The 103913-nt window shown below is 46.9% G+C and carries 98 protein-coding genes and 1 pseudogene; 52 read left to right on the forward strand and 47 right to left on the reverse strand.

What is annotated here, in order from left to right:
• The 8 genes and pseudogenes from QUA02_RS09215 to folP all read left to right on the forward strand — a co-directional run.
• Positions 1-132, forward strand: a pseudogene (locus tag QUA02_RS09215) (photosystem II D2 protein (photosystem q(a) protein)); the annotation flags it as partial.
• A 152-nt stretch (positions 133-284) separates the two neighbouring features.
• Positions 285-1664 (forward strand): photosystem II reaction center protein CP43, encoded by a 1380-nt coding sequence (psbC, locus tag QUA02_RS09220; protein WP_333026857.1) that lies wholly within the window; start codon positions 285-287, stop codon positions 1662-1664.
• A gap of 218 nt (positions 1665-1882) precedes the next feature.
• Positions 1883-2212, forward strand: coding sequence for a hypothetical protein (locus tag QUA02_RS09225; RefSeq protein WP_333026858.1), 330 nt, complete (start codon positions 1883-1885; stop codon positions 2210-2212).
• A 191-nt stretch (positions 2213-2403) separates the two neighbouring features.
• A complete protein-coding gene (locus QUA02_RS09230) occupies positions 2404-2892 on the forward strand; it encodes a hypothetical protein (RefSeq protein WP_333026859.1) in 489 nt (162 codons plus the stop codon).
• A gap of 114 nt (positions 2893-3006) precedes the next feature.
• On the forward strand, positions 3007-3192 hold the full coding sequence (locus tag QUA02_RS09235; RefSeq protein WP_006633749.1) for a PCP reductase family protein: 186 nt from the start codon (positions 3007-3009) through the stop codon (positions 3190-3192).
• Positions 3193-3260: 68 nt separating this feature from the next.
• Positions 3261-3986, forward strand: a complete 726-nt coding sequence (gene tpiA, locus QUA02_RS09240) for a triose-phosphate isomerase (protein ID WP_333026860.1) — start codon at positions 3261-3263, stop codon at positions 3984-3986.
• A 119-nt stretch (positions 3987-4105) separates the two neighbouring features.
• Positions 4106-4666 (forward strand): Uma2 family endonuclease, encoded by a 561-nt coding sequence (locus QUA02_RS09245; protein WP_333026861.1) that lies wholly within the window; start codon positions 4106-4108, stop codon positions 4664-4666.
• Positions 4667-4759: 93 nt separating this feature from the next.
• Positions 4760-5626 (forward strand): dihydropteroate synthase, encoded by an 867-nt coding sequence (gene folP, locus QUA02_RS09250; RefSeq protein ID WP_333026863.1) that lies wholly within the window; start codon positions 4760-4762, stop codon positions 5624-5626.
• Here folP and QUA02_RS09255 read toward each other — a convergent pair.
• Positions 5617-6456 carry an SPFH domain-containing protein gene (locus tag QUA02_RS09255; RefSeq protein ID WP_333026864.1) on the reverse strand — a complete coding sequence of 280 codons (840 nt, stop codon included), beginning with the start codon at positions 6454-6456 and terminating at the stop codon, positions 5617-5619. The two genes, folP and QUA02_RS09255, sit on opposite strands and share 10 nt — an antisense overlap.
• A 187-nt stretch (positions 6457-6643) precedes the next feature.
• Between QUA02_RS09255 and QUA02_RS09260 the strand changes: the two genes are divergently transcribed.
• Positions 6644-7414 (forward strand): tetratricopeptide repeat protein, encoded by a 771-nt coding sequence (locus QUA02_RS09260; RefSeq protein WP_333026866.1) that lies wholly within the window; start codon positions 6644-6646, stop codon positions 7412-7414.
• Between the two features lie 96 nt (positions 7415-7510).
• Here QUA02_RS09260 and aroB read toward each other — a convergent pair whose 3' ends face one another.
• Positions 7511-8605, reverse strand: coding sequence for a 3-dehydroquinate synthase (gene aroB / locus QUA02_RS09265; RefSeq protein WP_333026868.1), 1095 nt, complete (start codon positions 8603-8605; stop codon positions 7511-7513).
• Between the two features lie 77 nt (positions 8606-8682).
• Between aroB and petL the strand changes: the two genes are divergently transcribed.
• The 9 genes from petL (at position 8683) to QUA02_RS09310 (ending at position 17973) form a co-directional block, all read left to right on the forward strand.
• Positions 8683-8784, forward strand: coding sequence for a cytochrome b6-f complex subunit PetL (gene petL / locus QUA02_RS09270; protein ID WP_333026869.1), 102 nt, complete (start codon positions 8683-8685; stop codon positions 8782-8784).
• Positions 8785-9068: 284 nt separating this feature from the next.
• Positions 9069-9449 (forward strand): hypothetical protein, encoded by a 381-nt coding sequence (locus tag QUA02_RS09275; RefSeq protein WP_333026870.1) that lies wholly within the window; start codon positions 9069-9071, stop codon positions 9447-9449.
• A 686-nt stretch (positions 9450-10135) separates the two neighbouring features.
• The gene (locus tag QUA02_RS09280) at positions 10136-11335 is read left to right on the forward strand and encodes an ABC transporter ATP-binding protein (RefSeq protein ID WP_333026871.1); all 1200 of its coding nucleotides are present in this window, start codon (positions 10136-10138) and stop codon (positions 11333-11335) included.
• 228 nt (positions 11336-11563) lie between these two features.
• Complete coding sequence (locus QUA02_RS09285) at positions 11564-12865, forward strand: ABC transporter substrate-binding protein (RefSeq protein ID WP_333026872.1); 1302 nt, start codon at positions 11564-11566, stop codon at positions 12863-12865.
• Positions 12866-13045: 180 nt separating this feature from the next.
• Positions 13046-15214, forward strand: coding sequence for an iron uptake porin (locus QUA02_RS09290; protein ID WP_333026873.1), 2169 nt, complete (start codon positions 13046-13048; stop codon positions 15212-15214).
• A gap of 82 nt (positions 15215-15296) precedes the next feature.
• Positions 15297-16211: an ABC transporter permease gene (locus QUA02_RS09295; protein WP_333026875.1), complete on the forward strand. Its 915-nt coding sequence runs from the start codon at positions 15297-15299 to the stop codon at positions 16209-16211.
• 7 nt (positions 16212-16218) lie between these two features.
• Entirely contained in the window at positions 16219-17046 is an 828-nt protein-coding gene (locus QUA02_RS09300) for an ABC transporter permease (protein WP_333026876.1), read from the forward strand.
• Positions 17047-17190: 144 nt separating this feature from the next.
• Positions 17191-17391 (forward strand): hypothetical protein, encoded by a 201-nt coding sequence (locus QUA02_RS09305; RefSeq protein WP_333026877.1) that lies wholly within the window; start codon positions 17191-17193, stop codon positions 17389-17391.
• Positions 17392-17973: a hypothetical protein gene (locus tag QUA02_RS09310; RefSeq protein ID WP_333026878.1), complete on the forward strand. Its 582-nt coding sequence runs from the start codon at positions 17392-17394 to the stop codon at positions 17971-17973.
• 275 nt (positions 17974-18248) lie between these two features.
• Here the strand turns inward: QUA02_RS09310 and QUA02_RS09315 are convergent, their stop codons facing one another.
• Positions 18249-18353, reverse strand: a complete 105-nt coding sequence (locus QUA02_RS09315; RefSeq protein WP_333027014.1) for a KTSC domain-containing protein — start codon at positions 18351-18353, stop codon at positions 18249-18251.
• A gap of 158 nt (positions 18354-18511) precedes the next feature.
• On the opposite strand from QUA02_RS09315, the gene QUA02_RS09320 reads away from it, so the two are divergent.
• The 10 genes from QUA02_RS09320 (at position 18512) to QUA02_RS09365 (ending at position 30559) form a co-directional block, all read left to right on the forward strand.
• Positions 18512-19102: a chromophore lyase CpcT/CpeT gene (locus QUA02_RS09320; RefSeq protein ID WP_333026880.1), complete on the forward strand. Its 591-nt coding sequence runs from the start codon at positions 18512-18514 to the stop codon at positions 19100-19102.
• Between the two features lie 113 nt (positions 19103-19215).
• A complete protein-coding gene (locus tag QUA02_RS09325; RefSeq protein WP_333026881.1) occupies positions 19216-20364 on the forward strand; it encodes an NAD-dependent epimerase/dehydratase family protein in 1149 nt (382 codons plus the stop codon).
• A 242-nt stretch (positions 20365-20606) separates the two neighbouring features.
• Positions 20607-20741: a hypothetical protein gene (locus tag QUA02_RS09330; RefSeq protein ID WP_333026882.1), complete on the forward strand. Its 135-nt coding sequence runs from the start codon at positions 20607-20609 to the stop codon at positions 20739-20741.
• 178 nt (positions 20742-20919) lie between these two features.
• A complete protein-coding gene (locus QUA02_RS09335) occupies positions 20920-21558 on the forward strand; it encodes a DUF4291 domain-containing protein (protein WP_333026884.1) in 639 nt (212 codons plus the stop codon).
• A gap of 10 nt (positions 21559-21568) precedes the next feature.
• The gene (locus QUA02_RS09340; RefSeq protein WP_333026885.1) at positions 21569-22702 is read left to right on the forward strand and encodes a glycosyltransferase; all 1134 of its coding nucleotides are present in this window, start codon (positions 21569-21571) and stop codon (positions 22700-22702) included.
• Between the two features lie 707 nt (positions 22703-23409).
• Positions 23410-26076, forward strand: coding sequence for a GAF domain-containing protein (locus tag QUA02_RS09345; protein WP_333026886.1), 2667 nt, complete (start codon positions 23410-23412; stop codon positions 26074-26076).
• A gap of 146 nt (positions 26077-26222) precedes the next feature.
• Entirely contained in the window at positions 26223-27365 is a 1143-nt protein-coding gene (locus QUA02_RS09350) for a sensor histidine kinase (protein ID WP_333026887.1), read from the forward strand.
• Between the two features lie 288 nt (positions 27366-27653).
• On the forward strand, positions 27654-28484 hold the full coding sequence (locus QUA02_RS09355) for a GUN4 domain-containing protein (RefSeq protein ID WP_333026888.1): 831 nt from the start codon (positions 27654-27656) through the stop codon (positions 28482-28484).
• Between the two features lie 756 nt (positions 28485-29240).
• Positions 29241-29831, forward strand: a complete 591-nt coding sequence (locus tag QUA02_RS09360) for a YdcF family protein (protein ID WP_333026890.1) — start codon at positions 29241-29243, stop codon at positions 29829-29831.
• Positions 29832-30001: 170 nt separating this feature from the next.
• A complete protein-coding gene (locus QUA02_RS09365) occupies positions 30002-30559 on the forward strand; it encodes a GAF domain-containing protein (RefSeq protein WP_333026892.1) in 558 nt (185 codons plus the stop codon).
• A gap of 138 nt (positions 30560-30697) precedes the next feature.
• Here QUA02_RS09365 and QUA02_RS09370 read toward each other — a convergent pair whose 3' ends face one another.
• The 6 genes from QUA02_RS09370 to plsX all read right to left on the reverse strand — a co-directional run bounded on the left by QUA02_RS09370 (position 30698) and on the right by plsX (position 37081).
• Positions 30698-31336 (reverse strand): lysophospholipid acyltransferase family protein, encoded by a 639-nt coding sequence (locus QUA02_RS09370; RefSeq protein ID WP_333026894.1) that lies wholly within the window; start codon positions 31334-31336, stop codon positions 30698-30700.
• A 326-nt stretch (positions 31337-31662) separates the two neighbouring features.
• Positions 31663-32613, reverse strand: a complete 951-nt coding sequence (locus QUA02_RS09375) for a phosphate ABC transporter substrate-binding protein (RefSeq protein WP_333026896.1) — start codon at positions 32611-32613, stop codon at positions 31663-31665.
• Positions 32614-32622: 9 nt separating this feature from the next.
• Positions 32623-33336, reverse strand: a complete 714-nt coding sequence (locus tag QUA02_RS09380; RefSeq protein ID WP_333026897.1) for a PspA/IM30 family protein — start codon at positions 33334-33336, stop codon at positions 32623-32625.
• A 243-nt stretch (positions 33337-33579) separates the two neighbouring features.
• Complete coding sequence (gene fabD / locus QUA02_RS09385) at positions 33580-34461, reverse strand: ACP S-malonyltransferase (RefSeq protein WP_333026899.1); 882 nt, start codon at positions 34459-34461, stop codon at positions 33580-33582.
• A 404-nt stretch (positions 34462-34865) separates the two neighbouring features.
• The gene (locus QUA02_RS09390; RefSeq protein ID WP_333026900.1) at positions 34866-35867 is read right to left on the reverse strand and encodes a beta-ketoacyl-ACP synthase 3; all 1002 of its coding nucleotides are present in this window, start codon (positions 35865-35867) and stop codon (positions 34866-34868) included.
• 164 nt (positions 35868-36031) lie between these two features.
• Positions 36032-37081, reverse strand: coding sequence for a phosphate acyltransferase PlsX (plsX, locus tag QUA02_RS09395; RefSeq protein WP_333026901.1), 1050 nt, complete (start codon positions 37079-37081; stop codon positions 36032-36034).
• Positions 37082-37437: 356 nt separating this feature from the next.
• Between plsX and QUA02_RS09400 the strand changes: the two genes are divergently transcribed.
• The 8 genes from QUA02_RS09400 (at position 37438) to QUA02_RS09435 (ending at position 43593) form a co-directional block, all read left to right on the forward strand.
• The gene (locus QUA02_RS09400) at positions 37438-38772 is read left to right on the forward strand and encodes a D-alanyl-D-alanine carboxypeptidase (protein WP_333026903.1); all 1335 of its coding nucleotides are present in this window, start codon (positions 37438-37440) and stop codon (positions 38770-38772) included.
• An 81-nt stretch (positions 38773-38853) separates the two neighbouring features.
• Positions 38854-39138 (forward strand): 30S ribosomal protein S16, encoded by a 285-nt coding sequence (gene rpsP / locus QUA02_RS09405; RefSeq protein ID WP_333026905.1) that lies wholly within the window; start codon positions 38854-38856, stop codon positions 39136-39138.
• Positions 39110-39607: a KH domain-containing protein gene (locus tag QUA02_RS09410; protein WP_333026907.1), complete on the forward strand. Its 498-nt coding sequence runs from the start codon at positions 39110-39112 to the stop codon at positions 39605-39607. Before rpsP ends, QUA02_RS09410 begins: the two co-directional genes overlap by 29 nt.
• A gap of 372 nt (positions 39608-39979) precedes the next feature.
• On the forward strand, positions 39980-40933 hold the full coding sequence (locus QUA02_RS09415) for a PhoH family protein (protein WP_333026909.1): 954 nt from the start codon (positions 39980-39982) through the stop codon (positions 40931-40933).
• Positions 40934-41071: 138 nt separating this feature from the next.
• Positions 41072-41476 (forward strand): ChuX/HutX family heme-like substrate-binding protein, encoded by a 405-nt coding sequence (locus QUA02_RS09420; protein WP_333026911.1) that lies wholly within the window; start codon positions 41072-41074, stop codon positions 41474-41476.
• A 255-nt stretch (positions 41477-41731) separates the two neighbouring features.
• Positions 41732-42511, forward strand: coding sequence for a DUF6816 family protein (locus QUA02_RS09425; protein ID WP_333026913.1), 780 nt, complete (start codon positions 41732-41734; stop codon positions 42509-42511).
• 18 nt (positions 42512-42529) lie between these two features.
• A complete protein-coding gene (locus tag QUA02_RS09430; protein WP_333026915.1) occupies positions 42530-42856 on the forward strand; it encodes a hypothetical protein in 327 nt (108 codons plus the stop codon).
• 2 nt (positions 42857-42858) lie between these two features.
• Positions 42859-43593 (forward strand): hypothetical protein, encoded by a 735-nt coding sequence (locus QUA02_RS09435; RefSeq protein WP_333026917.1) that lies wholly within the window; start codon positions 42859-42861, stop codon positions 43591-43593.
• 50 nt (positions 43594-43643) lie between these two features.
• On the opposite strand, the gene QUA02_RS09440 is transcribed toward QUA02_RS09435, so the two are convergent.
• The 7 genes from QUA02_RS09440 to QUA02_RS09470 all read right to left on the reverse strand — a co-directional run bounded on the left by QUA02_RS09440 (position 43644) and on the right by QUA02_RS09470 (position 48121).
• Positions 43644-44009 (reverse strand): hypothetical protein, encoded by a 366-nt coding sequence (locus QUA02_RS09440; protein ID WP_333026918.1) that lies wholly within the window; start codon positions 44007-44009, stop codon positions 43644-43646.
• Positions 44010-44023: 14 nt separating this feature from the next.
• Positions 44024-44401: a papain fold toxin domain-containing protein gene (locus QUA02_RS09445; protein WP_333026920.1), complete on the reverse strand. Its 378-nt coding sequence runs from the start codon at positions 44399-44401 to the stop codon at positions 44024-44026.
• A 106-nt stretch (positions 44402-44507) separates the two neighbouring features.
• On the reverse strand, positions 44508-45761 hold the full coding sequence (fabF, locus tag QUA02_RS09450) for a beta-ketoacyl-ACP synthase II (RefSeq protein WP_333026922.1): 1254 nt from the start codon (positions 45759-45761) through the stop codon (positions 44508-44510).
• A gap of 97 nt (positions 45762-45858) precedes the next feature.
• Positions 45859-46113, reverse strand: coding sequence for an acyl carrier protein (gene acpP / locus QUA02_RS09455; protein ID WP_190741621.1), 255 nt, complete (start codon positions 46111-46113; stop codon positions 45859-45861).
• Positions 46114-46459: 346 nt separating this feature from the next.
• Positions 46460-46867, reverse strand: a complete 408-nt coding sequence (locus QUA02_RS09460) for a GFA family protein (protein WP_333026923.1) — start codon at positions 46865-46867, stop codon at positions 46460-46462.
• 277 nt (positions 46868-47144) lie between these two features.
• A complete protein-coding gene (locus QUA02_RS09465) occupies positions 47145-47699 on the reverse strand; it encodes a hypothetical protein (RefSeq protein ID WP_333026925.1) in 555 nt (184 codons plus the stop codon).
• 212 nt (positions 47700-47911) lie between these two features.
• The gene (locus tag QUA02_RS09470; RefSeq protein WP_333026928.1) at positions 47912-48121 is read right to left on the reverse strand and encodes a hypothetical protein; all 210 of its coding nucleotides are present in this window, start codon (positions 48119-48121) and stop codon (positions 47912-47914) included.
• Positions 48122-48346: 225 nt separating this feature from the next.
• Between QUA02_RS09470 and QUA02_RS09475 the strand changes: the two genes are divergently transcribed.
• The 3 genes from QUA02_RS09475 to glmS all read left to right on the forward strand — a co-directional run bounded on the left by QUA02_RS09475 (position 48347) and on the right by glmS (position 51803).
• Positions 48347-49252: a CoB--CoM heterodisulfide reductase iron-sulfur subunit B family protein gene (locus QUA02_RS09475; RefSeq protein WP_333026930.1), complete on the forward strand. Its 906-nt coding sequence runs from the start codon at positions 48347-48349 to the stop codon at positions 49250-49252.
• 222 nt (positions 49253-49474) lie between these two features.
• Positions 49475-49720 carry a photosystem I iron-sulfur center protein PsaC gene (gene psaC, locus QUA02_RS09480; protein ID WP_015175986.1) on the forward strand — a complete coding sequence of 82 codons (246 nt, stop codon included), beginning with the start codon at positions 49475-49477 and terminating at the stop codon, positions 49718-49720.
• A gap of 160 nt (positions 49721-49880) precedes the next feature.
• Complete coding sequence (glmS, locus tag QUA02_RS09485; RefSeq protein WP_333026932.1) at positions 49881-51803, forward strand: glutamine--fructose-6-phosphate transaminase (isomerizing); 1923 nt, start codon at positions 49881-49883, stop codon at positions 51801-51803.
• A 69-nt stretch (positions 51804-51872) separates the two neighbouring features.
• Here the strand turns inward: glmS and QUA02_RS09490 are convergent, their stop codons facing one another.
• A complete protein-coding gene (locus tag QUA02_RS09490) occupies positions 51873-53405 on the reverse strand; it encodes an O-antigen ligase family protein (protein ID WP_333026934.1) in 1533 nt (510 codons plus the stop codon).
• A gap of 43 nt (positions 53406-53448) precedes the next feature.
• Positions 53449-54294, reverse strand: a complete 846-nt coding sequence (locus tag QUA02_RS09495; protein WP_333026935.1) for a YaaW family protein — start codon at positions 54292-54294, stop codon at positions 53449-53451.
• 276 nt (positions 54295-54570) lie between these two features.
• Between QUA02_RS09495 and QUA02_RS09500 the strand changes: the two genes are divergently transcribed.
• The gene (locus QUA02_RS09500) at positions 54571-55638 is read left to right on the forward strand and encodes an NAD(P)/FAD-dependent oxidoreductase (RefSeq protein WP_333026936.1); all 1068 of its coding nucleotides are present in this window, start codon (positions 54571-54573) and stop codon (positions 55636-55638) included.
• Between the two features lies 1 nt (position 55639).
• A complete protein-coding gene (locus QUA02_RS09505) occupies positions 55640-55825 on the forward strand; it encodes a hypothetical protein (protein WP_333026937.1) in 186 nt (61 codons plus the stop codon).
• A 100-nt stretch (positions 55826-55925) separates the two neighbouring features.
• On the opposite strand, the gene QUA02_RS09510 is transcribed toward QUA02_RS09505, so the two are convergent.
• The 3 genes from QUA02_RS09510 to QUA02_RS09520 form a co-directional block, all read right to left on the reverse strand.
• A complete protein-coding gene (locus QUA02_RS09510; protein WP_333026939.1) occupies positions 55926-56861 on the reverse strand; it encodes a polysaccharide deacetylase family protein in 936 nt (311 codons plus the stop codon).
• A 307-nt stretch (positions 56862-57168) separates the two neighbouring features.
• Positions 57169-58779: a bifunctional pantoate--beta-alanine ligase/(d)CMP kinase gene (locus QUA02_RS09515; protein ID WP_333027016.1), complete on the reverse strand. Its 1611-nt coding sequence runs from the start codon at positions 58777-58779 to the stop codon at positions 57169-57171.
• A 334-nt stretch (positions 58780-59113) separates the two neighbouring features.
• Positions 59114-60214, reverse strand: a complete 1101-nt coding sequence (locus tag QUA02_RS09520) for a septal ring lytic transglycosylase RlpA family protein (protein WP_333026940.1) — start codon at positions 60212-60214, stop codon at positions 59114-59116.
• A 468-nt stretch (positions 60215-60682) separates the two neighbouring features.
• On the opposite strand from QUA02_RS09520, the gene purM reads away from it, so the two are divergent.
• The 4 genes from purM to QUA02_RS09540 all read left to right on the forward strand — a co-directional run bounded on the left by purM (position 60683) and on the right by QUA02_RS09540 (position 66633).
• Positions 60683-61705, forward strand: a complete 1023-nt coding sequence (gene purM, locus QUA02_RS09525; protein ID WP_333026943.1) for a phosphoribosylformylglycinamidine cyclo-ligase — start codon at positions 60683-60685, stop codon at positions 61703-61705.
• Positions 61706-62324: 619 nt separating this feature from the next.
• Positions 62325-64157 carry an iron uptake porin gene (locus tag QUA02_RS09530; RefSeq protein ID WP_333026944.1) on the forward strand — a complete coding sequence of 611 codons (1833 nt, stop codon included), beginning with the start codon at positions 62325-62327 and terminating at the stop codon, positions 64155-64157.
• A gap of 297 nt (positions 64158-64454) precedes the next feature.
• Positions 64455-65918 (forward strand): ABC transporter substrate-binding protein/permease, encoded by a 1464-nt coding sequence (locus tag QUA02_RS09535; protein ID WP_333026946.1) that lies wholly within the window; start codon positions 64455-64457, stop codon positions 65916-65918.
• Positions 65884-66633 (forward strand): amino acid ABC transporter ATP-binding protein, encoded by a 750-nt coding sequence (locus QUA02_RS09540; protein WP_333026948.1) that lies wholly within the window; start codon positions 65884-65886, stop codon positions 66631-66633. The genes QUA02_RS09535 and QUA02_RS09540 overlap by 35 nt, the downstream gene beginning before the upstream one ends.
• 491 nt (positions 66634-67124) lie before the next feature.
• Here QUA02_RS09540 and QUA02_RS09545 read toward each other — a convergent pair whose 3' ends face one another.
• Both QUA02_RS09545 and QUA02_RS09550 read right to left on the reverse strand, forming a co-directional pair.
• On the reverse strand, positions 67125-73073 hold the full coding sequence (locus tag QUA02_RS09545; RefSeq protein WP_333026950.1) for a DUF4347 domain-containing protein: 5949 nt from the start codon (positions 73071-73073) through the stop codon (positions 67125-67127).
• 362 nt (positions 73074-73435) lie between these two features.
• Positions 73436-74491, reverse strand: coding sequence for a lysylphosphatidylglycerol synthase domain-containing protein (locus QUA02_RS09550; RefSeq protein ID WP_333026953.1), 1056 nt, complete (start codon positions 74489-74491; stop codon positions 73436-73438).
• Between the two features lie 103 nt (positions 74492-74594).
• Here QUA02_RS09550 and QUA02_RS09555 point away from each other — a divergent pair, with 103 nt between their 5' ends.
• On the forward strand, positions 74595-76640 hold the full coding sequence (locus QUA02_RS09555) for a S8 family serine peptidase (protein WP_333026955.1): 2046 nt from the start codon (positions 74595-74597) through the stop codon (positions 76638-76640).
• 269 nt (positions 76641-76909) lie between these two features.
• Here the strand turns inward: QUA02_RS09555 and QUA02_RS09560 are convergent, their stop codons facing one another.
• The 13 genes from QUA02_RS09560 to QUA02_RS09620 form a co-directional block, all read right to left on the reverse strand.
• Positions 76910-77389 (reverse strand): hypothetical protein, encoded by a 480-nt coding sequence (locus QUA02_RS09560; RefSeq protein ID WP_333026957.1) that lies wholly within the window; start codon positions 77387-77389, stop codon positions 76910-76912.
• A 181-nt stretch (positions 77390-77570) separates the two neighbouring features.
• Positions 77571-78257, reverse strand: coding sequence for a glycosyltransferase family protein (locus tag QUA02_RS09565; RefSeq protein WP_333026958.1), 687 nt, complete (start codon positions 78255-78257; stop codon positions 77571-77573).
• 92 nt (positions 78258-78349) lie between these two features.
• Positions 78350-78529, reverse strand: coding sequence for a hypothetical protein (locus QUA02_RS09570; RefSeq protein WP_333026961.1), 180 nt, complete (start codon positions 78527-78529; stop codon positions 78350-78352).
• Positions 78530-78532: 3 nt separating this feature from the next.
• A complete protein-coding gene (locus QUA02_RS09575; RefSeq protein ID WP_333026962.1) occupies positions 78533-80161 on the reverse strand; it encodes a glycosyltransferase family 39 protein in 1629 nt (542 codons plus the stop codon).
• A gap of 73 nt (positions 80162-80234) precedes the next feature.
• Complete coding sequence (gene pruA, locus QUA02_RS09580) at positions 80235-83207, reverse strand: L-glutamate gamma-semialdehyde dehydrogenase (RefSeq protein ID WP_333026964.1); 2973 nt, start codon at positions 83205-83207, stop codon at positions 80235-80237.
• A gap of 85 nt (positions 83208-83292) precedes the next feature.
• Positions 83293-84198 carry a hypothetical protein gene (locus tag QUA02_RS09585; protein WP_333026966.1) on the reverse strand — a complete coding sequence of 302 codons (906 nt, stop codon included), beginning with the start codon at positions 84196-84198 and terminating at the stop codon, positions 83293-83295.
• Between the two features lie 192 nt (positions 84199-84390).
• A complete protein-coding gene (locus QUA02_RS09590; protein WP_333026968.1) occupies positions 84391-84717 on the reverse strand; it encodes a DUF433 domain-containing protein in 327 nt (108 codons plus the stop codon).
• A gap of 106 nt (positions 84718-84823) precedes the next feature.
• A complete protein-coding gene (locus QUA02_RS09595) occupies positions 84824-85276 on the reverse strand; it encodes a type II toxin-antitoxin system VapC family toxin (RefSeq protein WP_333026972.1) in 453 nt (150 codons plus the stop codon).
• The gene (locus QUA02_RS09600; RefSeq protein WP_332979110.1) at positions 85273-85542 is read right to left on the reverse strand and encodes a FitA-like ribbon-helix-helix domain-containing protein; all 270 of its coding nucleotides are present in this window, start codon (positions 85540-85542) and stop codon (positions 85273-85275) included. The genes QUA02_RS09595 and QUA02_RS09600 overlap by 4 nt, the downstream gene beginning before the upstream one ends.
• Positions 85543-85791: 249 nt before the next feature.
• Positions 85792-88422: a protein-arginine deiminase family protein gene (locus tag QUA02_RS09605; protein WP_333026974.1), complete on the reverse strand. Its 2631-nt coding sequence runs from the start codon at positions 88420-88422 to the stop codon at positions 85792-85794.
• Between the two features lie 101 nt (positions 88423-88523).
• Complete coding sequence (locus tag QUA02_RS09610; protein WP_333026975.1) at positions 88524-88865, reverse strand: DUF5615 family PIN-like protein; 342 nt, start codon at positions 88863-88865, stop codon at positions 88524-88526.
• Positions 88866-88868: 3 nt separating this feature from the next.
• Complete coding sequence (locus tag QUA02_RS09615) at positions 88869-89195, reverse strand: DUF433 domain-containing protein (protein ID WP_333026976.1); 327 nt, start codon at positions 89193-89195, stop codon at positions 88869-88871.
• A gap of 53 nt (positions 89196-89248) precedes the next feature.
• Entirely contained in the window at positions 89249-89575 is a 327-nt protein-coding gene (locus tag QUA02_RS09620) for a DUF433 domain-containing protein (RefSeq protein WP_333026977.1), read from the reverse strand.
• Positions 89576-90115: 540 nt separating this feature from the next.
• Here QUA02_RS09620 and QUA02_RS09625 point away from each other — a divergent pair.
• Positions 90116-90466: a hypothetical protein gene (locus QUA02_RS09625; protein ID WP_333026979.1), complete on the forward strand. Its 351-nt coding sequence runs from the start codon at positions 90116-90118 to the stop codon at positions 90464-90466.
• Positions 90467-90486: 20 nt separating this feature from the next.
• Here QUA02_RS09625 and QUA02_RS09630 read toward each other — a convergent pair whose 3' ends face one another.
• On the reverse strand, positions 90487-91182 hold the full coding sequence (locus QUA02_RS09630) for a hypothetical protein (RefSeq protein WP_333026981.1): 696 nt from the start codon (positions 91180-91182) through the stop codon (positions 90487-90489).
• A 261-nt stretch (positions 91183-91443) separates the two neighbouring features.
• Here QUA02_RS09630 and QUA02_RS09635 point away from each other — a divergent pair, with 261 nt between their 5' ends.
• The gene (locus tag QUA02_RS09635) at positions 91444-91644 is read left to right on the forward strand and encodes a type II toxin-antitoxin system HicB family antitoxin (RefSeq protein ID WP_333026983.1); all 201 of its coding nucleotides are present in this window, start codon (positions 91444-91446) and stop codon (positions 91642-91644) included.
• A gap of 7 nt (positions 91645-91651) precedes the next feature.
• On the opposite strand, the gene QUA02_RS09640 is transcribed toward QUA02_RS09635, so the two are convergent.
• The 3 genes from QUA02_RS09640 to QUA02_RS09650 all read right to left on the reverse strand — a co-directional run bounded on the left by QUA02_RS09640 (position 91652) and on the right by QUA02_RS09650 (position 92862).
• Positions 91652-91960 carry a VapC50 family PIN domain-containing toxin gene (locus QUA02_RS09640; protein WP_333026985.1) on the reverse strand — a complete coding sequence of 103 codons (309 nt, stop codon included), beginning with the start codon at positions 91958-91960 and terminating at the stop codon, positions 91652-91654.
• A 91-nt stretch (positions 91961-92051) separates the two neighbouring features.
• Positions 92052-92405 carry a hypothetical protein gene (locus QUA02_RS09645; protein WP_333026988.1) on the reverse strand — a complete coding sequence of 118 codons (354 nt, stop codon included), beginning with the start codon at positions 92403-92405 and terminating at the stop codon, positions 92052-92054.
• Positions 92383-92862 carry a helix-turn-helix domain-containing protein gene (locus tag QUA02_RS09650; protein WP_333026990.1) on the reverse strand — a complete coding sequence of 160 codons (480 nt, stop codon included), beginning with the start codon at positions 92860-92862 and terminating at the stop codon, positions 92383-92385. The genes QUA02_RS09645 and QUA02_RS09650 overlap by 23 nt, the downstream gene beginning before the upstream one ends.
• Before the next feature lie 62 nt (positions 92863-92924).
• Here QUA02_RS09650 and QUA02_RS09655 point away from each other — a divergent pair, with 62 nt between their 5' ends.
• Positions 92925-93287 (forward strand): tetratricopeptide repeat protein, encoded by a 363-nt coding sequence (locus QUA02_RS09655; protein ID WP_333026992.1) that lies wholly within the window; start codon positions 92925-92927, stop codon positions 93285-93287.
• A gap of 98 nt (positions 93288-93385) precedes the next feature.
• Here the strand turns inward: QUA02_RS09655 and QUA02_RS09660 are convergent, their stop codons facing one another.
• The 3 genes from QUA02_RS09660 to QUA02_RS09670 form a co-directional block, all read right to left on the reverse strand.
• Positions 93386-94795 (reverse strand): NAD(P)(+) transhydrogenase (Re/Si-specific) subunit beta, encoded by a 1410-nt coding sequence (locus QUA02_RS09660; RefSeq protein ID WP_333026995.1) that lies wholly within the window; start codon positions 94793-94795, stop codon positions 93386-93388.
• On the reverse strand, positions 94792-95085 hold the full coding sequence (locus tag QUA02_RS09665) for an NAD(P) transhydrogenase subunit alpha part 2 (RefSeq protein WP_106150865.1): 294 nt from the start codon (positions 95083-95085) through the stop codon (positions 94792-94794). The genes QUA02_RS09660 and QUA02_RS09665 overlap by 4 nt, the downstream gene beginning before the upstream one ends.
• 266 nt (positions 95086-95351) lie before the next feature.
• The gene (locus QUA02_RS09670; protein ID WP_333026997.1) at positions 95352-96500 is read right to left on the reverse strand and encodes a Re/Si-specific NAD(P)(+) transhydrogenase subunit alpha; all 1149 of its coding nucleotides are present in this window, start codon (positions 96498-96500) and stop codon (positions 95352-95354) included.
• A 433-nt stretch (positions 96501-96933) separates the two neighbouring features.
• On the opposite strand from QUA02_RS09670, the gene QUA02_RS09675 reads away from it, so the two are divergent.
• From QUA02_RS09675 to QUA02_RS09685, 3 genes are all read left to right on the forward strand, one after another.
• Positions 96934-97446, forward strand: a complete 513-nt coding sequence (locus QUA02_RS09675; RefSeq protein ID WP_333026999.1) for a DUF2808 domain-containing protein — start codon at positions 96934-96936, stop codon at positions 97444-97446.
• 395 nt (positions 97447-97841) lie between these two features.
• Positions 97842-99113, forward strand: coding sequence for an MFS transporter (locus QUA02_RS09680; protein ID WP_333027002.1), 1272 nt, complete (start codon positions 97842-97844; stop codon positions 99111-99113).
• A gap of 179 nt (positions 99114-99292) precedes the next feature.
• A complete protein-coding gene (locus tag QUA02_RS09685; protein ID WP_333027005.1) occupies positions 99293-100876 on the forward strand; it encodes a DHA2 family efflux MFS transporter permease subunit in 1584 nt (527 codons plus the stop codon).
• A 102-nt stretch (positions 100877-100978) separates the two neighbouring features.
• Here the strand turns inward: QUA02_RS09685 and QUA02_RS09690 are convergent, their stop codons facing one another.
• The 4 genes from QUA02_RS09690 to QUA02_RS09705 all read right to left on the reverse strand — a co-directional run bounded on the left by QUA02_RS09690 (position 100979) and on the right by QUA02_RS09705 (position 103693).
• On the reverse strand, positions 100979-101746 hold the full coding sequence (locus QUA02_RS09690; RefSeq protein ID WP_333027007.1) for an ABC transporter ATP-binding protein: 768 nt from the start codon (positions 101744-101746) through the stop codon (positions 100979-100981).
• Between the two features lie 158 nt (positions 101747-101904).
• Positions 101905-102783 carry a glycine--tRNA ligase subunit alpha gene (gene glyQ / locus QUA02_RS09695; RefSeq protein WP_333027008.1) on the reverse strand — a complete coding sequence of 293 codons (879 nt, stop codon included), beginning with the start codon at positions 102781-102783 and terminating at the stop codon, positions 101905-101907.
• Between the two features lie 152 nt (positions 102784-102935).
• Complete coding sequence (locus QUA02_RS09700) at positions 102936-103286, reverse strand: hypothetical protein (RefSeq protein ID WP_333027009.1); 351 nt, start codon at positions 103284-103286, stop codon at positions 102936-102938.
• A 77-nt stretch (positions 103287-103363) separates the two neighbouring features.
• A complete protein-coding gene (locus tag QUA02_RS09705) occupies positions 103364-103693 on the reverse strand; it encodes an NACHT C-terminal helical domain 2-containing protein (RefSeq protein ID WP_445305157.1) in 330 nt (109 codons plus the stop codon).
• Positions 103694-103913: the final 220 nt, after the last annotated feature.

Below are 103913 nucleotides of genomic sequence, written 5' to 3' on the forward strand. Positions count from 1 at the left end.
GAGTTTGAAACGTTCTACACTAAGAACATTCTGCTTAACGAAGGCATTCGTGCTTGGATGGCTCCTACCGACCAACCTCACGAAAACTTCATCTTCCCTGAAGAAGTTCTGCCTCGCGGTAACGCACTTTAAAAAAATCAGGATTTGGATTTCAGATGAATTTTTTTAAATTGAAATTGAAATCCAAATCCCTATTCCCCGGGGCAGGCGCGGTGATACCGTGCCCTACTAGGGAACAAAAAAACCCAAAATCCAAAATCTAAAATCGTTGGAGGTTCTACCGGGTGGTAACGCTCTCTAATTCCTACGCAAGCGGTCGCGACCAAGAATCCTCCGGGTTCGCTTGGTGGTCTGGCAACGCTCGTTTAATCAATCTCTCTGGCAAACTGCTGGGCGCACACGTCGCTCACGCTGGCTTGATCGTGTTCTGGGCCGGTGCAATGACTTTGTTTGAAGTCGCTCACTTTATCCCAGAAAAGCCCATGTACGAACAGGGCTTAATTTTGATGCCCCACGTCGCTACTTTGGGTTGGGGCGTCGGCCCCGGCGGTGAAGTTACGGATATCTTCCCGTTCTTCGTAGTCGGCGTTCTTCACCTGATTTCATCTGCTGTTCTCGGTTTGGGCGGCATTTATCACGCCGTTCGCGGCCCAGAAGTTCTCGAAGAATACTCTTCTTTCTTCGGCTACGACTGGAAAGACAAGAACCAGATGACCAACATCATCGGCTATCACCTAATTTTGTTGGGTGGCGGTTGCTTGCTGCTGGTGGCTAAGGCCATGTTCTTCGGCGGTGTCTACGACACTTGGGCTCCCGGCGGCGGCGACGTGCGTATTATCACGAACCCCACTCTCAACCCGGCTGTGATTTTTGGCTACTTGGTTCGCTCTCCTTTTGGTGGCGAAGGCTGGATTGTCAGCGTCAACAACATGGAAGATATCATCGGCGGTCACATCTGGCTTGGCCTGATTTGTATCGCTGGCGGTGTTTGGCACATTTTGACCAAGCCTTTCGGCTGGGCTCGCCGCGCCTTAATCTGGTCTGGCGAAGCTTACCTGTCTTACAGCTTGGGCGCTTTGTCCCTGATGGGATTCATCGCTTGCTGCTTTGTCTGGTTCAACAACACTGCTTACCCCAGCGAATTCTACGGCCCGACGGGCCCGGAAGCTTCTCAAGCGCAAGCTTTGACCTTCCTGATCCGCGACCAACGCTTGGGTGCTAACGTCGGTTCTGCACAAGGCCCCACCGGTCTGGGTAAGTACCTGATGCGCTCTCCTACTGGCGAAATCATTTTCGGCGGTGAAACGATGCGTTTCTGGGATTTCCAAGGCCCTTGGTTGGAACCCTTGCGCGGTACTAACGGTTTGGACTTGAACAAAATCAAGAACGACATTCAGCCTTGGCAAGCTCGCCGCGCTGCTGAGTACATGACTCACGCTCCTTTGGGTTCTCTGAACTCTGTGGGCGGCTTGGCAACTGAAGTTAACGCGTTTAACTTTACGTCACCTCGTTCTTGGCTGGCCTGTTTCCACTTTGTGATGGGTTTCTTCTTCTTGGTCGGCCACTTGTGGCACGCGGGTCGCGCTCGCGCGGCTGTCGCTGGCTTTGAGAAGGGTATCGATCGCGAAAATGAACCGGTACTTTCTATGCCAAACTTAGACTAATCGATCGAATTTATTTCTGATTTGATTGTCTAATCGAAAAAGGCTCCTGCTTAACGGCGGGAGCTTTTTTTACTGCTGATTAACTCAGATTATGACTATTAAAAATAGCAGCTATACTATAATCACTTGGAAACAGTAAATTAAGTTGAGAGAGGTCACTTACTATGGAAGTAGCAATGCCTGATGTTTTTCAAAGCTTTCAAAAAACAAAATGATTTTTGACGGAACAAGTCGGAAAAGCAGTTAATTCTGCTTCAGACGCAACAGCCCAAGCTAAATCTTCTCTTTCTGAAACTGCTGACAAGGCAAAAGAAGCTCTCACTCAAACTACTAATTCTGCCCTCAATGCTGTTAATCAAGCTACGAACAATGCTTTAGGTACTGTAGCCGAGAAAACAGAAAAAGCGAGGATTTCTGTATCTGAACTCGCCAATCAAGCAGTTAGTCGCGTTAGTGAAACTACCAACAAAGCTGTTGATGCTGTTTCTCACTCGGCGGCAACTGCTAAAGAAACTATTAATCAAACTACTAAGCTGTTACGCATTTAAACCATTAACGATCCAGGTAAGGTGCGTCAGCTAGAACGCTTACTATACATGGGAAACGCTTCTTTACTGACGCACCCTACTATCCTCCTTTAAATGCCGAACAGCTTAACTCTGCTGTCAATACTCTGAATCAAACAACTAGCCAAGCTGTAGAGAGTGTAAATCAAGCTACAGAAAAGGCTAAGATATCATTGGAAGATAGCATTCACAAGGCGGGAAATATGAGCGATGTCGCTTCAAATGCCATTCAAAGTGCTATCAATGGTACTGTTAAAGATTGGATTGATTCTCACCCGGTAGTCTTCTGGTTGGTGAGTAACCCGCTGATATCTTTAGCAATGTTGCTGATATTTATATTGAGTATCTTAGGTTTATTACAGACTTTAGGTAGCTTGTTTGCACAAGGATGGTTATTTATTCTGCCAAGCCCTGTAAAATTTATGCAAGGGGTTTTGAGTGTCGGCTCTAAATCTGTAAGTAATGCCGGCGGAGTGGCTGTAAACTCATTGGTTTCAAAGAATCCCGAAGACAAAAATAATTCAGCTTTACAATTGAGGGGAGTTGAATCAAACAGTTGGGAGTCTCAGGAACGAATTGCTAATATTTTGACAAGGTTGGAGGCAATTCGACAAGAGCAGAATCAGCTTTTACAAGAAGCGTCCGCTATTTTAGGCAAGTAATTTAATGGAGAGTGAGAACGTGTGGCCCGATCGCACTTATGGTAAATTTAATACATCCAAGCTTTCCATCAAAGCCAGATCAATAAAGGATTTTAGTCGATCGCTCAATACGCCATGCCCGATTCCGAATTTTCCGACGATCTAAAATGGACGCCAGAAGCCAAAGCGAAGCTGAAAAATATTCCCTATTTTGTCCGGGGACAAGCTCGCGTCCGCATCGAGCAGTTGGCCCGCGAAGCCGAAACCGAAGTCGTCACAGTTGACTTAGTTGAGCAAGCTCGCATCGAGTTTGGGCAATAAGGGATCGAAATGTACCCTAAAGCTTTAGACTATTAATTGCGTTGTAAGGACAAGGACTTAAAGAAATAGTGCGCAAAATAGTTATAGCTGGCAACTGGAAAATGTACAAAACTAGGGCAGAATCCCTAGAGTTTCTTCAAGGATTCATGTCCTGCCTGACGGAAACCCCAGAGGAACGGGAAGTCGTGCTTTGCGTTCCCTTCACTTCCTTGGCTGTCCTCTCGAAAAATTTGCACGGCAGCCGGATCAGACTCGGTGCTCAGAACGTTCACTGGCAAGAGTCTGGAGCTTTTACTGGGGAAATTTCCGGGCCAATGCTCAGTGAACTTGGTGTCCGCTATGTCATCGTAGGGCACAGCGAACGGCGCCAATATTTTGGGGAAACTGACGAAACGGTGAATTTGCGGCTGAAAGCTGCTCAGAAATACGATTTAATTCCGATTCTGTGCGTTGGGGAAACCAAGCAGCAGCGAGATGCAGGGGAAACTGAATCTCACATTTTTTCTCAGTTGGAAAAAGATTTGGTTGGGGTTGACCAGCAGAAATTGGTAATTGCTTACGAGCCTATTTGGGCGATCGGCACTGGCGATACTTGCGAAACGAAGGAAGCTAACCGAGTGATTGGTTTGATTCGCAGTAAATTGACTAATCCTGACGTGCCAATTCAGTACGGCGGCTCTGTTAAACCGGAGAATATTGATGAAGTCATGGCTCAGCCGGAGATTGACGGGGTTTTGGTTGGTGGTGCGAGTTTGGAAGCTGCGAGTTTCGATCGCATTGTCAATTATCAGTAATAGGGAATTGCTAATAGGTAATTGCTAATTGGTAAGTGGAACAAGGGCAGCGGGAATTAAACACCTCTCGCGTACAATTGTGATGTGTTCAGTGTTTCTCCGATCTGGAGAATTAACCTATGACTGCGATCGTTAAACCCAAACCCGCCTTAGACGAGTTTCTCAAACTTCCTGAAACTGAACCTGCCTCAGAATTTCTTGACGGAGAAATCATTCAGAAGCCGATGCCTCAAGGTGAACACAGCGTACTTCAAGGTGAACTCTGCAAAACTATCAATCAAGTAGCGAAAACTCGGAAAATTGCCAATGCTTTTCCCGAGTTGCGCTGCACTTTTGGCGGGGCATCAATCGTGCCAGATGTAGCAGTATTCCGATGGGAAAGAATTCCTTTTTTGCCGTCTGGTAGAATTGCTAACCGCTTTGACATTAATCCCGACTGGTCGATAGAAATTCTCTCTCCAAACCAAAGCCAAACAAAAGTGCTGAGTAACTTACTCCACTGTTCGCGAAACGGCACTGAGTTGGGGTGGTTACTAGATCCAGAAGAAGAGAGTATTTTGGCGGTATTTCCAGGACAAAAAGTAGAACTGTACAAAGGTGCAGCTCGGTTGCCAATAATTGATAAAATTGAATTAGAATTGACAGTGGACACTGTTTTTAGCTGGTTAAGTTTTGGTTGAATTAAGAATGGCGCTTCTGCTTTATTCTTGCGTCTTTTAGAGAGGGATTTCGTTTGACAAGAAGCGATTTCAATCGCCGAGTGATGAGGTGATATGATAAATAACCAAAAAATTACACTTAGAAATAAAGCTTTCGAGTGGGGAAAACGCACTTATTTAATGGGCGTTTTGAATGTTACCCCTGACAGTTTTAGCGACGGCGGAGATTTCAATACTATAGAATCTGCTTTATTGCAAGCGGAAAATATGGTAAAATCGGGGGTAGATATTATTGATATTGGCGGTCAATCTACTCGGCCCGGTGCAGCGGAAATCTCCTTTGAAGAGGAGATAGATCGCGTTATACCTCTCGTACAGATACTGCGGCAAAAAGCCGAGATTTTTGGCTCAGTTCCTATTTCGGTCGATACTACCAGAGCGCAGGTTGCGAAAGCTGCGGTTGAGGCGGGAGCTGATATAATTAACGATATTTCGGGAGCAACTTTTGACTCTAAAATGCTGTCAACGGTTGCTGAGTTAAAAGTGCCAATAATTTTGATGCACATTCGGGGAACTCCCCAGACGATGCAAAAACTCACAGATTATCGCGATTTAATTGGGGAAATTAGGGAATTTTTAGAGAGTCGAATTGCGGCGGCAGTTGCTGCGGGAATTGACAAATCTCAAATTATTCTCGACCCCGGTATTGGCTTTGCTAAGAATTACACCCAAAACTTGGCAATTCTGCGCGAGTTACCAAAGTTTCGTGTTTTAAACTGTCCGATTTTAGTCGGAGTATCGCGCAAAAGCTTCATCGGTCACATTTTGAATCAGCCAGAAGCCAAACAAAGAATTTGGGGGACAGCGGCGGCTTGTACAAGTGCGATCGCAAATTCAGCAGATATATTGCGCGTTCACGATGTCAGAGAAATGCGCGATGTCTCTCAGGTAGCCGACGCCATCTTCCGATATCAGTCTTGAGAAGTTTGAGTCTCGATAACTTTCATTTCCCCGCCGCCATCTCCCGGAGAGATATCAGGGATAGACTCCATCAAATTGTTGAGGGCCTCTGACATATTTCTCGGGTCCATAAACAGAATTTTGGCATTGTCGCTTTCACCCAATTTTTGTTGAGCGTCTAAGTATTTTTCGGTTACTAAGTAATTCAAAACTTGCTTGCTATTCGGATGGGAGTCTAAAGCTTCAACTAACAGCCTCATGTACTCCTTAGTGCCGATCGCCTTATTGACCATTGCTTGCCACTCGCTCTTAGTGGCGCGCTCCAATTCCATAGCTTCTTGCACCCTTTTCGGAGGTGTAATGCTTTGAATTTCAACGCGAATTACTTTCACACCCCAAGTTTCGGTAGCTTCGTCCAATTTCTTGAGTAACTTCTTATTCATGTCATCTCGGGAACCCAAGATGTCTTGCATTGGCAATCGACCAATTTCAGCGCGAAACGTTGTTAAAACTAAGTTGGCGATCGCATTTTCAATTTGATCGATTCCATAATAAGCTTTCTGTAAATTCACAACCCGCCAATACACCACGGCATCGACTTCTAGAGCCACATTATCTCCCGTGATTGCTGACTGAGGTTTAATATCTAAAACTCTTTCACGGCTTGTGTCCACGCAGACGACTTTTTCGACCAGGGGACTGATAAAGTGAAATCCGGGCTTGAGGGTGCGCTTGTATTGACCCAAACGTTCCACTAAAGCTTCGTCGCCGCCGCTGACTATTTTGACGCTGGAGTTAACAGCGTAGCCGAGGATGAGCGCAAAGAGCATGGTAAGAATAGACTGCCCCATTTCTATTTTCCTGCTAAGGTTGACTGAGAATCGATCGCGAATCTACTCTAATTTAACTCAAACTCGGCCCCACAGTGCTAAAATATCTCGACTGTCAATAACTATCTCATCGGGTAGTCCCTATCTGCTCGGACTCTCACGGCGCTAGTGAAACCCAGGATATCAACAACACGTTTCCACAAAAGACATGAAAAACGATCGAGAGTTTCGCTTGTTCAAACCTTTGAAGTGGATCGCCCCAAGCATTTTGGTGGGTGCAGGAATCTGCAATGCCGCAGCGGCCCAACCGGCCGGGGCTGAGACAATCGCCCTGCAACTCTCGCAAAACTTGCAGTCGCAGAACTTGCAGCCACCGCGCCGAGGGCCGGCAGTTCGGGAAGTTATGTCCTACGAAATGAAGGGAGACGAACTCAGGATTTGCAAGCAGCAAGGCAACTCCGAGAAAAAATGCGAAGTTGTAGGTAAAGGCTACACGCTGGGTTTGAGAACTGCCAACGACCTTTACGGTCAAGGAAATGCTGTCAATGCCGAAGCTTTGTACCGGCAACTAATTGCTCGCTATCCCAAACAAGCAGATGCTTATTACAAGTTGGGAACTATGCTGTCGGGGCAAGGTAAAATGAGCGATGCGATCGTTCTATTCCAAAAAGCAATTGAAGTCAACCCTCAGCACGCCAAAGCTCACAACGATTTAGGCGTGGCGATGGCAAGTCAGGGGCAGTTGCCCGAGGCAATTGTTCAGTGGAGACAAGCAGTTAAAATTAACAGCCAATATCCCGATGCTTTAAACAATTTAGGAGTCGGTTTGTACCAGCAAGGAGACAAGGAAAACCAAGCGGAGGCAGTAGCCAGCCTCACAAAAGCTAAGGAGTTATTTATCAAGCAAGGCAGAACTCAATCGGCTAACAGAGTCGATAAAATTTTGGAGGAAATTAATTCGCAGTCGAGCGGCTCCTAAACTCAACCGCCGATCGGACATTGAAACAAAAAACACCTTGAGCGATCGGCGTTAATGGGCGTTCACCGGCGGTTAAAAACCCCCAAAAACGAGAATTTAAAGCATTTCCTTCAAAACTTGTAAAATCAAATCTCCATCCACCCGATCGCTCACAGCAGCCTCACCCAAGCGCACCGGCAGCACAAACCGCACCTTGCCATCCTGCACCTTCTTATCGAGTTGCAAAGTATGCAAAATCTCCTCAACATCTACACCTGCGGGCAATTTGGCAGGTAAACCCGCTTTTTCAATCAAAGCAGACTGGCGGCGATCGCACTCAGCATCCCACATTCCCAACTCCACAGCCAATCGGCTTGAGGCAGCCATGCCGATTGCGACTCCTTCCCCGTGATTGATCACCTTGTAATTGGTCAAACTTTCCACAGCATGACCGATGGTGTGCCCGTAATTCAAAATCGCCCGCAAACCCGATTCCTTCTCGTCTTTGCTTACCACCTCAGCCTTAGCTTGGCAAGACCTACTCAAAATTTCAGCCAGCAAATCCGCCTTCACATAGCGCATTTGATCCAAACGCTTGCAATTCTCCAACTTCCCAAAAAGTTCAGCATCCCAAATCACCCCGTACTTAATCACTTCCGCCATCGCCGAACGAAACTCCCTCGCCGGCAGAGTTTTGAGTACATCCGGGTCAATCAACACCAAGCGCGGCTGGTGAAAAGCCCCGATTAAATTCTTCCCTAAAGGATGGTTCACCCCCGTTTTGCCGCCAATAGCAGCATCAACCATCGCCAGCAGCGAAGTCGGAACCTGCACGACATTAATTCCCCGCAGCCAAGTCGCCGCAGCAAAACCCGTCATATCCCCAACCACCCCGCCGCCCAAAGCCACCATTGTCGAGGAACGTTCTAAACGGTTTGCCAAAGCCGCACCGTAAATTTTCTGCACCGAATTTAAAGTTTTGTACTGTTCTCCCGGTGGTAAAATGCAGCTACTGACTTCCAGACCGGCCGATTCGAGGGCTGCTGTTGCTCTTTCGCCGTAGTGCCGAAAAATCGACTGATTCGACACCAGCAGCACTTTTTTGCCCAAACTCAGATCGCCCATCAGACTGCCGAGTGCGTCTAAACCGCCCGATCGCACGCAAACATTGTAAGATTGTGGCCCCAAGTCAACTTTAATTATGGATTGCATATTTATCTACTTTAGATATTAGATTTTCGATTATAGTTCTTATAGGTCTTTTTATTAGTTGTTTTGGAGAAATTGCAATGACTCTTAGCGGAGCAATAACTTATTTTGGGATTTTCGGCGGCATGGTCGGCTTGGCGACAGTGCTGATGTTTGGTCTGCGGGCTGTCAAACTCATCTAATTTGCTAATTTAGATGTCATAACCAGAGTATTTAATCTCTGGCAAAAGTAACATTTGGGCGAAGTATTTGCGCGAAAAATCTCTGATTAAACCTGTGGATTTACCGCGCAAGTGCTTTGTTTCATAAAACTTGATGCTACAATTGGCTAATTTAATATTTGATCCAAAATAATTTGGTTAATGCTTCAATCTAAAATCTAAAATCTAAAATCTAAAATCTAAAATCTAAAATTTAAAATCGCTCGATTCCCCAATTATCTAGAAGATGAGGAGGAAAATTAATTATGCGGAAATATATCATTTTTAAGGCTCAATCTATGTCAGCAGAAGGCTGGGAAAATAGAATGTTGGCTCACACTGGGGCAACGACTGATATTCTCTGCGAGTATTGCGATTCCTCTGAGGAACCTCTACCTCAACCCGGAAATCGTCCCTACGAGTTTTACCGGATTGAAAAGTTCGACGATCCGCAATTCCCCGACAGCGATACTCACTACCGAGTCGGAGATTGGCAAGTTGTAAGGGTTGAACAATACCCAACTGCGGAACCAGGAAGCAACTACGATCTGATTGCTGTCTGTTATTGTCAGTACGCACCTAAACCCAGTCCTAGAAATGCCCGTTCCGAGTGCTCGCATTTCTATCGACTCGTTTGGAGGAGATGAGGCAGCTTATCAGCAATATGTTGAGAGTAACGCTAAATCTGAGGTTTATTCGCCTTGACGATGAGAAGTTGCGATCGCTGATTATTCTTTACTAAAATTCATAACTCTCTGAAGTCATATCATTTCAGGTTGTATCGGAATAATATATTTAGACGATATAGCGTGCGAGCGTCCACAGCGAACTAACCAAATCGCTCTTGGGGACGCTCCCACTATATAATTCCAAGGCCACCGGATTTGATATCAGTTATACAAATCCATTGAGCCTGATGCGATCGCCCTCATTGTCCCCACGCTCTCGATCGAAATCGCCCAATAGTATCTATAAACACTTTTTTGATATCTCAAGTCGTGTACTGTATACAACCATCGTCCGCAATCTAGCATTTCACCAAACCAAATCTCACGGGTCAGAGTTATTTCAGACTACTTGGTCAAGCTCCCTTGGCAAAGCAGTAATTTACAGATTGTATCTTTCATGCCCGTTTTTGAAACTTCTTTGGGTCTATATAGTTTACTATTCAGCTTAACGAGAAATCACCCAAGATCGTATTGACAAACCCGCAGAGGTTCTTTAGTAAACCTTCGTGAGGCACTGTTCCAACTAGCTTAAAGCATTCAGATATCTTCTTCACTCTCATTCATCAAGTTCCATAACACTCATTTCTGTTCATGCAGGAGCAACCATGCAAATTGACACTGGAAGAAAAACCGTTGGAGCAAACAGAACTACCCCATCTTCTGCCACCAATATCCAACAAGCTTTGGCGCAAGCCGCCGCAGGGGTATCTCTACGATCCGTCACCAAAAAGTACGGTTCCGTGACAGCAGTTGAAAACATCACGCTCGATATTCCTGCAGGCAAATACTGCTGTCTTCTGGGCCCCAGCGGTTGCGGTAAAACTACAGTTCTGAGAATGATTGCCGGACACGAAGACATCAGCAGCGGAGATGTTCTGATCGGCGACAAGCGCGTCAACGATTTGCCAGCAGCCAAACGCAACACCTCCATGATGTTCCAAAGCTACGCCCTGTTTCCTCACAAAACCATTTGGGAAAACATTGAATTTGGTCTGAAAATGCAGAACGTGCCGGATGCAGAACGTCGTGTCCGGGTAGGAGAGATGCTGGAAACGATCGGGCTGAGCCACACGAGCGATCGCAAACCGACCCAACTCAGCGGCGGACAGCAACAGCGGATTGCTCTAGCACGAGCGCTCGTCACCCGCCCCCAAGTGCTAATGCTGGATGAACCCCTCAGCGCATTAGATGAAAACCTGCGGGTGCGAATGCGAACCGAACTCCGCAAAATTCAAAAGCAATTCGGCTTGACCTTCATTCAGGTGACACACCACGTTGAAGAAGCCTTTTCCCTGTCTGACATCGTGGTCGTGATGACCCACGGACGGCTGGATCAAGTTGCCACTCCAGATCAATTGTACGATCGTCCCGGCTCTCAGTTTGTGGCCAAATTCATGGGCGACAACAATATATTCAGCGGCAAAGTCAAAAATGCGGTCAGTGACGGTGAGTTGGATGTGGTGCAGTTAGAAGTAGAGGGTTTCGGCGTCCTTTACTGCCGAGGCTACTCCAGCCCTGTCGGTACAGAAGCTGCTTGTTCGGTTCGTCCTGACTTGCTCCTTGTGGAGGCTTACAACCCCGATGTTCCAGTCACATCAACCCTGGCAGGAAACCAAGTAGTCGCCCGCATCACCGCCGTAGAAATGACCGGATACGTGACGCGAGTTTCGTTAATGGCGGAAGCAACCGGACAAGAACTGCTCTATAAAGCTCGCACGAATGACTGGAACCGTAATTCCCTGAGCGAAGGGCAGTTAGTTGTCCTCAGTTGGTCAAAAGATGATTGCGTTTTTCTGCCCTATTAGAACCGCATTCAATAGATGTCTTCTCACACCCGATGATTAATCCTGTAGTCCTGGACGCACGAGTGTTTAGAAACCGGGTTAGATGGACGAAAAGACGCATTGCAGACCGCAGATTCGGTTAAAAACCCGGTTTCTTGGCCCCCATGCGTCCAGGACTTTCCTGTTTGCTGCTTCGTTTCGCAGACTTTTTTTAGTTAGATTTATCGTGTTTTGTGAGGATCAATAGCCATGTCAAAGATCGGTCGCCGTCAAGTAATCAGAACCGGACTAGCTGCTGGAGCAATGGTTGCCGCCGCAAGTTGCAGTCCCAAGAAAGAAGCCACGACCGGGACTGCACCGGGGGTGATTACCAATTCACTTAAAGATGTCACCCTGCGGTTTATTGGCACTGGAGCAGCTCAAAGTAAAGAAATTAAAGCTCAAGCCGAAAAGGATTTGGGATTTAAGATTCAATTGCGGGCGCTGGGCACAGAAGAAAATAGTCAAATCGCCATTACTCAGCCCAAGCAATACGACATTTTTGATGGTGAATATTTCAGTTTACCATTGGTCTTTCCCTCCGGGAATCTGCAACCACTTGAGGTGAAGAAAATCAAAAACTGGGACAAAATTGTTTCCTATTTCACAACAGGTAAGTTTGCCGAAGGTGCGAAGGTGAACAATTCCCAGGGAACAGCTCCCTTCAAAGTAATGTATGTCAAAGGTAAAGACTCGAAAGAGTTTTCACCCACGCCTACGGATTGGGCAACGTTGATTCCGTTTCAATACAATGCTGATAGTTTGGGCTACCGACCTGACCTGACTGGCAAGAAAATTGAATCCTGGGCAGAACTGCTCGATCCGAAATACAAAGGCAAAACTGCACTGCTGGATATTCCGTCGATCGGGATTATGGATGCGGCAATGGTATTAGAAGCAGCAGGAATCATGAAGTTCGGCGACAAGGGCAACATGACCAAAGAAGAACTCGATAAAGTCACAGCCAAGCTGATCGAACTCAAGAAGGATGGGCAGTTCCGGGCTTTTTGGAAAAATTTTGATGAGTCCGTCAACCTGATGTCATCTGGGGAAGTGGCGCTGCAATCGATGTGGTCGCCTGCGGTGACTGCTGTGAAAGCACGGGGAATTAACTGTGTCTATGCCCCACTCAAGGAAGGGTATCGCGGCTGGGGCGGTGGCATTGGACTCTCTAAAAACCTACAGGGTATTGCTCTGGATGCCGCATACGAGTATCTCAACTGGATGTTGGATGGTTGGCTGGGAGCCTTTTTAGCTCGCCAGGGGTATTACAGTGCCGCACCAGAAACCGCCCGCAAGTTTATGAAGCCGGAGGAGTGGGATTTCTGGTACGAAGGCAAGCCCGCGACAGCAGACATCATCGATCCCTTTGGTAAAAAGATTGAATCGAAGGGCGCAGTGCGAGATGGTGGTTCCTTTCAGGAACGCTTTGCCAATATTGTTTGCTGGAACTCAGTGATGCAAGAGCAAACCTACTTGGTTCAGAAGTGGAACGAGTTTGTCGCATCTTAAACCGCTCGATCGGGATTGGGTGTCAGGTTTCGGGTGCTGGGCAAGGGCGCGATCGCACGGCCGATGATCGGTGGCAGAGTCTTTCACACCGCTCACCTAGAACCTAAAACCCGAGCCTTCGCAGTTAGCTTTGCGCGACTATTCCGTTGAAATGTGTTTCATAGTGGTGAGGAGTTGAAGATGTTGGTGTTATTCAAAAGCGTCCTGGGACGCGGTTCGATTGTCTTTGGATTGCTGCTGCTGTTTGCTCAAGCGGCAAGGGCGACTGAATCGCTGCCAGAATCGCGATCGCCCGATAACGTTGAGTCGATCGCCCCCGACCACCTCCCCCAGTCTGCCGAGTCGCCGATCGTCCCCGAACAAGGCGTGCTGCCTCAAAACAGCGAAGCCCAAACCGCTGAGGTTTCTGCACCCGCCTCTTCAGCGGATAACGATACGGCTGCTTCCCCAAAGGTGGCGAGGGCGACTGAATCGTTGCCTGAAGCGTCATTATTGGGCGATCGCCCCCTTTCGGTAGCAGACAACAACCCCCTGTCTGCCGAGTCGCCGATCGTCCCCCAACCAGGGCTGCTGCCTCCAAACAGCGAGGCCGAGACTGCTGAGGTTTCTGCACCCGCGCCATCAGCGGATAACGATACGGCTGATTCCCCAAAGGTGGCGAGGGCGACTGAATCGTTGCCTGAAGCGTCATTATTGCGCGATCGCCCCCTTTCGGTAGCAGACAACAACCCCCTGTCTGCCGAGTCGCCGATCGTCCCCCAACCAGGGCTGCTGCCTCAAAAAAGCGATGTCCAAACCGCTGAGGTTACTGCACCCGCGCCATCAACAACGGGTAACAATACGGTTGATTCCCTGCCACAGATTCAAGACTATGCGCTGGAAAACAGCCTTCAAGGTCAGGTAACATCGGTTTCCCAGCTTTCAGATGTCAAGCCGACAGATTGGGCCTTTCAGGCATTGCAATCCCTGGTCGAGCGCTACGGTTGCATCGCTGGTTATCCCGATGGAACCTATCGAGGCAACCGCGCCCTGACGCGCTTCGAGTTCGCCGCTGGCTTAAACGCCTGTCTCGACCGGGTGACTGAACTCATTACTACTGGCACCGCCAACTTGGCGAACAAAGAAGACCTAGTAATTCTGCAAAAACTGCAAGAAGAATTTGCCGCTGAACTAGCAACCCTGCGGGGGCGAGTCGATGCGTTGGAAGCCCGCACTGCAAATCTAGAAAGCAATCAGTTCTCGACTACAACCAAACTGAATGGGTATGTTTTGTTCAACTTGGTAAATGCCTTTGGCGCGGACAAAAAGGCGGATGGTTCGGGGCGAGATGTGGACGATGGCACTATTTTCTCCGATCGGGTGCGTCTGATTCTGACCAGCAGTTTCACCGGCAAAGATAAGCTGATTATCCGACTGCAAGCCGGCAATACGCCGAGTTTTGCCGATGCGACTGGCACAAGAATGGCGAATCTGGCGTTTCAGGATGGCGGCGGTAATTCGCTGAAAGTTAACCAGCTTGAGTATCGCTTTCCGTTGGGCGATCGGGGCACCTTTTTCTTAGAAGCCATAGGCTTCCTGGATTTATTCGTCCCGACATTGCACCCGCTAGACGGCGATTACGATACGGTGCTGACTGGATTTGCCCTCCGCAGTCCCATTTACTTTCCCAGCGGGCTTTCTGGGGCGGGCTTTAACTACAACCTCACCGACAAAATCAACATTGGCGGCGGTTATTTGGCAGGAACCCCCACAGCCAACAATCCCAGTCAGGGACAAGGATTGTTCAACGGCCCCTACGGTGCGTTGGCTCAGGTCACATTTCGACCTACGTCTCAGGCAGCCATTGCCTTCACTTACCTGAACGCCTACGACGATGGCAACATCAATGCACCTGCAGGGGGGTACTTTGGCAGCAAAAATGCCACTCAACCCTTTGGAACAGATAACGCCCTGACGCATGGCTACGGAGTAGAAGCACAGTATGCCTTCAGTCCTAAATTTATCCTGAGTGGCTGGTACTATCTGGCCAACACGACTTCTAAGTCGGGGGTGACGAAAGGTGCCGATGCCACCGTTCAATCCTGGGCGGTCGCGCTGGCTTTTCCCGATTTATTGAAAGAAGGCAACTTAGGCGGCATTACGTTGGGTATGCCTTCTAAAGTCACCAGCAACGATGTTAGTTTGTTTGAGGATAGAAGCACCTCCTTCATGGTGGATGCGTTCTATAGGTATCAAATCAATGACTTTATTGCGGTTACACCCGGTCTGGTAATGATTACAAATCCCGACCACAATAGTGGAAACGATACGGTGTTTATCGGTGTAATTAGAACCAGCTTCAGTTTCTAGCACTTTCAATTTCTAACGATCGCCTGCGGGTAAACGCGCACTCTTTGTGTTTACCCCCCTTTACCTAACCTGGAGAAAGCTTATGACAGCAACTCAAAATCTCCCAACATCTTCACCGCCAGTCCGTCCCAGTCGAGCTAAGCCGTTCAACTGGAAAGCAGTTCAACCCTACTTGCTGGTATCACCGCAAACGCTGGTGCTGCTGCTATTTTTGGTATTGCCGATCGCTGCAATTATTACCGTCAGCTTCTGGAACTTCAACGGATATTCGATGGTGCCCGGCTTTACGCTGGCAAATTACATCACGGTTTTTACCTCCAAAGTCACAGTCGCAACTTATCTCAATACCTTTAAGTTTGCGGCAATTGTTTGGTTGATTTGTTTGCTGATTAGTTATCCCGTTGCCTACTTTCTATCGTTTCACGTTCAGAACTCAAAATGGCAAACGATTCTGTTTTTGATTTGCACTGTGCCATTTCTGACATCGAATATTATTCGGATGATTTCCTGGATTCCATTTTTAGGACGGGAAGGGCTGCTCAACCAGGCATTGATGGGATTGCACCTCACCGATAAGCCGATTGAAATGTTTCTGTTCTCCGACTTTTCGGTGATTTTAGCGATGGTGCATCTCTATGCCCTGTTTATGGTGGCACCGATTTTCAACAGCATGATGCGAATCGATCGAGCGCTGGTTTCTGCGGCTGAAGATGCAGGCGCTTCGCCCTTTCAAGTTCAGAAAGAAATCATTTTGCCGCTGTCGGCGTCGGGAATTGCGATCGGCACTATTTTTATCATCACGTTGGTGATGGGAGAATTCGCCACGGTGCGGCTGATGGGCGGCGGACAGGTTGCCTCGGTAGGAAACTTGATTAAAAACCAGATCGGTAGTTTGCAATATCCCCTCGCGGCCGCGAATGCAGTGATTCTGCTGATTGTTACCCTAATTATGGTGTCTGCTATTTTGCGCGTTGTCGATATTCGTAAAGAACTGTAGAGGAATTATGGAAGGGAAAAAACGCCCGCTATCCTATTACTTTCTGGCTGCTTTCTTTGGACTGTTTGTTTTGTTTCTGTACGGCCCGATGTCCGCCGTTTTTATCCTGTCATTGCAAGGCCCTGAAGGCAATTTAACCTTTCCCATGAAAGGGTTTAGCTTGATGTGGATGCAATCGGTATTTGAAGAACAGCGGGTAGGAAACTTTACCGATGCCTTCTGGCGATCGCTGTGGTTGGGATTGATTGTTATGGTGTTGACCGTCATCACCAGCGTCATGTCAGGGATGGCATTTCGCAGCCGATTCAAAGGAGCGAATTTGATTTTTTACCTCACCATTTCTAGCCTGATTGTTCCCAGTATTTTGATTTCGTTAGGGATTGCGGTTGTATTCAACTTAGCGGGTTTAGAAAACGCCTGGTATACCTCAGCGTTAGGAGCTCATCTCACCTGGACTATACCGTTTGCGTTCTTAATTATGCTGGGGATTTTCGGGCGGTTTAATCCAGCTTATGAAGAAGCTTCCCGCGACTTGGGTGCAAACGATGTCACCACATTTTGGCAAATTGTTTTTCCTCTGATTGCCTCTAGTGTAATTGGGGTGGCGTTCCTGAGTTTTACGTTGTCCTACGATGAATTCACGCGCACTTCTCTGGCATCGGGAGACACTAATACTCTGCCCCTAGAAATCTTTGGAATGACTACCAACGTCACGTCTCCTGCCCTATACGCTTTGGGTACTCTGACAACTATTTTCTCCTTTGCATTGATTGGATTTGCTTTATTTGCGATCGCTTATCTGTCAAATCATCAGAGCAAGCCCAAGCGCGAGTAGACACCAAATCGTAGTGACGCACCCCCTTGATGATGCCGCAAAAGTGCGTCGCTACCGATTTTTTGTATCAGGATCAGAATTGTCGATGGCGACGCACCCTACTTTTGCGCTTGGCATCGGGGCTAGGGTGAGGAAATTCTGGGGATGTTTGGAGAGTGGGGTGCGGGTTTTGCTAGCGGTGTATCGAATGGTTTTTTAGCGGAACGATTGTATTATTCAGATTTTGGTAATAGAATCAAACAATCCCAGTCAAATATTCAAAAAATCTCAGGTGCTGAAATTTTAGATAACGTTCAGAAATTATTTAATGATGCAGGCCTTAACGTAGGAGTAAAACATATTTAAATGGTAACTTCCGATCGAGAAATAAAAGCCTTTTTTGAAGATACAATATTTGACATAGATGACGACGATGAAATCGATACTTTCTTTAATAATTATTCGGATCGTAAAGTAATTCAATGCTTATTTGATAAGTTAAAGTCTTTATCTACTGAAAGATATAGCGATGAACCTTCATGGCTATTAGGAGGAATTTTTGGGCGTATTTCAAATAAATACTCTGTTGACACACAATTATTTCCCTTGTTATATACTGGTACCCTTGTTGAAAAACAAGTATTCTTGAATTTTTTATCAGGGTATGTTGGTAGTGCAGAACCTGATGTTGAGATCGTAGTGAAAATCGCAGAAGACATTGCATATATAATTGCTAATCCTGATGATTTAAAATGGGATATAGAGACAATAGATTTAGGAATTGAAGCAGTTTCTCTTGCTTATTTAGATAATAAACAGTTATTTCATGTGGATAAAATAATCGGAAATAAACTCATACAAATGTTAAAAGTTTTTAAGGCATATCTATCGAATTTTCTTCCTAAATCTCAAGCTTACCAGTTACTTTTAAGACATTTTCCTGAGTAGCCCTCTTCTACAGAAAGGAAGATTAAGTATAAATCAATATGGTTTACATAAGAACAATTTAACTTCCTTTTATAGGTCTGTATCTTCCATAGAGCAGTTGTTATTCGTATAAAAGCTCGCATCCATATATTGTTAATCGTGAGACATTAGCTGAGTGCGTAGGTTGGGCACGAGTCAACGAACCCTCCGTTTCACTCCGCCCAACATTTTCGCTACAATTTTCCTTAACTGAACCGTATTGGCATATAACTACCTTTTGAGTCAGATGCCATCAATTATAAGTATACCGTTTTTGGAACTTCCAAGTATCGATATATCTTGCCGCTATTCAAAAGAACTTCCAAAGTGGAAGTTCTTTCGTCATAAGCCACAGCTTGGATAGTGCTAAATTAAACTAATTCTAGTTTCATGGTAATTCTGCAATCCATTTCTCTAAATATTTATAGCCGATCGCCCGCAAAGAGGCCACCCTTTCCCCTAAAATAAATTTTACTCGCCTCCCCAATCTAAAATCTAAAATCCAAAATCGAAAATCGAAATGACTCATTCCACCGATATCGTCACCCTCGCCCGCTGGATGGCCGCCGACTTCAGCAACCAAGCCCAAGCATTTGAAAACCCGCCCTTCTTCGCCCATATTCGCGTCTGCATGAGACCTTTGCCAGTCGAAGTTCTCGACGGGATCAGCTTGTACCTAGAACAAGCCTACGATATCGAACTGCACGTACCGTACCGAGTCCGAGTGCTAAAATTAGTGCCGGTGGGCGATCGAATCGACATCGAAAATTATGCCATAGAAAACGAAGAACAATTCTACGGCGCTGCCCGCGACCCGCAACGGCTGCAAGAAATCAAAAAAGCACAACTGACACTGCTTCCCGGCTGCACCTTTATTACGCAGTGGACGGGCAACAGCTTCAAAGGGTCTGTCGAACCCGGAAAAGGCTGCATGGTGGTCAGAAAGGGCAAAAAAACTTATCTAGACAGCGAATTCGAGATTGACCAAGACAAATTTATTAGCCACGATCGCGGGCGCGACCCAGAAACCGACGCCCACGTCTGGGGAGCCCAGGCCGGCCCCTTTGAATTCACCCGCCGCGCCAGTTTCGCCGACGAAATTCAGGTTTAATACAAAAAAACTGATTCCCTCTTGGGCGAACACGCTTGATTAAAGGTTCAGAATGCACCATTACCTGGTACATTAACCCAGTATTGGCAAGCAAGATTCACCGTTGTTGTTTTATGAAAGTCCTGGTTATTGGTGGCGATGGCTATTGCGGTTGGGCAACCGCACTCTACCTTTCAAACAAAGGTTACGAAGTTGGCATCCTCGACAGTTTCGTCCGGCGGCACTGGGATCTGGAACTGTGCAGCGACACCCTCACTCCCATTGCACCGATTCAGCAACGACTCCAGCGATGGCAAGATTTAACGGGCAAGTCGATCGAGTTGTTCGTCGGTGACATCACCAACTACGATTTTCTCAGCAAAAGCATGAGAAAATTTGCACCAGAGGCTGTAGTCCATTTCGGCGAACAGCGTTCGGCACCTTTCTCGATGATCGATCGCGAACACGCAGTGCTCACCCAAGTTAATAACGTAGTTGGGACACTGAATCTGCTGTACGCCATCCGCGAAGATTTCCCCGACTGTCACTTGGTGAAATTGGGGACAATGGGCGAATACGGCACGCCGAATATTGACATCGAAGAAGGCTACATTACGATCGAACACAACGGCCGCAAGGATACACTACCCTATCCCAAACAGCCTGGAAGTTTTTATCACCTTTCCAAAGTCCACGATTCCCACAATATCCATTTTGCCTGCAAAATCTGGGGTCTAAGAGCCACCGACTTAAATCAGGGCGTCGTCTACGGCGTACTCACAGATGAAACCGGCATGGACGAACTGCTAATCAACCGTTTGGACTACGACGGAGTATTCGGGACAGCATTGAACCGATTTTGCATTCAAGCTGCGATCGGTCATCCTCTGACAGTTTACGGAACTGGCGGACAAACCCGCAGTTTCTTAGACATTCGGGATACCGTGCGGTGCGTGGAATTGGCGATCGCCAACCCCGCCGAAGCCGGACAATTCCGAGTCTTCAACCAATTCACCGAACTATTCAGCGTCGGCGACTTAGCCTCATTGGTGCAAAAAGCAGGCACGGCAATGGGATTAAAAGTAGAAATCAACAACATCGAAAATCCCAGAGTCGAGAAAGAAGAACATTATTTCAATGCCAAAAACACCAACTTGCTAGACCTCGGCTTGCAACCGCACTACCTCTCAGATTCCCTGCTCGATTCTCTGCTGAATTTTGCCACAAAATATCAGCACCGCGTCGATAAAAATCAGATTTTGCCGAAGGTTTCTTGGAAGTAAGTTCTGGTATCTACCTGCGGGGTAAGAGATTTTTTAACGAACCGCGAAGGCGCGAAGGGCGCGAAGTAAGATAAAAATAGGGAAGAGAGGAGAAATGTTTGCAAGTTCTGAATCAATTTCGGTGTAGATTACTTTTTTCATATCTATCTTTTTTTATCTTTTGCTCTGTGTTCTCTGCGTCCTCTGCGCTTAATTGAAAAATGGCATAAGGTTTTTACTGCTGGCTGTTTGGGAATAAAGCCGTGAAAAGTCGAATTCTCATTCTGTTGTTTTTGGTGGTTCTGCCTGGATTTTTAGCTAGTGCAGTTTGTGCTTATTATTTAATACCGGAATGGGCTGCACTAACGGCGAGCAATCAAAATTACCGCGCTCGTTAGCCAAGAGTCTTCTGTTGCGGAAAAAGAAATCTTAATTGCCAAAACAGCACAGGAAATTCACCGAATTAATTGCTTTGCTGAAGGTGTGGGGTTACTTTTAGGTGGGATAATTGTATTTATCGGAATTTACGGAGTTTGTACCTTACCGTTAGAAAAAAATCGCTCGTAATTAGTGGCAATGAATCTGCGAACCGAACCATACTTAAACCAGGCAAGTAAATGGCCGAAAACAGGTCGTCACATTCTGGCACAATTTGACGAAAATACCGTTGTAGTGTACCAAGCTTACCGTCCGGCGATCGGTCTTTTTGCAGCGGAACAAGGTTATTTCGGTGGGGAATTCAGTCTGAATCGTATGAGTTGGATTAAGCCAAACTTCCTATGGATGATGTATCGATCGGAATGGGGAACAAAACCCGGACAAGAAGTAATTCTGGCTATTTGGTTGAAGCGATCGGCTTTTAACGAAATTTTAGCATCTGCTGTCCATTCCAATTTCGTTCCAGCAGTGTATGGCAGCGAAAAAGAATGGCAACAAGCTGTTAAAAATTCGGCTGTACGGCTGCAATGGGATCCGGACCATCACCCAAATGGATCGAAAATGGATCGGCGCGCAATTCAACTCGGTTTGCGCGGCAGTGTTTTAGCCAGTTACGCGCGAGAATGGATTGTTAATATCGAGGATATTTCCCAATTCGTACAGCAACAGCGTCAATATAACGGAGGCGATAGCACGCAATTACTGACTCCTTGTGAGACAGTGTATCCTGTCATCGACCCCGACATCTCCCAGAGGCTAGGATTATCGGCTCTCTAAGTAACTTACTATGAAAATTGCTCTTTTCACTGAAACATTTCTGCCGAAAATAGATGGCATTGTGACGCGCCTGATTCACACTGTAGATCACTTGCAGCGATCGGGCGAACAAGTTCTGATATTTTCTCCAGATTACGGGATTAAAGAATACAAAGGCGCCCGAGTTTACGGTGTGGAGGGTTTGCCTTTGCCGATGTACCCGGAACTGAAAATGGCACTTCCTTCTCCGGCTGTCGGTCGCCAATTACAGCAGTTTAAACCGGATATTATTCACGTTGTCAATCCCGCTATTTTGGGATTGGGCGGTATATATTACGGCAAAAAGTTGAACATTCCGATTTTGGCTTCTTACCACACGCATTTGCCGAAATATTTGCACCATTACGGTTTTGGAGTGCTCGAACCTTTATTGTGGGAATTGCTCAAAGGTGCCCACAACCAAGCAGAATTAAATCTGTGTACTTCTACAGCAATGGTGGAGGAATTGAGAACCCACGGCATTGAGCGAGTAGATTTGTGGCAGCGGGGCGTAGATACTGAAATGTTTGTCCCCGAATTAGCAAGTCGAGAAATGCGATCGCGCCTTTCGGAAAATAACCCAGACAGTCCCCTGCTGCTGTACGTCGGCCGCCTCGGTGCAGAAAAAGAAATCGAACGCATCAAACCAGTCCTCGCAGCCATTCCCGACGCCCGCCTCGCCCTAGTGGGAGACGGCCCGCACCGCCAAACCCTCGAACAATATTTTGCCGGCACCCCTACCAATTTTGTCGGCTACCTCAAGGGGCAAGAATTGGCTTCTGCTTACGCATCTGCCGATGCCTTCATTTTTCCGTCGAGCACCGAAACCCTGGGCTTGGTGCTCCTAGAAGCAATGGCTGCGGGGACTCCCGTAGTGGCGGCGCGCAGTGGTGGAATTCCCGATATTGTCACTGACGGCGTTAACGGATATTTATTTGACCCCGCCGACGAAGCAGGAGCCCTAGCTGCCACAAAGCGTCTGTTTGCGAATCCCGAAGAACGGGAAACCCTGCGCCAAAACGCTCGCCGAGAAGCTGAACGCTGGGGTTGGGCCGCCGCCGCCGCACAACTGCGGCGCTACTATCAATCGGTGGTATTTGCCCAGTCCATGCCCTCGGCTGCCTAAATGGCATAAGCTGTCGCGCCTTTAAACAGATATTGTGTGGTTTCTGTTTTGTAGGGTGCGTCGCTGTTCCATGTGAGCGTGGAACTTGCAGATCGCCCGTGGGCGACGCACCTTACTTACTACACAGATTGTCTGTACCACATAATACATGGAATACGCTGTAGCTTTGCTCGCCCAACCGTCAGTTTCTAGCAAAAACGCGCTTCCTCAAAAACCGATCGAACTTTTTGCTACTTAGATAACCGTAGCTATCCTGCTGTTGCATTTACCATTAGACTATGAGTAGCTTTGTAAATGCCTCGCACACGCGACATAATAGCGCCCTTCACCAGACCGGATACGGTCGCCGAGTGCGCTAAAACAGTCACACCGCGCAGCAGCCGAGCACATAGCGTCAAATCTACATGGCCGGCGCTCGATCGAACGAAAGCCTGCGAGCTAATTTTCAGGCTGGCAGTGTTCCGAACTCAAGTTAAGGTTTAATTGACGAACCCTCATCAGTATCGAGGTTGTAAACAAAACAATCGATCGAGCATACATAACAAGCAAACTCAAGTTGCGTCCGCCAGTTTTGAACTCACGATTCATCAAAGCGACAACCGAGTGGCGGCTTGAAAAGCAAACAACTTAAATAGTTTGCACCGCCGCAGAATCTCTTCCCCGATCGACCTGCGGGTCAGCCTACCCCTCTGAGCAAGCAGTTAATCATGACATTCTCCAATGCTGGTAGCGTTCTGGCTACACTGAGTCAAGTCAATTTTATGGGGGCATTGACCTCGCGTGTTAAGAGCCTGCCAGTTCCTGAATTAGTTTGCCTGCTGGACTTTATCACGGCTGAATTTCAGCAATTTATCCGGGCGATGGACCTGATTAACAATGAAGCACTCGAATCTCTCTTAGAGCAACTGTTAGATGCCTTCACTGTCAAAATTGGTCAAATTCTGCAAGCAGACCGGACAACAATTTTTTTGGTTGACCCCAGCAAAAATCAACTGTGGCACAAAACGGTCGATGTTAGCACAGGCATAGATGTAGAAATTCGCTTGCCGATGGATGCAGGCATTTTAGGCCACGTCGCAACTACCGGAGAATTAGTCAATGTTGCTTCAGCTCGCGATCACGAGCATTTTAGTTCCGAAGTTGATGAACCTGCGGGCTACCACATCAACACCATTCTCTGTATGCCGATTTTTAGCAGCAAGAGCCAACACGAACCAGTAGCAGTGGTCAGACTGTTAAATAAAGCTGGTAATGTGCCCTTTACCGAGGAAGACGAACAGCAGTTTCAGGCTTTTGCTGATTCGATCGGGATTATTCTCGAAAGCTGTCAGTCTTTCTACGTCGTAGCCCGCAACCAGCGAGGGCTTGCCGCCCTCCTGAAAGCCACCACTACTTTGGGGCAAAGTCTTGACTTGGAAACAACTTTGCGCGCTGTCATGGATCAAGCACGGGACTTGATGCAGGCCGATCGCAGCACGCTATTTTTGTTGAATCGGGAAACCAACGAATTGTGGACAAAAGTCGCAAAGGCCGACGGCAAAACGATGATGGAAATCCGCATTCCTGCTAATAAGGGAATTGCTGGCTACGTCGCTTCGACCGGTCAACGTCTAAATATTACAGATGCTTACGACGATCCCCGCTTTGATCCCTCTACAGACAAGCAAACGGGATACCGCACTCGGACTGTCTTGTGTATGCCGGTGCATAACGCTAAAGGTGAGCTGATCGGGGTGACTCAGCTAATTAATAAGAACCAAGGCACTTTTACTACTTCCGATGAAGAGTTTTTGCGAGCGTTTAATTCTCAAGCGGGAATGGCGCTGCAAAATTCTCAACTGTTTCAGAACGTGATGGTGGAAAAGCAGTATCAGAAAGATATGCTGCAAAGTCTTTCTGATGCAGTAATTTCCACGGATTTGAAGGGGCGAGTTGTGACAATCAACGAAGCAGCGCTAGAATTGTTGGGCTGTCCGGTAAATCAAGCTAAAAGCAAACAAAATCCCCAGATTTGGGAAGATAAACTTGTGAATCGCTATGTTTGGGAAGTAGTGCCGATCGACAATTTGCAATTTCGACTGGAAGACAGTCTCAAGAATGCTGCCAGACATTACGTTCCCGAACAAAGTTTAACTTTGGGACTGTTGGTGGAAAAAACCCTAAATCCCCAACAAAAAGAAGCAGAAGAAGCAGAAGAAGCAGAAAGTTATATTTTGGCAGTGCCAGATCCTGAAAACCCTGGTTTATATTATGCTTGGGGCGAAAACAGTGCGTGGACTGAAGAAGTAGCGCTAACAGAATTAGCTAATTCTCAATCTCTATTTTCGCTGCCCAATTCTGCGCTATATCACCCTTATTGTCCGCTTCCCATCTCGGCCTCTCAAATTAAAGTAATTGAACGCAGTTTGAATTTGACTGTCAACCCGCTGCTCAATCCAGAAGGCGGCGTGCGCGGCGGTTTAGTGGTGCTCGAAGACATCAGCCGCGAAAAGCGGATGAAAAATACCATGTACCGCTACTTGACTCCCGGAGTCGTAGATAAAGTGATGGCCTTGGGCGAAGGCTCCCTGATGGTGGGCGAACGCAAAGAAGTTACTATTTTATTTTCTGACATTCGCGGCTATACCACCCTGACCGAAAATCTGGGAGCGTCGGAGGTGGTATCCCTGCTGAACGAGTATTTTGAGACGATGGTGGAGGCCGTTTTCCACTACGAAGGTACTTTAGACAAGTTTATCGGCGATGCTTTAATGGCGGTGTTCGGCGCGCCCCTGCCGCTGAATCCTCCCGAAAGTCACGGTTGGATGGCGGTTCAGTCGGCTTTAGATATGCGCCGGCGTTTGAAAGAGTTTAATGATTCTCGCCCCGGCAAAGATCCGTTTTGCTTCGGAATAGGAATTAGTTCGGGAGAAGTGGTTTCGGGAAATATTGGTTCCGAAAAGCGGATGGATTACACGGTCATCGGCGATGCTGTGAATGTGAGTTCGCGCTTGGAACAGCTTACAAAGGAGTACCGCTGCGATATCATTTTGAGCGAATTTACTTACAGTTTGTGCAGCGATCGCATTTGGGTGCGAGAGTTGGACAAGGTGCGGGTTAAAGGCCAAAATCAGCCGATCGGCATTTACGAGTTGGTCCAAAATAGTGCTGAGCCTCTGGACGGGGAAACCCAAAAGTTTTTGGAACTTTACAGCAACGGTCGGGATACTTATATTGCTAGAAATTTTCAGAAAGCTATTAGTTTTTTTGAGGCGGCTTTAGCGATGCGACCGAGCGATCGACCTGTGGAAGTTCACATTGAGCGAGCCCTGAGCTATTTGCAAGTGCCCCCGCCCGACGATTGGGACGGCGTGCATACTATGACAACAAAGTAGTAGATTATATCACATCCGAGTGTTCAAAAGTAAAAAGATTGGGTAAAGTTTTGATATCTTCCTTATGACAGAGTTAACAAGTGGAAAAATGTGAAAACATAAATCGGATGCAAGATTAAAGTTAGTATTTATTTCCAGCGACTTAAATGAATTATTTATCTGTTCCGAATGCCACAAAAGCCGATCGCATTCTGGTGGTAGACGACGCACCAGATAATGTTTTGTTGGTACAGACAATTCTGGAAGAAGAAGGTTACGACATTAGCACGGCCGACAACGGCTTTTCGGCCTTGAGCCAAATTGACAAGTCAGCCCCGGATTTGTTACTGCTAGACGTAATGATGCCGGGAATGGACGGTTACGAAGTCACGCAGCGAATGCGACAAAATAAGGAATTGCCCTTTATCCCGATTTTGCTGATCACAGCTCACGACAGTGCGAGCGTAGTCCAGGGACTGGATATGGGAGCAGACGATTTCATCCGCAAACCCGTGGAAATGGACGAACTGCTGGCTAGGGTGCGATCGCTCCTGCGGCTCAAACACAGCGTAGACGAGCGCAATTCGATCGCCCTCCAGCGCGAAGATTTTGTCTCCCGACTCGCTCACGACTTGCGGACGCCCCTGGTAGCCGCCGATCGAATGCTAACCTTAATGCAGCAGGGAGCTTTGGGAGAAATTTCCCTTCCCATGCGCGACGCTTTCGGGACGATGGTTCGCAGCAACAAAAACCTGATCGCGATGGTAAATATGTTGCTGGAAGTCTACCGCTACGAAGCAGGCCGCAAATCCCTAAGTTTCGCTGCCGTGGACTTGCGCCAGCTTATTACTGAGGTAGCTGAAGAACTCGCTCCCCTAGCCGATGCTAAAAGTTTGTCGCTGAATTTAGACTTGACAGAAAGTGCAGAAAGTGCACCGATTGCGAAGTATCCGGGCGATCGTCTCGAACTGCACCGCTTGCTGACAAATTTAATCGGAAATGCGATTAAATTCACCGACAGCGGCTCAATAGATGTCAGCTTAAAAGCTGCCAATTCACCTGCTTATACCAGCTTCAAAAACCAACCCCTGGCATGGGTAATCATAGAAATCAAAGACACAGGCGCGGGCATTTCTCCCGCAGAACAAGCAAAGTTATTTGAAAGGTTTGGTTCGGGAACTCACAAGAAATCTGGCACAGGTTTGGGACTGCACCTCTGCCGCCAAATAGTCGAAGCTCACCGCGGCACGATCGAGGTAAAATCTGAGTTGGGCAAAGGCAGTTTGTTTACTATTCGCTTGCCTTGTTAGAGCTATTTAATTAACTCTAACTTTAGGCTGCGCCGAGGCGCACCTTACACTTATAATTAACTGAAATTGTAGGGTGCGCACGGCGCACCTACTTGAATTATGGTTAATTTATCAAACATCATATCAATTCCGGCTGCACCGGAATGATAAGCGAGGACACGGCACTGCCGTGTCCCTACAATCGATCGTGGTAGGGACTTAGGCCAAGCCGTGTCCTCCGTTTATATCATTCCGATGAAGAGCGGAATTGATATCATATAATTACTTGGCAACCGAATTTACTGCAATATGTCTAACTGTCCAGTGTGCGGTGCTGAATACATAGAAGAAAAAGCAGAGTTTTGCTCAATTTGCGGCTGGGATTTGACTCCCTACCCGCAGCGTGGTAAGCCTTCCAAAACTTATTTAAAAAAAGAACAAGTTAGATTGCAGTGGGCAAAAAAAATGTGGGAATTGGCCCGCAATCAACAAAATTGGTCAGCGCGATTTGACGAGTTGCAACAGGAATTGCAGCAAGGTGCGATCGCCCGCACGTACCTTCAATCTCAGTTAGAATGGGTTTTGTACCGCCTCGAACAACTAAACCCCGAATTGATTGTCAGCACTCTACGAAGGCTGGAAGAGAAAATCGGCGCCATACCCGACAAAACTCCGGCACTTTCCGAAGTGGGGATGGATTACCGGCAACTGACAAAGCTGTTAGAAACCGGAAAATGGCGCAAAGCTGACGAACATACTTGGGAAATCTTGCTGCAAATTACTCTCAGGGAAGATGAAGGCTGGCTGAGTGCAGCCGATATTGACAGTTGTCCTCCTACAGACCTTCGCACGATCGACCAACTTTGGCAACAATACAGCAGCGGGCGGTTCGGGTTGAGCGTACAGCAGCAGATTTGGGAAAGTACCGGGGCAAATTATACTGAATTTTGCGATCGAGTCGGCTGGCGAGTCAAGGAAAATTGGAAATATTACAGCGAGCTCTCCTTCAACGAAAATGCTCCCCCCGGACACCTCCCCGTCACCGCATGGAGACAGCGCGCCTGTTACGGTGCCGGTAAACTCACCGCAGCAGAAAACTTTGCCCGCATCGCTGCGAAACTTGCAGCTTGCGCTCCCTAATCATCCAAAATAAAAAATTCAAAATCGACATTAGCTGCTATAATCAAAACGGTTCAGCAACTGGGGCTGTGGCTCAGATGGATAGAGCAAGCGCCTCCTGAAGAATCGGGCACCCTGCGAGGAAACTCTGGGAGTGAATGTGGTCAAACTCGGTGAAACCTAAAGAGTTCGTGGGTTCCTATGACTCTAAGGCAATACCAAGCCAAGCCTGAGTTCGTGGCGATTGTGCGATCGCTATTATTGAAATCAGGAAGGTCTAGAGACTAGACGGCCACCGCCTAAAGGCTGCAAGCCTATGGTGAAGGTATAGTCCAGAGAGTGGGGAAACTCACACAAATCTGAAGCGCTAGGTCGCCGGTTCGACTCCGGCCAGTCCCGTTAAAAATTAAGAAAAATTAAAAGCAGAAGGGTGAAGCTTAAGTTTTTCCCTTCTGTTTTGCATATCCGCTAAGGAATTGGCTCACAGACGAATATTTGCTTGAAGACGAGGACTTACGCAGAACCTCTATAGAGTCCCATCTGAAATCTCAAATCAGAAATCTCAAATCTGAAATCGCCTGTTTAAGCCCCAGCACAAGCGTAGAGTCAATCTAAAATCTCAAATCTCAAATCTCAAATCTCAAATCTCAAATCTCAAATCTCAAATCCCCTGACCCTTTTTTAATTTTTAATTTTTAATTCCTGTTAGTGGGCTGTACGTGCGGTATTTTTTGTTATGGTTCCTTTGTCAGCTACATAAAGTTTTTATAGGTTTAGATGTGGTTAAGAGTCAATTTAAACAAGCGGCGTTACCAGCGTTTGAACACTTCACGCAGTTTTTGGTTCCTAGTAGGGCTTTTGATGGCGTGTTGGTTTGGCTATCAGCAGCTTAAGAGCGAATTTCAGAGACCCCAAGCTGTGTTAGTTCTAGGTGGGGCTACGGAGCGAGAGGTGTTTGCCGCCACATTTGCTCGCAACCATCCTCAGTTGCCGATTTGGGTGTCTTCTGGGAGCAATCCAGAGTTCGCAGAATGGGTCTTTTCAGAAGCGGGAATTAAGTCCGATCGCCTGCACTTAGACTATAGAGCGGTGGATACGGTAACAAATTTTACCACCCTGGTAGATGAATTGAAAGCTAGAGGGATTGAGAGCGTGTATCTGATCACTTCTGACGATCATATGCGGCGAGCTCAGATTATCGGCGAAATCGTGCTCGGCAGTCGAGGCATTAGTTTCAAGCCTGTGGCAGTTCCGTCTGGGCGAACCCCCGAACCGGTGGAAAAAGCTGTTCGCGACGGTGCTAGAGCTATTCTTTGGCTGACAACCGGTTATACGGGTGCTAACTTAAGCCAAGCCAGAATTGAATAAACAAAGGAAGCATTGAGCAAGTTTTAAATTTTTCCCCATTCCCTCTGGTTTTAAAACTTATCTTCTATAGCGATTTAAGACACCGGGAAGACGCTGATCACCAATGCTTAACAGAAGAGAATAGAACCAGTAGTTTAAAATCAGTAGATGAACTTCAATAGCTAAAGTTAATGACCGACCAAATTCTGCCACAAGTTCTGGAGCAAATTTTGAGTGACAGCAAGAGTGCGGATGCTGTTTTTTCGGCTTTGGTGCCGGCTTTAGGCGAGGTGTTAAATTGCGATCGCGTTTTTCTCTACCTCCGCAATCCTGAAACCCAAACTGGCCGAGTACCTTACTGCTGGCGTCGCAACTCGAACTATCCAGATATTAGGGACGCGGAATGGAAAAAAGAACCGGAATCTTTAGGGGAAGAAGACCCTTTGTTTGCAGCAGCTTTGCGAACTGAACCTTCGATTTTTGTTGAGGATGTTGAAACAGCAAATCCTGAAATTGTCAACAAAGATTTTGAGGCGAAAGATTTCGGACATCGAGCTTTGATTCACGCTCACCTTTGTGCTGACGGCTTGTTGTGGGGGGTTTTGCAGCCTTGTATTTTCGATTGCCCCAGAGTTTGGACTGACTTTGACCGCGAACTTATCGCAGCAGTTACAGAAAAAGTTGCCCCTTTGGCTGTTGCCTATGTAACCGCAGAAATCGCAGCAAAAGATGAATCACAAGTAGGATGATAAGCTCCCCGTAGGGACACGGCATTGCCGTGTCCCTACAATTAATCGATCGATGATTAGATGATTCAATGGGGCGATGGATAATTTCGGTGTAGGGAAACGGCATTGCCGTGTCCTGATTTGCCATGTTATCGATGCTTATCGCCCCAAATCGTGCATCGCATTAATCTCGATCGCACATCTTTGAGTCAGCGCTTCCAACTCGGCCCGATCCGAGGAACCGGGCGCTTCAATTACTTTACCAATTCGTATAGTTAACGGCACCGGTTGCGGCACTAGCAAACCTTTGATAGAAATCGCATGAGTTCCCCACAAACTAACAGGTAACAGCGGTGCTTTAGCCTTAGCAGCGATCAGTGCAGCACCTAATTTCGGTTCAGTAATTCTGCCGTCAGGGGTGCGAGTTCCTTGCAAAAATACACCCGTCGCCCAGCCATTTTCCAAAGAGTTGATAGCCGATCGAATTGCACTGCGATCGGCACTTTCCCGCTTCACTGGATAAGCACCGTAAAGCGTAATTGCCTGCTTCAAAATAGGAACTTTAAATAACTCTTCCTTCGCCATAAATGCGACCGGCCTCCTCATGCAATTAGACAAAATCGGCGGGTCAAAATCGCTGGCGTGATTGCTGACTACCACCAGCGGCCCTTCTGCCGGAACATTTTCAGCACCGTAGATGCGGCCGCGAAAGTAAAGGTGCAGCATCGGGCTGACAATCGACCACTTGAATAAATAGTAGAGAAGTAAACTTTCGACTGGTTCGCGACTTTTACTCACAGAAAAACCTGAAATTTTAAATTACATCGAATATTAGCCTATCAGATGATATCAATTCCGGTTGCATCGGAATTAATATCACCCGAAATCAGGACACGGCAGTGCCGTTTCCCTACAATCGATCGCGGTAGGGAAACGGCACTGCCGTGTCCTCTATATCATTCCGGCGCAGCCGGAATTGATATGATTCGGCGGTTGAAACCGCTTCTTGTCAAACGAAGTCCGCCTGCGCGGACTGAAGAATATAGTCCGCGCAGGCGGACTTTGCTTGTGTAGCGCCAGAATTTATTCTGGCGAATTTTTGAATGTCGAAACTTTGCCAAGGCTCAATTTCCAGCTAGCATGGCTTTTTGTCCATCAGGCGAAGTCGCGTAACCCAAGAAATCCTTAACCGCTTGACTCGGAGGATTTTTGTAAGCGTAGTACAACTGCCGCTTGTAAGGATAGTTAGCAGCATCCGGCGTCGCACCGTTGACGGGAACAACGCGCACCGTTTTCTGATTCACCACTTGAGCGAAAGTCGCATAGCTGATGCCGTTATTGCCTAAAGCTTGCAGCAGGGGAGTTGTCGCATCTCGATCGAGCGTAGTGATATTTTGCCCAATGCCAAAATTAGCGCCTCCTAGCACTTGTTCTTTAAACGTTTGGTGAGTGCCACTAACTTCGGGTCGATTTATCACTTTAATCGGGCCCGCCGCGCCGCCTACTTTTGACCAATCTTGAACATTTCCCTTGAAGATATCTTGAACTTGAGCGGAGGTTAAACCTCCTGTAAACGGGTTGTTCGCGCCGACTACAAGGGCGATCGCATCTAGGGCAACAGGCACCGCTGCCAAACCCTGACCTTGTTCTCGAGCAGTCAAAGGTTGCGATATCGCTGCAATATCGGCTGTTCCCGCCACCAAATCCTTAATTCCGTTTGCAGAACCATTTGCTTTGGTATCGACTGTAGTGCCAGGAAACTTGGCTTGAAAGCCATTCTTAAGGTTGAGATTGATTGTCACCATGCTCGTAGAACCGTCAATTCTCACCGCCGTACCCGCAGGTACGGAAGCTGGAAGCGCAAAGGAACTAGCTGCAACAGGCGCAGCACCGCCGGTTGCGGGCGCACTCGGAAGGGGCGAAGCGCCACCACCGCCTGCGGGTGTTGGGGGAGTGGAGGGATTATTAGCATCCTGTGCCGCTGGTTTGTTCAGAAAAAAGAACCAACCGCCACCGGCGAGCAACAGAAATAACAGAATAAAAACTATGGGCGGAGGCCCGCTACTCTTAGCCATAAATTCTCCTTAGTTGGGAAGTTGTTTGTTGTTAGAGTCATCTAACATTTTCAGCCTGCGATTAACTTCATCATCTACAGTCATATTTTCTAATTCTGTCTGAAGTCTTTCTTGGGGGTTCTCAGATAGCTCGGCTAAAGCTTGCTGTTGGAGGTTGCGGTTTTGGACGGCGTTTTTGGCTTGGTCAAATTGCGATCGAGCTGAATCGATACTGAGGTCGTTATTGACTTTGGATATGGCTCCGAGAGCTTCGTTAATCTCTGCCATATCTTTCATATTTTGCATATCAGTTTTGTAGGCTTCCAGCTTGGTGCGCTCTCTATTTAGCTTGTCTTTGGAAGCGTTGACGTACTGTTCTGCCTGTTTTACTTGGGATTCTAACTGCGGCAGAATTTGTTCTGTCTGAATTACTTTCGACATTGCTAAGCGGGCTGCTTCTTCGTTGCCGTTGCGCTGGGCTGTGATGGCTTGGCGCTCGGTTGTTTGCATTTCCCTAACTTTTTCTTCATATTTAGTTTTGGCGCGCTGGTAGGCTGCAACTTGGGTGGAGACTGCTGCTGCTAGTTTTTGCACTGATTCTTGCATGGATCGCAGCGACTCTTCGGCCACCGCCACCGACACCTTACCGCCGGATTCTACCGGAATTCCCCACAGCCAATTCCACGCGCCTACTATGGTTCTGCCTGCCTTGTCGCCCATCAACCAGTAAAGGACTTTTTTCATATAAACACCAGATAAGCTTGGTTTTTACGCCCAGTGTACATCAGGATTTGTCGATCGCCCCGAAGAGTCGATCGATATCTACATTTTCACTAAATATTTTCTAAATGTCTGGATCGTCTATCGCCAACTGGCACAACAGGCAATCTTCGGATTTGCCTGTTGTGCGATTCGTTTTTGGACAATCTTCGGGCCACTTAACTCTAAATTTTATAACCTGCCGTTTAATCCCAGGTTAAAAATAGATTAAGCGGGTAAATCTGCAAAACTGCTAACATTTACCAGCGCTAAATCTGGAGTTGTCCTTTTAATTAAACCTGTGAGAACTTTGCCAGGGCCAATTTCCACTACGCGATCGATTCCTTGTTGCGGCAATTGCAGAGAAATTTCTCGCCACCGCACGCCTTTGGTCATCTGCTGAGTCAACCGCTGCTTTAAAGTGGCTGCGCTGGTAGTCGCTGACGGTTCTGCGTTCGAGAGCACCAGCATTTTAGCATCGGAAAACCTTGCAGACTTTAACGCTAGTTGAAACTCTGCCGCCACTGATGCCATCAGGGGAGAGTGAAACGCACCGGAAACATTCAATTTAACGGCGCGTTTGACTTTGATTTTGGCCAGCAAATCTTCTACTGCTGCGGGCGTTCCAGAAATCACGACTTGTGCTTCGCTGTTGTCGTTTGCCAGCACCACGTCTCTGCTGTATTGAATTTGCAGTTCTAGTTCCTGCCTGTCGAACCCGATCAAAGCCACCATTTGGCCGCCGGAAGCACTGTCCATGAGTTCGGCGCGGCGTTTGACTAAGCGCAATCCCGTTTCAAAGTCAAAGACGCCTGCTGCGTAGAGGGCAACGTATTCTCCTAAACTGTGACCGGCAACGACCGCTGGCCGATCGCTCTTTTCTCGCACTAAGTCGGCCAAAATGCTTTCTACTACGAACAAGCAAGGCTGAGTGTAGAGAGTCCGAGATAGTTTTGCTTCTTCTTTTTGGCAAACTTCCGCGACAGACCAACCTAAAATTTCTTTGGCTTGCTCAAATTTGGCTTTGGCTGTTGGCAAGTTTAATAAGTCTGCACCCATCCCGATCGCCTGGGAACCTTGTCCGGGAAATACCCATGCTGTTTTAGTCATTTTTCCGGTAATCTGCTAATTGGTGGTTGCTAATTTGTGATTGCAAAAATTCTTTGTTTTCCGCTTCTTTCGTTCGCTCGCTGGTATCCGCTATCTTTCGGTTAACGAACTATCTACTGGCGACTCACAATTCTAACATAATAACTGCGATTTTTACGAGTTTTATATTTTCTCTTGCTACTTTAATCAAATTAATCGCGCCCAGCAGGATTTTCCACCTTCAAGCTGGGGAAAGCCGATCGAAGAATGGAGGATTTTCAATCTCAGGGCGCGCTTGTCAACAACTCCTGTCCCGATGGTGTACGGCTGCGCACCTTGCCCTATGTATGGCGTGTTAAAGGATTTGTATTTTTCAAGCGTCGAACTCCCGACAATCACCAGCGCAAGTTTACAGTCGGGAAATATCACCTTCCCCATTGAAAAATCGCCGCCCCCCAAGTCAAACCTGCACCAAAACCAGCCGCCGCAATAGTATCGCCCGCTTTAACTTTACCCAGACGCACGGCTTCGTCTAAGGCAAGGGGAATTGAAGCCGCTGACGTATTGCCGTAATTTGCCAAATTGCTAATTACTTTTTCGGGGGGAATCTTGAGCCTTTGAGCAACTGCATCGAGAATCCGCTGATTGGCTTGGTGCAACAGCAGCCAGTCAATTTCTGCGGCGCTGATATCGGCACGAAACATCGCTTTTTCTATGACTTCCGGCACTTTTTTTACGGCAAAGCGATAGATTTCTTGACCGTTCATTGTGATGGGATGAAATCCGCCAACTCCGATGTTGACGCCCTCAATTAATTCTTTGGACTCGGCTTTGTAAGCTAAATTGAGAGACGAATTTTGCGTGCCGTCGCTGCGAATTTCAAATCCCAAAAACCGATCGACTTCTGAAGCCTGCAATACCACCGCACCTGCACCGTCTCCAAATAGAATGCAAGTACCGCGATCCGACCAATTCACCCAGCGAGATAAAATATCGGCTCCGATCAGCAAAACATTTTGATAAACCCCTGTCCGAATGAACTGCGAGGCTGTAACTAAACCAAAAACAAAGCCCGAACAAGCTGCTGTCAAATCAAAAGCCACAGCTTTTGTCGCGCCCAACAGATATTGAATCTGACTGGCACTGCCAAACAAATCGTCGGGGCTGGATGTAGCCAAAATAATCAAATCGATATCTGTCGGCGAAATTTGTGCCATTTCGATCGCCTTTTGAGATGCCTCTGCGGCTAAATCGCACAAAGAAGTGCGATCGTCCGCCAGCCTGCGGGAGCGAATGCCCGTTCGCGCCGCTATCCACTCGTCAGACGTTTCTACTATCTGACTCAAACCGTTATTATCAAGCGAAACCTGCGGTGTACAAGAACCGCTACCCGTGACGGCAATGCCGAACCCTGATTGCTGCAACATTCCTCTCCATTTATGAGCGATCGGTCGAGAAATTAAAAATTAAAAACTACAAATTCAAATTCTTTTTTAAACTGCTGAAGTTACTTTTTTGTGAAGCAAAACAGTTGGTTTAAACCGACATTTTAATTTTGACATTTTTAATTTTTAATTCCTACTTACTGCCTCTAATTTACAGCTTCTTGTTCCAGAACACTTTCGCGATTGGACGATCTAATTCGCTCCAGCACTTGGTTGTCAACAGCCCCCTTCGCCAAACGAATGGCATTAAAAATCGAGGCAGCTTGAGATGAACCGTGGCTGATAATGCAAACTCCAGCAACGCCCAACAGCAAACCCCCGCCGTGTTCAACGTGGTCTACCCGCTGCTTAAATCCTTGCAAGCTTTTTTGCAGCATAGGATCGTTAATTTGATGTTGGAGTCCTTTGACTAATTCTTCCTTGAGCACTTGCACCACGACTTCGCCCACGGCTTCGGCAAACTTCAACAACACGTTGCCGACAAACCCGTCGCAGACAATCACGTCGAATTTCCCCGACAGCACGTCGCGGCCTTCGGCATTGCCCACAAAAGGAATGTTCGGGTTGTCCACCAATAACTGGTGAGTTCGCACCGCCGCGTCGTTGCCTTTAGAAGGTTCTTCGCCAATGTTGAGCAGGCCGATTTTAGGTTCGGCGACGCCCAGCACGCACTGGCTGTAAATAGTTCCCATAAGAGCGAACTGCTCCAAAAATTTGGGGCGGCAGTCCACATTAGCGCCGACATCGAGAATGAGTACAGAGCTGCCCGGTACCATTGTCGGCAAAACCGCACCGATCGCAGGGCGATCGATGCCGGGGAGCCGCCCCAACCTCAGCAGGCCCGCAGCCATTGCCGCGCCGGAGTGACCGGCGGACACCACAGCATCAGCTTGCTGCTGCTTTACCAAGTTCATCGCTACGTTAATCGAAGCGTTGGGCTTGCGTTTGAGGGCACTCAAAGGTTCTTCGTGCATTTCCACCGTTCCTTCTGAAGGAACGATTTCTAGCTGACCTGTAGAGACGCGGCCGATCGCGTCTTGTTGCCGGAGCGAGTCTTCTATTTGCTGCGGGTCGCCCACGAGCAAAATCTCTACGCCTAATTCTTCTTGTGCCTTAAGCGCTCCAGCTACAACTTCGGCGGGGGCATGATCCCCACCCATAGCGTCTATTGCAATTCTTGCGCGTGTCGATCTCATTGACCAATGTTTGAGAAACACTAAAAATTCTACCAGGAAGTCAGGAGCGTGAATCCATTCGTCTGAATAAAGAATTACAATTGGCGATCGCCCGATCGGACAATTGTCGTTTCCGACTAATGTGATAGAGCTTATTTTGTCCCTACTTTACTATTTTTGACTGCAAATTGAAAAAATCAATGAAATAGTTTACATGACCGCAAGCACTTGAGTCCGGGAACCCCTGATTCATCCGTGGAGCGAGAAAAAAGCTCCCCATCCTCATCACTTGCCTCCGGATTTATCAGTGGGAGGGCTTTCTTCAATCTGAAATCTAAAATCTAAAATCTAAAATCGATTGACTTTAGGAGTAAAAAATGCTGGATTTATTTAGTTCGGGAATCATCTCTCTGTGGCTCGACATGGCTGGGGTACGCAGTGCAGGGCCCAACGCTGTGTCGTTGCTGGCTTGGCGGGGAGGGATACCCGGGTTAGTGGTGGCCGAAGATTTGGCTTTTGGGGGAATAGATTCAGCAAATCCAGACTTGCCCGCAGAAGCGGCGGTGCGGGAATATTTAAAAGATTTGAAGGATAAGAAGCTGATTGACGGGAATCAGGGAGTTTGGGTGCAGTCGGGAATGCTGCCGCTGGTAAGTCAGCAGGGGACGGTGCTGATGCCTGGGGCTTCGCTGACTAAGATTGCGACTTCTCTAGCGTCGCTGGAAACTTGGGGCGCTACTTATCAGTTTGAAACGCGGTTCTGGGGAACGGGGCCGATTAGGAATGGGGTGTTGCAGGGGGATTTGGTGGTCAGCGGCGGGGGCGATCCGCTGTTTGTGTGGGAGGAGGCGATTGCCGTAGGAAATGCCCTCAATCAAATGGGTATCGATCGCGTGGCGGGCAATTTGGTGGTGACTGGCAATTTCCGCATGAATTACCAGTCCGATCCTTTGGCTGCGGGGGAGAGCCTGCGGCAGGCTCTCGACGGCCGCAGTTGGCCGCAGGAGGTGGTGGCAATGTATTCTAAGATGGCTCCGGGAACTAGAAAGCCGCAAGTAACGGTGGCCGGCAGCGTCATTGCTGAAAAATTTGTGAGTTCGGGGCATTTGCTGCTGAAGCGCCGATCGCTCCCTTTAGCCGAAATTCTCAAGCAGATGAACGTCCACAGCGACAATGAAATGGCTCAAATGCTGGCCGACAATTTGGGCGGGGCACAAATAGTTCAGCAGCAAGCGACTTGGGCTGCGGGGGTGCCGGAGGCGGAACTCCAATTAGTTAACGGTTCGGGTTTGGGAGTGGAAAATCGGATGTCTCCGAGGGCGGCTTGTGGGATGATGCAGGCGATCGCGCGCAACCTTCAGACTACTGGGCTGACGATTGCTGACTTGTTTCCGGTGTCCGGGCGCGATAAAGGAACTGTAGAACACCGGCACATTCCGCGCTACGCTGTGGTGAAAACCGGTACTTTGGACACCGTGATTGCTTTGGCTGGAGCCATACCCACGCGCGATCGGGGTTTAGTGTGGTTTGCAATTATCAATCGCGGCACCGATTGGGACTCTTTGAGAGCACAGCAAGATATATTTTTGCAAAAATTGGTGCAGCAGTGGGGAAGTGCATCGATTTTGCCACTAGCAATTACACCGCACATTGACGGCGCCAGACCGGCCTTGGGGGCTGCAAATCGCAGCGATATTTTGGTGGGAGGTTAAGAAATAGGGGTTGAGTTGGGGTTCGCAGAAAGACGACCGACATAATAGCTTAGAATTGAAACACGACTATTCTGCAAGAAGATGATCAAACTGCGATTGAAGAGATACGGGAAAAAACGCGAGACAAGCTACCGGATTGTAGCGATGAACAGTTCTACCCGCCGCGACGGCCGTCCCCTAGAAGAGCTCGGCTTTTACAACCCCAGAAATAACGAAACCAGGCTGGATGTTCCAGCGATTGTCAAGCGCCTGCAACAAGGCGCTCAGCCAACTGACACCGTGCGTGACATCCTGAGAAAAGCCCATGTATTTGAACAAGTCGGAGCCGGAGCCAACGTTGAATCCAGCACAGCAGCAGTCAGCTAGTCCCAACTACGCTGGACTCGTACAGTTTTTGATTGGGCCTTTTTTAGAGTCGCCCGGATCTTTGCGGGTTGATTGCGAATTGCACCCGCGGCAATCGCGGGTCTGGGTTCGGCTCGCTTTTGAAGATCCTGACAAAGGGCGGGTTTACGGTAGAGGCGGACGCAATATTCAGGCCATTAGAACTACCCTCGAAGCGGTGGCGCAGACGGCCGGTCAGTCGCTCTACCTAGACATATACGATGGTGAAGCAGGCGAGCGCGGCTCCGGGCCGCCCAGGGGCGATCGCCCGGATCGCGATCGCCCGGATCGCGACCGCCCGGATCGCGGTACGCGCGATCGAGGGGACTTCCGACCCCGAACTCCGCCTCCGTCGCCGCCCAGTCCCTTAGCTAGCAGAACTCCGAGAGAACAACCTCGCCGTACTAACACACCTACGTTTAGAACGAGCAGAAATACTCCGGGTTATTAACTGAAGGGCCCAAAAACAATTTTAGATTTTAGATTGCCTGTTGTAGACTTTGTATTACAAGCCCCGTTAGATTTGAGATTGCCGGTTTTGCGATCGGACACAAATTTAAAATCTAAAATCTCAGCGGGATGAGGTAAATCTAAAATCTAAAATCTAAAATCTAAAATCTAAAATCTAATAGTTGCCTGACTTGATAGAAAGGAGATTTGATTTGTATCTCAAGCACCAAACTCATTTGGGAGCTAAATTTAAAAGACGCCTTAGATACTAGGTAAAATCTAGTAGCGGGCGTCTTTTTGTTCGCAAAAAGTGACTGATTTAACGGTTAATTGTTAACTTTTAATTGCTTATTTGGAGGGAGCTTATGTTGGCATGACTGAAAAACTAACAATAGAGTTGCCGAGCACTCAAAGCGCAATGTCGCTGGCCGGCAATCAAGAAGAAAACCTGAAAATTATCTCTAAGCAAACCGGCGCGAACCTGGTAATGCGAGGGCAAGAACTGCTGATTTCTGGCACAAAGACTCAAGTAGAATTGTGTCATAAATTAGTGCGATCGCTCTCTGACTATTGGAAGTCCGGCAAAACTATTACCGGAGTTGAAATCCAGACAGCGCGGCACGCTTTGGATACCAACCGCCAAGAGGATTTGCAAGACTTGCAGCGAGACGTACTCGCCAAAACACGCCGCGGCGAAGAAATCAGAGCCAAAACCTTCAAGCAGCGGCAGTACGTCCAAGCAGTACGCACTCACGACTTGACATTTTGCATCGGCCCTGCCGGTACTGGCAAGACATTTCTAGCAGCTATTTTCGCCATCCAAGCTTTGTTAAGCAAACAGTACGAACGGCTGATTTTAACCAGGCCAGCCGTAGAAGCTGGGGAAAAATTAGGATTTTTGCCGGGAGATTTGCAGCAAAAAGTCGATCCCTATTTGCGCCCCCTTTACGACGCCCTGCAAGAAATGATCGACCCTGAAAAAATGGCCGATTTAATGGAAAGAGGCTTGATCGAAGTAGCTCCTTTAGCTTATATGCGGGGGCGCACTCTCAGCAATGCTTTCGTAATTTTGGACGAAGCTCAAAATACGACACCGGCTCAAATGAAAATGGTGTTGACTCGTCTGGGCTTTCGATCGAGAATGGTAGTGACGGGCGATATTACTCAAACAGATTTGCCACCACACCAACAATCGGGATTGTCAGTTGCCCAAAAAATTCTGGGTAACGTTGAGGGGATTGCTTTTTGCGAATTTTCTCAGGCGGATGTGGTGCGACACCCGCTAGTACAGCGGATTGTCGCTGCTTACGAACTGCACGAAAAATAGTTAGTTGGCAGTTGGCAGTTGTCAGTTGGCAGTCAGTAGTCAGTAGTCATTGGTTGGTTGTTAGTTGTTGTTGGTTCTAATTCTCTTGCGTCCAATTCCCAATTCCCAATGTCCAATTCCCAATTCCCAAATTAAATTATGCCTAACCTGAAAGAATTCTTGGAAGCTTGCGAACAATTGGGAACGCTGCGTTTAATCGTGACTAGCAGCGCGGCTGTGCTGGAAGTTAGAGGTTCAATTCACAAGCTGTTTTATGCGGAGTTGCCAAAGGGTAAATATGCCAATATGCACGCCGATATATTTGAGTTTCACTTGAATATGGACAAAATCAAACAGGTCAAGTTTGAAACTGGCGAGGCGAAAAGAGGCAATTTTACTACTTATGCAATCCGTTTTCTGGACGAACAAAATGAGGCTGCTTTGAGCGCGTTTTTGCAGTGGGGAAAACCGGGGGAATACGAACCGGGACAGGTGGAAAATTGGCATCAATTGCAGGAGAAATACGGGGAAGTTTGGGAACCTGCACCTGTTGAGACGCTTTAAAACATAGGCTTTTTTAGCTTGAAATTGCATATTGGGGGCGGGATATCCTGCCCAACCCCTACTCCCCACAAGAATAAAATTGATTTTTGTGTAACAGGCAGGATGGCTGTTTCTGAGAAGGGTATAAAATATGATGTTTAACTCGTTTGTTGTCTAATTTTTGAATTAATGAACCGCAGAGGGCGCAGAGAATGCAGAGAAGAGAGAAAGAAGAGAAAGTGAGACAGAAGGTTAGTTGTTTGTCTGTAATTGGGTATGAAGGTATTTTGGAGTTTTTGTTTGGTTTTGCTGGTGTTGCTGTGGGGTGGCGGTGCGAGGGCGGGGGTTTTGGGCGATCGCCTATCCCGTTTTCCCAATTGGGAAAGCAAGCCTCCTATCGCTGTAGCTAAGGGAGATTTGGTGTATCCCGACTGGATGGCCGGCAATTGGAATGTTGCGAGCACTTTGGTGGATTTAGCCGCTCCTTTAGCCCCAAATATTATGACGCCCGGGTTTGAAAGCAACCGCCAGTATTTGCAGCAGCCAGTATTATTTAAAGTGCGATTTCAACCGGAAAAAAATATTGGTTTTATTTATAATTATACATCTAAAAAAGCTACAAAGATTGTAGCCGATCGTACTTTTAACGGTTTGAATATTGCCAAGGCTTATTTAGGCGATGGTGGCGTACTTTCGGTGAAAGTCGATCCGACCAATCCCAACCGCCAAATTACTGTTTTGAAAGGGGAACGCCAATTAATTTCGATTGTTACCAGTCGGGGAACTGAGACGCCGAATCCTCGCGAGTTTGTGTCTACAGAGATTTCTCAGCAGGTGTTTCGGGGAGAGTCTGATATTTATTTGAATGAGGTGGAGACAACAACGGCTTATCGAGTTGTTGGAGGCGGAGAAAATGGCGATTCTGCGAGTAAAAGAATTGAGGCCGATCAGGTGACAGCGATTTATTTGTCGCCGCAAGACCCGGATTATTTTGCTGCTGGAGGGCATCCTGTGGCTTTGTACCGATATCGCTTGGAGTTGTTGCCGGGAGAATAAGCTAATTTATTGTGAATTATGGCAACTCTAGCGGGGCGAATGGCATGGGAACGAATAATACAAGCTATCTCAACTGGCATTAATCCAAAAGCCAGCGACTTTCAAATGTGGGCTGAGTCACAACAGGGATGGCATCCTACTCAAACACCTAATGGCCCGTTAAAATATATTGATAAAAACAGAGTAACTAGGTTAACGCTCAAACAGGGAACTCCAAGAACTCCCGGAAGCAACCACCCTCATGTAGAGCTAAAAAATGCTAAAGGCAGTAGAATCGATCTACAAGGAAACCTCGTTAACAGAAAAAGTCTAGCTAATCATACTCCTATTGATTGGGACATTTAACAATGGAACGCTTAAACTACTGGCAGTTTCCGGGATTTGAAAATATTTATCTAGAGGATAGCTATGTACTTAGCATTAATGCTAAAACATCTATACAAATCCTCTTGGAAGCTGTCGTCACTGAAAATCACTCTCTATACACTCAGCCTTTACCAGGGGAACAGTATTGTTATCGGCGGATGACCGTCAATTTCCCCCATCCTCAAACCTACGATTTGGTTCTGAACAACATCAGCGCAATTGCAGATCCAGATGGTAGCGTTGATTACGGGAACATAGACGATTTTTTTATGGCGGATGACAAATACTATTTAAGAGGGGAATGGGGAGAACTTACTATAGTTTCCGCTCCACCCCTAATTTTTGATGAAAAATATTTAATTGTCAGAAACGGCGAGAATTTTATTCAAATTAATAAGGATAAAATCAGTAGGTTGGAACAGAGAGGGGAAGGAGTAATCGTCTTATTTTACGAAAACGATTTTGGAAGTCCTTTATTTGTTCAAATTGAGGCAGAGCAAGATCCCGAAGGCTTTAGAGCAGCTTTGGGGTATATGAACGAACTTGAAACAGGTTATACAACTGATATTACAGGAGGAGGCGAACTGACATTTGACAAAATCAAGCAGTATTATGCTCCTAATTTGAATCAAGAAAATGTGCAAGCATTTTCTGTTAAGTTTCCTAGCTCAGCGGGCGATAAATATTCGATTTCGGCAATTACTTCCAACAATTAAGGTGAAATCTCGCTCCAGGCATTGTGAAGTGAGGATTTGAGACATCTATGCTAATTGTCTTTGTCCTCGGACATTTTATCGCGATTCAAAAATTCTTCCAATAGTTTGAAAAATTTATCGAGGGCATCTTTTTCATCAACAGAAAAGAAGAGAATGATACTGTCCCATCCGTGAGTTGACGTAATTTGATATCTTTCCTGTATCCACTCTTGAAATCCATCAAGTTGTTGTTGCTCTTCAGTGTCTGGAAACCCAAGTTCCGCTCTAGCCGTCTCATATCCATCTAAAAATGCGCGCAGGCGAGTAATTGAACACTTTCCCAAATACATACCAGGTCTCTGTTTGATTCTTTGCAGTAAATCAAAGAAGTATTCAGATTTAACATCTAGTTTGTTAACATTAACTTCGGCTAGCATAAAAAAGTCTCCTATTAAAAGTCTTCTTCTATTACTATAAACTGTAAATCATTGAATAGCTTACCATGAAATAGCAGGTTTGTCATCCATTGCTCTCTGTTTAGCCCGTCCGGGTGATGGTTGTCAAAAATAATTTCTATGTTGTTGATAACTATAGCGATTCCTTCGTGGCGGCCATTTTCTGAAATAGCATTTCCCGGTACGCTATCATCATAAATGCCACTGTTCCGACCTCTTCCGTATCCAGTGTACAGTTTTATGCGCTTTCCAGGAATTCCTTGACTTATCAAGTAATTTCGTATTTCTTGGGCGCACTCAACACATTCTAAATTTTCATAGCGGTCTATAATACCCTTGACTTGCAGTATTTGCTCAGCACTAATTTCACTCATATCCTCCCAATGCCAACAACATAAAATTTAGGGCAGGCAAAATGCCTACCCTACAGAGGTAAAAATTAAATTTTCACCTTTTAACTCTCAACTTTCAAATTGTCCGTTACCGAACAAACTTCTTGAATGCCAGTGTCACGTTGTGGCCGCCAAATCCAAAAGAATTCGACAGCGCCACATCAACTTTTAGATCGCGGCTTGTATGAGGAACATAGTCCAAATCGCACTCAGGATCGGGATTTTCCAGATTGATAGTCGGCGGGATTTTGTCATTGGCGATCGACATTACCGCAGCCACCGCTTCAATTCCCCCAGAACCGCCCAAAAGATGACCGGTCATTGACTTGGTAGAACTAATTGCTACTTTGTAAGCGTGGTCTCCCAAAGTCCGCTTAATCGCCTTGGTTTCCGTAGAATCGTTGGGAAGCGTGCTCGTGCCGTGAGCGTTGATATAGCTCACTCGATCGGGCGTCAAACCCGCATCCTTGAGCGCTAAAGCCATCGCCCGCGACGCACCGTCCCCCCCCGGTACCGGGGAAGTCATGTGATACGCATCGCAAGTTAAACCGTAGCCGACGATTTCTGCGTAAATTCGGGCGCCGCGGGCGATCGCATATTCCATTTCTTCTAGAATCAGAATGCCAGCACCTTCGCCGACGACAAAACCATCCCGATCGCGATCGAACGGACGAGAAGCATGAGTCGGGTCATCGTTGCGAGTCGAAAGCGCCCTCGCCGCAGCAAAACCCGCCACGCACAAAGGTGTCACCGCAGCTTCCGTACCGCCGCAAATCATGGCTTGCGCGTAACCCCCCTGAACTAGGCGGAACGCATCGCCCACTGCATTCGACCCAGCAGCGCAAGCCGTCACTGTACAAGAGTTCGGCCCCTTGGCGCCTGTTTGAATCGCCGTCAGGCCCGCGGCCATATTCGCAATCATCATGGGAATCATAAACGGGCTGCACCGATCGGGGCCGCGAGTCAGATATATCTCTTGCTGCTCTTCCAAAACCTTCAGGCCACCAATGCCAGTGCCAAGAATGACACCCACCTGTTCTGCGTTCAGGTCGTTAATCTCAAACTTCGCATCAGCAAGAGCTTGTTTGCTCGCTGACACCCCAAATTGAGCAAAGCGATCCATCCGCTTTGCTTCCTTGCGCTCTAAATAGTCGTGTGGGTCGAAACCCTTCACCTCTCCGGCAAAGCGGCAGTCGTGCCGCGACGGGTCGAATAAGGTGATCGGGCCTATACCATTCTTCCCGGCAAGCAACCCGTCCCAATACTCGGACAAGGTATTGCCGATCGGTGTAATCGCGCCGAGACCCGTGATAACAACGCGCTTACGCTCTAAATTTGTCATGATTTCAGTTTCAAAAAATTAAACACCCAGAACGCAGAACAAAAGAGGAGTTTCCAGTTTTCTAACTTCTCTCCTCTTAGGGGAAAAGACAGGTATTTTATGCTTTTGGAGCTGCAAGTTTGCTGCTGATGAAATCTACAGAAGCTTGAACCGTAGTAATTCCTTCGGCTGCTTCGTCGGGAATTTCAATATCAAACTCTTCTTCCAAGGCCATGACCAGCTCTACAGTATCTAAGGAATCTGCTCCTAAATCGTTAGCAAAGTTGGCTTCGGGCTTGACTTCGCTCGGATCGACTTCCAGTTGATCTGCCACGATTTTCTTGACTCTAGCAAAAATGTCGTCTTGGCTCATAACATCGTGTCCTCATTGGTTGCTGCGTATCTAATCTTATCCGAAAGGGGGATCTGCAACAGAAAGGCTGGCCGCTTTTCTAAGTGACACGGGCCAGCGACAATTGCGGCACGGACGATCGCAGCAACTCTAGGACTGTTATGGGGTGGCGATCGCTATGGCTCTCAGGGATTTGCGATGGAAACTTTATCTATCGGGAGATAATATTCTTGAGGAAATCGATGAAACCCTTGCCCTGAGACATATAAGCTATATCGATCGCCGGATAGCCTGGAGAGCAGGTAAATCTTTGTTTGATTGGGCTGATGGTTAAAAGGCTTGCAACCTTTTAGCTCTCAAATGGGTTCTATAGATGCTTTGTCTCCGCTGGAGGCGCACCCCAGTTGTTGTTACGGCCATCCGAAAATCGAATTGGCGCTTCAATTAGTTCCGTTGGATCGGCGTTATCGAGGGCGGCCAATTGAACCGAAACGTAGTCACCGCCAATCTGTTCGTGGTGTCCGCGTGCAAACGAGCGCACGCCGCAGTGCTTGCAAAAAAGATGATGTCCAATCTTTGGATTGAACTGGTAATCGCTCAAATCGCCCTCGCCGGATAGCAATCGGAATGCGTTGGGTTTGATGATGGCGTTCCAATTCCGCGTTTTCGTGCAGATCGAGCAGTTACATTTGTTTGTGCCCAAGCTCAAGTCGATGTCGGCTTCAAATCGAACTGCGCCGCAATGGCAGCTTCCAATAAAGGTTTTGATCGTCATAATCTCCCAAGAGGTTGTCGTCCGAAAAGTGTACAGGCTTTGACGGCGATTGTGTAAGACTACTTCGGGTACGGGTTCTCTCCGTGACGCCCAACTGCTGAATTGAGCGGCAGACGATCGCTTCCAACTCAATCCAAAAATATCACAATTCTGTCCGCATGACCTTTATAGAGCATTTGCAAAGGTCTCTGAGCTTCAAAGTATGGGCTAATGATGGCTCTCATAAAACTTCAACCTCGAATTTCAACTATTCTTCACAAAAAACAAAGCAACTTGACTAATCTGATGCACCACCATGTATCAGCAAGCATCGTCGCCGCTGTTTATCTAAAACCAGAAATGTAAAGCCCCAAATTATGAAGTCCCATAACTCATCATCTACATCAAAGGCTGGATTGTACTGAAAAACTCTAGAATTCTCGTAATCTATACACGCACCGACATTACGCCAGAATCCTGTCGTCAGGTTTTGCTTTTTGTGCTTATCTACATTTTTGAATCCATCTGATGGATTGATCCGTGCAATGAAAGTATTGACTCTGCTAGTCAACAATGTAGGACCATGATGGCACTCACACATAGTCGCAAGATGAGGCTTTGTCCCTGGATAAGCTAATTGCATTAAACTCTGTAATTCTGAACCTGGTGTTACTTCCTGTAGATTTGCTTGAATGACCAGAGCGTCAAAAAAATGTGAGTCTAAATCATTTTCTTCAAGCTCTATTCCTTTGGCGCAGAACCAGATGACATAGTTGCAACCACTCAAACAAATACTCATTGCTTCCATATATCCGTTCAACTTAGCAATTTCAGGGGTATTTTGCAATCTCATAGAGTTAAACCAAACAATTATAACGGAAATTAATTAAGGCTTGCTGAATAAGTCTACACAGCGAATCTAAAGGCTAGACCTTATACAACCCAAACTTAGTCTACCAACTACAAATCGATGATACTGTTGGCAAAGTCGTGTGACATTTATACTTTATTCTGAAGCACAGCGCCCAACCTACGTGAAATCATTGTGTAACAAAATAGAAACATTTATGTAGGGCTTGCTGAATAATCGATCGCATATTGCGTGGCCTGGGTTTCGATCGCGCGATCGATGCCATCGTCATAGGGGCTGGTAAAGGTGAACGTGCTCGTTAGCAGTCTTTCAACGGTTGCTCGATCCTTGGCATTATAGGCAGCGAAACAGCGCTCAATCGTCGCCTTGCGTTGGGTAGATGCCTGGTTGTCTGGTTCGATCATGACTACCTCTGGAGTTAATCTGGGAGTTAACGGTTAAATTGAGCCGCAGTAGATATCTTTAGCTCGACTAGAATCAAAGCTGTTTGCCTGCTCCAATCTGGTTGTTAGGCTGGTGGCGTTGGGCAATATTGTCTAAAACTGCGTAAGGATATGGAGAGGAAGCATCTCAACTTCGATCGCCCTCCTTTTTTGTCCCTTGCCTTTTCTCCCCCAGCAGAAACGATTATGCCATCGCCAAATCTCAAATATGCTTATTTTCCCGGTTGCGTTGCCCAAGGGGCCGCCCGCGAACTTTACCTGTCTACAATGGCGCTAACTCAAGCCTTGGGCATCGAACTGGTGGAACTCAAGAAAGCTTCTTGCTGCGGTTCTGGCACTTTCAAGGAAGATTCGCAGTTGCTCGAAGATACTGTCAACGCCCGCAATATTGCTTTGGCTGAGGAACTGAATCTGCCTTTGCTGACGCATTGCAGCACTTGTCAAGGGGTAATCGGTCATGTGGACGATCGCCTCAAGGATTGCCAAAAAACCGATCCCAACTACATAAAAAAAGTCAACGGTTTGCTGGAAAAACAAGGTTGTTCGCCTTATCAAGGCAGTACCGAGGTGAAACATCTCCTGTGGGCGATCGTTGCAGATTACGGGCTCGACGAGGTGCAGAAGCGAGTCACCCGCAAGCTTTCGGGCTTGAAGTGCGCGTCTTTTTACGGATGCTACCTGCTGCGAGCTCAGGATAAGCTGCTTTACGATGACCCGCACCAACCGGAATCGATGGAAAATGTATTTCGGGCGATCGGCGCAACTCCGGTTTACTATCGAGGGCGGACGCAGTGCTGCGGCTGGCCGTTGGCGAGTTATGCCACTAACCAATCTTTTCAGATGGCAGGCAAACATATTCAAGATGCTCTTGACAATGAGGCTGATTGTATGGTAACGCCTTGTCCGCTGTGTCATTTAAATTTGGATTCGCGGCAGCCGGAAGTGGAAAAAGTAATTGGGCGCAAATTGGGTTTGCCGGTGCTGCATTTGTCGCAATTGGTGGCTTTGGCTTTGGGTGTGGAGCCGAAAAAACTCGGGCTCGACAGACATATTGTTTCCACAAAGCCCGTGTTAGAAAAATTAGGCTTTTAGTCGATCGATTTGCTCGGGTTTGTAGTAAGGAATGCAAGTTTTTTCTAACTCCCAGAATGAATATCTGTGAAGTTTTGTCGCTTTTTCGCCAAGTGCTTCCAGGCACTGCGGTAGACTAACCTTTAATTCTCTGTGCAGGCTATAGCGGTGGCACCTCACCGTCAAATCTGTTAATTCGCAGAGGCAGCAAATTTTTAGTGACTCGTTGGGAGCCTTTATTCAATGTCTCATTCAGTCAAAATTTACGATACCTGCATCGGCTGCACTCAATGCGTCCGCGCTTGTCCGACTGACGTTTTGGAGATGGTGCCCTGGGATGGCTGCAAAGCAGCTCAGATTGCCTCGTCTCCCCGCACCGAAGACTGTGTAGGCTGCAAGCGGTGCGAAACTGCTTGCCCGACCGATTTTCTGAGCATCCGGGTTTACCTGGGAGCAGAAACCACTCGCAGTATGGGTCTAGCTTACTAAATATCGATCGACACGCCGATCGAAATTACGGGCACAAAGAGGGGGCGATTAAATTGCCCCCTCTTTTTTTGTCGCGGAATCTGCATTCTGGGGCCGGAAGAAGGTAAAAATGATAAAACGTGAGTTTTATTGCGATCGCTAAGCAGGAGTAGTACGTTAAATGTGCGGAATCGTTGGCTATATCGGCACGCAAGCAGCAAGCGAGATTTTGCTAGCAGGATTGGAGAAACTAGAATACCGGGGCTACGATTCAGCGGGCCTCGCTACCATCTCCGAAGGAGAAATTACCTGCATCCGAGCAAAGGGCAAATTGCACAACCTCCGGGAAAAGCTAGCAGAGATAGACTCTCCGGCTCCCATCGGCATCGGACACACCCGCTGGGCAACTCACGGCAAACCAGAGGAATATAACGCTCACCCTCACCTGGATAATAGCGGGCGAGTTGCGGTAGTTCAAAATGGAATTGTCGAAAATTATCGCGAGTTGCGGAAAGAATTGAAAGCGAAGGGACATAAATTTGTCTCGGATACGGATACAGAAGTTATTCCTCATTTAATAGCTGAGTTATTTGCAGAAGGAAAAAGGGAGAAGGAAGAAATAAAAGAGAAAAAAACCGAAAAAATTGCTGATTTGTCGTTTTTGGAAGTGGTTTTAAAGGCGGTAAATAGGTTAGAAGGAGCCTTTGCGATCGCCGTTATCTGTGCAGATTTTCCCGACGAAATAATTGTCGCCAGACAGCAAGCTCCTTTGGTGATTGGCTTTGGTGCCGGCGAATTTTTCTGCGCTTCCGACACGCCGGCCTTAATATCTCACACCCGCACTGTTTTGTCTCTAGAAAATGGCGAATTAGCAAGGCTAACTCCGATGGGAGTGGAAGTTTATAGCTTTGCAGGAGAAAGGCTGAAAAAAAGCCCGCGCATCCTTGGTTGGAGTCCAGTTTTAGTCGAGAAACAGGGCTTCAAGCACTTTATGCACAAGGAGATTTACGAACAGCCGGCCGTAGTCCGAGCTTGTTTGGAGGCTTATTTAGACAGCGAGTGGCAGCCGGGAAATCCCCGCTCTCCCATCAATCTCAACTTGCCCAAAGAACTTTGCGCGGATGTCGAACAAATTTCAATTCTCGCCTGCGGAACGAGCTGGCACGCCTCACTAATTGGCAAATATTTGTTGGAACAATTAGCTAATATTCCCACTGCGGTGCAGTACGCTTCTGAGTACCGCTACGCACCGGCACCGCTGACAGCAAATACTTTAACTATTGGGGTAACTCAGTCGGGAGAAACGGCGGACACGCTGGCTGCTTTGGGGATGGAACAGCAGCGCCGCGCGGGTTTTACTGATAAATTTCGGGCGAGAATGTTGGGAATTACTAACAGAACTGAAAGTTCGATCGCCCACATGATGCCGCACGTGCTCAATACCCACGCCGGTATAGAAGTCGGCGTTGCTGCCACTAAAACTTTTGTCACTCAGTTGATGGCATTTTATTTCTTAGCTTTGGATTTGGCGCACCAGCGACAAACAATCAGCAGCGACAGATTGGCAGAGATTATTGCTGGTTTGCGCCAGTTGCCAGCGGAAATTGAAAAGTATTTGGAGATTCAAGAACAGTATGTAGAAGAATTGTCCCACCAGTTTACAGAAACCCAAGATTTTATCTTTTTGGGACGGGGAATTAACTTTCCCATTGCTTTGGAAGGGGCGCTGAAACTGAAGGAAATTAGCTACATTCACGCCGAAGGATATCCCGCCGGAGAGATGAAACACGGCCCGATCGCCCTTTTGGATGCGAAAGTGCCTGTAGTGGCGATCGCCATGCCAGGAAGCGTCTACGAAAAAGTGCTTTCCAACGCTCAGGAAGCGAAGGCGCGCGACGCCCGTTTAATTGGCGTTACGCCGAAGCAAGGTGTGGCGGAAGCCGATATTTTTGACCACATTTTGCCGGTGCCTTTGGTAGATGAATTGTTGTCGCCGATTGTGACAGTAATTCCGCTGCAATTGTTGGCTTATCATATTGCGGCGCGCCGAGGGTTAGATGTGGATCAGCCGCGCAATTTGGCGAAGTCGGTGACGGTGGAATAAAGGAAGTTAGTTGGCAGTTGGCAGTTGGCAGTTGGCAGTTGGCATTATTCCCAATGCTTTTCGGCTCAACTACCAATTTCCAATGCCCGATGTCCTATGCCTGATGCCGTCTTTGCAAACTCCGCAAATCGCCGCCAACACCAACCAGCTTATTGTATTGACTCGGAAATCAAACAGCGTCACGTCTACAGTGTTAAACAGCGTACAGGCGGCGAAGCTCAATAAATAACTGAAGAAAATTAGGCGATCGTTCGCTTTTTTGTCTTGACAAACTACCTGACTTGTGATATTGAATAGAGAGTTTTGATTGAGCAATAAAGCATTTTTCTCTACTTCCTCTGTTGCTATTTGCTCTTGTTTGATGTCCGCAGCAGAAACAGGCCAATTCATCAACAACAAAACACCCCTAGCCAAAACCCAGCCAACTAAACCAAACAACAAAAGCGTTGCGGGTATTCCAGTTTCAGCAGTCAACATCAGTATCAAACTGTGAGGATGACCCAGCCATTCGTGCATTCTATCTTGATAGAGAGAGGTAAAATTTCGCAGTCCCCAACCAGTCCAAGGACGCTGCTGAGTCATCGACCAAGCAAATTCCCACTGAGTAGTTCTCAAAGTAGCTGTCGGTCGATTTGGAAACATCTCATCGGTGAGTCTGGCCCAAAAAAAAGCCGGGACAATTATTCGTAAATATTGCCGCAGTGGTTCCGGGCCAAACGCCGACAAAAAAACTGCACTAACCGCACTAAAAACCGCAGCTAATATTTTTTTATAACCCGCGTAAAATGCAAAAGCCAAAACTGCCAAAACTGCCAATCCCCACGCATTGCGAGAATTAGTAAAAATTAAACAAACAGCATTTCCCACCACTGCCAAACTTAAAAATAGGAATCGGTAATTGGGAATCGGTAATTGGGAATTGGGCATTGGTAAGTGGTGACGACCGACAACTGCCAACCGACAACTGCCAACTGACAACTGACAACTGACTTCTTCCATCCACAATCCCAGTGCTAAAATAAAAGCAATTGTTAGATAGCAAGCTAAAATATTTGCGTACATAAATACAGAAGCCATCCTACCGGGAGGATTGCCCGTAGGTGCGAGTACCCAGCCAAAAACAGGCTGCAATCGATCGATGCCGCTCCAACCTAAAAATTGCTGTCCCAAACCTAAAATTATCACCGGAATTGAACTAATTACGATCGTCCAAGATAATTGCCGCAATTGAGCCGGAGTTTGAATTAAATTGCTGAAAGCGGCAAACAATATAAAGAACGGCAAGAAATTGTACAACCCTATAAAAGCCTCAATGCGGTTGTGGGCAAAAACCGCCGTGATGACTAGCAGCGCGCTCAGAATTGCGAATCCTCGATTCAGCGGGCGGCGACTAATTTGGTGGAAGTTTTGCTTGCAAGTGCCGGCCAATCCCAGGAATAAACCTAAAGCTCCCAAAATCGGAATTAAGGGAAAAATGAGCATCCCCACTTGAGCGAAATTCCAAGGGATTTGCAGGCGGCGATCGGGATGTTTTTGGAGGCGAGACTTGAGATTTTCGGCTGTCAGTTTGGCAGCTAATTTCAACCGATTTTTGATTTTCACCCACACTCCCAATCTAAAATCTAAAATCTACAATCTACAATCGTTAAGCTAGTTCCCAAACGCATTCCGATCGCGTTAATCGAATTTGAGCTAAGGCAAAAATGGTCGGAATAATCCGGCCGTAGTTCGTGGAAATCGATCGCCAACCCAAATCCGCGAAAAACCAAGTCCACATCACCGGGCCGATCAACGAAAATACGCTTCGCGTCGCACCGTAACGAGCCGCACTCACAGCCATACCGCGCCGCGCCGTTTGAATTGCGACATAATTTTGAAACTGGGTTGCTGCGGTTGCAGTGCCTGCAAGCACTCCTTGTTTTGCCATTTGATAGGTGGCAAAATGCAGCGCAAATTGATTGGCCATCAGTTTAAGCAGCATTGGTTTTAAGATGGAACTAACAGCTAAAGCGCTGCCGCCTTTGAAGAGTAAACCCAGCGGGTCTTTTTCAGCAGAAATTGGCAGGGGTTCAGAGAGTTTAGAATCAACGATCGCTCGCTGTACGCGCACTGTCAGCGCTTGCTGTTCGTCGGCCGGCAAACGCTTCCACGCGCGGCCCATTAAGTGCAGAAATACTTCTGCCTCTAAGTCGGTGGTTGACAACTGTTTGGGATAAGGGATTTTGAGATAGCGACAAACTTGAATTAGTGCTTGTCTGTAAGTTACTTGTTCGGTTCGCCCTCTGAGTACCGTCAGCCCGTCGGCTGCAAGATAGCGAAACCGCTGTTCTACGGCGTCGAGCCATGCTTGGCGATCGCGACTTTGTACGTCTATTGGTGCGGGGGTTTGCACGTAATCTAAAGGGTTAAACTTGCGGCTGAACAGAAGTTCTGTTAGTTGCTGCAATTCTTCTTCTGTTGTCAATTCTAGTGCTGCTCTGAGTTCGTCCAAAATTTTGCCCTCCCGTATACGATTTTAGATTTTAGATTTTAGATTTTAGATTGCCGCTTAGTAACGATCGCCCTGTGGGACTTGCCGAGCGCTACATTTTTTTAAACTGGTCTGACCTGTCGATTCGTGCTACACCCTATTCTACTACCTGGCGCAGGACGATGGCGTTCCGCCCCGCAAGCTACGGCTGTGGGCTTTTATACCAGTTGTGCTGAGCATCTTTTGCCCCGCAGCCTTTAAGCTAATAACTAAATCCAAAATTCTGATAATTCAACTATGTTCGATGTTGTGGCGATCGGTGCGGGGATGGCGGGGCTGATTTGCGCTCAACAGTTGCGCCTCGCTGGCTATTCTGTGGCGGTTGTTGAAAAATCTCGCGGCGCGGGGGGACGAGTCGCTACTCGCCGCGTGCACGGCACTAGGGCCGATCACGGCGCGCGCTATCTGGAGCCGCAGGGAGATGCGGTGCAGGGGTTAATTGAGGTTTTGGTCGATCGGCACATCCTAAAACTCTGGACTGATAATGTCTGGGAATTCAGACAGGGAAAACTTTCTGCTATTCCTAGTTCTTGTTATGTCGCACCTGCTGGGATGAATGCTGTGGGTAAGTATCTGGCTGAGGGTTTAGACATTTGGTACGGCCGCCGCGTCAAAGCTATTTCTCGTACCGACAGCCAAATGTGGCATCTTTCTCTGGAAGTTACCGACGACAATTTAGAGATACCTCAAGAATTGATTGCTAAGGCTGTGGTGGTGGCAATTCCTGCTCCTCAAGCTTTAATGTTTTTGAATTCTGAAATGGGTTTTTCGCCCGATTTTATTGACAAATTGCGTTCCGTGGAGTACGACCCTTGTATTGCGGTGATGGCTGGCTATTCTGCGGCAAAACAGCAAGATTTGAGCAATCTAAATCCGCAGTGGCAAGCTGTTTCTTTTCCCGATGATGCTGATTTAGCTTGGGTTGGTTTAGATAGCAGCAAGCGGCTCGATCCGCAACAGCCTGTGTTTGTGGTTCACAGCAGCGCAAATTTTGCCGATCGCTATTTAGAAGCTGTTGATTTGGATACTGTCGGTCAGGAATTGCTCGATCGCACTTCTGAATATTTAATTTCTTGGCTGAAACAGCCGGAATGGTTGCAGGTTCACCGCTGGCGCTATGCTTTTTGTCGAAATCCTTTGCCTGTTTCTTGTTTGCCTGCTGGGGGGACTTTGCCGCTGGTTTGTGCGGGGGATTTGTGCGGGGAAGGTCAAATAGAGGGTGCTTTGCGCTCGGGTTTGGCGGCGGCTAATTGGGTGAATTCTCAGTTGCAAAATTTGCCCTTAGATTCCAGCCTAAATTGGTAATATGGCTACCATTATTAATGTATCGATTTTGCCTCTAACCCTATTGCCATCCCGTCTGGTTTTAGCCCCGAAGATTACCTTGCCCTCGAACGCGATAATACCGTCCGGCATGAATATCGGCGCGGTTTGGTGTACGCGATGGCAGGAGGTAGCGATGACCGCAGCCGTCTCTGTATTAATTTTATAACTGCGATTAACCTTCACCTGCGCGATATAGTTATGAAAAATCGATCGAACGACCTACAAAAAAATAGAAAAATGGTGTAAACTCCCACTTTTCCAAATTTTTATTTTTGTGCGGTTTCTTGGTGTTTGAACTCTTGTTCTTGCATCTGCAATAACTCGGGAACTGTTACGAAAATGTAGCCTTCCTTTCTCAATCTAGCAATAATATCGGGCAAAGCTTCTACAGTCCTCGATCGATTGCCCCCGCCGTCGTGCATCAACACAATGCCGCCGGAATTTGCCTGCTTCATCACGTTGTCCATCAAAGATTCCGTAGGAGTGCGCCAATCTAAAGAATCAGCAGACCACAGCACAACTGCATAATTTTTCTTCTGTGCGTAAGCTGCCAATCCATTGTTTACAATGCCTCCGGGCGGACGAAAAATCGATGTTTTGACGCCGGTCAACTCCTCAATTAACGATGACGTGCGATCGATCTCGCGAGCGGCACCGTCTTCGTTATATTTAATGTATTGGTGGTTCCAAGTGTGGTTGCCGATCGCGTGACCGGCAGCAGCGACTTGTTTGCCAAGTTCGGGATAAGTTTGCAGGTATCTTCCTACCCAGAAAAATGTAGCCTTAATATTGTTTTTCTTGAGAATATCGAGGATTTGTATAGTTGTTGTCGGCCAGGGGCCGTCGTCAAATGTCAGGGCGATCGCCTTGTGCTGGGAGTCGAGTTTCGCCTGACGGATGGCTGTACCTTTAAACTGGGACGGTAGGCTTGATTGAAAGCGGATTTCCTGCTGTTGGGCGATCGCCTGTTCGGAAAACTCAACTCGATGGGCGATCGCCCCTTTGATCCCATTAACATTGGATATCTGCTTTTGTACTTGCAACTGGGATACGGCCAAGACTTGCGCCTGCATCGGTGTCGCTGGCCCTGTTGCCCGCAAGTTCATCGGCAACGTCACGCCCAGCAAAAAACTGCCGGAGGCGGCCATAAAAGCAACGATTAACGTTTTTCGCCGCCTCAAGAGCCGTTTCAATTTTGTCACTTCATTTTCTCCTTCACACCTTGCACAGTTAATTCTAGATTTTATGTGGATCAATTAAATCGGATGACCGCTAAAAATGCTACTGCAAATAACCGATCGCTGGGAAGTCCGTCAGGATAAAAACATTTAAGAATTGTGTTAAGACTTATGCGCCTGAAGCCCCCTAACCCATAAAAACCGGGATGGTCGAAATTTCCTCCCACTAAGGGGGACGGCTCTCAAATCCGGTTAATCGCACGTTATATTCTTAGGGACTCCGGCTGGGGCCCGCCTCCCTACCTGACGCTCCGCCCGGAGCACCCTAAAATTAACTTTTAGGGCCGATTCTCTGTTTGTACAAGCCGACAATCCGATCGATAACTTCGGCAACAGTCAGATTGTCTGTTTGAATTTCCACAGCATCTGCGGCTTTGCGTAAAGGTGCAACCTCGCGGGTGCTGTCCTTTTCGTCTCGCAGGGCGATGTCTTGTTCCAATTGGGCCAAGCTAATATTAGCCCGATCGGTATCTTTAAGTTCTAACAGCCGCCGGCGCGATCGCTCTTGTACCGAAGCCGTCAAAAAAATCTTCAGTTCCGCATCGGGAAACACGTTAGTGCCGATATCGCGGCCTTCTGCTATAATTCCGCCTTTTTTGCCGCAGCGCCGCTGTTCCTCCACCAGAAACTGACGCACGGCGGGAATAGCCGCCATTTCCGAGACGCGGGATGTCACTTCCAAACTGCGAATTGCCTCGGTTACGTCTTCGCCGTTAATCTTCAGGATCTTTGATGCGGGATCGAGGTTGTATTCCAAATAGCTGGAACTGACTAATTCGGCGATCGCGCATTCGTCGGAAATCGGCGTGCCTGTTTTCAATGCCAGCCAAGTCAGCGCCCGATACATCGCACCGGTATCGAGATAAAACAAGTTCAAAGCTGTTGCTGCAAGGCGAGTTACGGTCGATTTGCCTGCTCCCGCCGGGCCGTCGATCGCCACAATTGGCCGCCGGTTCCTGAGAATTATATTGTCAATCAAGCGAGTAGAGCCGACTCTGGCTGCCACGGCTAAAAGTCCCGCTGTTTCCACAACCTGCAACGGCGTCAAAGTGTCGGGATCGACGAGTTCGGCGTATTCGAGCTTGACTGCCGGCTCTCCTGCTACTGCTGCGCGCGCGGCAGCGAGTGCGGCCGCTCCGATACGGTCGCCTGAATAAAAAGTTTCCGAGGCTTGTTGCAGCGCGCGGTAGAGTACGGAGGCTTGCTGTTTTTGCTCTGCTGTTAAATACTGATTGCGAGAACTCATTGCCAGTCCTGACTCTTCGCGGACGATCGGACAAGCGACAATCTCTACAGGCAAGTTAAAATCAAAGGCCAGCTTGCGGATAATTGCTAGCTGCTGCGCGTCTTTCTGACCGAAATAAGCTTTTGTCGGCTGCACCAAACTCAAAAGTTTAGTCACAATTGCCGCTACGCCCTGAAAATGACCGGGCCTCGACTTGCCGCACAAAACCGATGTCATCGCCGGCGGCGGCACTACTTGAGTTAAGGATGAAAGGTGAATCTGTTTTTGGGCGGTTTTCTCTGTTTCTTGGCGTGAAGCGAAGCTATCCCGTAGGGAATCGACCGCTTGGTTGCCGAACATTTCCGTTGCTGAGGGAGCAAATATGACATCAACCCCAGCTTCTTGGCACAACAGCCGGTCTTGCTCGAAATTCCGAGGATAATCTTGAAAATCTTCTGTCGGCCCAAATTGCAGCGGGTTGACAAAAATGCTGACGAGGGCGATCGCATTTTCTTGCCTTGCCCGCTGGATCAAGCTCAGATGTCCTGCGTGCAAAGCTCCCATCGTCGGCACCAAACCGACTGTCACATGAGGTGCAGCAGACTTTTGTGAATTTAAGTAGCAGCGAAGTGCTGCAATTGTAGTAAACAGGCGCACCGGTAGAATCTCCTCAAGGCATTCGGCAGAATACAGAATTTGTTTGTCAGAGTTTGTTGTATCTGACATCTTGCACCATCCTCAAGAACAGGTAATATCAACTCCAGTAGCATCGGAATTAATATTACCCACAGTCAGGACACGGCAGTGCCGTGTCCCTACAATTAATCGGGGTAGGGACACGGCACTGCCGTGTCCTCGATATTATTCCGATGCAACCGGAAACGATATAAGATGCCTCTTCCACAAATAATGGTGCAAGATGTCAGTTTTATTCTAGTTTCTGCCTTCTACACTTCGGATAACTTTAATGTATTCTGCCTGAGAGTACCGTTCAGCGCCCAACAGTTGTTTGCTGCTGCGGTTCGATCACTTCAATTTCCACTCTCGCAACGCCGCTGCTCATCATTCCCAGCACGCTGGCGGCGCCGGCGGACAAGTCAATGAGCCGATCGCCCACATAGGGGCCGCGGTCATTAATGCGGACGACTACGGTGCGGCCGTTGTCGAGGTTTCTCACCATGACTCTAGTCCCGAAGGGCAAGTGGCGGTGGGCTGCGGTCAAATCATTTTGATTGAAACGCTCGCCGCTGGCGCTGAGGTTGCCGTCAAATCCCGGGCCGTACCAGGAAGCCCAGCCGCTGAGGCGCAATTGAACTGGGCCCAGAGACAGCACGGGTGGTTCTGGTTGGGGTTGGCCTGCGACTTCTTGGAGGGGTGGGGCGTTGCCCAGAAGCCTGCGGAGGCGATTTGTTGCTTGGAGGGCGTCTCGGCTAAAGTCGCTGGTGGTGTCCGGGAGGATGGTTTCGGCGTTGATGTTTACCAAGTCCTCGCCGTTTGCCTGGATAATGTAGCGATCGCCTTTTTCCCACTTAACGGTAATGCTGTTCGGATCGATGTTGTTGCGGGCTAGCTGGTTGAGTCTTGCTGCTAAGCTTGATGCCCGCCACACTGGATCTGGTTCTTGGATGCGGTCGTTGCTGGCAATGTTTCCGACTTTGGGATTTTCCAGAGTGCCCGCTACTTTCAACTGACTGCTAGCACCGGCTTTGCTGTCGCGGGTTTCTCCCAAAGGCGTGTTTGTTTCGGGACTTGCGTTGAGAAAGGTGATGACTGGAATGTTTCGCACGTAGACTGTCGCTGCTTGTCGCCCGCCTAAGTCGTGGGGCTGAATTTTGGCGATCGAGTCTCGGTCAATTTCAGCTCTTGCTTGATACTGATACTGTCCGACTTTTTGTGCTTCGACCCGAGTAGCGTTTAACTGCGGGGACGGTTGGGTGGCAATTACTTGCTTGTAAGCCTGAGAGTTTTGCTTGACGGCACCTGTTGCTTGTGCGTGACAAGAGGATGCCGTTCCTACCACAGGAACTAACAGGACAGCGAGTAGACCACCAACAAATTTTTCCTTCATACGTCCATTTTTGTGAATAGCCATTGCCAACCGAGATGGGAGGATTGGCCGTTTGGCTGGGGCGTCAAGGATTTCTCGAAAAGCCCTTCGCCATTCCCCCGCGAGTCAAAGCAAAGTATCGGGGTGCGTTTTTGCTTTAATGCTTCAGCCCCAAAAATATTTGGCGGAAACTTCCCTGATACTTGACAACTCATACTCGATCGGCAATTTGTGTTTTGTTCACGAACTGCAACAGACTACCACAAACTTTTGCGGTTGGGGATCGCTCACAGCACGAAATTTACCCAAAATCGAGCGAATCTTCACAGATATCTGTCTGAGATAATGCTTTGATTTCAGTGCTTACAGCCGTTTCAGCGATTCCAGAAAAATTTACAAAAATTTACAAAAAATTATTGTATTTTGTGGGCTGTCGAATGGCTAGTCTTAAAAAAGCTGTTTGTCAACTGTTATCGGCATAAACTAAAAATTAGAAATCGATTTGGCGGACTTATGGATTATCGAGAAGCAGGTGTGGATGTTGAGGCGGGCAGAGCTTTTGTCTCGCGCATCGGGAGTATGGTCAAAAGCACGCACCGATCGGGTGTTTTGGGCGGATTCGGCGGATTTAGCGGTTTTTTCAGCGTCCCGGAGGGTTTAAAAGAGCCGATTATGGTTTCGGGCACTGATGGGGTTGGCACTAAGTTGAAATTGGCCCGCGATCTCGATCGGCACGACACGGTAGGTATCGACTTGGTGGCGATGTGCGTCAACGACGTGCTGACATCCGGGGCCGAACCCCTCTTTTTTCTCGATTATTTAGCGACGGGAAAGTTAAATCCCGAACAATTAGCTGCGGTGGTGGCCGGGATTGCTGACGGTTGCAAGCAAGCGGGCTGTGCTTTGCTCGGAGGGGAAACAGCCGAGATGCCCGGTTTTTACCAAGCGGGTGAGTACGATTTGGCGGGGTTTTGCGTGGGTATTGTCGAAAAGAGCAAATTGTTGGACGGTTCGCGGGTGCAGGTGGGAGATGTGGCTGTGGGGCTGGCAAGTTCGGGGGTACACAGCAACGGTTTTAGTTTGGTGAGAAAAATTGCGGGCGATTGGGGTTTTGATTGGAATTTCCAACCCGAAAAGTTAGGCGGCAAAACTTTAGGAGAAGTGCTGCTAACTCCGACTAAAATTTATGTTAAACCAGTCCTCGAAGCAATTAAGAGCGGTTTAGAAATTCACGGTATGGCTCACATTACGGGCGGCGGTTTGCCGGAAAATTTGCCTCGCTGTTTGGGAGCAAATCAATCTGTAAAAATTGACAGCAATAGTTGGGAAAAATTGGCAATTTTTGACTGGATTGCTGAAGCGGGCCAAGTTGCTGATTCAGATATGTTCAATACTTTTAATATGGGGATTGGCTTTGTGCTGTTGGTCGCTCCCAGGGAAGTAGAACAGGCTGTTAAATGGTTTGAATCTCAGGGAATAGGTGCTTGGGCGATCGGAGCAGTTATTGACGGTAACGGAGAATTAGTGATGGGGTAAAATTTAATTTTATTGATTGGATTAAAAAAAAACGCCCTTTTTTTTAGGGTTAAAGGGTTGACTTTGAAAGTTGGATAGAGTACAATCTAATAATGGGAGTGGTGGCAGAAATAAAATTTCTGCCACCACTCCCATTATCTAAAATATACCACAATAAATCACGCAAAGTCAATAGGTAATCCTTCTTTTTAGGGCAGATTTTTTAACAAGATTTGATTTTAAAATTAAAGTATTAGTAAAAATAAATATTTGACGATCCTGTTAATCGCGGATCGTCAAATCGAGATGTTCGCAAATCCTGAAAAGGTTGCTATAGCTGCTTGCCTGCGGAATCTGGGTTAAAAACTATCAAATTTGACAGAATAAAATTCTCAATGCCAGTAAAATTCATTTATTAACGATCGGTTTAGCCTCATCTTCGGAATCAAATTCAATCCTCTCAAGCAGTCATTGCTGCTCGATCGCACCCCATTCCCGATCCGTTCGAGGCGAATTTAGGTTTGCACTTAACAGCCGGGACTGCAAGCAACCAACCGGATTTGATATCTAACAATCTCCATTGGCGATGTCGGTTTCGCGAGCCACGAAATGCACTTAATCAAAGATGTGAGGAGCAACAATGTCAAAAGTTTTTTGGGAATGTTTCTGGTTTTGCCTAGCTTTCTTTGCCAACCTCTTGCTGGTAGAAAATACAGTTTTTGCAGCAGAAACAACTGCGGCGCCCGTGCAAATTCCTGATGCTGAAAATGCGATCGCCCTTGCGGAACCGCAGCATCAACTTCTCGAACCAACAGACGCCCAAACTCCAGCAGCATCAGTTCCCGCGCCGCCGGAAACTCTCGCCTCTGGCGCTACACCGGAAACCTCGGAAAGCGATTTAACCGCAGCATCACATTCCGCAGCGCCAGCTTCAGTCATTGCCGGCGAGTTAAAGCAATCGGAAATCCCGGAAACTCTGCCAGACAAAAATTCGCTGAATCAGCCGCAATCGCCATCCGAACCGCTCGATGCCGGCTCTATGAGTCAAGTGACATCAGTATCTCAACTATCCGACGTACAACCTACAGATTGGGCATTTCAAGCCCTGCAATCCCTAGTAGAAAGATACGGCTGCATCGCGGGATATCCAGACGGAACCTATCGGGGCAACCGAGCATTAACTCGATACGAATTTGCCGCTGGATTAAACGCTTGTTTAGACCAAGTTACCAAGCTAATTTCTGGAGGAACGGGCAACTTGGTCACAAAAGAAGACTTGGCCGTACTGCAACGCTTGCAAGAAGAATTTGCCGCCGAGTTGGCTGCTTTGCGGGGTCGAGTCGATGCTTTAGAAGCGCGCACCACCGAACTCGAAGCCAATCAGTTTTCGACAACTACTAAACTGAATGCAGAGACTATTTTTGCGGTGGGCGATACCTTTGGCGACGGTGCTGTCGGTGAGGATAAAACTAATACAAACTTTGGCTACCGAGTGCGGTTGAATTTCGATACGAGCTTTACCGGATCTGACCGCTTGAGAACTCGGTTGCAAGCTAGAAATAGTGCTAGGTACGATCGCACTACCGGCACTCCCATGACTCGCACCAACTTTGACGGGGATAGCGGCTCGCAAATCATTCTGGATAAGGTCAGCTATCAGTTTACGATCGGCCGCACCACTGTTGAAATAGGGGCAAAAGGACTTACTTCCGATGATGTCGCTCCGTTAATTAACCCTTATTTTGATAGTGCTGCTCAAGGTGCTGTTTCTCGCTTCGGAGCATTCAACCCCGCTATCTACAATACACCCGGAGAAACGGGAATTGCCATCAATCACCTATTGAGCGACAAACTAAATTTAACTTTGACCTATCTTGCCAATACCGCTGCTGATTCTACAGAGGGCAACGGACTTTTTAACGGTAGCTACGGGGCGATCGCTCAACTTACTTACTCGCCAAGTTCAGAGCTCGATTTAGCGTTGAGTTATGTCCGCAGCTACTCCCGCAGAGATGATGTCGATCTTTCTCTCGGTACGGGCAGCAATAACGCCAATCAACCTTTCAATCAAAGCGCGACAAGAGGCAACCATTTTGGCGTTGAAGCAAGTTGGCGGGCTTCGCCTCGATTTGCTATTTCAGGGTGGGCGGGATATGTAGATGCTCAGCAGTTGTCCGACGGGGATGCAAAGGCGGATATTTGGAACGGCGGAGTGACTTTTGCTTTCCCAGATTTGTTTGGTGAAGGCAATGTCGGCGGGATTATTCTCGGCGTCCCACCTAAAGTTACTCGCAATGACATTAAAGAGAACAGGGATAATGCTACTTCTATTCACGTAGAGGCTTTGTACCGGATTCAGGTCAGCGATTTTATTAGCGTTACTCCTGGGGTTTATGTCATTACCAATACAGATCACAACAAGGATAACGGTACAACATGGGTGGGAGTTCTGCGGACGAGTTTTAATTTCTAAAATGTTATAGAAAAAGGAAGGCACAACACTGATTTTGACACGGATACACGGATTAATTATTGAGCGTGAGTTACTTTAAGTAGGGTGCGTCAGTTAGCATTATTTTTGCTACAAACCGACAATCTCACAACTGACGCACCGGTGAACAAGTGGTGCGTCAGAATCATACTTTCTGTGCTGATTAAGAATCTCAAACCTGACGCACCCTACCACTGTTATCTATCTTTAGAATGGTGACATAATTGTGAATAATCAAATATTTTGTTGGCGAGGGGATTTTTCAGGAAAATGCTAGAAATGAAACGTTTAAAATTAAAATCAGTGCTGGCGGGGGCGATCGCGATCGCCTTTTGCTTGATTGCGATCGCCAGCTACGCCCAAGGCAAGAAAACTTTAACACTGGCAACTTCCCCCGACTACCCGCCCTACGAATATAAGGATACGGCAGTTAGCGGCAATGAAGTAATCGGTTTTGACATCGATATTGCCAAATATATTACTCAAGAATTGGGCTACGAACTTAAAGTAATTGGCATGGACTTTAACGGCTTAATTCCGGCTTTGCAGGCGGGGCGAGCCGATATCGTGATGGCTGGAATGACTCCCACGGCAGAAAGGAAAAAAAATGTTGATTTTTCTGACCTTTACTACGAAGCTCAAAATACAATTGTCGCCAACAAAGGCAGCAACCTCACCAAAGCTGAAGATTTGACCGGGAAAAAAGTAGGCGTTCAACTCGGCAGCATTCAGCAGGAAGCGGTAAAAAAAATGGCTGGCGTGCAGGTGGCTTCTCTGAATAAAATCCCTGATATCATTCAAGAAATTAAATCAAATCGGCTCGCTGCGGGGGTGATCGAAGATACTGTTGCTAAGGGTTATGCCGCAGCTAACCCGGACTTGGAATTTAATACAATTCCCAATACTGAGGAAAGCGGTTCGGCGATCGCCTTTCCTAAAAATTCGACATTAGTTCCAGAATTCAACCGCGTCCTCCAGCAAATGAAAGCCAGCGGTCAAATTCAGGAACTAGCTACTAAGTGGTTTTCTCGACCGATCGCCACGGAAGCGACTTCAGCAAATCCGTCTCCTGCACCAGCAAAATTCGGGTTGGATTTTGGCAAAATAGTGCCGAATTTACCTTATATTTTAGGCGGAATTTGGGTGACATTAACCTTTACCCTGCTGTCGGCATTTCTCGGATTTATCTGGGGAATCGTGCTGTCTTTGTTCAAAATTTCTAGCATTAAACCGCTGGCTTGGTTCGGCACTGCTTACACTTCAATTTTTAGAGGAACGCCGCTAATTTTGCAGTTGACTTTAGTTTATTTTGCAACGCCGCAGCTTACGGGATATGATATATCTGCGCTGCAAGCTGGCGTCATTACTTTTTTCCTCAATTCTGGGGCTTATATTTCCGAGACGATCCGCGCCGGAATTCAAGCCGTAGATAAAGGGCAAAAAGAAGCGGCAGAATCCCTCGGCGTTCCCTACAAACAGATGATGAGCGATATTATCTTGCCGCAGGCATTAAAAAATATTTTGCCTGCTTTGGTGAATGAAAGTATTGCTTTGTTGAAAGACTCAGCTTTAGTTTCAGTAATTGGCGTAGAAGATTTGCTGCGCCGCGCTACAATTGTGGGAGCCGAAAAGTATATTTACTTTGAACCTTTGATATTTGTAGGCGCAATTTATTACTTGATGGTACTTAGTTTAACTTGGGGGGCCAATGTACTCGAACGCAGACTCCAAAGTAGCAGTTAAAGTCGATCGCCTGTATAAATCTTTTGGCAATCTGAAGGTTTTGCGGGAGATTACTACTGAAATTCATAAAGGAGAAGTGATTGCCATTATCGGCCCTTCGGGGTGCGGCAAGTCTACTTTTTTGCGGTGTTTGAATTTACTGGAAATTCCGACTTCTGGACAGATATACATTGACGAAGTAGAGATTACTGCGCCGAAGACAGATATTATGCAAATGCGCCAGAAAGTGGGGATGGTTTTTCAGCATTTCCACTTGTTCCCGCACATGACGGTACTGGAAAATGTGACTTATGCACCTCTCAAGGTGAAGCATATTGCTAAGGATGAAGCGCGTCAAAAGGGTTTAGAATTGCTGGAAAAAGTCGGTTTGTCAGATAAGGCTGATGTTTATCCTTCTAAGCTGTCGGGGGGACAGAAACAGCGGGTGGCGATCGCCCGCTGTTTGGCTATGGAACCGGAAATTTTGTTGATGGACGAACCGACTTCTGCACTCGATCCAGAAATGGTTAAGGAAGTGTTAGATGTGATGAAAGCTTTGGCGCAAACGGGCATTACAATGGCGATCGTCACTCACGAAATGGGATTTGCGCGGGAAGTCGCCCACCGGATCTTGTTTCTGGATGGCGGAAAGGTGGCGGAAGATGTACCGCCGAACGAGTTTTTTAGTAACCCGAAGTGCGATCGGGCGAAGCAATTTCTGGAAAAGATGCTTTAATTCAAATTAAACTTTTTTACTGTACTTTCTCGCAGTTCGATCGACCCGCAAGCCCCCCATTCCGGCAGGGGTTTAAACCCCTGCCTCACAGCTAAAGTCGGTTAAAACCGACTGCAAAATTGAGGCTAATTTCTCGCAATCTCAGTCCTCTTTTAGAGGACTTTTGCTATGAGACAGGGGTTTTCAACCCCTGTCGGACTCCCCCAATTCCGGGTGGGCTGACTCTCCCAATTGCGGGCGAGTCGATAACAATCGAGTAGGGTGCGTCAGTTTGGGATTCTAAATTAGCACGGAAAGTCTAATTCTGACTAATTCTGACGCACCATTTATTGCGTGGTGCGTCATATCAATTCCGGCTGCACTCCTTATGATAAGCGAGGACACGGCACTGCCGTGTCCCTACAATCGATCGTGGTAGGGACACGGCACTGCCGTGTCCTCCATTTATATTATTCCGATGCTAACGGAATTGATATCAGTTGCGATCCTGTTTAAATTAAGCTGAAATCGGCAGCACTTATTCTGCTAGCAGAAACTCCGTTTAAAGCAGCTATAATTTCTCCTGTTTCCACAAACTGAATTAAAGTTGCACCGCTGTTTTCTATAACATTTAATTGCTCGAATCTCAAGCCATCAGCGAGCATCAGCAAATCTTTTTCAGCTTCAAAATCGGCAATAATATCGATACCGGAATTGGTGGAGAGTAAAAAGCGATCGCTCCCAGCACCTCCAATTAAAGTATCATTTCCCGCACCTCCAATCAAACTGTCATCACCGCGATTTCCAAACAAGATATCTTCGCCGTCACTGCCGAGTAAAACATCGCTGCCTTTACCTCCGTAAACGGTATCTGCGCCGCTCTTGCCGTCGATGAAATCGCTGCCGCGTTGGCCCGTAACAATGTCACTGTCGCTGCTGCCAATGAGATTGTCGTCGCCGTTTGTGCCGTCGATCGCATTGGGGGAATTGCTAACAAGTTCTGCTTCGCCCGTTACAACTGGAACTGCTGGCGAACTCGGTGGCTTTGCACCTTGAATTTGAGCGGTTAATGCTGTTTCGGTATTTTCAGCAACAGCCAGATCGATGCTTTTAATTCCCGCAGTGACTGCTTTTAAATCTTGCGAAGTTTCCCCTAATGCTACTTTTTGAACGCGGGCAATTTCGCTGGGAATTGCTGCCGGCATAAAGTTAGAAACAACCGAGTCAACTCGCTGATTTGCTGCTGCCATAACTGCGGCTGCTTGCTGGGAAATTGGCAAGATTTTTTGCAAGTCAAAATTTGGATCGATCGCCCGCATTTTCCCTGCTGCTTGTTCTATAATTTGCTGTAAAGTATTGGCACTGCTCAAATTGAGAGCGCTGTTAGATTGAATGCGATCGCCAATTGCCTTGACAACTTCCTGAGTAATTGCTGCCATCGAAGCTGTGGAAGCACCGGCAATCAAATTAGCAGTTTGAGTGATGAAGTTTTGCACTTTTACCATTGCTGCCAAAACTTCAACCCCGCCCGGTTGGTTGGTGTTTGTCGCGGCGATAGGATCGAAATTTAAAAGGTCGATATTAGCAGGCAAAGCCAGGGCCGATCGCACTCGATCGAGCGCAATTTCCGGGTCAGTTCCCCGATCTCTCAAATCAGCAACTAAACTGGTTAATAAGGTGACGACGGTAGCATCGCTAGGGGCAGTAACCGGAGTTTCTAAAGGCAAACCGGTAGCTGTATCTGTGCCGCCGATCGCGACTAAATTTCCTTCACTCGGATCGAGTTCGCCGTTTTTGTTGGTGTCGAATATTTCAAAGGGAATATCTAGCTCAAATTCACCGCTACTTCCCGTAGTTGTAAATGGTTCGTTAGCGTCGAGAATGCTGTTTTTGTTGGCATCTAAAAACAGAGTTGCCCCGGCAATGTAGCTGTCAATTAACACACCGCTAGGAGTGACATTCAGTAATATTTTATCGCTCGCACTTGCCCTTGCTTTATCGGTGGCAGTTAGTTTAATCTCCAGCGATTGCAACGTCGAAGTTGTACCGCTAAAAGTGCGGGTATTGGGGTTGAAATTGAGCCAACTCGGTAAAGGTTGACCGTTTTGTAGGGTAGCTGAATAAGTTAGGGTATCTCCCCGATCGCGATCGATAAAAGCAGCGGATGGAACTTGATATTCAAACTGCGATGAATTGCTGACTCGGAAGGTGCTATAGTTCCACGGAGTCGCAATCGGATTTTTGTTGAGTATTGGTGGATTGTTGGGGAGATTTGATGGTGTTGGTGTTGGTGAAATTGACGGTGTTGGTGTGGGTGTAATATCGGGTGTTGGTGTCGGAGAATTTGACGGTGTTGGTGTTGGCGTCGGAGAAATTGACGGTGTTGGTGTGGGTGTAATATCGGGTGTTGGCGTCGGAGAATTTGACGGGGTTGGTGTTGGTGTCGGAGAATTTGACGGTGTTGGCGTCGGAGAATTTGACGGTGTTGGTGTGGGTGTAATGTCGGGTGTTGGAGTTGGGGTATTTGACGGCGTTGGTGTCGGTGTTGGTGTTGGTGTCGAAGAATTTGATGGTGTTGGCGTTGGAGAATTTGATGGTGTTGGTGTGGGTGTAATGTCGGGTGTTGGAGTTGGGGTATTTGACGGCGTTGGTGTCGGTGCCGGATCGGGTGTTGGAGTCGGAGAATTTGACGCAGTACCCGCATCTAAAATTCGCAGCGTTGCCGTATTTTGGGAACTTATATTTGGATTGAAATCGCCCGTTATTCCGAAGGTCAATTCTTCTGTACCTTCAGTCAAGTTATCCGGTAAAATATTAACGGTAAAACTTTTGCTGGTTTCGCCAGGATTGAAGGTAACAACAGGTGAAAAGTTGGGGGGAATGTTCCAATCTGTACCCCAAGTTGCCGAACCAATCGGATAAGTTATTTGTACTTCAGAAGAATTGCTGAGATTGCCGCTGCGAGTCAAACTAATAGTTGCGGGAACGATCGACAATCTGCTTTCATTTACTGAGTAAATCGGTTGGGAAAAACTGACGATCGCACTTTCGTTATTGGGCGTAGGAGTCGGCGTTACTGCTGGTGTCGGAGTCGGCGTTACTGCTGGTGTCGGAGTCGGCGTTACTGCTGGTGTCGGAGTCGGCGTTACTGCTGGCGTAGGAGTCGGCGTTACTGCTGGTGTCGGAGTCGGAGTCGGTGGGATGTCGTTATCGGCGATCGCCACGCTGACGGGTGCGATCGCCATTCCGTTATATTTAGGATCGGTACTGGTGACTGTATGGGCGATCGAACCCGTATGCGCGCCTTCGACAACCGCGTCATCTTTTGCAGTTGCAGTAACGGTTTGAGGCGCATTCCAGTTGGTGCTGTCAAAGACAATTGGGGCGATCGCATCGATTTGATTTCCCGTATTAAAACTAACTGTAACAGGTGCGATCGGCTGTGAATTTAACTGAAAGCTGTAACTTCCCACCGCACCGCCTTCTGTGGCTGTCGTGGAGTTGTTACTGATGCTGGCGCCTGCGGTATCGTTGTCGGTATTGGTGAGGGTGACATCGGGAGAATTGAGACTGCTGTAGTTGCTGTCGGTACTGGTAGCGGCAGCCGTGATAATTTGATAAGTGCTAGATCCGTCAGCAATGCGATCGTCAACACCGGTTACAGTGACAGTTTGCGGTAAATTCCAGTTAGCCGGAGTGAAGCTCAAACTATTAGTAGAAAGCGTTCCTTCTGCGGAATTGTCACTGGTTAAGTCGATCGTCACGGGGGCGATCGGCTGCGTGTTCAAAACTAGATTAAAATTAGCAGTACCGCCCGCTTCTGTTGTAACTAATCCCGATGTCGGATTGACGGTAATTCCTGCTGTTTCGTTGTCGGAGTTGGTGACGGTGACATCATCCGCATTGAGATTGTTGTAATCGGTGTCAGCGCTGGTAGCAGGGGCGGTGACAATAGTGTAAGTTTGCAGGCCGTCGGCTGCGCTGTCGTCAACACCAGTTACTGTTACTGTTTGCGGAATACTCCAGTTAGTTGGATCGAAGGTCAAACTATTAGTAGAAACCGTTCCTTCGGCGGGATTGGAACTGGTTAAGCCGATCGAGACTGGCGCAGTTGGAGGCGAGTTGAGTGCGACGGTAAAAGTTGACGTTCCTCCGGCTTCTGTGGTGTTCAATCCGGCGATCGGATTTACGGTAATGTCTGGAAAGTCGTCGTTAATAATTGTCAGCGTATAGCTAGCAACATCAATTACAGGATCGGGGGCGGCAACAGGACTTGTAATGCGGGGATTTGATATGGTGACGGTAATAGTTTCATCAGGTTCGATCGAAGTATCTCCGATAATATTGAGGGGTATCTCCTTATATACTTCACCGGGAAGGAAGCTGAGAGTACCGGAAGTGACGCCAGTGTAGTCCGTAGTGCTATCAGCCGTTCCTGTAATCGTATAGTCAATGGTACTGGTGAAGCCATTGTCATTGAATGCGCCGTGACCAACCATGAAGCTAGCGTAAGCAGAGCCTGTGTTGCCTTCAGATATTGGATAGCTACCACCAACTCCGTAGGATATGGTGCCGTTAGCTGGAATAGTCAGCGTAGTTTGTGAAATTGTCCCTGCACCCGCACCTTGCATTGTATCTGTATCAAATTCAAAGACAAATGTTTCATCTGTTTCAGGTAAGTAATCGTTATAAACAGCGACTTGAAAATTTTGGGTGAGGTCAGTGGTTCCTGCGGGGAAAAAGGGATATTCACCTACGGTGAAGTCAGAACCATAAGTGAGCGTGCCACTGCCGCCAGGTGCAGAAGCAGGCTTGATATATACAGTCACGTCCTCAGTTGGGACGCCGCTGAGAGTGACAGGAATATTCACAAATGTTGTTCCGCTCGCTTCGGTAGCCGTGTAATTGGCCGCGCCGAAACTTACAGATAGTCTACCAAGCAGAATTGAAATATTGTTGCTATAACTCTCCGTCCCCACAACCAAGTCGAGGAATGCATCGTTATTGAAGTTACCTACTGCAACTGATAGGGGATTTGACCCAAAGCCAGAGTTGTTAGTAGCATTACCAAAGCTACCAGTACCATTTCCCAGCAAAATTGAGACGTTGCTGGAGCCCCGATTCGTCACAGCCAAATCGGGGAAAGTATCGTTATTAAAGTTACCCACTACAACTGAAGTGGGATTGAGCCCTGTGTAATAGTTAATAGCATCACCAAAGTTACCAGTACCATTTCCCAGGAAAATGGAGATGTCGTTAGAGCCATAATTCGCTACAACCAAGTCAGGGAAACTATCGTTATTAAAATTGCCCACTGCAACTGAGGTGGGAGATGCTCCCGCGTTGTAGTTGGTAGCAGCACCAAAGTTACCAGTACCATTTCCTAGCAAAATTGAGACGTTGTCGGACTGATAATTCGCCACAGCCAAGTCGGGGAAGGTATCGTTATTAAAGTTGCCCACTGCAACTGAGGTGGGATATGCTCCCACGTCATAGTTGGTAGCAGGACTAAAGCTACCCGTACCATTTCCTAATAAAATAGAGATGTTGTTGGAGCCAGAATTCGCCACAGCCAAGTCGGGGAAACTATCGTTATTAAAGTTGCCCACTGCAACTGAGGTGGGAGTGAACCCCGCGTTATAGTTGCTAGCAGGACTAAAGCTACCCGTACCATTTCCCAGGAAAATGGAGATGTTGTTGGAGCCACGATTCGCTACAGCCAAGTCGGGGAAAGTATCGTTATTAAAGCTGCCGACTACAACTGAACTCGGCTCTGAACCCACATCATAGTTGGTAGCAGGACTAAAGCTACCCGTACCATTTCCCAGCAAAATTGAAATGTTGTTGGAGCCATAATTCGCCACAGCCAAGTCAGGGAAAGTGTCACTATTAAAGTCGTTTACCACGACGGACCGAGGATCTAAGCCTCCTATGCTATAAGTGGTAGCTGGCGAGAAGAGATTTAAAATGTGGCTGTAAGCTGCCATTACTTCTGGATCGAAGGCTTTGGGCGCTGTTATTTTCCCGGTTTTTACTTCTAATTCCCAGTCTCCACCTAATTCTTTGCTCCCGGTGAAAGTGGCAGAAGCGGCAATTTTTGCTGTTGTTAACTCGCTCAATCTTTCCACGAACGATCGCCCGATCGCCCCTGCACCCACCCTGCACCCGTAAATCAAAATTTCCGCATTTGCTGCGAGCTCCCGCCCCCACATTTCGATTTGCGCTTTCAGCCCGCCCAAATTTTCCCAACTCAACCGAGTATTTCCCAATTGCAAGCATCCGGGCGCCCCGTGGGAAATAATATGAACTTCTTCAAAAGATCGATCGCGCAATCTTAAACTAATTTGTTCGATCCCGTCCGCTGCGGTGTCTAACAATACAATTTCCGTTCCCGAAATTGCACCGGCAGCCAAGATTTGATAGTCAGATACACTCTTGTCAATAAACGCGATCGCTTTCATATTCTTTCTGATTGTTAAAAATGCTTTATGCAAGCTTATGCTTTGGGCGCAGTTTTAGCAACCGTGGAAATGTTGAGTTTTTTGCTTTAACAAGCGGCTGTTTCTTCCGTAAAATTACTGAAATAAGCAATCTAAATTTATGAATACTTTAAGAAAGAATCGGTATAATTAGCGGTACAGATCCTGTCCGGTAGCATCGGCTGTCTATGTACGCAGCGTTTCATGTCGCGCAGAATGATATAGAGGACACGGCAGTGCCGTTTCCCTACCGCGATCGATTGTAGGGAAACGGCACTGCCGTGTCCTGATTTCGGGTAAAATTAATTCCCATACAACCGGAATTGATATTACACAATACAAATTCACCTATTTTTAATTCCCCGATCGCGCTGGCGATCGATCTTCGCTAAAGCAGCACCCGAAACATCCGCCAGAATGCTAATTATCCGATACAAAGCCACCGCACTCAGAATTATACCCGTAGAAAAGCGATCGGACAGCAGGGCGATCGCCGTTGCTTCAAATACTCCCATTCCCCCCGGTGCACCCGGTACGACTAAACCGACAACAAACGCAAAACAAAAAGCACCTAACAAGTTGGGAATATTGCTAAAGTTCACCGGAGTTAAAGCCGTTACAGTTAGCAAAAAACCGCAGCCCCGCAATCCGATAAAACACATTTGTCCGATTAACGGCACTAAAGGATAGCGTTTAATTGGCAAATTAATTTGGCGGCGGGACTTGACATTAGATGTTTTTTTCGCTATATTTGAGCTAGACTCTGCACGAAAATTGAGTGCCTCGCCCGCAGCCTCCTCAGTCTTTGAATTTTCTCCATTATTCTTTGATAATTTCAACCGCTCTACAAAGAGAACGATCGGATTTAAAATTCGGGGATGAATCGCCGTTAAAATAGCAGCAAAACCGACAATCCGCAAAAACCAATTGATTTTATCAAAACACAGCAAGCCAATCAAAACGCCTGCAGAAGCCATCAGCAGCGGTTCTAACAACACGCTGAGAGTAGCAACTTTAGGCGAAAGGCCCGCCTTTTTGGCATCCAATATTCGACCCCAAAAATGCCAAATATTCCCCGGTAAATACTTGGCAATATTAGTTTTGAGAAAAACCTGAATCGCCCACGCCGCATTTACAGGTTGGCGGAATTCCCGCAAAATCAACATCCACACCCAGCCGACAAAAATTAGAGAAAATAAAGTGACGCCGAGGGCGATCGCCAGCAACGGAAAACTTTCGGCTCGAATTCGGATATTCGCGACTTCTCGCCAGTGAGTTAACAAAGCTTGGGCAATAAATAAAAACGTCCCGCCCAGAATCAAATAGCGCAAATAAGGCTTTAAACGCGCTTTCGCGAGGTTGAAAAAATTCTGAATTCGATGCAAGTGTTGTTTTCCCATTTTCCGCTCCTGATTAGTGAATTTGGGATTGTAGATTCCTTAACCACAATTTCATGTTTTAAATCTAAAATTTAGATCGATCGTACTTAAGGAGTAAATTTCTATGGCCGGCCCGAGCTCTGACGGTGTTTCCTATCTTTTAGATGATAGCCCCAACAGTTTCGCCTTGACTCCTGGCTTTTTGACTCCTTATCCTAACGGACTTTTTGCCCTCGGAGGTAACGATTTTATTGTCGGTTCGTCGGATGCCGATCGCATCAGCGGTGATAATGGTAACGATCGCATTCTCGGCGGCAGCAATTCCGATACGCTGTTCGGAGGTGCGGACAACGATTTGCTCAACGGCGGTGTCGGCAATGACTTCCTGTTTGGCGATTTCGGCAGCGATACCTTGCAGGGAGGTAAGGGAGGGGACGCCCTCGACGGCGGCGGCGGTAGCGACGTTTTAGTGGGCGATGCGGGCAAAGATACGCTGACAGGGGGTTTGGGCCCAGATACCTTTGTCCTCCGCAGCAACTCCGCAGTCTCCGATCCGGCCGCGGCAGACATTATTACTGACTTTAACAGTTTTGTGGATTCGATCGGACTGACTGACAACCTTACCGAAGCTGACTTGATTCTCGAAGAAATCTCGATCGCCCCCGGTATTTCCAATACATTAATTAAAATTCGCCAATCCAATGCTATTTTAGGCTTGGTAGCCAACGCATCTCCACAAGACCTCGCCGATACATTCATCTCTGCAACTACCGTATTGGGCAACCAACTGGATCGAGCTCGCGATTTAGGCGTTTTGGGCGGCACTCAAACGATCGCAGACTCGGTTAGCAACGCCCGGCCAGACGGCCTTTACCGCTTTACTTTGCCTGCAATTAGCGACTTTAAATTAAGTGTCAGCGGTTTGACGGCAGATGTTGACGTGGCTGTAATTAAAGATATTAACGGCGACAATTCTATTGACTTCACCGATATTATTGCTTCTTCTCAAGAATCGGATTTATCGCCGGAGTCGATCGACCTCAACGCTTTGGCAGCAGGAACTTACTTTGTCCGAGTTTATCAATACCAAGGCAGTACAAACTTTACCTTAAATCTGTCTGCAACCCCTGCAACTGTTTCTGATAACAATGCGAGCAACTTGCAAGGTTTTGACACTCGTTTCGGCTTTGGTTTGGTGAATGCCGCCGCCGCAGTTGCTAAAGCTGAGGGTGTTGCAACTTTTCCTGACGTTCCCGACTTGGGCGGCGACGAGTGGGGCAGAGATTTAATTAAAGCTCCAGAAGTTTGGGCCCAGGGCTTGACTGGAGACGGCATTGTGGTGGCAGTTATCGACAGCGGAGTTGACTACAATCACCCGGATTTGACCGGGAATATTTGGAGCAATGCGGGGGAAACCGGTGTTGATGCGATCGGTCGAAATAAAGCTAGCAACGGGGTTGATGATGACAACAATGGCTTTGTGGACGATTTTCGGGGATGGGATTTTGTCAACAGCGATAATGACCCGATGGACGATAACAATCACGGCACTCACATCTCGGGTTTAGTTGCTGCGAAAAAAGATGGGGTGGGGATTACTGGAACGGCTCCGACTGCGAAGATTATGCCTTTGAAAATACTCGATGAGGCGGGGGTGGGGAAAATTAGGGATGAAATTAATGCGATTAATTATGCGGTGGCAAATGGAGCAAAGATAATTAATGTGAGTTTGGGCGGCCTCCAGTTGAACGATCAAGAATTGAATGCTATTCGAGCCGCTGAAGCTAAAGGCGCGATCGTGATTTCGGCGGCGGGAAATGATGCTCGCCCACAAGTAGATTATCCGGCTCGGTTTGCTGGGGAGGTAGGAATTGCTGTCGGTGCTGTTACCCGAAATCGCTTGTTTGCGGATTATTCTAACCGCGCGGGAACGGAGGCGATCAATTATTTTGTTGCTCCGGGCGGCGACGGCGGCAGGGCGGATTCTGGTGACGTTTATTCAACTGTGCCGCTTTCTGAACCGGGGATTCCCTATCGATATTTTGCGGGTACTTCAATGGCAGTGCCGCACGTAGCTGGGGTAATAGCTTTGATGTTGCAGGCTAATCCAAATCTGACTCCAGCCCAAATTAAGAGGATTCTTGCAGAAACTGCCAATCGAGCGGTTTGAATTAATTGGTTATATCAATTCCGGTTGCATCGGAATTAATATAACCCAAAATCAGGACACGGCAGTGCCGTGTCCCTACAATTAATCTGGCGTAGGGAAACGGCACTGCCGTGTCCTCTATATCATTCCGGCGCAGCCGGAATAGATATAATAGCGAATTGGTAATTGATAACAGCCGTGTCCTACTCCCCGCGCCGGACACGGCATTGCCGTGTCCCTACAAATGCTTGCGTACAATCTATCTCTATCGCTACTTTTCAGAATTGGTATTAAAAATTGGCGGCGTAAGTTAAGTCAAATTGGCGGCACAGGGTGATGCAGCAGTAGTTTGGTCGATCGAATACTAACTCGTAATTCATCTGGCCGTCTATTTTGGTGATGGGCTGCTTTAAAGGGATGCCGTGAATGTCGTATTGGCGGCGTTCTAAGGCACTCCAGTCGATAATTTTGAAGTCGATTTGGTTCTGCAACTCAGTTGCGATCAGATATAGTTCCATCTTGTCTTGAACTTTCCCAGTTAGAGGGATTTTGATTAACATTGACTGGGTGACGAGGGGTTTTTGGTCGTTGGGATGCTTCTGGGTGTGGCAGCTTTTGAGTTCTATATCGTAAGGTTCTACCTTGAATTTCTCTCCGTTGGCGATCGCAGATGAGTGCAAGTCTTTCAGGGACTTTTCTAGGTGAGGGATCAGCCCTAAGTCTGGATCGCACAGCAGTTTGCGAATGTTGGAGGTTTCAGTGACTGTCATTGTAGATTGTAGATTTTTGATGTTATTTTTTGATTCTTAACTTCTAGCTTACCCCGAAAAGCAGCCCTATTGAACTATACTCGCGACATACTCCCAAAAACCCCGTTTCTGGGCCGTATGTCGCGGTGAACAAGACATTTTTTGGCAAGCAGCGGGTTTTTTTTTCCTTAATCCTTTCCGATTACTTTTTGGTAATTTTCCAGAGATTGAGCTCAACATTAGCGTCAGCCGGATCTATTTGATAGTTTTGCTGCTGAATTGCCGATCGCAAAGCTGAGGACGGTCTGTATAAAAACAACTCGCCCAAATCGCCGGGAATTTTCGGGGCTGGCGGTTTTTTCAGTACCAATTCTCGATTTTTATAGCAAGAAGTGTAACAGCGGGGTTCTATTAGCAGTTTGACTTTTGGTTCCAGGTGATAACTTAAAGGCATGATATATGCGATATTGGCATCGCTGATAATTAGGGGATTTCGGGCTTGATTGACAGTCTCAGCTACTTCCAATTCGGCCCGCAGCCAACCGCTGCCTTTATTCCACCAACTATCGGCCCCAGAACTAATTCCAGCGGATATGATACCTACAGAAAACAGTGTAACTATAACGATTTTCCACAGTTTTTGCTGTTTGAAGTTATCAAAATAGTTGCTAATTTTGGCAGACAGCAGGTAAGCTACTGCTAGCTGAATCCCCACATAACAAGGAACTAAATATCGCGGATTTGCCGATCGCCTCCCGCCTTTAAGTATATCGGGTACGGCTAAAAATATAGCGGTTGTTGCAATTAACAACAATATCAATAACCACACCCGTTTTGGTGTATGTCGGCACAGAAAATAAAGGGCATAGCCGACTAAAGCTAGCATCATTATGCCAACAGCGTGTCAGTTAAATTTGTTTCGGAATTTATCTGCTGATATTTTTGTAAATCCGAGGGCGAGATTATTTGCTGGTACGAAATTTATTTGAGCATTTCGGCTTCGGTGTAGCCAGAAACTCTCAAAGAAGTATATGTTTCGTCGATCCAGTAAAATTTGCGATCGAGATTTGCGAAGCGAAAAAATACACCAATAACTAATACAGCGATTATCAGAAAACCCAAGCATTTTCGGGGAACATTAAAACGTATTTTTCCAACCAAAATTCACTTTTTTCGCAATTTACTCAAAATTATATCTTGATTTTTTAGAGTGTAAATAGTTGGGATTTCATAAGGAGTATTTTTTTCTATTTCAGTTTTTAATTCAGGGGAAAGGAGGTACACAAAAATCTCGTTAAAATTTTGGGGAATTTTAACAATTTTAGGTGGCAATACTAAAAATTTAGCTGGGGAATTGATTAAGTAACTCAGACCGAGTAAATTGCCGATCGTATCTACACTATACACCCACAAGTCTGTTAGGAGTAATGGCCGAGAAGCTGAGTTGATTGTGCGGGCGATCGGGATGTTAATATAAGAGCGGTCTTTATTCCACCAAGAGTCTGATGACAAATAAATGCTACAGGATATAATTCCAATAGAAAGCAAAGCAGCCATAGCCAGCCTCCACAGCTTTTGGAATTGGACTTTCACTGTAGGAGATGTAATTTTTTCAGCCAGCAGGTAAGCAACAGATATCTGCATTCCTAAATAACAGGGAATCATGTAACGAGTGTTGATAGACCGAATCCCTCCCCAAATTAAGTCTGCTGGTAAGAAAATCGCTACTGTCACGGACATCAATGTCACAACAAACAACCAAACACGCATTGGTGTCTGATTTAAAAGCAAATAAAAAGAATAGCCAACAATTATTAAAATCATTAAAATAACAGGCAGGGTTAATATCAAATATAATCGCGGCAAATCCGAGTAATATCCCACATCTAAAAATTGACGACTAATGTTCAAAACCCAGTTTTTCATTAATTCTAATACTGGCATTCTTATAGACAGCCATACTGTTTTTTGACTGGCATTGTGGGAGTTTTTTATAAAAACTATAGTCCATGGAGATAGAACAATAAATCCAGCAATTGATGCTAGCAAATAGCCAATAACAGTTTTGTTAAACCGCAATTTTTCTATAATTCCTACATAGATTCCATGCCCTAGCGCCACCATTGCAAATAATAGGTGAGAATAAAATCCCAGTGCTACTGTTGCTGCATAAAGTGCCCAACTGCTGTTAGTTTTTAGCCGCATCCCCCGCAGCAAAGTTGCGCTTGAGAGTAAAACTACTAATATAAACAAGCTGTAAGGTCGAGCTTCTTGAGCGTAAACTATTTGAAAAGGCGATACAGCTAGTAATGAAACTGCCAACCAAGCTGTCAGCGAGGACTCAAATAATTCTAAGCACAGCCAATACATACAAGGCAATGCTAGCAAACTAAAAACTGCCGACATACTTCTAGTTACAGCCACTGAATCGCCGAACAGTTGCACCCAGAATCTCGTCGCTACAAAATACAGCGGGGCGAGTTGAGGTTCTTCTAATGCTAATCCTTTTACAGTATCGACTACGCTTTTTTCGGAATTAGTCCGCTGATACTTTTGTAAGTATTTAATGTCCCGAATTTGACCGTCACCTACTTGCTGAATAAACTCAGCTTCTGTATAGCCAGATATCCGCAGGGAGGTGTAACTTTCATCTATCCAGTAAACTTTCTGTCCTAGGTTGGCGAAGCGAAAGAATATGCCAAGAACTAATAAAATGACAATTACAACTCGCAGTCCCTTGGGAGGCATTGCATGAAAAGGATGCACTTTATTGCTGTTTTTAGTGATTTGCATTTGTGCAATAACTTATTTTATATAAAATTGTTTAGTAAGGTGCACCGCCCGGCGCACCCTACCAATAGGTTTTCTAGTCTACTCCTTCAATCGGCGCAAAACCTTGCCGCTGAATATTTTCGGTTATTGTGCGGGGTTCGAGGAATTGCAGCAAATAATCCGGGCCGCCAGCTTTGGAACCAACTCCCGAAAGTTTGAATCCTCCAAAGGGTTGCCGCGATACCACAGCGCCGGTGATTCCGCGATTGATGTACAGGTTTCCGACTTCAAAATCGGATGCGGCTCGATCGATATGCGAAGGTGTGCGAGAATACAATCCGCCAGTTAAAGCAAAATTAGTGCCGTTAGCAATGGTAATCGCTTCGCTGAAATTCTTGGCCCGAATCACCGACAAAACCGGGCCGAAAATTTCTTCTTGGGCGAGAGTTGCTGTCGGCGATACTTCCGTAACAATGACGGGCCCGACGAAGTAACCTGTTTCCGGTGCAGGCATTTCTAAGGCTATCTTAGCTTCGGCGCGACCTTTTTCAATGTATTCGCGGATGCGCGACTGGGCGGTGGCATCGATTACAGGCCCAACTTGAGTGCCCGGATTTTCTGCTGCGCCGACATTGAGCGATCGCGTGGCTTCTACCAATCTTGCCACAAAGTTATCGTACACCGATTCGACCACAATTACTCGCGAACAAGCGGAACATTTTTGACCGCTATATCCAAATGCCGAATAAACAACGCCTGCAACTGCTTGGTCTAAATCGGCACTTTCATCGACAATAATTGCATTCTTGCCGCCCATTTCAGCAATTACTCGTTTCAGGTGTTTCTGCCCCGGCTGCAAAATCGCGGCATCGGCATAAATCCGACAGCCAACTTCTTGAGAACCGGTGAAAGTAATCATGTGAACGTCGGGATGTTTCACCATGTAAGCGCCCACCGTTGAACCTTTGCACGGCACGTATTGAAATACGCCTTTGGGAATGCCGGCTTCTAGCAAAATTTCTGTGATTTTTGCGGCAATTACTGAGGAAAATTCCGCAGGTTTGAGCAAAGTGCAGTTACCTGCAACCAGCGATGCAACTGTCATGCCGACAGGAATTGCTAGGGGGAAATTCCAAGGGGAAATAATCAAAGAAATGCCGCGCGGCTGATAGCTGTAGCGGTTGGTTTCTCCGGCTATGTCGTAATTTTGCCCTTGTTCCAACCGTTCCATTTCGTCGGCGTAGTAGCGGCAAAAATCAATAGCTTCGGAAACTTCGGCATCGCATTCTCTGACAGGTTTTCCGACTTCAAACACCATCCAAGCTGACAGTTCGTGCCGTCTTTTTTCCATCAGTTCTGCTGCTTTTCGCAGGACGCCGGCGCGCTGTCTGACGGGGGTTTTTCGCCAACCGAGAGAGGCATCTTTGGCTGCTTGCAGGGCAAGTTTTGCTTGTTCTTCGGAAAGCAATCCGATTTTACCAACTACTTCTGCGGGGTTGGAAGGGTTGAGGGAATTGACTGTGGTTTCGGTATTTTGATATTCGCCGTTAATTAGGGGTAAATAGGTTTGTCCTAAGATACCCCGTACTGATTTGATGGCTGTTTCTGCTTGTTGCCGCAATTCGGTATTGGCGTAGTCTGTATCGGCGACGTTGGGAAATACTTTGCTGTAAACTAGCTGGTCATTTCCATTAGCTACTGGCGCGGCTAACAATTGGTCGATCGGCATTTCTTCGGAACTTTGCCGGATAAAGGAACTGTTGGCGGTATTTTCCAGCAAACGGCGGATCAAATATGCCATTCCCGGCAGCAAATCGCCGTAGGGGCAGTAGACTCGGACGCGATAACCCCGATCGACTAAAAGCTTAGCCAATTTGTCGCCCATGCCGTACAGTACCTGCATTTCAAAGCGGCGGCGCGGTATATTGAGAGTTTCGGCAATGGCGATCGCCCTCGCTTGCGATCGAACGTTGTGGCTAGCAATTGCGGCATACAAATATTCGTGATTTTCTAGCAGCAACTGCGTCATTTCCTCAAAGTTGGCATCTGTCGCAACTTTGTCATTGTAGACAGGCTGCGGCCAATCTTTCTGCATCGCTTTGATAGTTTCCTGATCCCAGTAAGCACCTTTTACCAGACGCACTGTTAGCGGATTTCCGCGCAATTTTGCCCAGCTAACAATATCTTGCAAATCTTGTTTGCTGTCGCGCAAATATGCTTGCATGGTAATTCCCACATCCGTGCGATCGCGAAACTCTTCCTCTAACAATAACTCTTTGAGAATGCTGAGAGTTAAACTCTTGTAGGCGTACTGTTCCATGTCAAAGTGAACGGCCGCCCCCAACTCCTTCGCGCGACGCAGTAAAATGCGAATTCTCTCGCTGACTTTCTCCTCGCTGCCTTTAGCATCCAACGGGTCAAACTGAGAATAAAAAGCGGTTAATTTGACAGATACTTGCACTCGCGGCAAAGTTTCACCATCAGCTTTGTCTATGGCATCTACCTGCGACCAATTCTTCGCTGCATTGCTCAATTCCGCCATCAATTCCAAATAGCGGTTAAGATAAATTTGCGCCTCAGTTTCAGTAATCACAGCTTCCCCCAAAAGGTCAACTGTAAAACCCATTTTATCTTTGCGAAGCCGCTCTAAAGTTTTAACAACCTGCTTGATATTTTCCCCAGAAATATACTTGTGCGCCAAAGTTTCCACAGCAGGCGCAACCGTTGTCGCCGCCAATTGTCCGGGAATCGAATCAGCGTTAGTAAAATTGAGCAATTTTTTCAAAGCTTCGGGCAATTCTACCTCTTGGGCGGTCAGGTATTCTTGCAAGTGGCGGGCAATTTCCGGCTTGCTGCGCAGGGCGGGCAAACAGTCAATAAATCTAAACAATTGCACCCGCAGTCCGGGGCTGGCCATTGCCCAATCCATCAGTTTGTCGTCCCAGCGCATTTGGTCTTGCAGTTGGCCGAAAAAAGAGCGCTTTTTGTCTTGAGTTGCCTTCAGGATTTCTTTGGCAATTTCTTGGGTTTTTGCTTCGTAGATGCTTGGAGATACTTGTGCGATCATTGGTAATTAGTAATGGGTAATTTGTAATTGGCAACCAGGGCGAGTTTATGTATTTTTTAACTACCCCCCGATACAATTATACTTGCTATTTGACTTCAATTCTAACACCGTAGTTTGCTTGGCGATCGCCGGAAATTTCAATAGTATAATCGCCGCTGCTGGCTAGTTGACCTTGCCACTGACTTGTGCTATTTGCAGTGCCCACTTTTTCACCGTTAGGAGCAATAATTGCTGCGCTAACATCACCTTCTTGAACCTTTACTGTCATGCTTTGGCCGCTATTGCATTCTAGCAAGTAGCGCTTGGATTTGTTGGCTCGCAAACTATTGCTCAGAGTAGTTCCCGTAGCACCGGCTTGAAAGTTAACTCGCTCCGTTACAGGAGTTTCTACCGCAGCGGGAGAAGGAGAAGGCAGCGGCGACGGCGAAGCAAGTTGCGGAACCGCAGACAGGGAGGGTATTTGAGTGGGAATGGGCGACGGGGCGGTTGCTGATGGCCGTGCCGTGCTTGGTGCTGGGGGAACTCCGGGCAGGCGGTTGGCGGGCGCTGCTGCCACAGGCGGAGGGCTTTGGGGGAGGGGTACGTCAGCGGGCAGTCTGATTTGAATGTTCGCTCTTTCCTGATACATTCTCCACGCTAGCAAACTGCCGAGACTGAGCACGGAACCGACTAACATTCCGCTGAGAAAAACTGCCAAGATTTGCCAAATTCGAGCTGGTTTCGGTTCGAGACTCGCCGTTTGAATTATTGGAGGCGGATAACTTGCAGGTTGAGTTGTTTCCGGCGCGATATCGGCGGCAATTGGAATTGTTTCGGCTTCATCCATTGCGGTTGAAATATCTTCGGGCGCGGCAATTTCAACCGGAGTTTCTGCGGGTTCGGAAGTTGAATCAGCGCTGACAATTGCAGTGCGATCGAGCTCATCGCTGGTAGGAGAAATTGTTTCCGGTTGCTGAGTCAAAATTTGATTTTTTTCCTGTTCGTCGCTCATAAGGCTAAATTTATTTTAGAAAGACCGCTTTTAGACATTTTACGTTACTGGTGCGATCGGCTGCACTGAAATTATCTAGCAGAAGGAAGAAGGCACGACACGGATTTTGACACGGATACACGGATTAATTATCGAGCGTCAGGCAAAAGTTAGAAGGAAGATTGTTCATCTGCATACAAACCTGCCATGATATTAGTCTATATCGTTCAACTTAATTACTGCTTCAATCTCGTCAGGAAATGCTTCAGCATAAGCCCAGGCATTTTTCAAGTCGCTAGCACTAAGATGCGGATAATCTTCTAAAAGTTGAGCATCAGTTGCACCTAATCGACGAGACTCTACCAATCCCCAAACACAAATTCTAGTCCCGGCAATCCTGGCATTACCGCCGACTATACCGGGAGTTTTTTCAATTCCCTGCCAGGTGTTAGCTAAACTTTGAGCTAATATCTGTATTGCTTGAGCTTTCTCGGGCGGAGTCAGGGAAAGCAGTTGCGGTTCTAATTCTTTTAGTGTCATAGTTGATCAGCGGTTTGGCTGCTGGGAATGTCGTATCTATATTATAGCGATCGATCTTTTTACTAATAAGAATAAACAAGTGAATTAATTTCCTATAAAGCTAAGGCTAATGCGGTGTTGGTACATCGAAATCGTTAAACGATAGAACATTATAAGATGTGCCTGCTAAAGCTCTGACTAGCTTTTGGTCGAGAGTTAGCAAAGGCGCGTCAACTTGCTGTGAAAGAGCAACGTAACTGCCATCATAAGCAGAAATTCCATAATTTAAGGCGATATTTGTTGCATCTAAAATCAGTTCAGCAGTAGATACTGCACGCAAGGATAAAGCTCTAAGATTAGCTAAATCTGTTGGAACATCGGCAGCAGCGTAAAGTCCAGCACGGACATACTTCCAGATAATATTTGCACACTCAATATAAAACAGATCGGGTACAAATATTTCAGTCTGTGGAATTTCAAGATGGGTAAACAATTGAACGACTTTAGATGACAGCGGATCGGGGATAAATTGCTTAATCCCCACGCTAGCATCGACTACGCACCTCACTGGATTGGTCATCTGTCGCGATCCTCTCTAATTAAAGCGGTACTATCTAGTATCATCCCCATATTCGCCGGACGAGACTCGCGACGGCGGCTGATTTCTGCCAATAGTTCTGTTACAGACTTTTTACGTTTTCCTGAGAGGGGTTTTGTCTCTGTTGACAACTCGGCTTCTAAAATGGCGATCGCAAACGCGCTAATCGAGCGGTTTTGAGCCGCGGCTAACTCTTGCAGTCTCGCGTACAATTCCTCTGGTATATTTTCTATTTGCAGGGTAGCCATTTGTTAAACTCCTAGCATAGTTTTCCTAAATATTAGCATAGGAAGGCGGGTTGAGGAGATAGTTACTTTTAAATATAGATTGTTGGTAACACCCACCCATTGTATCTTCAAAAAAAGACGTATCTTGCGATTTACCGTTGGGTGGGGGCGGGTTTATGAGATTGTTAGTTATAGGCGCGTATTGTTGGTGGAACCCGCACCTACAAATTACCCATTACCCATTCCCCATTCCCCATTCCTCATTACCCATTAGTAATTATTAGGCAAAGACTGCCAAAAAGGCTGCTCTTCTGACTTCCTCACAGTATTCGTCGCCGACTGCACATTTCCTTTCAATTCTTGATAATACCTGTCATCCAGAAAACTAACGCTGACGCCAGCAGGAAGCAGCAGTTGGCGCAATCTTTCTTGAGTGTAATCTACACCGTCAATCATTGGCCCGCGCGGATTTGAAACTAACAACTTGCCGTTAACTGGCACCGAATTGACCATATTCGGCCACCAAGCATAACCGCTGTAGCCAAACATCACCGGAACTTGAATAATTTGGTCGTCTCCGAGTAAAAACTCTCTTTTCAACTTCTCTACAATCGGATTGAGTTTCTGCTTTTGCAAATAGAGATTGTGTTGAATTAAAGCGCGATTTTGCAAGGCGGCGCTGACTGTTGTTTTAGTGCTCAAACCGCGATTAATAGTGACATCGCCGTAACCTCTTCCCTCCAATTCTTCCAACAGCTTAACTCCTGCTTCTGGACTGGCGATCGCCATTACATATTTTCCGGGAGTTTGACTCGGAATAAAATTGATAATTTCATCGACTTGGCGAGTCAAAAGCCAAGAAGTATCAATATCCACTGGCGGGCCTTGAATTCTCTGAGCTTGAATAAAATCAAGTACCTCTGGATTAAAACTAGCATTTCCCGAATTCCCGTAATAAACTCGACCCATTGGGTGTCCGGGAATCGGCGGTGTCACCTGCAAATTTCCGTATCCGTCAGACCACTGAGTTATAGGGTCTAAAGAGCGAGGATTGCCAATGTTAAATACTTTTAAATCCCGGTCTTGAGTTAATTTATCAGGCTTGTTAATAGCTGGATTGCTATTGCTTTTTAGGGCTACATTAAACTGGCGTATTTCGGAGTTTTCGGGAAGTTGAACGTATCCGTTTTTCTGGGTATCTTGCATCCAAGTGCGATCGCCCTGGATAATTTTTACTTGAGCGCCCGTGGGTTCTACTGCTTGTTTTAGTTGGGAGATGAATTCGCTGTTTGCCGAGCCTCTGTCGCTGACCGTAACTTCGGTTACTGGTGCTGTATTGGGCGCTATCATCCAAGGACTAACGCCCATTTGGATCGTTGTGGAGGCGATTTCTTGACCGTTGTTTTGGGCAGTTGCTTTAAGATTAACTTTGCCGTTCCAGTTGCGATCGGCAAATTGTTTTGCTTCGACACCTAAAACAATCTCCGTGCTGAAAACTAGAGGTTGAGCACCGGATATATCTACAGGTTGCCAGCCGTCGCCAGTCTTCTGAAAAACGCTGATGTGAGGGCTAGCAATGCTGTCAGCCGTAATAAATAATTGAGAGGTTTTGAAGTTTTCAGACAGTGTTAAGTTAACTTGAGAAAGCATTGCTGCGCGGCGGGGAGCGCTAACTTTGGTTTGTTGCCAAGTCGGTATCTTGCCGCGATCGTTATTGCGATCGTTAAATAAAATTAGCGCGCCGCTGGACAAAGACCATTGTTCTTTTCCGGCTTCGTCTTGCTCGTTAATTTGGCCGTCTCTGTTGGTATCTCCCGCAAAGAAAAAGTTCGACGGCGACGCGGCGGGTGTCACTGGGGCGATAGTTGGTGTTGCGGTTGGTTGTTGAGGAGTTGGTTGAGAAGTTGCTTGCTGATTTCTCTCTAATTCTTGCCTTTCTAGTTCTTTTTGTGCTAATTCTTGCCTTTCTAGTTCTTTTTTTGCTAGTTCTTTTTGTGCTAACTCTTGTCTTTTAAGTTCTTGTTGTTCAAGTTCTTTCCTGGCTAATTCTTGCCTTTGGAATTCTTGTTGTTCAAGTTCTTTCCTGGCTAATTCTTGCTTTTCAAACTCTTGCCTTTCAAGTTCTTTCCTGGCTAATTCTTGCCTTTCAAGTTCTTTCCTGGCTAATTCTTGCCTTTGGAATTCTTGCCTTTCAAGCTCTTTTCTAGCTAAGTCTTTTTTCTCTTGCTCTTTTCTCTCTATTTCTCGACGAGCAAACTCTTTTTTCTCTTGCTCTTTGCGGGCTCGCTCTCTTATCTCTTCTTCCTCGGCTCTAATTTTCTCAATAGAACGTGCGACTTGCATTTCATAGGTAGCGACACTGAGGTTTCCTTGATATTCGATGGTTTTGTCGATCGCCCGATCGGCCAAAAAAGAATCGTGAGGAATGAGTCGCAGCGTATTGATAGCCAACTGCCACAGCCGCTGGGACTGTTCCCAGGTAGCAGAAGAAGGATTAGAAGTGCGTCCAATTAAGACTGCTTGGGCGGCTAATTTAGCAGCATCGTCCCAATTATATTTGGCTCTTTCTTCTATTTGAATCTGAATTTGAACGTTTTGGAGTTGCTGCGTCAGAGTTTGGGATTGCTGGCGGTGGATTTCTGGTTTCCAAGGTTCTAGGAAAAACGGGGTGCTGTCGGGAGTTTTGGCAAGGTTATCTAATTGTACTTTGAGGCGATCGCGCACTTTGTAGAGTTCCGAAAGGGATTGCGGAGTTTCGCTGTCTGGCTGTCGCCCAGAGATTGCGAGTTGGTAGTTTAGGGAAGGTTGAGCCACTGTTGCGGGGACTGCAACCCAAATAATACCGATGACGACACCGAAAGCATTGATAATGGCGATCGCAATATATCGAACCCAGCGCATATAGTTTATCCTCAGACACGCCAATAATTTTACCTAATCTTGGGAGAAATGGGGAATTTAATTATAAGATTTTAGGATGGGTTTGGGCGATCGGCTTTTTTTCATGTCGAAGGACGGTTAACTCGAATCAATTTACCGTTCAAAGTATCGATCGCAGAAATAGCCTCATTAATTCGGGTCGCCTGTCTTTCCCAGTTGGTATCTTGAGTACAAATGATAATACCAGCATGGTTGGGTTGTGAGCGATGCAGTCGAATGAAATCCCATCGCTTGAGAGTCAAAACTGCTCGCTCATTACTCACAGCAAAAGCCAATACATCCTCATCGGGAATCCCTAATCCTGCGTTTCCGGCTTCTTGAACTGTTAATACATCGTGACCTAAAGGTCGAAGAAACTCAACTACTGGCAACGGATACTGTTTGTCTGCATAAAGTCGCGCCATGTTTTAGGCTTCCTCATTTTCTTTGATTACTTGTTCAATTTCTTCTGGGTAAGCATCAGCATAAGCCCAAGCATTGACTAAATCAGCCGCCGTCAAATGGGGATAGCACTTCAAAAGTTCAGCATCGCTGCATCCGAGACGGCGATAACCCACAAGTACCCAAACTTGTATGCGAGTATTGCCGATACAGGCATCCCCTCCACATACACCGGGAGTTTTTTTAATGCCTAAAGAACCGTTGCTTAAATTTTGAGTTAGGATGCTGATTAGTTTAGCTTTATCAACTGCATTTAAGGTTGAGATTTGAGTTTCTAATTCTTGTATAGTCATAAGTACGATCGCCGGAATATATTATCTAGATTATAGCAAATTCGCGCCATGTTTTAGGCTGCCTCATTTCTAGCGATCGCTACTTCAATTTCCTCTGGGTGTGCCTCAGAATAAGCCCAAGCATTCGCCAACTCTGCTGCACTCAAATGAGGAAAGTCTTGCAAAATCCGCACATCATTTGCACCCAGAATGCGATAATTTACCATCGACCAAATAGGTATGCGAGTATTGGCGATTCTAGCATCGCCACCACACACGCCCGGAGTTTTTTCGATTCCTTGCCAAGTATTGCTTAAACTTTGAACTAATAGCTGTATTGCCTGAGTTTTTTCACCGGGAGTTAAGGCAAGGAGTTGTTTTTCTAATTCTTTGAGTGTCATTGTTGGCTATCTAATTAAGATTGAATAACATAAAGTTCGGTTGGAAGACATGGCACTGCCATGTCCCTACAAACAATTCGGGTAGGGATACGGCACTGTCGTATCCTGACAAATGCCTGCAATTAACCTGAATTTGAATGCAATCTATTAGCTAGATTATAGCGTTTGAATCAGTACGATCGCCCTCGGCGCTGCCAAATTCTGGCAATACTGATTCCCGACCTGTAGCTGCAATTGAAAAAATGGTAGAATTTTATTAATGCGCGATCGAGAAAATCATACACCGCTATTGTAGAAATTATTCGCAGGAATTACGCACTCAGACCAAACAAACAGATTTTTTAAGATAATCTGTAGCTGCGTGCGAAGTATTTTGGAAAAAAACAATTTCCAGCCGCGCACTCAAACCAAAGAAATCGGGTATTTCAGGGAATTTGTGGCTGTGTAAGAAGTATTTTCGCAAAAAACCCGGTTTCTGCTTTCCCGCGAGTCAATCCTAGATTTATTATTTGCTTTCTCCATAAGATAGAGGTAAAAATCGTGAAATCGCGCTGTTATTTTCTAATTTTTATCCTTATTGGATTATCCTTAACAAATTGCCAACAGCAGAATTCATTTCAAGAAGTCGATCGCACATTTAAAAAGAGTAATGCGATCGAACAACACAATTTTAACTTGCCAGCGGGCGATCGCACGGTCGAACGAACTAACAACATCCAAGCAAGTCCGAAGAGTGGGAAGTTCGATCGAACTACCAACTCACCGGAAGAAAGTGCGATCGTGTTAGGAATTTTCGGGTTTTGTTTGATGTGTTATTTATTAGTTTGGAAGTTTCGCGGGAGGGAAGAAGCTAACAAGATGCTGAGAAGAATCAGAAGAAGAGTGAAGTGAGGATAGATACTTGCTAAACCTCATTTTTTCTTAGTGCGGTTGCGTTTTCTCGATTCAGCCGCCGTATTTTTGGCTTTTTTTTGTTTTTCTTTACTTGCTGTAGATCCATTCACAGCACTACCACTTATCGGTTGGCTGGAAAATCCCGATGTATCGGAGTTTTTAGCTGCCATTAGAGGAGCAATGCTAGCATTATATATCTCCTGAAATTGTGTTAGACCTTCCCCCGTACTTATATCAAACCCTGCTTGATGACCGAGCGTTACAAAGGATTTGGCAAATCCAAATTTAGAGGAATCTTCCATAATCTCCTTAAATTCCGGCTCGATATCCCGCAGGTATTTGATAATTGAAGTGGCATTTCGCAGTTTAAATTCTCGCTTCAAAAATTGCCATAACGCCAATAATTCCGGGATAGCATTTTCACCTTCTTCCGGCGAAAGCAAACTCACTTTCCTGGGAAACAACTCTTCCACTACAGTTGCCACATCTTCCACTTTCATGCGAGGCAGCGTAAAACCTTCATAGCCGAAACCGTAATAAATGAACTGCGAGATCCAAAATCCAACGTCTGGATAAGTTTTACAGTATTCTTCTCCTTCGGGAGAATTGACAAATAGCTCGATTAGCGTTTCCTGATAATCTTCCAGGAGTGGTTCTGCTTCGTCATAATCTAGGTCATTGAGTTGGCGGATATTAAAAGGTTTATCTGACATAGTTGAAAATTTTTTAATTTAATTGACGTTAGCTCTAAGGTTAGTACAATTTTGGCAGTTCTATTAATTCTTTAGGATTTCATTATATTTAAAAAATCTCCGCTCGCAGGTATATTTGACTAGCACCGATCGCCCGTGACTATTTAAACCAGGCTAGCATGGCATAGGGCGATCGCCCTCTCCACAAAAGAGCTATCGATGTGATATGATATCCAAATAAAACTATAATTGTTTGAGCTTGGCAGTCCGCCACTTCAAATTATGAAGTCAACACAACAGTTTACAGCAATTATTGAACGAGAAGGCGACGGATATATATCCCTTTGCCCGGAACTTGATATTGCCAGCCAAGGTGACAATATAGAAGCAGCGCGACGAAATCTAATCGAGGCGCTAGAACTATTTTTTGAAACAGCAGATCCTTCTGAATTCAAAAATTGGCTGCATAGCGATCGCCCTTAAGTACAACCTACGAAATATTCTGATAATAGCGTTGAATCCGATCTGCAAAAACCGGAACTTCTTCCCTCAACCTGACAAGTAATTCATCAACAGTCAGAGGGGGATTTTTCAAATCCTCAACTTGTTGCCAGACTACATTAGCCATCAAATCCGGTGTAACTTCATAAAGACGATTCAGAAAAACATCGGGGTGCAAAGCCGTAATTCCCCAAGGATTTAAAGACTCTCGTGGAAAATCTCTCAGGTTGGATGTAACAATAACTTGAGCTTTAGCAACTACCGCAGCCGCAGCGACATGACGATGGGAGCATCCCAATTTGGTAAAAAGCGTTTTTTAGGAGTGCGAGCGTCTCGCTCGCGATCCCTACCGCGAGCGAGACGCTCGCACTGAATACGATCCAAATATATTATTCTGATGCAACCGTCCACGATCTGAAAGCAAAAATGGGATGCTCCCCATGACGATCGCCTGGATCGTTAGTCATCTGTTGAATCACATTCTCTGGAACTTCAACCATTGCATTAGGAAAAGCTTCTTTAAGTGCAGCCTCAAAACGCGCAGCTCTCTCACTTTTCATCCTTCCAGTATTAACAAGATTGCGAGTTGCACCGTCTAAAATTTCTTGCGACCAATATACATCATACAGCCCAATCTCCGCAGCACGAAAGAGCGTATCGCGCAAGTGCATAGGAAATATCACGCAGGAATCCAAAACCACAGGATAAGGAATCAACCTGCTAGCTGTATACTCTAGTCTCATGCAATTCCTCTTCTTGGCTAAACTGAGCTAATTCCTTGAGAATTTCGCGGCGCTTAACACTACGCTGCTGTTTATATGCGATCGCACCTGCCAAACTAATCCGCCGCTGGTTTCCTACTTTTCCATAGGCAATTTCCCCATCATCGAGCAATTTGACTACAAATTCTGGCGACACATTGAGCAAAGTCGCAGCTTCTTCAACAGTCATATCTTGCTCAATTGGCACTAAAGACACTGCTTTACCAGCCGCCATTAAATGTGCAGATTGACACAACAATTGATAGAGCGATTCAGGAAGTGCGATCGCTTCCCGGCCAACTTCCACAAGTTTTACTTTGGATGTCTCAGAATCACCATTTTCTCTCTTGAGATTTAGCATTTTATCCAACAATTTGATATCTATTGTTTCATCCTCAGTCGGTAAAACTGGATCTAGGAGTATTTTTTGCCGGTTCATGGAAATGTTTCCTGATTGGGTTTAATGCTATTATAGTATATTGAATTTCTTAATGACCGTTAATGCCTGACTTAGAAAAAGGTCTAGCCGCTTTTAATACCCAAGATTATACCCAAGCCTTTAGCTTGTTAAAAGCGCTAGCAGAACAGGGAAATGCTGAATCCCAGTGCATAATTGCCAGTATGTACCATTTAGGATTAGGTCGAGAAAAGATGATATTAGAAGCAATTAAATGGTACATCAAATCCGCTGAGCAGGGCTATGGTGTTGCCTCAAACAACTTAGCAGGAATTTATCTGTGCGGTGCTGATGGTGTAGCAGCCGATCGCACAGAAGCAGAAAAATGGTTTCAAACAGCCAAAGAACAAGGATTTTCACATACACCAATCTCCAGCGACTATTTGAACCAAGCTAGCATTGCATAAAACAACGCCAAAACAAACCCAAAACAAAAACCCGGTTTCTACAAGAAACCGGGTTTGATCGTCAGCGTTAATCCGCCTTAATCTGCTGTTGCAAAATCCTACAACTGCTTCACCTCAGAAACCAACTTGGCAACCACATCCTTAGCGCTACCAAACAACATCATCGTCTTATCCTTATAAAACAACTCATTGTCAACACCCGAAAAACCAGCACTCATCCCGCGCTTAATCACGATCGTATGTTTGGCCTTATCAACCTCTAAAATCGGCATCCCGTAAATCGGGCTCGCCGTATCGTGACGCGCCGCCGGATTCACCACATCATTCGCCCCGATTACCAACGCCACATCCGTCTCGTCAAACTGCGGATTGATATCGTCCATATCGTACAACTGCGGATAAGGCACGTTTGCTTCCGCTAACAGCACATTCATGTGCCCCGGCATCCGCCCAGCCACCGGGTGAATCGCGTATTTCACGTCAACACCCATTTTTTCCAAACCGTCGGCTAACTCGCGCACGGCGTGCTGTGCTTGTGCTACAGCCATTCCGTAGCCGGGAATAATTACAACCGATCGCGCATAACCCAACATCATCGCACTTTCTTCGAGATTGATGCTGCGAACAGTTTTGTCAGTGGCACTACCAGCAACCCCAGCAGCCGCAGCACTTCCGCCACCGCTACCAAACGCGCTAAACAGCACGCTACCCAAGGATCGATTCATCGCCTTGCACATGATTTGCGTCAAAATAATCCCCGACGCGCCCACCAATGCACCAGCGATAATCAGCATATTGTTCATCAAAATGAACCCAGCCACACTCGCCGCAATCCCCGAATAAGAGTTAAGCAGCGACACCACCACCGGCATATCGCCGCCCCCAATCGGCAGCACAAACATGATTCCCAGAATATTGGAAATCGCCACCAAAGCCAGGAATACCGGCACATTTTCGGGATTCGTCAGCATATAACCGCTGCCGGCTAAAAGTGCGATCGCCAGCATGGCATTAAACGGCTGTTGCAGCGGAAACGTCATCGGCGCACCCGGTAGCAATTCTTGCAGCTTTGCAAACGCCACAAGGCTACCAGTGAAAGTAATCCCGCCAATCAACACGCCCAAAAGGATCGTGATTGTCGCATCAGGTGCCGGCGATTCCGGGATGCTGAGATAGCGCCAGAATTCGCCCACAGCAACGAGTGCAGAAGCCGCGCCCCCGAAACCGTTAAGCAAACCCACCATCTGCGGCATATCCGTCATCGCCACGGTATTCGCCATAATTGTTCCCAAAATGGAACCGATGATGATGCCGACAGCAATCAATTCGTAGCTGATGACTTGTTTTTCTAGCAATGTACCGACGATCGCGATCAACATCCCGATCGCAGCTAACACATTCCCTTGACGCGCGGTTGCGGGCGATCCCAACTGTTTCAAACCGACAATAAACAAAGATGCGGCAACTAAATAACCTAGTTGAATGGCGCTGGGCAGAAAATCACTCACGCTTTAACCTCTTTTTTCTTGAACATTTGCAACATTCGATCGGTGACTAAGAAACCGGCGACAACGTTAATTGTGGCCAGGGCGATCGCGATCGTCCCCAAAATCGAAGTAACAGTCACATTGCCTTGGCCCGAAATCAGAATCGCCCCTAAAACTGCAATTCCCGAAATCGCATTCGATCCCGACATCAAAGGTGTGTGCAGCGTCGGCGGGACTTTATTGATTACTTCAAATCCCACAAACGACGCTAGAGTAAACACCACTAAACCTGCAATCAATCCTTCTGCCATAACAATTGGTAATTGGTAATTGGAAATAACTCGTTCCCGGTTGCATCCGCCAGTCCGCCAGGGAATGAATTCCCTGGCTCAAAGCCAAAGTCCTCTTAAGAGGACTAATAGACCTCTCCAATAATTATTGTGGAACAGGCCGGAAAGCCTGTTCAAAAAAGGCTTTTCTGGAGATATCTAATCAGTTCTTCAGTCCTCTTTAGAGGACTTTAGCTTTGAGGCAGGGGTTTCAACCCTTGCCGGACTTTGCCTCATAACGACAGAATCTAACTGACTACTGAAGCCTGAGCCGCCAAAGCATCCCGCACTCGCTGGTTACTAATTTCACCGTCGCGAGCCACACAAGCACCAGCGATAATATCATCTTCAAAATTCAAAATTAGTTCCTTATCTTTCAGCATCAACTGAAGTAAAGACGAGACATTCTTCGAGTAAGTTTCGCTAGCGTGTACAGGCATTGACCCAGGCAAATTAATCGGCCCAATCACATTAACACCGTTCCATTCCACATCTTTACCCGCTTCCGTGCACTCGCAATTGCCACCTTGTTCGGCCGCGAGGTCAACAATTACTGCTCCCGGTTTCATTTGAGAAACCATTTCTCTGGTAACTAAAATCGGTGCTTTTCTACCGGGAACTTGAGCAGTTGTAATTACTGCATCGGAAGCGCTGACGTGTTGGGTGAGCACTTGACGGGTGTGTTCTTTAGCTGCTTCCGATAATTCTTTAGCATAGCCGCCTGCTGCTACAGTTTCTTCCTTGAATTCGACATCAACAAATTTAGCGCCCAAACTTTGCACTTGTTCTTTGGTTTCCGGGCGGATGTCGAAGGCTTCGACTACAGCGCCTAAACGGCGCGCCGTGGCGATCGCCTGCAAGCCAGCAACGCCCACGCCCATTACCAAGACTTTCGCGGGGCGAATCGTACCCGCCGCCGTTGTCAGCATCGGGAAATATTTCGGCAAAGCGGAGGCTGCGATCAGTACGGCTTTGTAACCGGCGACGTTAGCCTGAGATGACAGCGCATCCATGCTTTGAGCGCGGCTGGTGCGCGGGATCATTTCCATGCTGAATGCCGTTACTTTGCGATCGGCCAAACGCTGCACCAAAGCTGGATTTCCCAAAGGATTCAAAAATCCGATGAAAACGCCTCCTTCCCGGAGTTGATGAACTTCTGACTCTTGCAGTTCCCCGATTTTCACGACGACATCGGCTTCGCCCCACAGCGTAGCGGTATCCGCGACAACCTGAGCTCCCGCTTCTTCGTAAGCAAGATCCGAGAAAAAGGATTTTGCGCCGGCACCGGCTTCCAGCCAAACTTCGACGCCTTGTTTTACCAATCGGGCCACAGCGTCGGGGACTAAAGCCACCCGGCGTTCGCCTGCTTCTATTTCTTTTGCGATCGCTAATTTCATGAACTCTCCTTATTTAAGCCTTCCCAGGGCGGTTGAAACCGCGCCTACACAGACAAAACCTGCCTCCGCAGGTTTCTCGAATTGCGATTTTTCACCGCCAGATGCCTTGCTTTACATTTGAGCCGCCGTTGCCCTAAACTTCTCTCGTTGATAGTAAAGCCGATCGCCCAAATTCGAGCCGTATCTTTAACTTATCTTATACATTCAAATTCGCTAGATTGTTAAGTTTGCCACCGATTATGATATAATTTTATGTCGCCTAATTCTGTAGTTAGAATGTCAGTTATCAGTATTACCCAAAAAAAATTGACCTCAGACCGCAGTCGATCGCCCTCATCAATTTGCTGAGACATTCGATATATTGTAGGCACGATCGCAAATTTAGGGCGATCGATATTTAAGGTTCACCAAGAGTTTAATTAGAGGAGTTGTTATGCGACGATTATTTTCAGCACTAGCGGTTACAGGTTGCTTGCTGACTGGATTGCCCGCCATCAGTTTAGCCCAAGGAATGCCGGGATTCACGATTTTCGGCGGGCCGGAGCGCGCCAATCAGTTAAACTACCGCTTGGATTACGGCAAAGCGGGGATGAGCGGTGACAGATATCGGCTGCGAATTCCTTCCAAAAAAGTAAGTCTGGCGATCGCCCAACTGAACATATCCTATCCAGACTACTACAAAGGCGAATTCGACCAAAAAGACATTAAAGTGCGCGTCAAAGACAAAACAATAGAATTGCAAGAAGTAATCTGGGACAAAGAAAATCGATTCATAGAAATTTATCCCAAAGATCCAATTCCTGCCGGCAACAATGTTGAGGTTGTACTCTCCAACGTCAGAAACCCATCTCCGGGCGGAATGTACAATTTCAACGTCCGCATCCGCACCCCCGGAGACGTTCCCTTGCTGCGTTACCTCGGTACTTGGCTGTTGAGCATTGATTAGAAGCAGCGGAATCGGGTTGCGAGCATTTTATGCTCGTTTCCTGGTTTTGGAGAACCGAAAAATAGAACCTCCGGCTCATATAGCAATCCTAAACGATCGGTAAAATGAGTTTAGGGAAAATCCCGCCGTACCATTTGTGTCAACTTAAGATTGAAACCCATAATAAATGTCGCTTGTAGTCGAGTCTATATCTCCCTAAATCCCCCTTAAGAAGGAGGACGAAATATTGCCATCTTATCTCCCCCTTATGAAGGGTGGCTAGGTGGGATCTCGCAGTTAGATACAAACAAGAGAAACAGAGGGTTTTAGTATTAATTTGACACCAATGGCGCGGGGAAACTACCCCTAAAAAATCTTGACAAATCCAATAGGATTGCTCTAGCCGTACTTGCAGCATGAATCTACTAGCAAAAATCAAAACAATAAAACTTCCTCCAGCGCTGCGATCGAGAAATTATCGCCTGTTTTTTGCAGGACAAGGCATCTCGCTGATTGGCAATTGGATGACACAAGTCGCTACTGTTTGGCTTGTCTACAATTTGAGCGATTCACCTTGGATGCTCGGCGTGGTGGGATTTACAAGTCAAATCCCCACATTATTTTTACTGCCTTTTGCAGGAGTTTTAATCGATCGCTGGAACCGCCACCGAGTCATAATTGCCACTCAAATATTAGCAATGGTTCAATCCTTAGCGCTAGCATTTTTAGCGCTAACAGGAGTCGTGAACATTTGGCAGATCGTGGTACTGAGTTTCTTTCAAGGTGCAATTAATGCCTTTGACGCGCCGGCACGGCAAGCTTTTGTACCCGAACTCGTGGAAAAGAAAGAAGATTTAGCAAATGCGATCGCCATTAATGCTTCGATGTTCAACGCAGCCAGACTAATCGGCCCAGCAATGGCAGGTTTGCTGATAGCTACAGTCGGCCCAAGTTATTGCTTTCTCATTGACGGACTCAGCTACATCGCTGTAATTGCAGGCTTATTAGCGATGCAGATAAAACCCCGTAAAATTGCAGCAACTAATACCGAACCCTTACAAAGATTAAAAGAAGGATTCGTTTATGCCTTCGGGTTTCCCCCGATTCGAGCAATTTTACTGCTATTATCATTAGTCAGTTTTGCCGGAATGTCGCACACAGTTTTAGTTCCGATTTTTGCCACCAAAATCCTGCACGGCGACGCCCAAACTCTCGGCTTTTTGATGGCTGCTTCGGGAGTCGGAGCCTTTACGGGAGCGATTTATTTGATTTCGCGCAAAAGTATAGTTGGCCTCGGCAAATGGATTGCGATTTCACCGGCAATTATGGGATTCGGACTGATAGGTTTTGGTTTATCCCACGTCTTGTGGCTGTCATTAATCATGATGTTGTTCGTGGGGTTTGGTTTCATTTTGCAATTTGCAGGAGGAAACACATTTTTGCAAACAATCGTTGAAGACGACAAACGCGGAAGAGTGATGAGCATATACACGATGGCATTTTTTGGAGTAACACCGTTTGGGAATTTAGTTGCCGGGGGATTGGCAAATTATATCGGCGCTCCCAATACAGTCATCATTGGAGGTATAATTTGTGTTTTCGGCTCGGTAGTTTTTACCAAACAGTTGCCAGCTTTAAAAAACTTAGTCCGACCACTGTATCAAAAAATGGGTTTAATTTCGCACTAGAGATTTAGCGTCCAATCACAAAAGCCAACATTAAACAAGATACCCAAAGCTAAGATATGACTGTATCTTTAGCGGGACTCAACAATTTGTAAACTTCTCTCTTTCTCTCTTCTCTTCTCTTTCTCCGCGCCCTCTGCGCCCTCTGATCCAAATTAATTACGCAACCAGAGGTTAAACCAATGGCAAATACCAGTGCAATTCCCCAACAGCAAAGCGACGATCGCGTTCCCTTAAAAACCTGGATCGGCGTCATGGCAACAATGATCGGCGCTTTCATGGCGGTTTTGGACATCCAAATCACCAACGCTTCTCTGAAAGATATTCAAGCAGCTTTAGGCGCAACTTTAGAAGAAGGTTCTTGGATTTCCACCTCTTATCTAGTCGCAGAAATAGTCGTAATTCCGCTGACGGGTTGGCTATCGCAGGTGTTTTCAGTCCGCCGCTACATCTTGGTAAATGCCGCTTTCTTTGTATTCTTTTCCATGTGCTGCGCTTGGGCGTGGGATTTGACTTCAATGATTGTTTTTCGAGGTTTCCAGGGATTGACTGGTGGGATTTTAATTCCGATGGCTTTTACGTTTTTGCTAACAAATTTGCCGCCCAAAAAGCAACCAGTCGGCATGGCGATGTTTGCCCTGACAGCTACTTTTGCACCATCCATCGGGCCGACATTGGGAGGCTGGCTGACGGAGAATTACGGCTGGCAATATGTCTTTTATTTAAATTTGCTTCCGGGGCTGCTGCTGCTAACAGGTGTGTGGTATGCCGTCGCCCCGACGCCGATGCGGCTCGAACTGCTAAAAGGGGGCGACTGGTGGGGAATTCTATCAATGGCGATCGGCCTGGGTTCCCTGCAAGTTGTGTTAGAAGAAGGCAGCCGCAAAGACTGGTTTAGTTCTGATTTGGTTTTGCGTTTAAGCATAGTTTCTGCCATATTTATCAGCGCTTTTTTCTGGATTGAACTAACTAGAAAAAAACCGTTTATTAACCTACGATTATTGAGTCGCCGCAATTTCGCTTTAGCAACTGTTGTGAATGTTTCTTTGGGGGTGGGATTGTACGGTTCGGTGTTCATTTTGCCCCTGTATTTAGGTCAGATTCAGCAGTACAATGCCATGCAAATTGGCGAGGTGATTATGTGGGGTGGCGTGCCGCAGTTATTCCTCGTGCCGATGGTGCCGAAATTGATGCAGCGAATCGATATACGGGTGATGATTGGCATCGGTGTGAGTTTGTTTGCGGTGAGTTGTTTTATGAATGCCAGCATGACTCACGAGACGGGCATCGATCAGTTGCGTTGGTCGCAATTAGTGCGAGCAATGGGACAGCCTTTGATTATGGTGCCGCTGTCAACAATTGCCACTGCTGGTATGGAGAAACACGAGGCAGGTTCTGCTTCGGGTTTGTTTAATATGATGCGAAATATGGGAGGTTCGATGGGGATTGCGGCCCTAGGAACTTTGGTGACGATGCGCGAGCAATTTCACTCGAATCGATTAGGGGAATCTGTTTCTTTGTACAATCAGGCAACGCAGGAGAGAATAAATCAAATGACTCAGTATTTTGTGAGTCGCGGTGCTGATGCAAGTGTGGCGCATAACCAAGCAATTCAGGCAATTGATAATCTTGTGCGCCGCGAAGCTTATGTCATGGCTTTTAATGATTGTTTTTACTTTGTGGGAATTGCTTTGTTGTTAAGTGGGATTGCTATTTTGGGTTTTAAAAAGGTGAAACCGGGTGCGGGTGCTGGGGGAGCTCATTGATTCCCTATGGTGCAGAAGGTGCATATTTGGGGCGGGCAGGATGCCCACCCCACAAGAATTTTAAGAGTTTTCAAAATGCAATGTAAATGTTTTTTAGCTTGTTCACCATTCTTGTTGGGCTTCTGCTTCTGCTTGGATTAAATTTTGCCGCAGTTGCACCCAATTTATTTGATGGGAGGGCGAGTCTTCGAGGAGTTTTCCTCGCTGTAAATGCAGAATTCGCGTGCTAAATTGCTCGGCTAATTCTAATTGGTGGTTGACCATTAAAATTGTGGTTTTGCCGTTTGTTAGCTGTGTCAATACTTGCAAAAGATGGGCGGCTTTTCCGGCGTCTAGGGCGGATGTTGGTTCGTCTAAAAGCAAGATTTTTGGTTGTAGAATGATGCCGCGGGCGATCGCCACTAACTGTTTTTGGCCCGTGGAAAGCTGCAATTCGGTGCGATCGAGCCATTCTTGGGGTATGTGCAGTTGTTCGATCGCCCCGCTAATTCTCTCAGCAATGTTTGATGCAGTCACGCCCCGCAGCTTCAAAGGATAAGCCAACGCCTCCCGCACCGACATCCCCAACAGCTTGGATTCTTGCAGGATCAGGGTGATTTGGCGGCGAAGTTCGATCGCAGGTATTTGCCGATATTCCGTATTTTCAAGATAAATCGAGCCACTGGTGGGGCTGCTGAGTCGGTTTAGCAACCGCAACAGCGTTGTTTTCCCCGCACCTGAAGGGCCAACAATTGCCACGCGAGATCCCTTGTGTACCTGAAACGAGATATTGTCTAATAAGTAGCTAGAGGCGATCGGTGTTTTCAAGCTTACACCGTCAATTCGCAGTTGAGGATTTGTTTCTGTATTATTTTCCGAATAATTAGGCATTTAATTAATTAAAAATATGGCTTTCGTGGAACGGGCATCTTGCCCGTTATTAAGGCAGGCAAGATGCCCACTCCCCAATCCAACTCACTCTTTGTGGAACGGGCATCTTGCCCGTTATTAAGGCAGGCAAGATGCCCGCCCCACAATCCAACTCAAACTCAAACTTTTACAGCTTTTTCCAATGGAAAACCCAGATGTTCGCGCTGTTCCAAATAAAGCTGAGCAACCCTGCGCGCCAAATTGCGAATTTTGGTGATATACCGAGTTCTTTCCGTTACTGAAATCACGCCTCTAGCGTCGAGTAAATTGAAAGTGTGAGAACATTTTAACACATAATCAAGGCTCGGTAAAACCAATCCTTTTTTGGTCAATTGTTCTGCTTCTTGCTCGTACAGTCCAAATAGAGTAAACAGCAATTCTGGATTGGAAGCTTCAAAGTTATAAGTACACTGTTCTATTTCTCCTTGCAGGTGAACGTCGCCGTAAGTGATGCCATCTTTCCACTGAATTTTCGTCATGGCATCGACTTCTTGGAGATACATTGCTAGGCGTTCCAGTCCGTAGGTAATTTCAATGGATACCGGGCGACAGTCAATGCTACCGCACTGTTGAAAGTAGGTAAATTGGGTGATCTCCATGCCATCGAGCCAGACTTCCCAGCCGACGCCCCAAGCTCCGAGGGTGGGCGATTCCCAGTTGTCTTCTACGAAGCGAATGTCGTGGTCTTCAGGGCTAATTCCTAATGCTCTGAGGGAGTCTAGATAGATGTCTTGGATGTTGGGAGGAGAGGGTTTAATTAAAACTTGATATTGATAGTAATGTTGGAAGCGGTTGGGATTTTCGCCGTAGCGTCCGTCGGTGGGGCGGCGACAGGGTTCGATGTAGGCGACTGACCAAGGTTCGGGGCCAATTGCTCTGAGAAAGGTATGGGGATTCATGGTTCCTGCACCTTTTTCTGTGTCGTAGGATTGGGCGATCAGGCAGCCTCGATCGCTCCAGAATTTGTTTAAGGTGGCAATGACTGATTGAAAGTTCACTGGTTTAAATATGGTTAGTATGTGTCTCAGCTTATTTAAGCATACTCAAGGCACGGTTTATTGAAATAAACCATTTATCGGTGGATATTTAAGTTCTTTTTTCAGGTATATTGTATCGATCGAGTTATTCCGATCGATAATAGCAATGTTTTCTAGATCGATAAGTATTTGTAAGCATGAGCTTTGGCTAAGCGCACCCAATGCTCCAGGAGCAAATATTGATCGAGTTCGACTTCTTCCGATCGCGAGAGAGTGCCGGATTTATTGCGATCGAGCAATTCGCTCATGCGGGTTTGTAATGCAGGCGTGGGGCGGATAGCGAGGATGACTTCTGGGCTGGGTTGACTGGCAAGCAATTCGACGATTTGGAGCTCGTCTTGGTAGGGGATGGTTTCTGGGGGGGTGAGTTCCTGGAGTGCGCGATCGAGGGCTTCTGGGAGGCGATCGCCCAACTGTTGTAGTTGTTCGCCGAGGCGATCGGGGACTTCTAGTATAATTTGCATACTTCGGTAATGTGAAGATGGGAATTGCTTTGATTGTAACAAACGGGCGATCGATCCATATCTTGAGTAGAATCGCCCTACTCGGCTTTTTCACGTTTGCGTTTTTCGATTTCGGCGATCGGTAACAGCAACGTATCTTCAATTGCCTCTCTCACTTCATTATTTACTGAACAACCACTATTCAGGCAATCTACCAGTAACTTATTAGCATTATAATATTTTTCTAAAAGTTCTATTTCTTCTGGTTCTAAATCCCAATTGTGTCCGATGTTACGGAATTTGACCATGATTGATCGTAGTTGCTCAGTCCAATTTTTGCCATTTAATTTCCACCATTCTTCAAAAATATTTATTCCCTCTGCTTTAGGGGGAATTTGATTTTTCAACTCGCTAATCTCTCTAATCAATTCTCGAAGTTCAAGCTTATCAATGCGACTACAAACATAATCAAGGTTGCTATCAAGAGCAGCATCAATGGCAAGGTCATCAGCATCGACGATTGCCAGATCGCTGGCAAAGTGAAGGTAACGGGCTAAACCGGGCTCTATGACAATACGGTTCAGTTAAGGCTATGCAGTGCTTAAAACAATAAATACAGGAGGATTTATTATGATTCCAGTACCTCTG

Origin of the sequence: Microcoleus pseudofavosus SVA1_A4, from assembly GCF_036700565.1 — a bacterium.
In the GTDB taxonomy this organism is placed as follows: Bacteria; Cyanobacteriota; Cyanobacteriia; order Cyanobacteriales; family Microcoleaceae; genus Microcoleus.

Bases quoted from the DNA above. Each gene is read 5' to 3' on its own strand.
- QUA02_RS09670 (WP_333026997.1), bottom strand. From the start codon at position 96,500: ATGAAATTAGCGATCGCAAAAGAAATAGAAGCAGGCGAACGCCGGGTG.
- QUA02_RS09415 (WP_333026909.1), top strand. From the start codon at position 39,980: ATGACTGAAAAACTAACAATAGAGTTGCCGAGCACTCAAAGCGCAATG.
- QUA02_RS09690 (WP_333027007.1), bottom strand. From the start codon at position 101,746: ATGCCTAATTATTCGGAAAATAATACAGAAACAAATCCTCAACTGCGA.
- psaC (WP_015175986.1), top strand. From the start codon at position 49,475: ATGTCTCATTCAGTCAAAATTTACGATACCTGCATCGGCTGCACTCAA.
- fabF (WP_333026922.1), bottom strand. From the start codon at position 45,761: ATGACAAATTTAGAGCGTAAGCGCGTTGTTATCACGGGTCTCGGCGCG.
- QUA02_RS09365 (WP_333026892.1), top strand. From the start codon at position 30,002: ATGACCGACCAAATTCTGCCACAAGTTCTGGAGCAAATTTTGAGTGAC.
- QUA02_RS09530 (WP_333026944.1), top strand. From the start codon at position 62,325: ATGTCAAAAGTTTTTTGGGAATGTTTCTGGTTTTGCCTAGCTTTCTTT.
- QUA02_RS09520 (WP_333026940.1), bottom strand. From the start codon at position 60,214: ATGGCTATTCACAAAAATGGACGTATGAAGGAAAAATTTGTTGGTGGT.
- QUA02_RS09470 (WP_333026928.1), bottom strand. From the start codon at position 48,121: ATGATCGAACCAGACAACCAGGCATCTACCCAACGCAAGGCGACGATT.
- QUA02_RS09565 (WP_333026958.1), bottom strand. From the start codon at position 78,257: ATGATGCTAGCTTTAGTCGGCTATGCCCTTTATTTTCTGTGCCGACAT.
- QUA02_RS09665 (WP_106150865.1), bottom strand. From the start codon at position 95,085: ATGGCAGAAGGATTGATTGCAGGTTTAGTGGTGTTTACTCTAGCGTCG.
- QUA02_RS09350 (WP_333026887.1), top strand. From the start codon at position 26,223: ATGAATTATTTATCTGTTCCGAATGCCACAAAAGCCGATCGCATTCTG.
- QUA02_RS09465 (WP_333026925.1), bottom strand. From the start codon at position 47,699: ATGAGATTGCAAAATACCCCTGAAATTGCTAAGTTGAACGGATATATG.
- glmS (WP_333026932.1), top strand. From the start codon at position 49,881: ATGTGCGGAATCGTTGGCTATATCGGCACGCAAGCAGCAAGCGAGATT.
- QUA02_RS09460 (WP_333026923.1), bottom strand. From the start codon at position 46,867: ATGACGATCAAAACCTTTATTGGAAGCTGCCATTGCGGCGCAGTTCGA.
- QUA02_RS09375 (WP_333026896.1), bottom strand. From the start codon at position 32,613: ATGGCTAAGAGTAGCGGGCCTCCGCCCATAGTTTTTATTCTGTTATTT.
- QUA02_RS09615 (WP_333026976.1), bottom strand. From the start codon at position 89,195: ATGACTATACAAGAATTAGAAACTCAAATCTCAACCTTAAATGCAGTT.
- QUA02_RS09340 (WP_333026885.1), top strand. From the start codon at position 21,569: ATGAAAATTGCTCTTTTCACTGAAACATTTCTGCCGAAAATAGATGGC.
- QUA02_RS09540 (WP_333026948.1), top strand. From the start codon at position 65,884: ATGTACTCGAACGCAGACTCCAAAGTAGCAGTTAAAGTCGATCGCCTG.
- QUA02_RS09575 (WP_333026962.1), bottom strand. From the start codon at position 80,161: ATGCAAATCACTAAAAACAGCAATAAAGTGCATCCTTTTCATGCAATG.
- QUA02_RS09355 (WP_333026888.1), top strand. From the start codon at position 27,654: ATGTCTAACTGTCCAGTGTGCGGTGCTGAATACATAGAAGAAAAAGCA.
- QUA02_RS09700 (WP_333027009.1), bottom strand. From the start codon at position 103,286: ATGCAAATTATACTAGAAGTCCCCGATCGCCTCGGCGAACAACTACAA.
- aroB (WP_333026868.1), bottom strand. From the start codon at position 8,605: ATGCAATCCATAATTAAAGTTGACTTGGGGCCACAATCTTACAATGTT.
- QUA02_RS09280 (WP_333026871.1), top strand. From the start codon at position 10,136: ATGCAAATTGACACTGGAAGAAAAACCGTTGGAGCAAACAGAACTACC.
- folP (WP_333026863.1), top strand. From the start codon at position 4,760: ATGATAAATAACCAAAAAATTACACTTAGAAATAAAGCTTTCGAGTGG.
- QUA02_RS09500 (WP_333026936.1), top strand. From the start codon at position 54,571: ATGTTCGATGTTGTGGCGATCGGTGCGGGGATGGCGGGGCTGATTTGC.
- QUA02_RS09560 (WP_333026957.1), bottom strand. From the start codon at position 77,389: ATGACAGTCACTGAAACCTCCAACATTCGCAAACTGCTGTGCGATCCA.
- QUA02_RS09300 (WP_333026876.1), top strand. From the start codon at position 16,219: ATGGAAGGGAAAAAACGCCCGCTATCCTATTACTTTCTGGCTGCTTTC.
- QUA02_RS09295 (WP_333026875.1), top strand. From the start codon at position 15,297: ATGACAGCAACTCAAAATCTCCCAACATCTTCACCGCCAGTCCGTCCC.
- QUA02_RS09445 (WP_333026920.1), bottom strand. From the start codon at position 44,401: ATGAGTGAAATTAGTGCTGAGCAAATACTGCAAGTCAAGGGTATTATA.
- QUA02_RS09535 (WP_333026946.1), top strand. From the start codon at position 64,455: ATGAAACGTTTAAAATTAAAATCAGTGCTGGCGGGGGCGATCGCGATC.
- petL (WP_333026869.1), top strand. From the start codon at position 8,683: ATGACTCTTAGCGGAGCAATAACTTATTTTGGGATTTTCGGCGGCATG.
- QUA02_RS09675 (WP_333026999.1), top strand. From the start codon at position 96,934: ATGCGACGATTATTTTCAGCACTAGCGGTTACAGGTTGCTTGCTGACT.
- QUA02_RS09475 (WP_333026930.1), top strand. From the start codon at position 48,347: ATGCCATCGCCAAATCTCAAATATGCTTATTTTCCCGGTTGCGTTGCC.
- QUA02_RS09550 (WP_333026953.1), bottom strand. From the start codon at position 74,491: ATGGGAAAACAACACTTGCATCGAATTCAGAATTTTTTCAACCTCGCG.
- QUA02_RS09655 (WP_333026992.1), top strand. From the start codon at position 92,925: ATGCCTGACTTAGAAAAAGGTCTAGCCGCTTTTAATACCCAAGATTAT.
- QUA02_RS09630 (WP_333026981.1), bottom strand. From the start codon at position 91,182: ATGTCAGATAAACCTTTTAATATCCGCCAACTCAATGACCTAGATTAT.
- QUA02_RS09555 (WP_333026955.1), top strand. From the start codon at position 74,595: ATGGCCGGCCCGAGCTCTGACGGTGTTTCCTATCTTTTAGATGATAGC.
- QUA02_RS09595 (WP_333026972.1), bottom strand. From the start codon at position 85,276: ATGACCAATCCAGTGAGGTGCGTAGTCGATGCTAGCGTGGGGATTAAG.
- QUA02_RS09320 (WP_333026880.1), top strand. From the start codon at position 18,512: ATGACTCATTCCACCGATATCGTCACCCTCGCCCGCTGGATGGCCGCC.
- QUA02_RS09505 (WP_333026937.1), top strand. From the start codon at position 55,640: ATGGCTACCATTATTAATGTATCGATTTTGCCTCTAACCCTATTGCCA.
- acpP (WP_190741621.1), bottom strand. From the start codon at position 46,113: ATGAGCCAAGACGACATTTTTGCTAGAGTCAAGAAAATCGTGGCAGAT.
- QUA02_RS09420 (WP_333026911.1), top strand. From the start codon at position 41,072: ATGCCTAACCTGAAAGAATTCTTGGAAGCTTGCGAACAATTGGGAACG.
- QUA02_RS09360 (WP_333026890.1), top strand. From the start codon at position 29,241: ATGTGGTTAAGAGTCAATTTAAACAAGCGGCGTTACCAGCGTTTGAAC.
- QUA02_RS09400 (WP_333026903.1), top strand. From the start codon at position 37,438: ATGCTGGATTTATTTAGTTCGGGAATCATCTCTCTGTGGCTCGACATG.
- QUA02_RS09345 (WP_333026886.1), top strand. From the start codon at position 23,410: ATGACATTCTCCAATGCTGGTAGCGTTCTGGCTACACTGAGTCAAGTC.
- QUA02_RS09600 (WP_332979110.1), bottom strand. From the start codon at position 85,542: ATGGCTACCCTGCAAATAGAAAATATACCAGAGGAATTGTACGCGAGA.
- QUA02_RS09310 (WP_333026878.1), top strand. From the start codon at position 17,392: ATGGTAACTTCCGATCGAGAAATAAAAGCCTTTTTTGAAGATACAATA.
- QUA02_RS09285 (WP_333026872.1), top strand. From the start codon at position 11,564: ATGTCAAAGATCGGTCGCCGTCAAGTAATCAGAACCGGACTAGCTGCT.
- QUA02_RS09650 (WP_333026990.1), bottom strand. From the start codon at position 92,862: ATGAACCGGCAAAAAATACTCCTAGATCCAGTTTTACCGACTGAGGAT.
- QUA02_RS09290 (WP_333026873.1), top strand. From the start codon at position 13,046: ATGTTGGTGTTATTCAAAAGCGTCCTGGGACGCGGTTCGATTGTCTTT.
- rpsP (WP_333026905.1), top strand. From the start codon at position 38,854: ATGATCAAACTGCGATTGAAGAGATACGGGAAAAAACGCGAGACAAGC.
- QUA02_RS09275 (WP_333026870.1), top strand. From the start codon at position 9,069: ATGCGGAAATATATCATTTTTAAGGCTCAATCTATGTCAGCAGAAGGC.
- QUA02_RS09235 (WP_006633749.1), top strand. From the start codon at position 3,007: ATGCCCGATTCCGAATTTTCCGACGATCTAAAATGGACGCCAGAAGCC.
- QUA02_RS09610 (WP_333026975.1), bottom strand. From the start codon at position 88,865: ATGGCGCGACTTTATGCAGACAAACAGTATCCGTTGCCAGTAGTTGAG.
- QUA02_RS09325 (WP_333026881.1), top strand. From the start codon at position 19,216: ATGAAAGTCCTGGTTATTGGTGGCGATGGCTATTGCGGTTGGGCAACC.
- QUA02_RS09430 (WP_333026915.1), top strand. From the start codon at position 42,530: ATGGCAACTCTAGCGGGGCGAATGGCATGGGAACGAATAATACAAGCT.
- plsX (WP_333026901.1), bottom strand. From the start codon at position 37,081: ATGAGATCGACACGCGCAAGAATTGCAATAGACGCTATGGGTGGGGAT.
- QUA02_RS09680 (WP_333027002.1), top strand. From the start codon at position 97,842: ATGAATCTACTAGCAAAAATCAAAACAATAAAACTTCCTCCAGCGCTG.
- pruA (WP_333026964.1), bottom strand. From the start codon at position 83,207: ATGATCGCACAAGTATCTCCAAGCATCTACGAAGCAAAAACCCAAGAA.
- QUA02_RS09590 (WP_333026968.1), bottom strand. From the start codon at position 84,717: ATGACACTAAAAGAATTAGAACCGCAACTGCTTTCCCTGACTCCGCCC.
- QUA02_RS09380 (WP_333026897.1), bottom strand. From the start codon at position 33,336: ATGAAAAAAGTCCTTTACTGGTTGATGGGCGACAAGGCAGGCAGAACC.
- QUA02_RS09635 (WP_333026983.1), top strand. From the start codon at position 91,444: ATGAAGTCAACACAACAGTTTACAGCAATTATTGAACGAGAAGGCGAC.
- QUA02_RS09335 (WP_333026884.1), top strand. From the start codon at position 20,920: ATGAATCTGCGAACCGAACCATACTTAAACCAGGCAAGTAAATGGCCG.
- QUA02_RS09585 (WP_333026966.1), bottom strand. From the start codon at position 84,198: ATGAGCGACGAACAGGAAAAAAATCAAATTTTGACTCAGCAACCGGAA.
- QUA02_RS09425 (WP_333026913.1), top strand. From the start codon at position 41,732: ATGAAGGTATTTTGGAGTTTTTGTTTGGTTTTGCTGGTGTTGCTGTGG.
- QUA02_RS09620 (WP_333026977.1), bottom strand. From the start codon at position 89,575: ATGACACTCAAAGAATTAGAAAAACAACTCCTTGCCTTAACTCCCGGT.
- purM (WP_333026943.1), top strand. From the start codon at position 60,683: ATGGATTATCGAGAAGCAGGTGTGGATGTTGAGGCGGGCAGAGCTTTT.
- QUA02_RS09440 (WP_333026918.1), bottom strand. From the start codon at position 44,009: ATGCTAGCCGAAGTTAATGTTAACAAACTAGATGTTAAATCTGAATAC.
- QUA02_RS09305 (WP_333026877.1), top strand. From the start codon at position 17,191: ATGTTTGGAGAGTGGGGTGCGGGTTTTGCTAGCGGTGTATCGAATGGT.
- QUA02_RS09245 (WP_333026861.1), top strand. From the start codon at position 4,106: ATGACTGCGATCGTTAAACCCAAACCCGCCTTAGACGAGTTTCTCAAA.
- QUA02_RS09435 (WP_333026917.1), top strand. From the start codon at position 42,859: ATGGAACGCTTAAACTACTGGCAGTTTCCGGGATTTGAAAATATTTAT.
- QUA02_RS09545 (WP_333026950.1), bottom strand. From the start codon at position 73,073: ATGAAAGCGATCGCGTTTATTGACAAGAGTGTATCTGACTATCAAATC.
- QUA02_RS09645 (WP_333026988.1), bottom strand. From the start codon at position 92,405: ATGAGACTAGAGTATACAGCTAGCAGGTTGATTCCTTATCCTGTGGTT.
- QUA02_RS09255 (WP_333026864.1), bottom strand. From the start codon at position 6,456: ATGGGGCAGTCTATTCTTACCATGCTCTTTGCGCTCATCCTCGGCTAC.
- QUA02_RS09390 (WP_333026900.1), bottom strand. From the start codon at position 35,867: ATGTTGCAGCAATCAGGGTTCGGCATTGCCGTCACGGGTAGCGGTTCT.
- QUA02_RS09685 (WP_333027005.1), top strand. From the start codon at position 99,293: ATGGCAAATACCAGTGCAATTCCCCAACAGCAAAGCGACGATCGCGTT.
- QUA02_RS09605 (WP_333026974.1), bottom strand. From the start codon at position 88,422: ATGCGCTGGGTTCGATATATTGCGATCGCCATTATCAATGCTTTCGGT.
- QUA02_RS09260 (WP_333026866.1), top strand. From the start codon at position 6,644: ATGAAAAACGATCGAGAGTTTCGCTTGTTCAAACCTTTGAAGTGGATC.
- fabD (WP_333026899.1), bottom strand. From the start codon at position 34,461: ATGACTAAAACAGCATGGGTATTTCCCGGACAAGGTTCCCAGGCGATC.